Origin of the sequence: Microbulbifer sp. VAAF005 (assembly GCF_030012985.1) — a bacterium.
Taxonomy (GTDB): domain Bacteria; phylum Pseudomonadota; class Gammaproteobacteria; order Pseudomonadales; family Cellvibrionaceae; genus Microbulbifer.
Window position 1 is genome coordinate 1 of the sequence record NZ_CP120233.1, and the last position, 115,343, is coordinate 115,343.

Consider the following 115,343-nt stretch of genomic DNA (forward strand, 5'->3'; position numbering starts at 1 on the left):
GTGCCACAGTGGTTTTACGTTGGTTTCGGTTTAGGGGTTCATTGCTAAGGGCGTGCATAATTGCCCAGGCCACGTCCGCGTGTCCGGTAGTACTGGTGCGGTTTGCGGCATAGGTGATTTGGTCGTTGCCGGTAGTGACCTGGTGAATCTGCAAAAACGCTTGGGGTATGTCGGTGTGTTCCGCGTCCCATTCGACGCGACGGGACTCAATAACGTCTTGCGCTTTGAGCACCAGGTTGGTTTTTGTATTGATGCCGTAGGTAATAGGCGTTACCCGTGGGAAGAAGGCTTTGACCATCTCATAAACCCCTGTGCCCGGCCCGGTACAATCAATACCGATAAACTGAGTATTATATTTTTCCGTCAGTTCCTTAATCCGGTTTGCTTGCCACTGCCAAGCGCGGTTGCGCATAACAATTTTTTCCAAAACCCGGAATTTACCACCGGGCTTAAGCGGGGGAGCGATAACAACGACTGCGGCACCGTCGCCACTGCGGGAGGGATCATAACCAATCCATACAGGCTGATTGCCAAAGGGCCGAACTTCGCGCTTTTTAAAATCGACCCAGGTGACATTGGTATCAATCGAACAACTCAGCAAATCATCTAATTTAAATACTGATAAGCCCGCCTCCATAAAGGCGCACATAAATAAGTTATTAAATTCAGAATCGCTGTACTCGTCTTTTAGTTCCTCGATATTGAAAAGATCACAGCCTTGTTCCTCGGCATCCTTGACGGTGACGATGTTTCGCCAGATGCGATCTTTTCCTTTTTGACCGGTCTTTAGCGTCTCCCGTGTAAGATCGAATTCAACTTTATTTACTCTTTTTTCGTTGTACTTCTCACCACTCCATAGCGGGTAGGCACCGTGACTTTTTACTGACGGCGTAGAGAAATAGGTTTTACGCCATTTCTTTTGAGAAGCCATCGCACTAGCCAGCTTGTTCAGGTTCTCAAAATCGGGTATCCAAAAGACTTCATCAATATACAGATGACCGTGGTAACTCTGAGCGGTGCGCCCGTTGGTCGATACAAAGCGCAATTCAGCTCCATTGGAAAGCTGAATAAAGTCAGCGCCTTTTAGCTCAATATCAAAATACTTGCTAGCGAATAAAAGAATGTAAGCCTTAAATACCTCTGCTTGGCTGCGGCTGGCGGAAAGGAATATCTGATTGTCACCTGTGATTATGGCGTCTTCAAATGCTTCCCAGGCAAAGTAATACGTGGCGCCTATCTGGCGTGACTTGAGTATAAAGCGAGTGCGTTCGCCCTTGTGGTCGTGCCAGCGATGCTGATAGCCATAGAATAATTCTTTGCGAATCTCTTCCAGTTGTTCCGCTGTGATTTCACTAATATCATTTTTAGGCTTTTTCTTTTTGCCTTTACTTTCCCCGCGCTCCCCTCGGGAAGCCACCGCCTTTTCCTTTGCCGTACGCGCCTTTTTTAAATCTATCCCAGCCAGCTTATCTAGCAGATTTCCAAGGCGGTCTATTTCTGTAAAGTCCTCCTTTGTTTTATTGGGTTTTTCCACCAGGGATATCAGGCGGCGAGAGGTGGCTTGCTCCACCGTCTCATGCTGAAGCATATCTTCCCAGCAGCCTTTCTCCGCCCACTGGTAAACCACTCGAACACTGTTCAAGTTTAATTGGTCCGCTATTTCTCGTGCGCTCACTCTGCGCAACCACATCAATTTAGCGGCGGTTTTGATTTCGTCTGAATATGTAGCCATGCCGCGCAGTGTACGCAACGAAATTAATATTTTTGCCCGGTTTAATTCCTAAGAATTCCGATTTTCCAAAAATAGGAATTTTTAGGAATTTATTGAATTGTGAGGTGTGCCGACTACCTATAAATTTCAAATTCTCAGCGCGGCACAGACCGCAAAAAAATTATCTTTCAATAGTGTGTGGGTGAACGATGGCAAGAAATCTGAAAACCGGCTGGGTGGTATTGGCTACTAGTGGATCAGTTGTAGATGGTCTTGAAGATGGTCGAACCATTGAAAAGCAGTGGTTGTTAGATATGGCGGAAACCTACAACACAAAAATACATACCGCCAGAATCTGGCCGGACCATCAACGCTATTGGAACGGCGGCAATGTATTAGCTTTGAAAACAGAGGAAGCCAAAGAACCAGAACTAAAAGGGGAAATCCAGCTTTACGGAATCATGGCGCCTAATGATTCTTTGATCAGCGCGAACCGTCGTGGCGACTATACACACCCATCTATTGAGGTTGGCGAGGACTACCGAGGCACAGGCAAGTTTTTTCTAAAAGGTCTTGGCGTAACCGATGAGCCAGCTAGCGCGGGAGTTTCAGAGCTTCACTTTTCTTCTAATTCCGGCAAAAAAGAAAAAGCCATAGTGTTTAGTGGCCATCAAATCAATGTGGCTGAATCTCTCCAGGAAGAAAAGGGCCTTTTCTCAAAAATCTTCAATAAAGAGATACAGCAGGAAAAATACGAAACTCAACAACAGGAAAATAACAGCATGGCTTTTGATGACGCTCAGAAAAGTGAACTTAGAGAAATCATCTCAACTGAAATAAAAAATGCTTTTTCAATTCAGTCAGCAGGTAGTCAGGGCGACGCTAAACCAAAAGGCGGTGAGGGTGATGAAGGGGGAGCCCCTGAAAGTGATAGCGAAGAAACCGTGCCAATGAAGAAGTTCAAGAAACTGGAAGGTGAGCTTGAAGACCTGAAAACACAATTTTCGGCAGCGCTCAATCAAGAGAAGCCGGGCACGCAGGCCCCTGAAGGTACAGGCGGCGCAGAATCTAAGCGTGTTCTGTAGATTGTTTTATTTGAGTATTTCGAATTAGTTAAATTATTTTAAAACGGTAAATCCATGAACTTTGAAACCAAAAAACTCTTTTCAGCAATGCTGCTGGCCATGGCAACGACTTACAGTGTGCCAAGTGTTTCTGAAAAATTTAGTGTTACTCCCTCGGTCGCCCAGGAACTGCAAGACGCAATCACCGAAAGTGATGAATTCCTGAAGCGTATCAACATTATCCCCGTCGATGAAATAAAAGGGGAAAAGGTATTAGGTTCTGTTACCGGATTGCTACCAAAGCGCACGGATACCGACAAAGAAGACCGACAAACCAGTGAGGTTTGGTCTCTCGGTAGTAAAAACTATGAATTATTTAAAACAGAATATGACACCCATATTCGCTATATCACTATGGATTCCTGGGCTAAATTCTCTGATTTCCATCAAAGATATGGAAATTGGGTGCGCAGAGCAATCGGCCTAGCCCGTATCCGTGTTGGTTGGATGGGTACCCAAGCAGCAACAGAAACCGATAGTGCAAGCAACCCGAACGGTGAAGACGTTAATAAAGGATGGCTGCAACATCTAAGGGAATACGATAGCGGTAGTCACTGGTTTGATGGCTCCAGCGGCACCCAGGTAGCCAATAAAATCCGTATTGGCGCGGGCGGCGATTTTGAAAACCTGGATTCCGCCATTCTTGCCCTAAAGCAAATGATCCACCGTATACATCGTGGCTCCAAGGATTTGGTAGCGATTGTTGGTGATGACCTTATCGCAGAAGAAAAGGCCGCACTCTATAAAGCGATGGGGCAAAAACCATCAGAGAAAGAGCGCGTAGAAAAAGAGGTTGTCACCAAAATCTATGCGGGCCTGCCCATTGTTAACGATGTTCCTAATTTTCCGGCACGGGGTATTTTGATTACCAGCCTGGATAATCTCTCTATTTACTATCAAACCGATAGCTGGCGCCGCCAAGTTACAGATAACCCTAAGCGGGATCGCATTGAAGATTACAACTCAGTCAATGAAGGTTATGTGATTGAGGATGAAGAAAAAGCGGCAGGTATCGAGTTCGCGAATGTGCAGTTACCAGACGGCAGCGGTGGTTGGGCTTAGGTAGACGGTGCTTCCCCCGGCACTGCGCCGGGGGCTTTTTAAAATCCATTATAACCAGGTCAATAAAAATGCCGTTTATCACTGTTGCGCATCAAAACAAGTGCAAAGCCAAAGCTGCTAAAGAAAAAGCCGAACAGCAAGCATTAGAAAATCAGACGGTTTTATCTGCTGACAATACAGCGCCGCAGAGCGCACCTACCAATGTCGAGGATAGTGCTGCATCTCACGAAGTTATAGCGGCTTCTTTAGATCGTGATCTTGAATTACTCAAAGAGCGAACGAGCATTGCAGAAAAAATTGACCTCAAGCGCCAGCTGTTGCCGAAGTACCTACCAGTTGTAGAAGCGTACCGGGAAAACGGAGAACACTATCAGAACTTGGTTTTGGTGTACTGCACACTGTGGGCAATGGATGTTGAAGATATAGAGCTTGCGCTTGATCTTGCAAAGTTCGCCGTCGAACAACAGCAAAAGCTACCGCACTATTTCAAGTCTGATGACCTGCAAACCTTTGTTGCGGAAAGCCTGCACGATTGGGCATTGAAGCAATACAAAAACAACACGACCGCCAGCCCTTATTTTGATGAAGTGTTAGAGCTGGTGACTAGTAACAGCTGGCCAATTATCAACACAATTGTTCTTGGCAAGCTGTACAAGATGGCCGGGCTATTTGCCGAGAAAGCCGGCGATCAGGAATCCGCTTTTAAGTGGTATCACTCCGCCGAGGAAGCCAACCCCAGAAAAGCCGGGGTTAAAACCCGCTTAGAAGCACTGGCAAAAAAACTGAATAAAACATTGTAACGACTCCCACAGCCACGCGGGCCAGTGGGGCGCTTAACGCCCTGCGCGTTTATGCAAACCACTTGGCGCCGCGTTTTTAAAAAAGAATTTTTGTTATGAGCTTTACCGGAAGGCCTGCAAGTTATTTAGAGACCGTTTTACAAAACAGCGGTTTCTTCCCTGATATATCCCTAGGGGATTATCAGAAGATGTACAGCGCACCGGCAAGCCTGATGCAAGAAAAGGTTGAGCACTTATTGCGCTTGGCAATGATTGAAATCAATGAAGGTTTGGAGGATCAGCAAGCACTTTGGGAAGAAGAAGGCTATTCCACGCTTGCAGAAGTACCGGCTAAATTGATCGGGGGTAAGAGCCGGTTATTGGTGCATTACCAGCGAGCGGTTTTTTCTTTGGCAACTGCAATGGCTTTCCGAGAATTTCCAACGGTTGCACGCCGTGAGGTGGGAGAGCACCAGGCAGCTCAAAGCCTAGATACAGAGCAAATGTACCGGGCTGAATCTGATAGAGCGGTGCGCCGCTTGCGCGGTATCTCAACCAATATAACCGCTGAGATTATCTAGTTATGGCTGGGAAAAAGTTACAAGAAATTACCGCGCATTTGCTAGCCGCTAATTTAGTGCCGCAAGAAAAGTTTGAATCTTGGATGGAAGAGGGGCGCATAGAAACAGCTAGCAAGAATTTAGGGAATGGCATTCGAATTAGTCGGACAGAGTACGACGCTGTAATCGTACTTGAAGAATATAGCGGTGACGCGGCCCTGGTCCTCGCATTGGTGACAACCTGGTTAATGGAAAATGATTCCAGCCGCTTTGATAACGGGATGCCGGAGCCGCAAATAGAAGTCACACCGATTGATGACAAGTCGGTAGATGTGGAAATCACAATCCGATTTTTTGAGAACGTGGATTTAGTGCCCGACGATAACGGCCCTATTTCGTACCAAGGGCAACGCTATGCCATTGCGACGGTGCCCATTGATGAGCCAAGCCAAGTAGCGGTTGGCGATAACAAAGAATTACCCACTGACGCTCCATATAACCGTGCAGATTGATTTAACAGGACATTTAAAAGCCCGGCAGCAATTAGCCCTGCTAAAGCTACCACCCGCAAAACAGCGGCGTATAGGCGGCACGCTGGCCCGCAAAGTCCGCACCTATAGCCGCAAGCGATTGCGCGAACAACGAGGGCTGGACGATAAAAGCTGGGAGAAACGCAAAAAAGGCCCGAAGCGACAAAGGGGCAAGGGAAAAATGCTGCGCGGCTTTAGTAAAAGAATGCGGGCACGAAGTACCGGTTTAGGGGGTGAAGTATTTTTTGCCGATAAAAACACGGCCCAAATTGCCTACCAGCACCAACACGGTATTGCTGAAGAGTGGGACGGGCAAAAGGCAGAAAAGGTTTACGGCAAACCGGATTACAAAGCCCCGGCAACGCGACGACAGGCGCGAGCGTTGAAAAAAGAGGGGTACAAAGTGCGGCTACCTGGAGGCCGCAAGAAAAAGCCAACCCTGCGTTGGATCACTGAAAACCTAACCCTTGGGCAAGCGGGATTGATCTTACAGGTATTGCGCGATGAGCCGAAGGAAAACAGCTGGGTTATTGAATTACCAGAGCGCAGTTTTTTAGGTACCACAGACCGGGAAGTGAGCGAGCTTGCCGACATGATTTTTAAAGAAACCAGCGGACGTATTAACAGCATTTAGGGGGCCACATGGCACAGGGGACAGTAACGGTAAATAACCTGAACTTAGGTCAGGGCGCCTTCGATGAAATCGAACGCAAGGCACTTTTTTTGGGGGTAGGGGACACCAATAAAAATAGTGTTCTTGCATTGAATTCACAGAGTGATCTGGACGAACTACTGGGCGCAAATGATTCACAGCTAAAAACCCAAGTGATGGCCGCACAGGCCAATGGTGGGGAAAACTGGAACGCCTGGGCCGTGCCCCTGGATGTGTCCGACGATTGGAAGACCGCGCTGGATACGGCAATGCAGAGTGTCTCCCCAGAGCTGGTAGCCGTTTGTACCCCGGCATTGGTGGCCAATGACCTAGATGTAGCTTTTGCCAAGGCTGAGAGTATTAGAACCAGCCTGGGGCGCCGTGTAGGTATTCTGGTTGCTACTCCCGGTATCGATGACACTAGCGAGAGCTGGAGCGATTACCTGGCCGCACAGGCCGCCATTGTGGACCCTGTAAACGCCTATCGGGTATCAGCGGTTCCCCTGCTGCACGGAAACAACCTGGGCGAATTGGTAGGCCGCCTGTGCAATCGTGCTGCCAGCGTCGCTGATTCCCCTATGCGGGTTGCCACAGGGCCGCTGTTAGCGCTGGGTTCTGTACCCAACGACAAAGACGGCGTACCGCTAGATAACGCCATGTTGGCGAGTCTGGACGCTCTGAGGCTATCAGTACCGCAAACCTATGTTGATTATCCGGGTACCTATTGGGGCGACTGCAACATGTTGGACGCCGAAGGGGGAGACTACCAGGTTATTGAAAACCTCCGTGTCGTGGATAAAGCAGCCCGCGCTATTCGGATGTTGGCGATTGCGCGGATAGGCAATCGACAACTGAACAGTACCCCAATCTCTATTGCCTCCAATAAAACCTACTTTTCCCGCCCACTACGGGAAATGGCCCGCAGTGTGCAATTTGGGGCTGATGTATTCCCCGGCGAGATTAAACAGCCCAAGGACGGCGATATTGAAATTATTTGGCCGACTCGCGACAAGGTGGAAATTTATTTAAAGGTAACGCCTTACAACGCACCGAAATCTATTACCGCCAATATTGCGTTGGACCTAACCAACCTAGGCTGAGTTCGGTTTTTCCAATCTTAATTTTTAACTTTTAAATACCAGGGGATAGTTATGTCCAAACTTTCCGGACGCGACATTGACACCACGATCGGTAGTTACCGCGTCAATATCGAAGAGGCCAGTCTTTCTATCGAAGACGGCACCGGCACCACAAAAACCCGTGGTGTACCCGATGGATTTATTGAGGGTGATGTTTCGGCCAGTGGAGAGATCAAACTGAATACCGGGCAGTTTCAAATCATTGTTGAAGCGGCCAAAGAGGCGGGCAGCTTTCGGGGGCTGCCAACTTTTGATTTGGTGTTTAACGCGGAAACCACTGATGAATCCATCAATGTTGAAGCCTTTGACTGCAAGCTGAGTTTGTCGGATGTCCTGAGCGCAAATCAAAGCAATGAACGGCTAATGCATACCATTAAGTACGAAGTAACAGGCCGTGAATTTGTCAATATCAACGGTGTGCCCTATCTGCGCTCTGAAGAAATAGAGCGGCTGAATTAAGGGCCTGTTATGCCAGATCTATTTGACCAGGCGTCACAGCTAGAGCAGCGGGAGCGGGACAGCGTATTAGCTGCACAGCGCGACCGATCCCGACAAAAGATATCCAGTCGGGAAAGCTGTCAAGATTGTGACGAGCCTATCCCGTTAGCACGGCGGGCCTTTGGTGGCGTAACCAGGTGTATTGAGTGTCAGGAATTTTTTGAAAAAACGGGGCGCTAAAAATGCGAGTACGGTACGGACAATTACAAACGGCAATGATACGGAAAGGATACCGTTTCTTTGATGAAGGAGACTTCAATCTTAACTTGATTGGTATTCGTAGTTCCGACCGTAACGCCAATTCTTTTAACGATCGTTTTGCTGTTGCCTGGCGTTTTCAAGGGATGCCCCATTGCCTTAGCTTTTCCGCGACCACTGATCCCGGCAATTTCTGGCGAGAAAACCCGCTTAATGTAAACGGTACTGCCATTTTAGTCCCTGGACAGTATCTGGGGTTATGGCAACTGGGTTTACACCAGGGTAAATACCGCGCATTGGTGCAGCGGAAGTCTGCGCGGGTGTACCGAGACAATAACCAGGATTCAATCATCAATATTGATTCCCCCATCGACGACGGACTATTCGGGATTAATTGTCACCGAGCAAACGCCACTCAAAAAAGCCGCCGTGTGGATCGTTGGAGCGCGGGTTGTCAGGTGTTGGCTGATCCTTTTGATTTTGCACTGCTAATTTCGCTATGTGATGTGGCGGCGGAAAAGTGGGGCACTTCATTTACCTATACGTTACTCGAAGAGAAAGACCTATGAACCTTTTTAAAAAAATTGTAAGCGCTGCTACTGGTGGTATAGGAAAGTTGGCTTTTGAAGTAGTAGAAAAATATTTCCCGCCGGGCATGAGTGAAGCCGAGCGTGAGAAAGTCCGTATTGATTTACAAAAGATGGAAGATGCAAGGACTCGTGAAGCTGATGACGCGGCTTTAATGGCTGAGAAAGTCCACACAGAAAGAGTCAGTATCCTTGAGGGGTCTGCAAGTGATCTCAAATCTATGCCAATACTAGGCCCGCTAGTTCTCTTCTTGAGAGGCTGTCAGCGTCCCGCGTGGGGATTCGCCACTCTCTACTTAGATTGGCTTTGGTTCAGTAGCTGGAATCTTACGGATAGGCAGGAGACGGCATTAATCGTTATCAACTCTTTAGTTTTAGGTTTCCTTTTTGGTGAGCGTGCCGTTCGTAATGTATCGCCAATGATTGCGGAAGTATTCCGGGCACGGGTTGGCGGGGCGGGCAATGGAAAACCTATCTGAACAGGAATCAGCAGTAGCAAAACGGGCAGCAGATGAAGCACTGGAGGGAATGCTACAAAGGTTGGGTATAGATACTGAAAACGTGTTGGAGACACAAAAAGACCAGGCGTATTTGCGCCAGCAGCGCTTGGCATCAGAGCAAGTTGCCAAGTGGACTAAGCGAATCATTCTAGGAATGTTTCTGAGTAGTTTATTTGGAGTTATTTGGGCGGGCTTTAAAGCGGCCCTGAATATTAAAAGTTAATCAAAAATCCCCTTTAGTTAAGGAAATATCATGGCAAAAGATGTCAACAAAGACACAGTCGACGAAAATACACAAGGATTTGAAGTCACTATTGATGGCAGTGAAGTTCTATTCAAAGTTACTCGCAATGATTACAACAAACTGGTTAACCAGTTGGGGCCGGGTAATAAAGTCAACGCTTTTCATAACTTCCTGGTTTCTACAGTAAGCGATGAAGGCAAGCAAGCTTTGCTAAAGGTGCTAGCGGATAGACCGGGAAGTGAAGTGGCAATTGGTTCAGGTATTTATGAAGCCTATACCCCGGACCTGCAAGTTACCGTAAAAAAGCGTTAGCGCTCGCCGACGCAATGTCGGAAAACGGGTATAGCCAGTTATGCGCCTATGCCCGTAAATGGTTGCCGGGTGAACCGCTTACAGAGGACACCTTGGCAACTGCCGTGATGTTAGAGCGGGAATACTGGAAGAACTTTGAATCAGCCGTAACTAACGGTATTGGTAAAGCCTGGAAGAACTAACGCAATGAGCACCAAACTAGAGAAGTTAATGTTTCGAATTGCTCTGATTGATAGGGCTAGTGGTCCAATCGGAAAGATTGACTCACAGGTAAAACAATTAAAAGCCACTGCAATAAAAGGTGGCGCAATGCTTGGTGGTGCAGCTGCGGGCGGCTGGGCTTTACAGCGTTCTCTTTCAGGCTTACTTGATCCCGCTATTGAAATGAACCGTGCATTAGGGGAAGTCAAAAGCCTTGATGTTCACGGTAAAGCACTGGATAAGCTACAGCGAAGCGCTCTCAAGACTTCTATTCAATACGGCACCAGTGCAGCTGGTTTTATCCGGGCATCCTACGATATTCAGAGCGCTATTTCCGGTTTAAAAGGAGATGAACTAGCGCGGTTTACTAAAGCTAGTGCTGTATTAGCTCAGGGCACAAAGTCAGATGTAGCCACCATCACTAATTATATGGGCACCATGTACGGCATCTTTCAAAAGGATGCTGAAAGGTTGGGCAATGCTAAGTGGGTGGAAATCGTTGCCGGCCAAACAGCCACCGCTGTACAGATGTTCAAAACTACCGGGGGAGAGATGGCCGCCGCCTATTCCACTTTAGGGGCTGAAGCACAATCCCACGGAATTCAAATGGCCGAGCAAATGGCCATTATTGGCCAGCTTCAATCCACCATGAGCGGCAGTGAAGCGGGCACCAAATACAAGGCATTTTTACAAGGGGTCGGAAAAGCACAGGGCGTTTTAGGTCTTCAGTTAACCGATAGCCAGGGCCGCATGTTGCCCATGCTGGATATTCTCGGGAAACTTCAGGGCCGTCTAGCGGGTATGGGTTCTGTTGAGCAAGGGCAATTGTTACTAAAAGCCTTTGGCCGTGGTGAAGCGGTAGCACTGATTAAGCAATTAATGCTGGATACCAAGGGGCTGGCTAATAATATTCAAGCGCTCGGCAATGTTAAGGGCATGGAAAAAGCCCGTCGAATGGCAACAGAAATTTCAGATCCCTTCGACCGTTGGCGAGAGAGTAGCAAAGCGGTGCGTGCGGTTATTGGTAATGCCCTGTTACCAATTATTACTCCGCTGGTTGATAAGTTTACCGCCGCCAATGCAACCATGGTGGACTGGTCCTATAAGTTCCCGCATCTGACAAAAGCGATCGGTGTAACGGCGTTAGTGATTGGCGGACTCATAGCAACGGTATTAGTTTTTGCTGCTGTCGGTGGTGTTATACAGCTGACTATGGCGGGATTAATTGGTCTGCAAACCGCCTGGACAACTGCCACAGCAATTGGGGCCGGTGCTTTGGGGTTGTTAACCAAAGGGCTTAAGGCTGCACGTATCGCAACTTTACTCTTTAGTTTGTCACTTTACGCAAACCCCCTGGTATGGGTTGCTGCTGCGGTCATTGGTTTAGTGGCTGGCCTGGCTTTATTGGTTATTCACTGGGACACCGTTAAAGCGGCTGCCCTGGGCTTTATCAGTGGTTTCGTTGAACGCTGGGGGGTTATCCGTAATGCGATTGAAAGCAACCCCATTACGCGAATTCTAGCGGCCCCGTTCCTTGTCGCCATTGACTTGATTGGATTTTTGTTTAAGCAGATTAAAAAGATACCGGCGCTATTTACCCGACTTAAAAATTGGTTGGGCGATATCGGCGTGTTTGACGCATTGGGTAGCGCGGCTGACTGGGTGATTGAAAAGTTAAACCTGATACCGGGCATTAATATTGAAGCGACAGTAGAGAAAGAGCGCTCCAGTATTCCCAAGGCGTCAACGCCTCAATATCAGCCCAGTGCTGTTCCGGTCGGGGGTATCTCCCAGCATATCCAGAACAACCAGAAAGGCGGCACACATATCGAAAAAGTCGAGGTAATTAACCCGGCGAGCGGTTACGGCTTTGTAGATGAGATGGAAATGGCGGCGGGCTAATGACTGAACCTAAATACCTGGATTTATTAATTGTTAATAATGATATCGCCCTAGATTCCCTGAGCGTCCCTATGGGGATTAGTGACAGGGCGTCCGTTGCGCAAGATATCAAACACATGATTAGAGAGAGTGGTCTACTCGTTGAGCTGATAGGCGAGCGCCAGAGCGACAAATGGGCGTTAAACCTTTCTCGACTTGAGAACCTGGTGGAAAGTGATTCCCGTATTGAACCTGGTACAGCGCGCCTTTCCCGTGATGAGGGGGAGATTTTAGTCACGGCTACCACGGTAGATTTTAAAGATATCGAGTTTACCTTATGAGCGAGCAAGAGCTATTTACCAACCTTTTAAAAGACGGCGGTATCCCAACCACTGAAGAAGAGGTGCGCGCGGAATTTGAAAAAGAGGTAGACGCGGAAGGTGTCGCCTTTACCAATAATCGGGACATATCACCCTGGTGGCGAATGGTTACAGTGCTTGTAATAACGCCGGTAATTTGGTTGATAAAGGCACTTATTAAACTCGTAATGCCGCAAATCTATGTAAAGACCGCAAGCGGGGATTTCTTAGCGCTTCATGCTGATGGCGTAAACCTGGAGCCGAAAATAAAGAGTAAGGCCCAAGGCTTTGTGCAATTTTTACGGGCGGATAGTTCAGGCTCCCTGGATGTGCCCATCAACACGGCAATACAAAGTGCCAATATTAATGGCCGTGTCTATACCCTACGAACAACAGCAACGGTGACGTTTAGTGATGGGCTGGACACGGTATTAGCCCCGGTTGAAGCTGAAGAGGCGGGCAGTGCCTATAACCTGGCAGCGGGGTATTACTCAGTGTTACCAGTGTTATTGCCTGGCATTGTCGCAGTAGCCAACCTGGAAGACTGGCTAACCCATCCTGGCACCGATGATGAAGACCCAGAGGAATTAAGAAAGAGAATTAGAACTCAGTATATGGCGGTGAACCAGTGGCACACCGATGCAGTTTACCGATCATTAATCGCCAGCTTTGATGGTGTTAATGATGAAAACGTATTTTTTGACAGTGATGCACCGCGCGGCCCTGGTACCGCTGATGCCTATGTGATGTTTGAGACCGGTCAACCAGATGACAGTTTTATCCAAACTATCCAGCAAAAAATCACCGATGAAGGGAACCACGGTCACGGGGATGACTTAAAAATTTATGCCATACCTGAAACCTTCCACGATATTACGGTGACGGTATACACCATTGATGGCCTAAGTGGTGGTACCAAAGATGAAATCAAAAAAAGTGTTGAGGATTTTATCTGGGCTGCTTTCAGGGGGAATTTAGATTATCGGCCAACCCTGGTTAAGCCCTGGAGCCGGTTTTCTTTCTCGCTATTGGGTGGCGAGCTACATAGACAATTCGATTTGCTTCGCGGTGTCGATTTCAGCCTGGATTACATCGTTAGTCAAATGGATTTACCCAGAATTAATAGCCTATCGGTGACAGTGGCATGATTGACTTAAAACTGCCTTTTTGGTTATCCGGTCCCCAGCTTTCCAAGTTGCGCAAAGCCTGCCAACGCTTTTGGGAGCGTGTCGAGGAGTGGCTTTATTGGCCGGTACGACAACTGGACCCGGAGACCTGTATACCTGGTGCCCTTGATTTGCTCGCCTGGCAAAGAGGGGTGGAACGGTTTGAAGGCGAATCCATGCAGTTATATCGCTTGCGGGTTAAATACGCTTTTGTGAATGCTCAGGACGCGGGCAGCACTGCCGGTTTAAAGCGTATCTTTGAACGGCTATTGATTGGTTATATCGAGATTGAAGAACGCTTACCGGATCGCGATTGGGATGTGATCAAGTTGCATTTAACGGACTCACAGCTGGCAGAAAACCCAGAACTATTACAAATCATTTTAAGTAAATATGGCCGGATATGCCGCCGTTATGAGTTTGAAGTCTTAACACCACTGCAAGTGCAATTACACACAGCAGATTGTGGCCACGATAACGGCTATCTAGTTGCGTCACTTTAAGGGGGAGCTATGCCCGCAATTATTAATTCAGGAGCCGCCTATATTGCGGCTAAGACTGGCGCCAATGAGCCGGTGGAAATTACTCAGTTTGTATTGGCTGATATTGATGGCTTGGACCATACGCAGTCCGTTAATTTGGCCGAGGTTATGCCAGCCGCTAATGAAATTGTGCACCAGGCCGCTGTATCACAAAAAGGCTATCTGACGCCTGACAAAGTGGTTTATTCACTGTCGATGGATACCGGGGACGGTGATTTTAATTTTAATTGGCTGGGCCTGGCTGCCAGCGATGGCACCTTAGTAGCGGTTGCCTATGTACCGCGCACATTAAAGACAGCAACCGCTAACGGTGTACAAGGAAATAACATTACCCGCAATTTCCTTTTGCAGTTTGCCGACGCGCAGCTGGCAACCGGAATCACTGTACCCGCCGAAACCTGGCAAATAGATCTAAGCGCCTGGCTAAATGCTATGGACGTTAGAGAGCGTGAAAGTAACCGGGATATATACGGACGCGCTAGTTTCTTTGGTGATGCCTGGAAAGTGGTTCTTGATGGCGGCGATTACAAAGTACAACCAGGTATTGGTTATATAGAAGGGATACGCATTGTAAACCCCTCTGAAATCGTTATTGCAGCACCAAGCGCTTTACCTAAAGAGTTGTGTCTTGATGTTTCACTACAAAAAGACGTTAACCAGGTATCCGCAGTTGTTACTTTTTTATGGGACACCCGGTGATTATGTAGACGGTGCTGGCGTTCAACATTATGTTGAAAAAATATCATACCTTTTAGCTACGGGTGATCCTGGAGATAGACGCACGGTATACGATGTAGACGATACGGGCTTGATCAACTTTATTCAGACCCGTACTAATCTTTATGTTTCCCAGCAGCAATACGCTTCTGAAACTGAGCACGGTATTGTCAAACGCGCAACTCAAACGCAGGTTTTAGAGCGTGCAGATAATGAAACGTATGTATCCCCAAAACAACTATGGGCGGCACTGGATCATTTAATACCGCTCAATGTCGGCGTTACTTGGCATGGGATAATAGATGATATTCCCGATGGCTGGGCACTATGTGACGGACAGGACGGGCGCCCCAACTTAATTAACCGTGTGATTATTTGTGCGGGTGATGAATATGAGCCCGGTGATACAGGCGGTGCTGATAAACCGAATACGGGCAGTGGTGGCAGTCACTCTCACAGCGCTTCAACCGGTAGTGCGGGCAATCACTCCCATGATGGTTCCGCGAATTCTGGGGGCAGTCATTCACACAGCGCGTCTACTGCTGATGCGGGCAGTCACTCGCACAGTGCTTCAACCGGTAGTGCGGGCAGTCATTCCCATTCAATTTCAGTTGCAAACCATACGCTATCAACTTCGCGGATACCCTCGCATGGACACAATATTAATAGCGTGCAGCTTCTGAGATATCCCGGTAATGAATCTTCCAGTTTTGGTCCTGACTATGATCCCAGCGACCGCGACGGCCTAACGGTTACAGGATCAAATAACGGTAGCGGTGGAGCGCACAATCACTCCGCTAGCAGTAATTCCACAGGTTCGCATACCCATAGCGTTAGCGTTAGTAGTTCAGGTACCCATAAACATACGGTTAGCGTCAATAGTGGTGGGAGTCACACCCATTCCCTTTCCATTGATGACGCTGGAAGTCATAGCCATTCTGTCAGCATAAATAGTAATGGCAGCCATACCCATTCCGTCGATGTACGCCAACGTTATTACGCGGCAGCCCATATTATCCGCATTGCTTAAGGAGCAGACATGCAGCTTTCAATAATTAATGGCGATGCCGGGGACGATACGACCATTATTAATGGCGTTGGTTTTCATTTTGACCTGGTGGGCCTCATCGATGATGCAATCTGGGCGGTACAGTGGAGTGATGAAGGTGAAAAGCCCGGTGGTGAGATTGAATACCGCGATGGTACCCATAAAAAAATTCGCTCTATTGCGCCGTTTAAAAAAATTATTGATCGGTGGCACGAAGAAAAAGCCAAGGTAGATGAAGAAGAATCAAACCGGCAGGAGTTTATGCAAAGCCGGCAATTTGCCCTGGACTTAATCGACAACACTGCCGGTAAAACGCGCTTGCGTTCTGTCCCTATCGGCTATGGCATGACGGATGAATATGCACGAGTAAGAGCAGAGGCGAAAAGATTTTTAGAGCCTGAATTTTCGGGTGATATTCCGGCGGTTATTCAAACACATTCAGACGTTGAGGGGGTATCCCCGCAAGAGTCCGCTGAGGCGATTTTATCGGCTGCCAACAAATGGGATAGCGCCTTAGACAAAATTCGCGATATTCGCATAAGAGCGAAGGCGAAGATCAAGCAAGCTGAAGAAGGGGAGAACTATATCGACATAGCGCGCCCGTTCTTAGAACAACTAAAGACATTGGAGTTTTAATCATGGGTAACAAAATCTGGGGCTTTGTCCGCTGGCACTTTGAGCCGCGCCACTTCACGACGCCGCTAGCGACTACCAACCATCTTCTCACGGTAGAGGTATTGGAGGGTGGACGCGGTGCAATTGTACGGGGACAAACCCATATCTTTATTTTTGGTGTTCGCGTGGCTTGCATTCAACGAACTGTGCCCTGGGAAAAATAATGACCTGGCAAAGCGCGGCAATCCAGTTCCCACCCAGTGCTCAAAGCCTTAGCGATGCGGTAGACGCTACGCTGGCACAGGGTAGTGGTGAAATTACCTCGGCCCTAGCGCGACTGGGGGATATTTCCCCCAGTTTTGCGGCAAACCCAACCGCCAGCACCGCAACCGGTAGCGCAGCCAATCAAAATGCCCTGGTTGACCTTTTCGGGGCTGATATGCGCGCGCTAGTGGTTCACCCCTACCAAGAGGGCGTTGGACAGGGGGAGAGCTACAGCAGGCACCTCAGCGCACCCAATGCACAACAGGCGCTTGCGGCAAAGCTGGGGGACGCCTGGGACAACTACAAGCCAAGCGGCAACCTGGAGGCCGTGTGCGTGCTTTTTGCAGAGCAAACCCTTGCCGCCTTCGCAACCCGACTAAAGGCGGTGTGTGGGTTATTCCCGATTTCTGAGCTTTGCGAGGCAGAGCACCGAGCGGAACAGCTGCTAAGGCTGGAGTCTGAAAAGTCCGTACTCCCTGGAGCGCCTTTAGGGGGCTACTGGAGGCCGCGCAAGCTTACCCAGTTGCAGACAGCCCGTTGGGCTTCAGAAGCCATAGGCGCGGAGATTGCGAGCGCTTACGGCTATGAAGTGGAGAACACCGACCCGCTTCAAGAGTTGCAAACCTTAGCCGCAAAAAAACAACAGTACCTGGATCAAGTGCGGGCTGACACTGCAAGCCTAGCCGCGCAGTTTGTCGGAACAGGTAATACCTATTGCCTATTTGCAACAGGGACAACCCGAGAGATTGCCAACCAGGTATTGGCGTCGAAGCCTTTTGACCATGACCACGTTTTTAGCGCAGCCATGTTATTTGCTGCGGCCCCTGGTGAGTTAACTATTCTGCGCGAGCTATTCGGATTATGAGATTAAATGATTTTACTCTGCGCGGTTCACAGTTGGCCGTTAATGGGGTTTTGCGTATCGAGACTGAATCACTGGGCGGGAATACCAGCAGCACTGAGCGTGCGCAGAACGGTATTAAACCAAAGGCATTGACGGTCTCTTTAGTCATCACTTTTGATAACGCGGATGACCTGTCCAGTTTATTACAGCAGGCAGAATCCGTAGATGAAAATGGAAAGCTGACGGTATTTGATATTGTGGACGATACCGCACGGGCAATGAATATTCGCCAAGTGCAATTTAATGAAGCTTTCAACGTGCGCGAGATGGTAGGTCAAAAAGCTTGGAGAATTAACTTTACTCTCTCCGAGTATTTATCCGTTCCCGAGAAAAAAGAGCAGCGCTTACAAACTGAGACCGCCCAACAACAGAGCGCCAGCGGTGAGGCTGTGGCCGAAACAGGGATAGACCGCCAAGAAGAAGCCGAAACTTTCACCGGCTTTGAAAAGGTTTTAAAGCTTGCTGATGACGCTTTAGCACCGGACGAAGAGGAAAGCCCCAGTGCAGTTGCATAAACGTCTAACCGTAAATGGTGAGCCAGTATCCATCATCAATGATGATGTGCGGCTAGATTTGTTTACACCTGGTAGAGCGGCTTTCACTGTGCGGAGTTCTGCCAACTTAAATGGCTTGGTGCAATTAGACTTAGGCTATAACCCCAATCAGCTACAGCGGTTTTTTATTGGCTATGTCGTGAATTGCACCACTGTTAATGGCGATCAAAAACTGATGTGCCGAGAGTTAACCGCCGCGCTGGCTAAGGTTGTGCCACTGGCAGAGCGCTATATCACCTTGGCGGGGGTTCTTGGGGTTATTTCCTCGCTGACAGGCTTACAGTTTGTTATAGGTACAGGTAGTTATACCGACAATAAAGCCCCGGCGTTTTACAGCATGGGGACTGGTTATTGGGTGATGGACCACCTGGGGCAAGCCTTTGACATTCCGCAATACACCTGGCAGCAACAGGGAGACGGCAAAGTCTTTGTCGGTAGTTGGGCGGATAGTTACTGGGCAGGCCGCCCCCTGGCCTTACCCAGCGGATATACAACGAACTTTGGAATATCTAACCGGGCAAAAATCGCCTGTATTCCAAGGCTGCGCCCCGGCGTTTTACTCAATGGACACTATGCAACCAAAGTAGAACTCTCTGGGAATTATATGAATTTAACTTGGAGCGCGGACCCTTGGACCAGCAAATAAAAAGAATTATTGCGCGGCTCTACCCTGAAATTAATAGCGGGTTACATTTGCCAATACTGGCAAAAGTGGTAGCGATTAGCGACCCCATGCAAAAGCAGGAACTAGCGGAAGAGTACCGCCCACGCTACGGAGTAGACGTACAGGTTTTAGCGCCTAATGGTCAGGCAGATGAACAGTTACCTATTTTTCGTAGTGTGCCGTTACCGTTGCAACATGCAGGCAATGAGCGCGGCACGTTTGGTTTCCCACAACCTGGGACGGTGGTTGAATTGGCTTTTGCCTATGGCCAGCCAGATCAGCCATTTATTAGAACAGTATTATCGCGGGGGGTTGGAGTTCCAGCGCTCGACCGTGAGGATTTAGCATGGCAGCAAAGCGACTCAGTGCGGCAGAGAGTGGACGCCCACGCAGAGTGGAGCCGGGAAACCCATGGGGATATTCGGGAAAGTTCACTACGCAGGATTATTAAGGCTGCGGAATTACAAAGCAGCTGTGACAACGAGTACCGGCAAGTTAAAGAGCACTCGATAGAGGAAATTGCCGGGGTTAAAATTATTGAAGTACTGGGCGCTTTGCGTTTGCTGTCGGGTGGTAGTTTAAATATTGGTGCGCTTGATAATTTGAACCTATCAACAATTAGCGATATTAACAGCTCAGTAGGTCGCGACCTAAAAGAGCAGATCGGGAATGTTCGAGAGTCTATCGCCAAAACACAGCAGAGCATAAAAGTTAGGGATGGTGGCAAGGCCTGGCTAGGTAGTGAATCTGTAAATGTACTTAAAGTACTGGAAGAGTTAATTGATGTAGTGTCGGCGCTCGCTGGTACGTTAGCAACTCACTCACACCCAGGCAGCGGACAAAAGCCAACCCAAGAGATTGCAATAACTGCACATCAAACTAGCGCAGACAATTTGAAAACGAAGCTAACGCCAATAGTGGCTTGAGCTGATTATTAAAAAGTAGGGGAACAAAATGAAAAGGAAGAACAACAGATACGCAATTTTTGCTGGCCGTGCCCACTTAATGAATGGTGGTGCAAACAGTTTTAAGGTGGCAGCACCTACCAAGAAAGAGGCAGTGGAGCTGGCGGAGGAAATTGCCCAGTCAGAAAAAGCTATTTTTTATAGTTGGTTGAATATCTTAGATGTCCAGACGGGGGAGATTACACGCTATTCAATATTACGAGGCGGGGTATTGAAAGAAAAGCAGTGTTTATAGCGGCCGACGGCGAGTTGATTTAATTTGGCTCGCCGTCAAGTATCTTTTAAAAGCTATCCTGTTTGATTTTCCCCCATAGGTTTCACTAGATCTCTTATGGGTATATATTCCAAAGAAATCAAACCTGGCTCGTATGTTAGATCATATCTCATTAATACATCAGCAGAGTTGAATCTAAAAATTGCTGTCTTTTTATTTTCGCTTTCTTTTATATTGGTCGTACGGTCAATTTTCCTTAGTGCCGTGTGATAAAATGATCCAATGGCAAAAGGGCGTACCGAGGTGACGCTTTCGGTGTAAGATATTCTATTTATCTCTTCGATAACTTTATCTATCGCCCTAATGGCTTCATCGAAGTTTATGTTTCTATAGCTGTTGAATGTGTATAGCTTATGGTCTTTTACATGGAGCATATTGTAAATATTTGCTAGCTTCTGGTAGTGATTGATAATTACTGCTTCGGAAATAAATCCTTGCCCTATATATTCTGTGTATTCTTCAATGATAGTTTCAATGCCAGCTTTGGCTTTTCGCACTATAGACTTTGCAGATATTTCTATTTTGAAATTTTTTATTTCATTTTCCGGGAAGCTATCACTGTAGAATGTATTTATATCTTTGAATTCTATTTTTAGATCTTCTTCGATACTTTTGATGGTTTTCTCGAATAAATTGCGGTGTTCAATGTAGCTTGAAAATGAAGATTTATTTTTCTCGTACTCTAAGACATCTTTTGCATGATCAAGCTGTCGGGCAGTTTGTTCGCTGCGAAATATCAAAGAGATGATTCCGATTATTGCTATGCATCCAGCTGCAACTTTGAACGCCGGGGAAAGGTATTTAATAAACTCCTGAACCCACTCTATCCCGCTTTGGTTGGAATCTGTTATGGGTCTTTCTATAAATAGTCCAGTCATCACCACAAGCATAAGCGCGGTAAGACCAATTCCGAGATAGAAGAAAAATAAATATCTGTGGTCTTCGGTTATTGTTCTTGCATTTGGTTGGTCTTTATTTTCTTTTGATCTATCTTTCATTCTTGCTACTTTATTTCCCTATTGGTGCGTTTACTAAGGTGAATGCTAGGTATTCTTTATTTTCAGAGTTAAAAGCCTGGATGTCTAAAGTTACCGTTTCATCTATGCGTAAAGCCACATTTGTAAACGGACTTCTGGTATGGCTGTAAGCTTTGTTTCCCCAAAAGCAAACTGCTTTAATTTTGTCTTCATGCTCAATTGAATTAACTGAAATTTCATTCTTGATAGAGGCTCCTAATATTTGGATTTCACATTTTCGTGTGTGTGATTCACCAATCCTAATAAATACGCCGCTTTCGTTATCCTTAGCTTCTAGTACTTTTAGACGTTTACTTTCAATTTCTATTAGGTTCTCTGTGGTAGGGTAGATTTTATTGGCTTTATTACAGCCGGTTAGTGTGGTTATGATTTGAGTAAGCACAATCATTCCTGCGAAGACGCGCATTATTAGTTCCCTCTGATTGATGGATAGCTAAAATCGTAACACTCAAAAATAATGTATTAAAATCTGTAGCACAGTAATAACTGTTCACCATCCGATTTCAAAATCCTTCAAAGCTTCCTGAAGTGATCAAAACGATCAATCCCCCTTGAACTCCACGATTTTCAAGGCCTACAGCTTATTCTGATCAGAAAACGTACCGTAAAAAGTGCCGCCGGTCACTCCTCCCCACGCCTGCCGATTTTTGGCGCTCTTTTAGTTGGTGAAATGGCGCAAGAGGCTAGAGCCTGAGCTGGTGCGGGGTCTACAGCCAATGGGGATTTCACAAAATGAAAGGTTTTGAAGCGCTTTGAACAGGTTTTTCACTGATCAGAACCTCAGAATACAGGTCCGGGCTACAAGGGAAGAGGGCGACAGGAGCATCTTTGTAGCTAGGGCTGTCGCGCTCTGGCTTGATTTGTAATGGCAGCGTTGGTCAGGCAGTTATCTTGTGCTTTTACCTTTCTTGACCTCAGCTAATGCCTTTGAGATTGCTTTCTTTGCCTTTATGTACGAACTCTTGGGGTCGGCTTCATTGGGCAGAACAGTGAACTGTTTTTCTTTGTCGGTTAGCGGCTTGTTACTCATCGTCATGGTCCTTATCGAGATCAATGATCATTTTTCCGTCTTTGTCACTTTTGCCGGATGCCAAGCCTTCAGGCTCTTTGATCTTGCCTTTCTCTGCTCTCATTTGTTGAGCCAGCTTCTTTAGCCCAGCTTTTGCTCGCTCTTCTTTGGAGAGCCCTTTGAGCTTCTCATCATGAACAGCATTGAAGTCTTTGATTTTGTCATTCATCAAATAATTCTCCGGATACAGCTGTCGCTTTTGGGGTCGTACTGGAACCCTTTGTGTTCATAGTAATCTCGGACATCACTATTTATGGGGTGCATGATTTTTACATGCGTAGCACCGAGAAGCGTGGCATAGGCGTATAGGGCCAAATAAGTTAGGTCTAAATGTGGTTCCCCAGCTTCTGGTGACTTCTCGATGTAGTCCAGCCTCAGCCCTGTAGCGTGATAGGTTGGGCGACCCATGGCAAAGCCTACCAAGCGGTTGCCAGACCAAGTGGCAGATTCAAATCGTTTAGGGAATTTGAGTTTCCAGCTTATCCAGGAGGAGGGCCAGTCCCAATTAACTTTCCTGCTAGGGTGATTCTCCCAGTACTGGAAAGCGGCATAGGAAGCGCTATCGACAAGTGCAAGGCGGGTATCTGGCAAGTCCAGCGCTTCATTAGCCATTTGGATTGATTGCCGTCTGAGTTCGGTATATCTGCGCTCTAGCTCCTCGCGCATGTTTAGCTTATAGCCCGCCATAAAAACTCCTTTTCAAATGGCTTTTCTGCTTCTTTCTTTCAGCTTGAAGGAGGGTATGGACGCCATGAAGGCATGTACTCCCCGCCTCCTTGGCAGCAAGAAATAATTTTACGTTGAGACTTTGTTGAGACCTGAACGAAAAAGGGCGGTACCAAGGAAATTGGTACCGCCCTTCGATGCTTGTAACTCTATGATTTACAAGACTTTGTATGGCGGTGGGGCAGGGATTCGAACCCTGGGACCTGTTACAGTCAACGGTTTTCAAGACCGCCGCTTTCGACCACTCAGCCACCCCACCAAATTGTGCTGCGCATTATACATGGCTTCCGGGGATGTACAAGCGCCATTTTGATTTTTTTTATATAGTTCAATAAGTTAGGTGATTTATTGACCAGCTCAAGGCTTGCTGTCAGGTTGATAAGGCCGCCCCGGCCATTGGCTGGGGCGGCTTGGCAGCTATCGCTTAGCTCGCTTCTGCAGAGTCGCGATCGATATCTGCGTTGGCATCAACTTCCACGGCCTTGCGGCTGATACGCGGGTCGTTGGCCGGGCGGGCGAGGGCACGCGGATTGTGCTCAATTGCTGCCGGTTGCGCGGTATCCAGCGGCTGCTGGGAGCCCACTTTGCGGTGCTCAGTAACAATTGAGAATTCACCCAGTGGTTTGGGGTTGATACGCGGATCATTTACTGCGCGTCCCTGGCTGGGTGCGGTCGGTTTCTCTTCGGAAGCTGCCTGCTCGGCGGCAACAATTTCTTCCTGAGCTTCCGGCTCACTGGTGCCTGCCTGTTCCTGTAAAGCTTCAGCTGCAGCTTGTGCTTCCTCAAGCACGATTTCCTCTGCTGCTTCTACTTCTGGCTTGGCAGGAGTGGTTTCAGCTTTGGGGGCAGCCGGAACTTCTGCCGTGGTGGCTTTTTGTTCTGGCGCTTGCTTTACGGGCTTGGCCGGCTCGGCAGCTGGCACAGCTGCTTTTTCTACCGGGGTAGCTTTGGGCTTGGGCTGTGTAGGCCGCTGTTGCTGCTCGGAGGCGGAAGCTTTGGCTGCCTGCTGAGCGCTCTGCGGTTGAGCTACAGGCTTCTGGGTCTCTCGTGCTTCAGATTTTTCCTCGTGAGCAGTTCGCACCGGCATTGTGATGGCGGGCTGAGCTGGTTGCTTGGGAGCTCTCTGAGGCTTCTGAGAGTCTTTTGCCTTGGGTTTGGGCGCCTCGGCACGAGCCTCTTTTGCGACTTCCTTGGTCTTGCGGACTTCGCTTTCAGCTTCGTCGATGGCTTCGTGAACTTCGCGATTCAGCTCTTCCTGGCTGTGAGCTACCGCAGTTGCTGCGGTGTTCTCACTGCGGCGTCCGCCGCGACGGCGCGCCTGAGGGCGGCCGCGCACATTGCTCGGGCGACGTGCTGGACGCTGCTGATCGGAAGTGTCTCCAGCCTGTTCGTTGGTATCAACGGTATTTTGGGTTTCAGCAGCTTGGGTGCGGTTGTCGCTGCGGCGGTTGTCGTTGCGGCGACGGCGACGTCTGCGCTGACCTTCACCTTGGCGATCGGAGGCGCTGTCATGCTCGTCCAGCTTGGCGCTGCGCTTATCTTCGCGTTGGTCGTCGCGTTTATTGTCTTCGCGGCGATCATCCTTGCGGCGCGCGGGGCGGCCACTGCGGTTGTTGCGATTTCCGCGCTGGTTGCGATTGCGGTTGCGCTGCTGGTAGTCCTTGCCACGGCCTTTGGACTTTTGATGCTTCTTCGGCTCTTCCTCTTCTGCGGTGAAGAAGGAGGCGATAGCACTAATCAATCGGCTGAAGAGTCCCGGCTCTTCCTTTTTCTCCGGGGTGGGAGCTGGAGCGGTGTGGGCAATTTGCTGCACGGCCGCTTGCGCTGAAGCTGGACGCTGTGGCTTTTCCTCTTTCTTGGTCACTGTCTCTTCGGCAGTGCCAGAAATCTTGTAGGAAGTTTCCAGGGTCGCGGTGTCATCGTCACGCAGGCGCTGAACTTCAAAGTGCGGCGTTTCCATTTCCGCGCTGGGCACAACTACTACGCGAGTGGAATTGCGGGACTCGATCTGGGAGATCGTTTTACGCTTTTCGTTCAGCAGGTAGGTCGCGACATTCACCGGGGTAATTGCACGGATCTCAGCGCTGCGCTCTTTCTTCGCTTCCTCTTCTACCAGGCGGAGAATGGAGAGAGCCAGAGACTTGGTGCCGCGAATGGTGCCTTGACCGCTACAGCGGGGGCAGACGCGGAAGGTGGTTTCACCCAGGGATGGGCGCAGGCGCTGGCGGGACATTTCCAAAAGTCCGAAGCGGGAGATGCGGCCAACCTGAACGCGGGCGCGGTCCATGCTGAGGGCCTTCTCCATGCGCTTTTCAACTTCGCGCTGGTTGGACTTGCTCTGCATGTCGATAAAGTCGATGACAACCAGTCCGCCCATATCGCGCAGGCGCAGTTGGCGAGCGATTTCATCGGCGGCTTCCAGGTTGATATTGCGCGCGGTCTCTTCGATATCGCCGCCCTTGGTTGCGCGGGAGGAGTTGATATCGATAGACACCAGAGCCTCGGTCACATCGATAACGATGGAGCCTCCGGAGGGGAGCTTCACTTCGCGCTCGAACGCTGTCTCAATCTGGCTTTCAATTTGATAGCGATTGAACAGCGGGATGGCGTCTTCGTAGTACTTTACCTTATTGGCGTAGTGGGGCATTACCTGGCGGGCAAACTCTGCGGCCAGCTCAAAGGCACCTTTGTCGTCGACAATAACTTCGCCGATATCATCGCGCATGTAGTCGCGGATGGCGCGGATGATGACGTTGCTTTCCTGGAACAGGAAGTGTGGCGCCTTGGAGGTATCAGCTTCTTCCTTGATGGCGTTCCAAAGTTGCAGCAGGTAGTTGAGGTCCCATTGCAGCTCGTCACCGCTGCGGCCAACGCCGGCGGTGCGTACGATGATGCCCATGCCCGAAGGGACGTCTACACTGGCCAGTGCGTCGCGGAGCTCGGAGCGCTCATCACCTTCAATGCGGCGGGAGATACCGCCGGCACGAGGGTTGTTGGGCATTAACACCAAGTAGCGGCCGGCGAGGCTGACAAAGGTGGTGAGGGCAGCGCCTTTGTTGCCGCGCTCTTCTTTGTCCACCTGGACGATAACTTCCATGCCTTCTTTGACAACATCTTTGATTTTGATGCGGCCTTCGATGTCTTTGGGCTGCTTGAGGAAGTACTCGCGAGAGATTTCTTTCAGGGGGAGAAACCCGTGGCGCTCTTCGCCGTAGTCGACGAATGCAGCTTCGAGGGAGGGTTCTACGCGGGTAATCTTACCTTTGTAGATGTTCGCTTTTTTCTGCTGGCGGGTTCGGTTCTCAATATCTAAATCATAGAGCCACTGGCCGTCGACCAGGGCAACACGCAACTCTTCAGGTTGGGTTGCGTTGATTAGCATTCTTTTCATGCGTGTCGTTTTCCTTGCGTTGCGCAAAGGTGTGACACCGCTACTCACAGGCTTGCTTGTTGGCTGCCAGGTGGAGAGGACCACCAGGCAGGGCAGGGGAAATAAGGTATGCCAGCTCTACCGCGCCATGGATCTATGCGGCTTGTTGAGACTGGCGTTTGCCTATTATTCGCTCTGCAAAAACTCCGGATACGCGCTGTTATTGTGCTATCCGTTGGTACCTTTAATACCTTTTGTTAGTACTGCCCTGTACCTGTGCTGCAGGCTTCTACAGCAGGGTTGGGCGCCGCCCCTTGGTTTGTTTCATATGCTGGGCGGCAAGGTTTGCGTCAATCATCAGAGGTTCTGCAGTTCAGCTTTTGGCTGATACCCATTCTTCTTAATTTTTTTACCAGGCTTGCGGAAGCTGTGCTGCCCTGGTTGCCAGTTCGGTTGCTGGCTCGTCGTATTCTGCAAAACCGGACGCAAGTTTGAGTCGTCCTTTCAAGCGCTGCGGGTCACGGCCCGTCTTACCTTCGCGATAATTACCCGCATAACCGCGGGCTGTTGTTGCCGGTGAGCTCCCCTCTGGTTCTGGTAATTGGGGGACATCTCAACGGCTAAGTTTTATCAATGACGCGGCATCCCCGCGCACCGACCGAATGGGGTATTTTCGTTGGGGTCACGGCTATCTCTTCATGTGGGAAGTCGCCTTTGACCGAAAATACGCCGAATTCAGGCCGGCCGAATATAGCATGGGCAGGGAGGTGCTTCAATTGTATCCCTGGCAACGCTATGATGCGCGTCATGCGAAGTATACCCCACCCTAAGAAGGCTCCGGCCGAGACCTCATCAAAGACCTCGAATCCATCTGGCGGCGTGCAGCTTTTAACTGTACCTGAAGAGCTGGCGGGACAGAGGATCGACAATTTCCTCCAGGCGCGCCTCAAGGGTGTGCCGCGTTCACGTATATACCGAATCCTGCGTAAGGGTGAGGTAAGAGTAAATAAAGGACGAATAAAGGCTGAATACAAGTTAAAGGCGGGCGATGTGGTGCGAGTGCCGCCAATTCGTGTTGCCGAGCAGGCTGAGACCCCTCTCGCTGGTGAATCTCTGCGCCAGCTGATCCAAGAGTCCATACTTTACGACAAGCACGGGCTTATGGTGATCAATAAACCGTCGGGCCTTGCGGTCCATGGCGGCAGTGGTGTCAGATTAGGTCTGATTGAAGTTTTGCGCCAGATGTTTCCGCAAAGCCCGTTTATTGAGTTGGTGCACCGCCTTGACCGGGATACCAGTGGCGCCATCATGGTGGCCCGCAAGCGCGCGGTATTGCAGCATGTTCAGTCGGAGTTGCGGGCGGGAAAGATCGGTAAATCGTATCAGGCATTGGCGGTGGGCAAGTGGCCCCGAGGTCGCCGCGTTGTTGAGGCACCTTTGCGCAAGAACACATTGAAAAGCGGCGAGAGAATGGTGTCAGTGCACCCTGAGGGCAAGCCTTCAGAGACTCGCTTTAAGTTGATTGAGAGATTTAAGGCGGCGACTCTGCTTTCCGCAGAGCCGGTCACCGGGCGAACACACCAAATTCGAGTTCATGCTCAGTTTGTTGGTTGCCCTCTGGCGGGCGACAACAAGTACACCTCGGACGAAGTCAATCGTGAATTTCGTGGTCGCGGTCTGAAGCGTCTCTTTTTGCACTCGGCTTCAGTGCGCTGCTCTTTGCCAGATGGCTCCAAGGTTGAGGTGGAGGCTCCACTCCCTGCGGAGCTGGGTGCAGTGCTGAATAGATTAAGGGAAGAGTAAGGCGTTCTTTTGTTATGTTGGTAATCCTCGATTGGGACGGGACGGTTTGTAATTCTGAGGCGCGTATCGTCGATTGTATGTTGCGGGCAGCAGATAGAGCTGGTTTGCCGGTGCTTGCCCCGGAAGCGGTTAGCAACATTATCGGGCTTGGTCTGCCGGAAGCGATATCCTCTCTGTTTCCGGAGGCTGCCAGTGAGGAAAAGCTCACGTTGCGCCAACTTTACTTTGATGAGTGGATGGCGGCCCGGGTTGAACCCCTGCCGTTATTTGAGGGAGTCCTGGATACCCTGGACCAGTTGCTGTGCGGTGGTCACCAGTTGGCGGTAGCGACCGGGAAGAGTCGGCAGGGGCTCAATCGGGAATTTGAAGAGCACGGCCTCGGCCACTTGTTTGCCGCCAGTCGTTGTGCGGATGAGACCGCTTCCAAGCCTGACCCGCTGATGCTGAATGAGTTGCTGCATGAGACCGGAACCGGTCCGGAGCAGGCGGTAATGGTGGGCGATACCGTATACGACCTGGAAATGGCGGCGGCGATCGGTATGCCCTCTATCGGGGTGAGCTATGGCGCTCATTGCCCAACCCGGCTGCAGGGGTGCGGCCCCAAGGTTGTTATCGATCGTTTCTCTGAGCTGCTCCGCTGGCCGCCACTCCTTTAGGTGGCCTGCGGGCCCAATGGATCTATGCCAAAGTGGTTCAGCATATCGGTAAGGCGGATTAGTGGCAGCCCAACCAGGGTGTTGAGATCTGCCCCTTCAAGCCTTTCAAATAGGGCGATACCTAGCCCTTCCACTTTAAAAGAGCCGGCGCAATCGTAAGGTTGTTCCAGCTCTACATATCGTTCAATTTGCTCTGTGCTCAACTGTCGAAAGTAGACGGTGAAGGTTTCCGTATCGCCCAACTGCTCTCCGCTTGCGCTATTCAGCAGGCTCAAGCCGGTGTGGAATATCACTTTTTTGCCGTTGCAGGCTTGTAGCTGGGCGATGGCGCGCTCCCTACTGCCTGGCTTGCCAAGTATTTGACCGTCGCAAGAGGCAACTTGATCTGAACCGATAATCAGTGATTTCGGGTGGCGGCCTGCCAGGGCGCGCGCTTTCTCTTTGGCGAGGCGCAGGGCGAGTGCAGCTGGCGCTTCCCCCGCCTGTGGTGCTTCATCTATATGGGGCGAATCCTGCTGAAAGGGGATGCCAAGCTGTTGTAGTAGGGTTCTGCGGTAAGGAGAGCTGGAGGCTAGTATCAGAGGGTGGGGCATTCTGGTGGATTTTCCGCTGGGTCGAATAGTGGTTTGTGACCGGGCGATACTGCAATGCCTGATTTGTTTTGACAAGGCTAAGGTGAGTCCATAGAATTGCGCGCTTATGTCGATAGCCCCCTCTAAATCAGTATTGCCAAAGAGCATTGATGCTCGGAAATTGGTACAGCGAGAGCAGTTGCTCGATGGTGTTTTGCCGTTGGAGTCCCTGCCTCGGGTTGGTAGCGCAGTTGAGTCTGTCCACGGAGAGATTTCTGCTGAATTGCAGTTTGAGCGAGACTTGCAAGGTCACCAAACGGTGAGCGGCAAGGTTCAACTTGCAGTTGACCTCTTGTGTCAGCGCTGTTTGTCACCGGTCCATGAGCAGATCGAGGCACAGTTTAGCTGGGGTATCGTATGGACTGAGGAGCAGGGCAAGGCTCTGCCCAAAGATCTGGACCCGGTGATCCAGGACGGCGATGAGCTGGACTTGCACCAGATCCTTGAAGATGAAATTTTGCTCAATTTGCCAATGGTGGCTTATCACCAGGAAGAATGTGTCTCCAAGGAGAGCTTTCATTTTGGTGGCGAGGTTGCCGAGGCGGATGAGCAACAGGCAAACCCCTTTAAAGTGCTGGAGCAGTTGAAGGGTTCGTCGGGTAAATCCTAGGTTTCCCGATGAGTTTGGGCTCGCCGGTAGGCGCCCCGGTTCCAGCGAAATTTGTTTATTTTAGGAGCTAGCAATGGCTGTTCAACAAAACAAGAAGACTCGTTCCCGTCGCGGTATGCGCCGTTCCCACGATGCGCTGGGCGCAGGTGCTACCCTTTCCGTCGATCCGACTACCGGTGAAAAGCACCGTCGTCACCACGTGACCAAAGACGGTTTCTACCGTGGTCGCAAAGTGATCGAAGTTAGCGGCGGCTCTGAAGAAGAGTAAGCTTTGTCCAGCCAATTGCGATTGGCCGTGGATGCAATGGGCGGGGACTTAGGTCCCCGCTCTGTCGTTCCGGCATGTATTAGATTTCTTCAAAACTTCCCTGAAGCGCAGCTAAAGCTATTTGGTCCGCGCGCAGAGCTTCAAGCTCTAGTTCATCAAGAGCTGCAGCGCCATCGCCGCCGCGTTACCCGCCGTCTCGAAATTATCCATTGCGAGCAAGTCATCACTCAAGAGTGCAATCCGTTGCAGGCTGTTCGCCATAAGCGCGATTCAACCATGGCGATGGCCCTGAAGAGTGTTGCATCGGGAGATGTGCAAGCTGCAGTTACCTCCGGCAATACCGGCGCCTTGTTGGCGTTGAGTCGCAGTATTCTCGGTAATATCCAAGGTGTTAGGAAGCCGGCGCTCGGTAAGTCTGTACCTTCAGGTATGGGTTCCTGCTATCTTTTGGACCTTGGTGCCAATGTGGATTGCAGTGCTGAGGATTTGCTTCAGTTCGCCCGTATGGGGATTGAGGCTCAGCGGATTCATACTGCCCGCAAGAGTGTGAAGGATATAAAGGTGGCGCTGCTCAATATTGGGGCGGAAGCACATAAGGGTAGCGCCGAAATACGCCGTGCAGCGGAGCTGCTCGATGCGGACCCCGGGGTCAATTATGTTGGCTTTGTTGAGGGGCATGATATTTTTACCGGCTCGGTAGATGTTGTTGTTTGCGACGGCCTGATGGGTAATGTCGCGATGAAATCTGCCGAGGGTGTGATTCGACTAATGGGTCAAAAAGCGTTCACAATCGAGAAAAGAGGGTGTTTCAAGCGTTTTTTTGGCCAATTGGCCATAAAGCTGTTGCGAAAATGGCGTACACAGGTGGAACCTGCTCGCTATAATGGCGCCAGCTTTGTAGGGGTAAAGGGCAATGTGATCAAGAGTCACGGCGGTGCCAGCAGCGAAGCTTTTTATCGGGCGATGGTTACGGCGAAGGAGTGTGCCGATGCTGACCTGGCAGCCAGGGTCGATGCCGCTATGGCACAATCCGGCGAAAGACGCTCCATGGATGAAGGGTAAAAAGCAGTTTTCCCTTACTGAAATCAGCCACATTTAGGTTAAGGATATCTTATGACCAATGCCGCACTCGCATTTGTCTTTCCGGGGCAGGGTTCCCAGAAAATAGGTATGCTCTCTGAGATTGCCCAAGAGGCGCCTGAAATTCAGGCCACTTTTGCCGAAGCATCCAATGTGCTCGGCTATGACCTCTGGGACCTGTGCCAGAATGGCGAGCAGGAGGCCATTAATCTCACCCAGCGTACCCAGCCTCTCTTACTGACTTCCAGTGTTGCCCTTTATCGCATGTGGCGCTCTCGCGGCGGTGCCCAGCCTGCATTTATGGCCGGTCACAGCTTGGGCGAGTGGTCAGCACTGGTGTGCTCTGGCGTTCTGGCATTTAAAGATGCGGTTCATTTGGTTCGCGAGCGCGGTCGCTTGATGCAAGAGGCGGTTCCCGTAGGGGAGGGCGCTATGGCTGCGATCATCGGTCTTGATGATGCAGCTGTTGAAGAAGCTTGTTCTGCTTCTGCTGAGGGTGAAATAGTCGCTGCGGTGAATTACAACTCTCCCGGCCAGATTGTTATTGCGGGAAGTAGCGCGGCGGTGCAGCGCGCCATCGAAGCCTGTAAAGCTGCCGGTGCAAAGAAGGCTATGCCTCTTCCGGTCAGTGCCCCATTCCACACTGAGCTGATGCGTCCCGCGGCGGAAAAGCTGACCCCTCAAATAGAGGCGACAGAATTTAACGCGCCAGAAATACCTATCGTGCACAATGTCCACGCTGAGCTTGAAGCGGAACCGGAAAAAATTAAGTCCCTGATGATCGAGCAGATTTATCGCCCGGTTCGCTGGACTGCCTGCGCACAAAAAATTATTGGCTCCGGAGTGGAGCAAATGGTTGAGTGTGGTCCGGGTAAGGTTTTGTCTGGCCTGATCAAACGTGTCGATCGAAGTGTTTCCTGTCACGCAATCGATAGCCCCAGTAACTTTAATGAAGCTCTGCGAGCTACAGCGGTATAAATCGCTCAAAAAGTAGTCCAGTAGTCGAATAAGGATAAGTGAGAATGACCTTACAGATGTCCCTTGAGGGTAAAGTTGCCTTGGTGACAGGTGCAAGTCGCGGTATTGGTGCGGCAATTGCAGATATGCTCGGTGGAATGGGTGCCACAGTTATTGGTACTGCCACCAGCGAATCCGGTGCTGAAAAAATTAGCGCCCGCTTCGCAGAAGCTGGTATCGCAGGTGCCGGGAAAGTTCTGGATGTGGGCAATGCGGAAAGTATTTCCGAGCTTCATGCAGCGATAAAAAATGAGTTTGGTGCTCCTGCGATATTGGTTAATAATGCTGGCATCACCAAGGACAACTTGTTGATGCGCATGAAGGATGACGAGTGGGATTCAGTCGTCAATACGAATTTGACCGCGGTCTATCGCATGAGTAAGGCTTGCCTGCGCGATATGACCAAGGCGCGATGGGGGCGGATTATTAATATCAGCTCCGTCGTAGGTAGTATGGGTAATGCCGGTCAGAGCAATTATGCGGCGACCAAAGCTGGTGTGGGAGGGTTTGCCCGCTCCCTGGCTTCGGAGGTGGGCTCCCGAGGAATCACGGTTAATACCGTAGCTCCCGGCTTTATTGATACTGACATGACAAAAGTCTTGCCTGAAGCGCAACGCGAGTTGCTTCTGGGTAAGATTCCTCTCGCGAGGCTCGGAAAGCCGGAAGAAATTGCTTCGGTGGTTTCCTTCCTGGCTAGCGATGCGGGAGGCTACGTCACCGGTGAGACAATTCATGTCAATGGCGGTATGTACATGGCGTAGTTTGTGTTTCAGAATATGTCTTTAACTTATTGATTTTAGAGATATTTTTGTTTTAGCTGATGGTGTTGAGGGGCCGCACATTACATCCCGAAAAACTTGGGGTACAATGGCCTCTGAATTATCCAAAAGCTGTGTGAGCCGGTCGTTATCACCAACAACATTGGATACGGTGAAAAACAATAGCGACTAAAACAGATTTTTACCCACTAGGAGTTAAATTGAATCATGAGCAGCATTGAAGAGCGCGTTAAAAAGATCGTTGCTGAACAACTGGGCGTTAAGGAAGAAGACGTTAAGCCTGAAGCCTCTTTTGTTGAAGATCTGGGCGCTGACTCACTCGACACAGTTGAGCTGGTTATGGCTTTGGAAGAGGAATTCGAAACTGAAATTCCCGATGAAGAAGCTGAAAAAATCACTACTGTTCAGCTGGCAATGGATTACATCAAGGACAACCTTGGTTAATTCCTGCTGGGTAGTTTAGGCACGGGCAGCTCAATATGCTGTACCTAGCCGAGCGATTCTGAAAGCCGTCCTATGTTTCATAGCGCGGCTTTCTTTTTATTTGGTACTACGGAATTGTGACTGCTGACCGGATGTTGTTCTTTTAACTACATTGGTGAAGGGCGGTAGCAGAAAATTTCAGGGGGAGCGCAGTGTCGCAAAGAAGAGTTGTTGTAACCGGAATGGGAGTCGTTAGCCCGTTAGGTAACACCCTAGAGGATACTTGGTCTGGGGTGCTACAGGGAGCTAATGGCGCTGCTCCGATTGATACATTTGATGTTTCGGCTTTTTCAACCCGCTTCGCAGCTACTGTAAAAAACTTTGATCCCACGCCATACATGCCCGCAAAAGAAGCGCGCAAGATGGATACTTTTTTGCAGTATGGATTGGTTGCTGGTATTCAGGCAATGCAAGATAGTGGCCTGGATGTAACTGAAGAACTCGGCCCGCGGGTGGGCACTTGTATCGGCTCAGGCATGGGCGGCATCATGGCGATCGAAGACAATTCATTGCTGATTGCTGAAAAAGGTCCCCGCCGTGTATCACCTTTCTTTGTGCCTGGCGCCATTATTAATATGGTTGCGGGTAACCTTTCAATTAAGTATGGCCTCAAAGGCCCCAATCTCGCAGTGACAACCGCTTGTACCACTGGGACTCACGCGATTGGTCTCGGTGTCCGTGCGATTCAGCACGGTGATGCCGATGTGATGGTATGTGGTGGTGCAGAAATGGTTACCACCCCGGTAGGGCTCGGCGGTTTCTGTGCTGCCAGGGCATTGTCTACCCGCAATGATGATCCGCAATCTGCCAGTCGCCCCTGGGATAAAGACCGCGATGGTTTTGTACTGGGTGAGGGTTCAGCTGTACTCGTATTGGAGGAGTACGAAAGCGCGAAAGCTCGCGGAGCCAAGATTTATGCGGAAGTTGCCGGCTTTGGTATGAGTGGCGATGCTTACCATATGACGTCTCCACCGGAAGATGGTGCTGGTGCTGCACTCTCAATGGAAAATGCTTTGAGAGATTCGGGCATGAACCCCAGTGACATCCAGTATATCAACGCCCATGGTACTTCTACGGTACTGGGAGATAAGGCTGAGATTTTAGCTGTTAAAAAAGTATTCGGTGGGGCGACGGACTCACTTGCCGTGAGCTCAACCAAGTCAATGACCGGCCATCTGTTGGGAGCTGCTGGTGCTATTGAGGCAGTTTTCTCGATCATGTCGCTGCGTGACCAGGTTGCGCCTCCCACTATTAATCTCTTCTCCCCGGATGAGGCCTGTGAAGGTATTAACTTGGTGCCTCAAGAGGCCCAGTCAATGGCGATTAATGCAGTCCTATCCAACTCCTTTGGTTTCGGTGGCACCAACGGGTCACTGATATTCAAGCGAGTCTGATCCCCGTGCCCACCGCGAGGTGGGCACGCCTGCCTTGGGAGCTCCATGTACCAGTTACCTCAAATGTACTTTCGGGGGCTGGCCGTTGATCAGTTGCCAGATGATGCTGATTACTCGGGTGGAATCCTCGAAACAATGCGCTGTCACAACAAAGGTCTACCGCTTTGGTCTTTCCACCGCGCTCGCCTGGAGCGTTCGGGAGTGTTGGATGAGGCCTGTCTGGGAGAAATTGAGCAGTCGACGTTAAAATTGACAGCCGGCTGTCGCTCGCCTGAGGCGATTGCGCGCCTGCGTGTTGGCAGTGTGCGCGGGCAGCAATGTTGGGATTTGGTGCTGCGGCCGCTGATTGAAACTGCTGAGGGGCAGGTGGGCACTAGCCTTTTCCCTTGTTCGACGAGCTTGCCGGTCGGTAGTAATTCGAACCAGGGCTGCAAAACTTTACTCCGTAACCGATATAATGCGGCAAAAGCAGAGCTGCCGGTGGGTCAATTTCTCGATGGATTGATGCTGGATTCGGCGGGAAGGGTCATCGAAACCCTGCGCTGTAATATCCTGGCCCGATTTGGTGGGAAGTGGATGACTCCATCCCTGCACCGATGTGGTGTTCATGGTGTGATGCGGCAGTGGCTCTCGAGCCATATCCACTGGCAAGAGGAAGACATGGGGCTTTCCGAGCTCTGTGAGGCCGATGAACTGGCTCTCTGCAACAGTGTTCGAGGTGTATTACCGGTGGTAGAGGTAATCGGTTACAGAAATTGGCCTGTGGGTGCCGAGACCCGCAAGCTACAGAAGCTGATATTGGATAAATTGTGGTGAAGAAAAAGCAAGCGAGTTTCGCTTGGAGAGTGTTGAAACTGTTATTTGGTGGGCTGGTATTAGCCTGCTTGGTTGCAGTTGCCTCTCTATACGTGGCAAAGGAAGCCTTGGAATCCCCCTGCCGATTGCACAAGATGGGCTTACGCTTCAGGTGGAAAAGGGCGGAAGTTTGTCCCGGACGCTGCGAAGCTTGCAGGGCGAAGGGGTAATCCAGTGGCCGCAAATACTCCTCGCCTATGCCTATTGGGAGGGCACAACAGAAATCCATTCCGGCGAGTATTTAGTTCCCTTTGGCAGTAACGCGCGGGACTTGATTGCGCGCCTGAATCGCGGTGAAGTTACCCGCTATCGCATTACGCTATTAGAGGGTTGGACTTTTCGCCAGGCGCTGCGACAAATCCGCTCCGGTGACAGAATCGTTCAGTCCGAAGAGGGAAGCAATGTCAGTGCCGCTGCCCGGGCCTTGGGTTTAAAGGAAGATGAGGTCGAGGGCTGGATTTTTCCGGATACTTACGTCTATCGGTCCGGTACCACAGATATTGAACTGCTGCGCCAGGCCTATGATCGGATGCAGAAAGTACTGGATGAGGAGTGGCAATCAAAAGGGGATGATCTGCCCTATAAGTCGCCCTATGAAGCCTTAATCATGGCTTCAATTATCGAGAAAGAGACAGGGCAGCCATCGGAGCGCAGTGAAATAGCCGGTGTTTTTGTACGCCGGCTCAATAAAGGCATGCGCTTGCAGACCGACCCCACCGTAATTTATGGCTTGGGTGAGGACTTTGATGGAAATCTGACCCGTACTCACTTGCGCCAAGCAACACCTTATAATACTTACGTTATTAATGGCCTTCCCCCACGCCGATTGCCCTGCCTGGGCGAGCGGCAATTCGGGCCGCTTTAAATCCGAAGCCCGGCAAGAGCTTATATTTTGTTGGTAAAGGGGATGGATCTCATCATTTCTCAGCGACTCTGACAGAGCACAACCGTGCGGTGCGGGAGTATCAGCTGAAAAGGCGCGCGGATTACCGCTCGAGCCCGGCAAAAGGAAAAAATTAGTGTCGCACGGCAAGTTCATCACCCTCGAGGGGGTAGAGGGGGTGGGGAAATCTACCAACTTACTCTTCATCACCGAGTGGCTCAAAAAGCACAATATTAACTTTATCCAAACGCGGGAGCCGGGAGGCACCCCATTGGCAGAACAGCTGCGAGAGCTGTTATTGGCCAAACGGGATGAATCCGTTGATCCCACGGCGGAATTATTGATGGTGTTTGCCGCCCGCGCGCAACACCTGTCTCAGGTTATACTGCCCGCCTTAAAACGTGGGGATTGGGTGATCTGTGATCGCTTCACCGATGCTACCTATGCTTACCAAGGTGGCGGTCGCAGACTGGATCGACAATTGATCGAGCAGTTGGAGCAGACAGTTCAAGGAGATTTGCGCCCAGATAAAGTGCTTTTATTGGATCTCGACCCGGAAGTGGGGCTACAGCGAGCCGCGCGCACTGGGGAAGCGGATCGGTTTGAGAGTGAGCACCTGGAGTTTTTTCAGCGGGTGCGTGCGGCTTATCGCGATCGAGCTGAAGCTGCGCCTGCCCGTTACGCGGTTGTGGATGCCGGCCAATCTCTGGAACAGGTGCAGATGGATCTAGCCAAGCAATTGGAGCTGTTGCTTTAAGCTATCTTGCCCCAGAATCTATTTTTAAATGATAAGAATTGTGGCTGATGTCTGTGCCTGAAACTTTTGAGTATAAATCGATACCGGTACCTCTTCCCTGGCACTCCGAGCAATGGCAGCGGTTGGGGTTGCAGTTGCAGGCGGGCCGCTGTCCGCACGCTTTGCTGCTGACTGGCCCAGAGGGGTTGGGGAAGCGACAATTCGCGGCTGCTTTTACGGCATTGGCCCTATGTGAACAACCGAGAGCAGGTCAGGCCTGTGGAGAATGTAAGGATTGTCGGTTGTGGGTGGCTGGCTCGCATCCTGATTTCCTACAAGTTGAACCTGAAAAGCCCGGTGGTCCGCTGAAAGTGGAACAGATCCGTCAGCTGGGCAACTTTGTTTCCCACACCAGTGGGCGGGGCGGGGCGCGTCTGGTTTGTTTGTCGCCGGCGGAGGCGATGAATGTCAACGCAGCCAATGCCCTGTTGAAAAACCTGGAAGAGCCGGCACCCTCCGTTATCTTTGTGCTGATCACCGATGCCCCCACTGGCCTTTTGCCAACCATTCGAAGTCGCTGCCAAGCCATTACTTTTCCGTCTCCAACTGAAGAGATCGCGCTACAGTGGTTATACGCAAAGGGACTGGAGGAACCGCTGGCGCAACGTGTCTTAACCCTGGCCGGTGGAGCGCCGTTATTGGCTGTTAAACTGGCTGAACCTGAATCGAGAGAAGTTCGCGAGCAGTTCTTTAAAGATCTGGTAGCTGTGGCACAGGGCGGGGCAAGTTCTGTCTCTACGGCGGGCCGTTGGGAGGCGCCCCCCAGCGGTGTTGAGCTGGTTCAATTGCTACTTTTCTGGCAGCACTGGCTTGCCCAAATTGTTCAGATTCGCAGTTGTGATCTCACTGGGGATGCCCAGTTAATGGCACTATTACAGAGGCTGCCGGGGGAGGGCGAGCAAAGTTTACAGCCAGTATTTGCCTTCTATGATCATCTACTTCAGGCGCGCAAAGGGTTGCTGGGCACAGCTAACCCCAATCGTCGTTTGCTACTGGAAGAATTATTTATTCGTTGGGCAAAGCTTTTTACTTAGGCGCCTTACGCAAATCGGGTAGGGTGATTGACGTTGCCTGGACACAGGCAGCGGGCTTAGATAAGTTAGCGCATCATTTAGAAATATAAACATTGAGGTTGTTCATGAAAGCCATGGGAGGCGGTGCCCGCAACGGCATCCTGTCACTGAAAATCCAGGATAAATCTGTTCTTTACGCGGCCTATATGCCTTTTGTAAAAAATGGAGGCCTGTTTGTGAGCACCGATAAATCGTACAGCCTTGGCGATGAGGTTTTTCTACTCTTGAGCTTAATGGATGAGCCGGAAAAGATTCCGGTTGCCGGTAAAGTGATCTGGATTACCCCCAATGGTGCTCAAGGCAACCGCACTCCCGGAATCGGAGTTCAGTTTGGCGATAAGGACAATATCGCGCAAAACAAGATTGAAACTCACTTGGCGGGAACCTTAGAATCCAGCCGCCCAACCCATACGTTGTAACTCTCTAATGCTTGTTGATTCTCACTGTCACCTGGACAGACTTAAGCTCGATAAATTTGATGGCGATCTGGATGCTGTATTGGACCTGGCCCGCAGTCGCGGTGTTGGCAAGTTCCTCTGTGTCGGTATCAGTTTGGAAAACGCCGATGCGATTGTTGAAATCGCATCCCGCTACGAGGACGTAGTCTGTTCCGTTGGTGTGCACCCGCTGGATGTCGACTCTGGCATGGCGGATGTTGAGCGACTGATAGAAATGGCTAACCAGCCCAATGTTGTTGCATTGGGGGAGACAGGCCTGGATTACTACTACAGCACTGACACCCAGGAAATCCAGCAGCAGAGCTTTATTGCACACCTGAGAGCGGCCGGGCAGGCAGAGCTTCCGGTTATTGTGCATACGAGAGATGCGCGGGAAGATACTATCGCTCTCATTAAAGAGCACGGTAATACCAATACCGCAGGTGTTCTGCACTGTTTTACCGAGAGCTGGGATATGGCCAAGGCTGCCCTGGATCTCAATTATTATATTTCTTTGTCCGGCATCGTGACCTTTAAAAATGCTGAGGAGCTGCGGGATGTCGCCCGCAGGCTGCCTTTGGATCGGTTGCTCGTTGAGACTGACTCCCCTTATTTGGCTCCAGTGCCCTATCGGGGTAAGCCCAATATTCCGGCCTATGTGCGTGAAGTGGCAGAATTTATCGCTGATTTACGCGGTATTCCCTACGAAGATCTGGCCGAAATCACCTCAGAAAACTTTTTCAGATTATTCCCCCGGGCAGTTTGATCCGGGTCTATTGGATGTTCCCCTATGATGAAGCAGCAGTTGCAAGTCATGCTGACTCTGCAAGACCAGATTAATACAGTAGTAAATGAAAACTGGCGTGAGCAAAACTTTGCCTGGTACCGCGCTATTTGGGTAGAAAGTGCAGAGTTGTTAGACCATTACGGTTGGAAGTGGTGGAAGAAGCAACTTCCAGAAATGGATCAGGTGAAGCTTGAATTGGTGGATATCTGGCATTTCGGTTTGAGCCTTGAATTGCAAAAAGGCTCTCCGCAGGAAGTGGCTGAGATCATGCTTAAGGAGTTTGCCGGTTCCGAGCATACGGCGGGTGATTTCCGTGAAAACCTCGAGTCTTTCACCTTGAACACCCTGGCCACCAAACAGTTTGATGTTGCTGGCTTTGCTCAACTATTGGCCGATGCAGAAATGTCTTTTGCTGAGTTGTACCAGCGATATGTTGGTAAAAATGTACTCAACCGATTCCGTCAGGATAACGGCTACAAAGATGGCAGCTATGTAAAAAACTGGGCGGGCCGTGAAGACAATGAACACCTAGCGGAAATTGCCGGACTTTTGGACTCATCTGCTGCTGATTACAGTGACCAGGTTTACAAGGCACTGCAGACGCGTTACCGGGAATTGGCGCTGACATAATCACTCGCAAAGAGTGTCCAATACAGTCTGAGAGGTTTTGTCATACAAATTGAGCCGCTATTTCGCTTGTGTAAGATGAAATTTACTCGCGAGGCCCTATAATGCGGCCGCTTACAAACGAGGGAGAACTATCGTGAAAGCACCTGTACGTGTTGCTGTTACCGGCGCTGCCGGTCAGATTAGCTATTCGTTGCTGTTCCGCATCGCCTCTGGCGAAATGCTGGGCAAAGATCAGCCGGTTATTCTGCAATTGCTGGAAATCACTCCGGCATTGGAAGCGCTGAAAGGCGTTGCTATGGAGCTTGAAGACTGCGCTTTCCCGCTGCTCGCGGGTATCGTTCAGTCCGATGATGCTACTGTTGCGTTCAAAGATGCAGATTACGCTTTGCTGGTAGGCGCGCGTCCCCGTGGACCGGGTATGGAGCGTAAGGACCTGCTGGAAGCTAACGCTGCTATCTTCTCTGCACAGGGTAAAGCCCTGAACGACGTTGCTTCTCGTAACGTAAAAGTACTGGTTGTTGGCAACCCGGCTAACACCAATGCCCTGATCGCTCAGCGTAATGCGCCAGACCTGGACCCGCGTAACTTCACCGCGATGACCCGTCTGGATCACAACCGCGCTCTGTCTCAGCTGGCAAACAAAACTGATTCCAGCGTTAACGACATCACCCATATGACCATTTGGGGCAACCACTCTTCCACTCAGTACCCAGACCTGCACCAAGTGAAGGTTTCCGGTGCTGCAGCCATGGATAAAGTGGAGCAGGAATGGTACGAAAACGACTTCATCCCGACTGTTCAACAGCGCGGTGCAGCTATCATCAAGGCGCGCGGTGCTTCCTCTGCGGCTTCCGCTGCCAACGCTGCCATCGACCATATGCGCGATTGGGCTCTGGGCACCGCTGAAGGTGACTGGACCAGCATGGCTGTATTCAGCGATGGTTCTTACGGTATTCAGGAAGGCCTGATTTACTCTTTCCCTTGCACTTGCAAAGACGGCGACTGGGAAATTGTTCAAGGCGTTGACATCAACGACTTCTCCCGCGAGAAAATGTCTGCTACCGAGCAGGAGCTGGCGGAAGAGCGTGATGCAGTAGCACACCTGCTGCCGTAATAGGGAGTGATAGGTCCCAGGCCTTGGCCGCAGACCTCTCCCAAAAACCCACACTATGGTGTGGGTTTTTTTATGCTTGAATTTTGTAAACCCCGGCCCGGACCAGGAAACTTTCACGGTCAGTATCTTCGTGTGAGCTGCCGCCATCGGCACTACACTGATTTTATATATCTGCCGGATGTCCCTGCTATGGTCACTGAAGTTGGCCGCAACACCGCCCGTTGCGCCTGTATCCTGCTGCAGCCTAACCAGTCCCTGTCCCTCTCCGGTAATCTGTGGGTGTTTTTCTCCTTGGTTGGGGTATCCCTTGGAATCAGCCTCGCTTTTGCGATGGCGGGAGCCTGGATGATTCTTCCCTTTGCCGGGCTTGAAATGATCCTGCTAGGCATCCTGTTTACCTACGTGTACCTCGAAGGGACCCGCAGAGAAGTAATACGCATCAATGAGGAGTTGGTAATTCTGGATTGCTGTAAGGGTTTCAGGCAGCAAACGGTGTATCACCGGGAGTTCGCCCGCGATAAGTTGGCAGTACTCGTAAGGATGGGGAGTAGTGCTACCGAAATGGCTTCGGTAAACTTTAGTGGTCCTGAGGGGTGCCTTGAAGTCGGGGAGTTCCTCACCGAGGCTGAAAAGGCGGAGCTGGTGCAGAAGTTAGGTCGTTTTGGCATTTGTGCCAGGAAAGAGAAAGAGTTTCGTCTGCAGCAGTTCTGATTTCTCTATAGAACTGGCGTCTCGTTTGTTTCTTTTCGCTATAATCCCCGCTTTACTCTTAACTGTTCCACAGGGGATATCAGATGGCTTTTCCGAAGATCGGTAATTTGGCTCCGGCTTTTACGCTGACCAACCAAAGTGGCGAGAAAGTGTCACTTAAGGATTTTCGTGACAAAAGTAATGTCGTCCTCTACTTTTACCCGAAAGCACTTACCCCCGGTTGTACCACTCAGGCATGTGGGATTCGCGATAGTGCGGCTGAATTTAAAAAAGCCAATACTGTTGTGTTGGGGGTGAGCCCGGATCCAGAAGCAAAGTTGCAGCGCTTTATCGACAAGCACGAACTGAATTTTGATTTGCTATCTGATGAAGAACACAAGATTGCTGATAAATATGGCTGCTGGGGCTTGAAGAAATTTATGGGCAAGGAGTACATGGGGCTTCTGCGAACAACTTTTATTATCGATAAGAGTGGGCGCCTTCGCCATATTATCGACAAAGTTAAAACCAAGACCCATGACACTGATGTTTTGAATTGGATTGGCGAGAACCTGGATTAATTGCCAGACTCTGAGGGGCGGGGCTGGACTGGTGCTTGGTCTGCTGTAGCTCCTACCTTTCGGACTCAAAGGCGACACGTGGGTACCGAAAGTAAGTATTTTTGGCCCTTGGTACACAATAAGATGAAAAAAAGCACTGTCGCCCCTTGCTTTCTTAATTCTTGGTCTATACTGGCAGTTGTAAAGGAAAGGTGCGCCGGCTAGAGAGAGTCTCTCTGCGGGAATTGCCGGAGCGGTTAGTTTAAAAATTGTACATCTCTGTGAAGGATTCGATGTCTGTTTTTTGGTGCATCCCGCATCATGTAGTCGTCCGCCGAAGTTGATGTTGTGTTGGTGTGGGCAGGGGCAACCGGGATTCGCTGGATGCGGACATAGAAAAATAACTGCGGCTCACGGAACTCAATAGGAGCAGCTCGATGAACCATACTCAGCCCGACCAGACTTCGCTCTCTGAAGACAAATCACTTCAGCAGGCCAGAATATCCGGAGACCCGAATATTCTCGACCAGCTGCTGGCCCCCCGAAGCAACCAGTTTTGGTATTGCCGCACGGGTAATAGATGTGCTGGAGCAGCGTATCGGTAAGGCCTCTCTCGCTATTCGCCCGGTAGCGTCCGACCTAAGTATGTCCACCCGGACTCTGCAACGCCGGTTGCAGGAACACAACCTCAGTTTTGCATCTTTACGTGACCACGTTCGTTTTCGTCACGCGGTGCATTTCCTCAAAGATACTGCGCTGAGCGTTGATGGAATCTCACGAATTCTCGACTTCTCTGATCGAACCAGTTTTACCAGCGCGTTCAAACGCTGGACCGGGATGTCTCCCACTGGCTACCGCCGGCAGGTCCGCCAGAGGTTCTGAGTGTGGATTGGTTTGGCCGGTCTCTACGGGATCGGCCCAATCCGTTGCCTCCGCGGGGCAAACCCGTTAGAGTTGGCGGCAATTTAATAGGCTGACTCTTTGAGGTTTTGCATGAGCTTTTTTATCCCCTCCGCCATGGCACAGGAAGCGGCGCCGGCAGCACAGGGTAATCCGATGATAACCCTGCTGATGTTTGCGGGTTTGTTTGCATTCATGTGGTTTTTTATTATTCGCCCACAGCGCAAGCGCCAGAAAGAGCACCAAGAGCTGGTTGGCGCTCTGAAAAAGGGTGACGAAGTTGTAATGAGCAGCGGGATGCTGGGCCGCGTCGACAAGGTCGATGAGGACTACATCGTGTTGGAAGTTGCAGACAGCATGTCTTTGAAGTTCCAAAAAGTAGCTGTGCACGCAGTATTACCCAAAGGTACGATTAAAAAGATCTAATCCTATTCAGGGTTTATCTTTGAATGTCGTCACTAAAAAAGCCTGGCAATTGCCGGGCTTTTTTATGGTTACTATTTTTTGCGCGGGTAGCTTTTGTTGGACCTTGAAAGCCCACAGAAAAATTGCGGAATTAATCAAAGGCTGGACCAATTTGTCTGATTAATTTTCCAATAAAAAAACAGGTTAGACAAAAAGCAATAAATAGCACTGAAAGGCATACTTTTATTCATTTTTAAAAGCTAGTCCTCCATTAGCATACTTAGCAAGCTTGGTTCTGTTACTGCGGAAACTTTTTGCTAAGAGGTGTTCTCTTACTGAGTCACATCGATAAAACTAATAATTAGACATAACAGGTTTAATTCACCGTGCTTAAGAGCCTGCCAACAGAGTTGCCTAAGCGGTTGCGCCTGGCGAACCTGCCCACACCTCTGCAGTCGTTAGACCGAATCAGTGATCTTTACTCCCTTCCTTATGGAGGGCCCAGGATTTGGATAAAGAGAGATGACCTTACCGAGTCCGGCATGTCGGGAAATAAACTGCGAAAGCTAGAGTTTGTTGCCGCTGAGGCCCGGGCCCAAGGGGCTCAGGTTTTGATCACTTGTGGCGGAGTGCAATCCAATCATTGCCGTACCACTGCTTTGGTGGGGGCTCGATTGGGGTTTAAGGTTCAGTTGATTTTACGTGGCGAGCGTACTGCAAACCCCGATGGCAACCTTTTACTGGATGAGTTGGCAGGTGCTGAAATTGCGGTTTACTCACCGGAGGAATACTCCCGGAATTTACAGGGCCTCTTTGACAACTGGGCTGCTGAGTATCTGTCCAGAGGACAGAAGTCTTTCTGTATCCCCACTGGCGCCAGCGACGGTTTAGGCATCTGGGGCTATATCTCGGCCTCTCAGGAATTATTCGCAGACTGTGCAGATAGAGGGTTCAAGCCTGATCATATTTTATGCGCTACTGGCAGCGGTGGGACCCAAGCGGGTTTGACCTTGGGGTGCCATTTGCTGGAAGCCGGTACGAAAGTTACGGGTTTCGCCGTTTGCGACAGTGCTAATTATTTCCAAGTGAAAGTGCGTGAGGATATTTCGCAGTGGATGGCACAGTCTGGCGTATCGCTTGATTTGGAGTCCCTCAAGATTTTGGTTAATGCCGACTATAAAGGTCCGGCTTACGGGGTGGCGGAGCCAGAGGTTTACCAAACTATTAAAGAGTTGGCTTGTTTGGAGGGTATTCTTCTCGATCCTGTCTACACCGGCAAAGCATTTCATGGTCTGCTACAGGAGTTAAAAAAAGGAAATTACCAGGGCTCAGGCAACCTGGTTTTTATTCATACCGGAGGGCAATTTGGCCTCTTCCCCCACCGAGCCCACTTCTTCCCTGTGGCCGAATAATACGACATTACTGTTCTCGTGCCGCGTAAGCTGCTAACCTGCGCAACAAATTACAGTTGTATCTGTATATAAAACAAACAGAAATAAGTCAGAGTAGTGGGGGGTTAGTTTGGATTCCTTTAACAATCTGCTGTTGTTAATAGACGGCATGCTCGGCTCAGCACCTTGGTTCCCTTGGGTGTTACTTGGAGTCGGTTTCTTTTTCACCATTTATCTTGGTTTTCCGCAGCTTCGTTATTTTGGGCATGCGATCAAGATTGTACGCGGTAAGTACGACAAGCCCGGAGACCCGGGTGATACCTCCCACTTCCAGGCATTGGCTACGGCACTGTCGGGTACCGTAGGTACCGGTAATATCGGTGGCGTTGGCTTGGCTATTTTCCTCGGTGGTCCCGCTGCGCTGTTTTGGATGTGGATGACCGCATTCCTGGGTATGACCACAAAGTTTGTGGAAGTGACCCTGTCACACAAATACCGTATTAAAGCAGCGGATGGTTACTACGCGGGTGGCCCCATGTTTTACATGGAGCGTCGTTTGAATATGAAATGGCTTGCGGTGCTCTTTGCAATCGCGACCGTTATCTGTTCATTCGGTACCGGCAGCTTGCCCCAGGTCAACAACATTGCCCAGGCAATGCACGATTCTTTCGGTGTTGAGAAGGCTCTGACTGGTGGCATCCTGGCGATTTTGCTGGGCATGGTGATTATTGGCGGTATTACCCGAATCGCTAAAGTGACCTCCACCATTGTTCCCACCATGGCAGTTATCTACGTAATAGGCGCCTTGGGCGTTATCATCTACAACTACGAAAATATTCTGCCGTCCTTTGGGGCTGTTTTCCGCGATGCCTTCACTGGCAGTGCGGCCGTAGGTGGATTCCTGGGTGCGAGCTTTGCCTATGCCTTTAACCGTGGTGTGAACCGCGGCCTCTTCTCGAACGAAGCGGGTCAGGGCTCTGCACCTATTGCTCACGCCGCCGCTCGCGCAGACGAGCCGGTTTCTGAAGGTATGGTTTCCCTGCTGGAACCCTTTATCGACACCATTATCATCTGTACCTTAACCGGACTTGTGATTCTTTCTTCTGGTGTCTGGACTGAGAAACACGAGAACCTGTTTGAAGGTGCAGATACTTACGTTGTAGCGGGTAGCTACGATGAGAAGAATACCCAGAATGTTGAGCAGCTGTTCAAGTATTTGAGCGGTCAGGAGAGTGATGTTAAGGCCTATAACGGCTCCATTGTTGTGACTGATGGTCACCCGCTGAACAGCCAGGACTTTACCCTCATCCACGCCCGTTCTATTGCTGAAGACCTGGATTTCCGTGTGGGGGATGACAGCTTTAGCGGTGTTCTGGATGTGAAAGATGGTAAGTTTGCCAATGAAGATGTGGATATTTGGGGTAAGTCCCTTGTGCACTCTGTGGCTCTGACCAATCTTGCCTTCCAGCGCGGTTACTTTGGTGAATACGGTGGTCTGATTGTTACTCTGGGAATTCTGCTGTTTGCTTTTTCTACAGCAATTGCCTGGTCATACTACGGCGACCGCTCAATGATTTACCTTTTCGGGCCCAAGGCAGTAATGCCTTACCGAATAGTTTACGTTATTGCATTCTTCTGGGCTGCGATTGAGGACACCACAGTTATTTGGAACCTCTCTGCGGTGGCCATTGTGATAATGACCTTGCCCAACCTGTTTGGAATTACTGTGTTGGCCAAGGAGATGAAAGATACTGTGAAGGATTACTGGAAAGACCCAAGCCATAAATAATTTGTCTGGGTTTGATTAAAAAAGGCGGCCAATATGGCCGCCTTTTTTGTTTGTGCACCGCCGATACTTTGATCTGCGAGAGCTTGCCCACCCAGCAGATACCTGCTGGGTGGAAATCAGCTCAATTACTCAGTGCTTGCACTCAGGGTAACGCCAGAGTAGGCAGAGTAAGCGCGGATACTGATATACCAGGTTCCAGCATCCGGATTACTGATGGTGCAGCTTTCGTCATTGCCCCACTGGTAGGGACGGCAGTCGTACGCTGTACGGGTAGGCTCTTGGTTGTGGCGGACATAGAGATCTGCATCCCCGCTGCCACCTTCCATTACGGCGCTCAGGGTAGAAGCTCCAGCATCAACCTCAATGGTGAAGTGCTGCCAGCTGTTGCGGGAACCAGAAAGGTTGGTTTCTTCCCAGCTGTCGCTACCACCACCGCCACCACCACCACCGGTGTAACTGCCTACCAGGGTGACATCGGAGAAGGAGGAGTAGCCGCGCACCATGACGTAATAGGTTCCGCCCTGCAGGTCAGCGTCAGCGATATCACAAGTTTCATTGTTGCCTGAAGTGTACGGACGGCAATCATAAGTGCTGGTGGTTGGAGCATTGCCGAAGCGAACATAGAGGTCGGCATCACCGCTTCCGCCTGACATTGCAAAAGACAGGCCTGTGGCATCTGCGGGAACATCCAGGGTGAAGTGAACTTCATCACCACTGCTGCCCTCGATGTCGGTCTCGGTAACCCCGTTTTCGAGTTCTCCGCCTTCATTACCACCGCCACCACCACCGCCGCCGCCACCGCAGCTGCTGGTGGAAACACCTACCGTGGAGAATGCGGCAACAACGTCATCAGTGTCGTAACCTAAATCTGATGCTGCAGAGAAAACACCACAGGCACCATCTTCAAAATCAGTATTGGCACTCCAATACATCTGGTTGGCAAGAACAAAGGAGTCGAATGCTGTGCGGGTATTCCAGCCGTTGGTATTCGCCAGTAGGTAGAAAGCCCGATTGAAGACACCGGAACTGTAGTGCACGTCCATGCCGTTGTAGTAATCATCGGCATGACCGATGGAGCTGCCATCGTCAGTTGGATCTTCAAAGTAGCGGAGTGCTCCGCTGGACTTAAAGATTTCGGCCCCTACCAACCAGTCATTGCTGCCGCGCATATAGTACTCGGCAGCTTCACCAGCAATATCAGAGAAGGCTTCATTGATGCCGCCGGACTGATTGTAGTAATTCAAGTCAGAGTTTTGCTCGGTAAAACCGTGGCTGACTTCGTGAGCGGAAACATCGAGGCTAACCAGTGGATAGAAGTAGCTCTGGCCATCACCAAATGTCATCTGGCTGCCATCCCAGAAGGCATTCTCGTAGTTGTTGCTGTAGTGCACCCGCATTCTCAGTTTTTGTGTGAGAGGGGATGTGTTGTACCAGTCGCTATAGAGATCAAACACCACACCGCCAAAGAAGTGTGCGTCATTGAGTGGTGAGTAAGCGCCGTTGATTGACTTATAGTCATTGTCCGGGCAGGTGAACGAGTGGATGCTACCGCCATTCGTGCTGTGGTTCATATCAACGGTTTCTACATTGTCCGTATCCATGGCACAGCTGTCGTCAACAATCATGTGGGGGTAATCAGTACCATACTCGTAGCGCCCGGTCTTTGAATTGCCCCCTGGGCCTGTCGCATTTTGTGCAAAGTTCAAGCCGTCCCAATGCTTGAGAACTTCGCCAGTCATCGCATCGATAAAGTAGAAGGGGCGTGTGGGTTCATCGCCGTACTCAACCCAGTTGACCAGGTAAGCCAAGCGGGCATTGTCTTGCTCATCGATATAGACGTAGAGTTTCTTTTTGGGGTTATGTGCTTCCAGCTTCAAAGCCTGAACTGACAAAGCTCCCTGGATAACGCCCTGCTGCGTGCGCCAGTTGATCTGGTGGTCCATTGCCCGCTCAATAGCATTATCTTCATTGATAAATGCTTTGATATTGGGTACTTCCAGTTCCAGCCCAGTGATGACATTGCCGCGAACCTCAGTAATCAGACCCTGCCCGGAGCTGGTTACTGTTTGGCCGTAGACAGGAATGCCTTTGTGAGTCTGTTGGTAGCGGGCTACGGTTTTGCCGTTGACGAGAGTGCGCTCACGAACTTTTTCGAGCGCCATATCCGATCCGCCGGTGGCAGCTAAAGTTTGTGGTGAGAGCATGTCCGCCGTGGCGGGGACGCGCTCAACAGCATGTGCACTAATAGCCAAGGCTAAAGTGCAGCTTAGTCCTACAAAATGCTTCATTGCTAGCTTTCCCTTTTATAGCTTTTTTATATATGAATCCGCCGGTATACAGCCGTATTTCCCTTGTGGGGACCGTATTAAATCTGGTTGGCCAATACAGGCTGGATTTTTATGTGGTAAGACAGCAGAAGATAACCGTCGCCAAGAAGGGACCGCGGTAGCGGCAGTGGCGTTCGCTTTCTCAAACCGGTTGCCCTAATTAATTGGGCAACTTGAGATTACCCTGCATACGCATCTAGGCAACAAAAAGGTGATGGCAAACTAATATATTTGAATTGTTTTCGATATTTTTGCTCGGATCGTCACAAATTAGGAAGTGATGTTCTGCCTGTGGGGAGGGAAAGATGAGTTGTTTTTTCCGAAAAAATAAATTTGGCGATAACAGTTTATTATTTCTGTTAGCTTTTAGTGGAACGGTTATTTATACATTTAATAATAGAAATTCCCTCTCCCACGAACTGATCACACGATTAAACTCCTCATATTCATTTCTCTTGATCGCACTCCAGGCTTTTACGAATTTACTGCCAAACATTTCTGTTGCTTCATCACAATCTGATAGGAGTGTCAGGGCATGTTCCTGGGTGCGGGGAAGTGTAATTGACTCTTTGGAGCAGTCGCCCTGATAAGGTGCGCTCGGTGCGACTTTATTGGTCATTCCTAAATACCCGCAGGCAAGAGAAGCTGCTATGGCAAGGTAGGGATTACAGTCCGCCCCGGGAAAACGATTCTCAAGACGTTTACTTTGTGGCGAGCTGTCGGGAACCCGAAGGCCTGTTGTTCGGTTGTCGTAACCCCAGTGGAGACTGGTGGGTGCGGCCATTTCAGGTGTGAAGCGGCGATAGGAGTTTACATTTGGAGCAAAAAAACTAATAAAACCGGGAGTGTATTTCTGCATACCGCCAATAAAATGCAAGAAATTATTGCTCTCTTTTCCTGTATTATCGACAAAAATATTTTCACCGGTTTTTCTATCCGCCACACTCTGGTGTAAGTGCAGTGCGCTTCCAGGTTCGTCTTCCATCGGTTTTGCCATGAAGGTTGCATAAATGCCGTGGCGAAGAGCCGTTTCGCGCACTGTGCGTTTAAAGGTAAAGACCTGGTCAGCTAAATGAAGTGGATCTCCATGTAGAAAGTTAATTTCCATCTGGGCAGTGCCTGATTCGTGGATCAGTGTGTCGACATCAAGCCCCTGAGCTTCACAAAAATCATACATGTCTTCAATGATGGGCTCGTATTCATTGGCTGCATCAATGCTGTAGGATTGTCGGGTTTTTTCTGTGCGTCCCGATCTTCCCACAGGCGCGGATAGCTTTTCATCCGGGTCCAGGTTTCTTTTTACAAGATAAAACTCTACCTCAGGGGCGACAATAGGCTTCCATCCTCTGTCTGCATATTTTTCGAGGACAAATTTTAAAATATTACGGGTGCTGATAGGGTGAGGGTCCCCATCTCGAGAATGGCAGTCATGAATGATTTGTGCTGTCGGATCATTGGCCCAAGGGTTTAGGCGCACTGAGTTGGGGTCAGGGATTAGGAGCATGTCGGTGTCTGCTGGATCAACAAGCTCATTGTGTTCGTCGACATAATCCCCAGTTACAGTTTGCACCAAAATGCTTTCCGGTAAACGGCTGTCTTGAGTTAAGAACTTATCGGTGGGGGTGAACTTTCCTCTGGCGTTACCTGACATGTCGGGAACAAGGCATTCAACTTCTGCAATATTGTGATTTGCCAGCCAGTTTGTAATTTTATCCATTGGATAGCCATTGCTTACTTTTTCTTCCTGAGTGAAATTCTATGATCAGTGCCGGAAAGCATTGCGCTGAAAATAATTCCTCCTGTGTAAAGGAACTATATACTGCCGATTGGAACAGGGCCGTTTATTTAAATGGCATTGAGGGTATCTGGTAGAAATATGAAGGTGATGAATAGGTTGGATGAGCACACGGAATCCTATTATGCCGCTACAGCTAACGACCTTCAGGAGTATCCATGCCTGGAAGGTAACGTGGAGGCAGATGTCTGCATCATTGGTGGTGGTTATACGGGACTCTCTAGTGCTTTGCACTTGGCAGAGCGCGGCTACTGTGTGGTGCTTCTGGAGGCTAATAGGATTGGTTGGGGCTCATCAGGAAGGAATGGAGGACATGTCGGTGTTGGACAAAGGCGAAGTCAGGGTGATCTGGAAGCCATGTTCGGATTCGACATGGCTAAGCAGCTATGGGATTTAAGTATCGATGCTGTTCAATTGGTGGAGAGTTTAATAGTCAGGCACCGGATTCCATGTGATTTAAAACGTGGGATTATGCATCTGGCGGCAAAGGCCAGCCACGATAAGTATCTGAAGGGTGAAACTGACAAGCTCAGGGAAAGATATGGATACAGGCAGGTTGAATATATAGAGAAAAAAGAAGTTCGGGAGCTTGTTGGTAGTGAGCGATATCTTGGTGCTCAGATAGATTTTGGTTCACTACATCTCCACCCACTCAATTTTGCTTTAGGGCTTGCTCGTGCAGGAGCCTCTGCAGGAGTCCATTTTTTTGAGCGCAGTGAGGTGCAGGGATACTCGGCGTCTTCCCCTTTTACGATTTCAACTGCGCGAGGACAAGTAAGGGCTGAAAAGCTGATTTTGGCTTGTAACGGGTATTTGGGAAATCTTGAGTCCCGTTTGGCCGGATGGATAATGCCGATAAATAATTTTGTGTTGGCGACAGAGCCTTTACCTAAAAACCTTGCCCGGGAAATCATTGCTAATGATTTTGCAGTGCAAGACACCCTACATGTTATTAATTATTGGAAACTATCAGGTGATAACAGGTTAATTTTTGGTGGCGGGGAGAATTACACCAGGCGCTTTCCTGAGGATATTCGTAGTTTCGTCAGAAAGTATATGTTGAGAGTTTATCCACAGCTGGAAAATACTGGTGTTGAATTTGGCTGGGGAGGAACACTGGCCGTTACCATGAATCGAATGCCTTGTATGGGACAGTTGCAACCGGGTTTGTATTATAGTCAGGGATATTCTGGGCATGGAGTGCCCACTGCAACTTTAGCCGGTAAGCTTTTAGCTGATGCGATTTATGGGGAGAGTGGAGGTTATAATATATTCGCTTCTCTCCCCAAAATTGATTTTCCAGGTGGGACTTTGTTGAGATGGCCGGGTTTGGTTTTGGGGATGCTCTATCACAGCTTATTGGACAAAATTGGAAGATAGGTCCAGGAAGGATTAGGCAGGGAGTGCCGACACGCAAGTGTCGACACTGGCCATATATGTTACTGGCTCTGAGCGGAAAGAGTCACTCGTCTGTACGAAGTATAGCCTTGAATACTGATATACCAGGTGCCAGCGGTAGGGTTACTAAAGCTGCAGCTCTCGTTATTCCCGTTTACATATGGGCGGCAGTCCCAGTCACTCGAGGTTGGTGTAGCGCCGTAGCGGACATATAGATCGCCATCACCATTGCCTCCAGACATATCAATATTCAAAGATGAAGCGCCTGAAGGAACATCCAGGGTGAAGTGCTGCCAGCTATTACGGCGACCGGATAGGTTGGTCACTTCCCAGCCATCAATCTCTCCGGGGTCATCCGTACAGTTACTGATAGATACGCCTACAGTATCAAAGGCGGATGCGACAGTTGTAATATCATAGCCGAGATCTTCAGCCGCAGACAAGGCACCGCAAGCACCTTCAGCAAAGTCTGTACTTGCATTCCAGTAGGTTTGATTTGCCAATACAAAAATATCAAAGGCACTTTGTGTATTCCAGCCATTTGATGTGGCGATCAAATAAAAGGCACGGTTAAACACGCCTGAGCTGTAGTGCACATCCATGCCATTGTAGTAGTCATCTGCATGGCCAATTGAACGGCCATCCTGAGTGGGGTCGTCCATGTAGCGGAGAGCGCCACTAGCTTTGTAAATGTCGGCTCCCACCATCCAGTCGTTACTACCTTTCATATAGTATTCTGCTGCCTCTCCGGCCATATCAGAGAAGGCTTCATTGATGCCGCCTGATTGGCCGGAATAGGTCAGGTTTGAGTTTTGTTCAGTGAAGCCATGGCTAACTTCATGAGAGGAAACGTCCAGGCTGACAAGTGGGTGGAAGGTTGTATAGCCATCACCGAATGTCATCTGGCTGCCATCCCAGAATGCATTTTCGTAGTTGTTACTGTAATGAACCCGCATTCTTAATTTTTGTGTGAGTGGTGATGATCCATACCAGTCACTGTACATATTGAAAACTACATTACCAAAGAAGTGGGCATCATTCAGTGGAGAGTAGGCACCATTGATTTCTTTGTGATCGTTATCAGGACAGGTAAAGGAGAAAACACTACCACCACTGGTGCCGTGGTTCAGATCCACAGTTTCAACATTGTCAGTGCTCATGGAGCAGCTGCTGTCGACCTCAAGGGCAGGGTAGTCGGTACCGTATTCGTAGCGTCCTGTTTTCTCATTGCCTCCAGGGCCTGTAGCATCCCGGAATGCCAAACCATCCCACTGTTTGATCACTTCGCCAGTGAGTGCGTCAATAAAATAGAAGGGCCTGGTAGGTTCTTCACCGTACTCAACCCAATTTACCAGGTACGCCAAACGTGCCTGGTCATTTTCATCTACGTATACATAAAGTTCTTTCTTTTGGTTTTGAGCATTTAGCTTTATTGCAGGCATAGACAATGCGCGTTTGGTTGAGCCATTTTGCTCACGCAAATTTAATTGGTGAGTCATGGCTCGTTCGATCGCATTGTTGGCATCAATAGAAGCGCGTGCGTTGGGAACCTCAAGTTCAAGGCCTGAAAGTACGTGGCCCCTTACTTTCTGGGATGAACCATTTTGACTGCGGGCAACTGTTTTTCCCCAAACAGGAATACCTTTGTGGGTTTGTTGGTATCGCGAAATAGTTTTTCCATTGGAAAGTGTGCGTTCGAGTACCATTTCCAATTTCATATCTGATCCGGCAATGGAAGCCAGTGACTGATTGGAAAGCAGGTCCGGTGTGACCTGAATACGTTCTGCTGCCTGGGCGCTAATGGCTAGGGCAAGCGTGCTTGCTACTCCTAATAATAGTTTCATTTTAGCTTTCTCTTTATGATTATTATTGATGTGGCCAATATAGTGTGGAAATTTATAGTGAAATTCACTTTTTCGTTTTCTGGCCTGTTAGTTTTCACCATTGAAAATGTCTTGCATTACTATCTTTAACTTGTGCGAATACAATAGTAAGAGATTTTCTGGGGTGTTGAATTGTTTGCCGTTACAAGGCGGAATAACAATATCCGCTACTATTATTTCTGACAATATGCTTTTGTCGCGGAAATTATCATTTGAATGTTTATGTTTTTATTTTGATGTGTGCGTCACAAATCTGTTGTGTTTATGTCTGGTTAATAAAGGTAGGTATAAAGGGGAGTTTTGTCAGTAGTTTTTAGATATGGTGGGGTCTATTGTATGTTTTATATTGTGTGTTTGTATTTGGTGCGAACTTTTTAGGATTAATTTAAATTGCACTCATGGAGGGCTCAAAATTGATTTCATTGTATTTGCCATTATAAAAACAAACTAAAGGATTAAATTTGAAAGTTGTTTTTAATTCTTGTTGCTTAGATTTTCTGAATGTTAGAGGTGGTTTTTGCTGTTCCACCTAAAGCGTGTATTTATCCGTCTTAAGACTCTTTTTAGTCCCGGTCTAGAATGGCTTTAATTTTCAATTATCTCTTGGGTTAAATCTTAATGGTTTTAATCCGATTATTGTTTTGGTTGATGAGTGCTCTGTTAAAAGTTGACTTGATCTGTCTTGTTTGTCGATATCCTCCTATTTGTAGAATTTAGGCATGTGGTTTACCTTAAGCGTCCACCTCCCTGCCGGTCGAGTGATGATAAGAGGCTGCTCTGATTGCGGAGGCTGCCCGCTTTAGGCCGGAAGAGAGACTCCTTGGTTCTGATAGATTTGAAAATGTGGAGATAGATCAATGGCGGTGCGCCCTGACAAGTTAGTAATTGCTATATCTTCCCGCGCTTTATTTGACCTCGGCGATAGTCATAAGGTCTTTGAAGAGCAGGGCTTGCACGCTTTCTCTCAATATCAGGTCGAGCGGGAAAATGACATCCTGAACAAAGGCGATGCCTTCCTCTTAGTGGAAAAGTTCTTGAAGATTAATGATCTTCTTGATGGGGACCCCCGGGTCGAGGTAATCCTACTCTCAAGAAATAGTGCTGACACTGGATTGCGAGTATTTAACTCCATAGAACACTACGGACTAGATATTACGCGGGCTGCTTTTTGTAATGGTGAGAGCCCGTATCGCTATATAGGCCCCTTTGGGTGCAATCTATTTCTTTCCGCAGATGGTGCCGATGTTCGTCAGGCTTTGGAGCAGGGAGTTGCTGCCGCAACTTTAGTGGCGGGTGCAAGCCGTGAAAATCGGAACGATGTTTTGCGATTCGCATTTGATGGTGATTCAGTCATATTCTCGGATGAGGCTGAGAAAATCTATAAAAGAGAGGGGTTGGCGGCTTTTACCAAAGCCGAGCGAATATCAGCGCAAAAACCTCTGGGAGGAGGGCCCTTCAAGGGGTTTCTTGAGGCGCTTCAGCGGTTGCAAGCAGAATTTGACATGGATGCCTGCCCAATTCGGACAGCGCTGGTAACTGCTCGCTCTGCTCCGGCCCATGAGCGGGTTATCAGGACCCTGCGGACCTGGGATGTTCGGGTAGACGAATCAGTTTTTCTAGGGGGGTTACCGAAGGGTGAGTTTTTGCGCGCCTTTGGTGCCGATGTCTTTTTTGATGATCAGCCCAGTCACTGCGCCTCTGCTGCTGAACACGTGGCAACAGGCCATGTTCCCCATGGCATAGCTAATGTTGAAGCCTAGATAGTTGTGGGCAATTTAGTGGGCGTTATACGGTAAAGGGTGCATTGCACCACTATGGAGCAATGTAGCTACCGACTAGAAAATAAAGCCGACAGAAAGCCCAGGATCCCCCAAAGTTGATTGACACTTTCGTCTCTACCACGGATATTCAACCGTCCATTGGCCCTGGCTTTGATTCACTGCTATTCTTTTCTCGTATAACTCAAGATAGTTTTTATAACTATCGATCAAAAAATGGTATTAATCGCTCTCGGCCAGGAGCGAACTTAATGAAAGGGAGGATCTATGAAGCTGCAGCAGTTGAGATATATCTGGGAAGTGGCACATCACGACCTCAATGTTTCTGCTACAGCGCAGAGCCTCTATACCTCCCAGCCGGGAATCAGTAAACAAATTCGCCTTCTGGAGGATGAGCTTGGCGTAGAAATCTTTGCGCGCAGTGGCAAGCATCTCACGAGGGTGACCCCGGCAGGGGAGGCAATCTTAAAGACTGCCGGCGAAATTATGCGCAAAGTGGAGAATATCAAACAGGTTGCGCAAGAGTTCAGCAATGATAAAAAAGGTAGTCTCGCTGTAGCTACCACTCACACTCAGGCGCGCTATGCCTTGCCCCCGATTATTAAGTTGTTTATAGGTCGTTATCCGGAGGTTTCCCTGCATATGCACCAGGGAACCCCTATGCAAATTTCTGAGATGGCGGCAGATGGCACTGCAGACTTTGCTATCGCTACCGAAGCTCTGGAGCTTTTCAGCGATTTGGTGATGATGCCTGTCTACCGCTGGAACCGCTGCATTCTGGTACCGAAAGATCACCCGCTTTGCCAAGTGAGCAAGCTATCCCTTGAGGATGTGGCGAAGTACCCGATAGTTACTTATGTATTTGGGTTTACCGGCCGCTCCAAGTTAGATGAAGCTTTCTTGGAGAAAGGGTTGTCACCTAAGGTGGTCTTTACCGCCGCCGATGCTGATGTAATCAAAACTTACGTGCGTCTGGGATTGGGAATTGGCATTGTGGCTGATATGGCCGTTGATGGCGAAGATGAGGACCTTGTGGCTCTCGATGCCAGTGATCTATTTGAATCGAGTGTTACGAAAATTGGCTTCCGTAAGGGGATTTTCTTGCGGGGCTTTATGTATGAGTTTATCCAGCAATTTGCCCCCCATCTCAGCCGTGAGCTGATTGACCAAGCGGCACAGGCGACATCCCGTTCTGAGGTCGATGCGCTGTTCGCCGATATGGAGTTGCCGGTTTACTAGAGGTGCTGTTGAAGGGGGAGTGCCGAAATAAAGGTAAGGGATGGAGGCTATGAAGCCTCCATCTCGATCAGGGGGCGCAGCACTTCTTTGGCGAACTTGAAGTAAACAGTGAAAATCTCTGCTTCCTTACCTTCGCGCTCTACGACAAAGAAGGGCGCTCGCTCTACCTTGTGCTGCTGAGCCAGCTGTAAGCCCGGGCTTTGCGGGTCACGCACGTCGGCGATAAGTGTCTGGTCGATAAATTGCATTTGGCCATTTTCTTCCAGCTTTTCTTCAACGTCGCGACACTTGGTGCAGGGCGAGCCGTCGGCGAGAATTTTCTTGACCAGAGTGATCTTCACGATAATTTCCTTGATCCAGTGCAATGCCATTAAAGGCAAGATGGACTGAATCTATCAGAACCCCTAATAACTTTGAAATATCAATCGCCGATACCTTTATAACTAAAATTTGTAGTGATGCTACAAAAGGCGCCAAAACAGGCTAATTTTTGGTCGCTTTTCGGCGGTTTGATGCCTACTGCAAAAATTGTTCAGTTGTTTCCAGTAGTAGGCGCACCTTGGCCAAGCACTCCTGATGCTCTGAAGTGGGATCGGAATCTGCAACGATCCCACCACCTGCCGCGCAGGTTAGATGTCCATCGTTGGCACTGAAGGTCCGGATGGCGATATTGGTGTCAGCGCGGCCACAGCTGCTGATGTAGCCAATACTGCCGCAATAAATCCCCCGGGGGCTGGATTCCAGCTCCCGGATCACTTCCATTGAGCGTCGCTTTGGAGCACCTGTGATAGACCCGCCGGGGAAACAAGCTTCGAGTAATTCGCTATAAACTGACTCTTCGGGTAGCTCACCAGTTACTACGCTGACCAAGTGGTGGACATTGGCAAAACTCGCCAATTGGAATAGCTCGGGAACACGTACGGTGCCACTGCGACACAGCTTGCTCAAATCATTGCGCAGTAAATCGACGATCATCAGATTTTCCGCCCGGTCCTTGGGGCTTCTCTGCAGCGAGAAGGCGGCGCGCTGATCTGCCATCTTGTCAGCGTGTCTTGCTGCAGTGCCTTTAATCGGTTCCGTGCGTAAACTGGCGCCATCAGCTCGGATAAATCGCTCCGGCGACATACTGAGCAGGCTGCCATGGGGCAGGGCCATATAAGCAGAAAAGGGACCGGCAGCTTGAGAGCGCAATGCCAGGTAAGCTGTTAGCAGATCGCCGCTATAAGGGGCCCTGAAACGCTGGGTAAAGTTTGCCTGATAGATATCGCCAGCGGCGATATATTCCAGTATCTGCTCAATTTGTGCCCGATAATCATCTGCACTCAGTTCGTGCTCAAATGGTGAATGCAGCCGGAAGTCCCCGGGTGTAAGCGTGGTCTCCCAGTTGATAGCTTTAAATCGCTGTATCAATTCGCGAACTTGCTGGGGGGGCAGGCGGGGTGGAAAACCAGGTGATTGCTACCCAGTTGGTGGTCGGCAATAAAGGCCCATGTGTAGAGCCCAAAAAAGCCTGCGGGCAAGTCCGTAGGGCGCATATCTGCCGGTAGATAATTACCCTCTACACCGAGTTCATAACCGGCGTAACCAATAACCCCGCCGCAAAAAGGCAGTTGTGAGTCCCTGTCCTGAGGGCAGAGTTCGCACACCAGGTCATCCAGCCGGGCAAATGGCTCGGGTGTGTCGGCACTTAACTCGAGGGTATTTATCGGGTCGGCACTAATGATGTCATAGCGCCCACCCTCCGCGAGAGGTCGACCGCTGTCGAGCCAAACGGGGATAGGCAAATCCGCTATCGCCGCAAATGCGGCGGGCGTGTTTAATGAGTAGGGCAGAGAGACAATTTGCATATCAAGCTACAGCAGTCCGGAAGACGGCGCACACTACACATTTTGCGGCGGCAATTAAAGGGTGTGTGGCTCTTTAGTCAATCCTGCGCTCAATACCGGCCTGAGACATCAGGCGGGTGGCGAGCTCCTCCACCGAAAGTTGGGTTGCATTGAGGAAAGGCACCTGGGCCCGCCTCAGCATTTGCTCAACTTGGCGCACCTCGAATTCACATTGTTCCTTAGAAGCGTAGCGGCTGTTGGCGCGCCTTTCCTGTCTAATTTGCATCAGGCGTTCGGGCTCGATTGTCAGGCCAAACAGCTTGTTGCGAAACGGGCGCAGGATCTTGGGCAGGGTGGTGGAGTCCATATCCTCTTCGGTGATGGGGTAGTTTGCCGCGCGCAGGCCAAACTGGAGTGCCAGGTATAAGCAGGTAGGCGTTTTGCCGGAGCGGGAAACGCCCAGCAGGATCACATCGGCTTGCTGGAATTCGCTGACTCTGCGGCCATCGTCATTGTCCATGGCGAAGTGCACTGCATCAATCCGGTCGGTGTAGCGGCGGTTGTCGTCAATGCCGTGAGAGACGTTGACCATCTGCGCTGGATCTCGGTTAAACAGATTGGCCAGTGGTGTGAGGTAGTTCTCGAAGATATCGAGCATCAGCGCAGAGCTTTGGTGCAGCTGTTCCCGGATCTTGTCAGAAACAATGCTGGTAATAATGATCGGCTGTAAACCGGATTCATCGGCTGCTTTTTCTATGCGTTGCAGGGCCTGTTTAACTTTTTCGGTGGAGTCGATATAGGGAAGCGTGACCTGCTCAACTTGTTGATCGCGGAACTGTGCGAGTAGGCTGTGGCCAATCGCTTCGACGGTGAGACCGGTTCCGTCGGAGATAAAAAAAGCCGTGCGCTTGTCTTTTGCCATGTTTGTTCTCAGTTTGTCGGCGTGAGGGGGCTATTGTAGGGGAGGAATGGGGCAAAGGTCTTTTATTCTGGCGTTTTGCAATTTTTGTAGAAAATTTACAACATTTTGGCCAATTTTTACGGGCTATTTTTTACAAAACTCATCCTTATAATCTGCCGCCACTCAACCTGAATTTTAGAGGGCCTTCACTTGACGAACTTCACGATCGACTTCGCAAAACTGGGCATGGCCGATGTCGACAAAGTCGGCGGCAAGAACGCATCACTGGGCGAGATGATCTCCTCTCTCGCCGGTGCCGGCGTGAGCGTACCCGGTGGATTCGCTACCACCGCAGAAGCCTTTAGGGCTTTCCTGGCTCACGAACAGCTGGAGCAGCGTATAGCCGAGCGTTTGCAAGGATTGGATGTTGGTAATGTCACCGAGCTGGCCCAGGCGGGAGATGAAATCCGCAACTGGATTTTACAGACTCCGTTCCCCGAGCAGCTGGAAAAAGAGATTCGCGAGGGCTATGAGGCCCTGGGTGGTGCGGAAACTGCTGTTGCAGTTCGCTCCTCTGCAACCGCCGAAGACTTGCCGGATGCGTCCTTCGCCGGTCAGCAGGAGACCTTCCTGAATATCCGCGGTATCGACGCTGTATTGAAGGCAGTAAAAGAAGTTTTTGCTTCCCTCTACAACGACCGTGCTATCGCCTACCGCGTGCACACCGGTTATGCGGATGTGGGCGTTGCCCTGTCTGCCGGTATCCAGCACATGGTGCGCAGTGAGACCGGCGCAGCGGGTGTGATGTTTACCCTGGACACAGAGAGTGGCTTCCGCGATGTGATCTTTATCACCGCCGCCTTTGGTTTGGGTGAAACCGTTGTTCAAGGTGCAGTTAACCCGGACGAATTTTACCTCTACAAGCCAGCCCTGGATGCGGGCCGTCCTGCGATTCTGCGCCGCAATCGCGGCAGTAAAGCGATCAAGATGGTTTACGACGAGAGCGGTGAATGTGGTCGTTCCGTAAAAACTATCCCGGTGGCAGACGAAGACCGCCAGCGCTTTGCCCTCAACGATGCGGAGCTGACAGACCTGGCAATCCAGGCCCGCAAGATTGAAGAGCACTACGGTCGCCCGATGGATATCGAGTGGGCTAAAGACGGCGACAGCGGTAAGTTGTTTATCGTACAGGCGCGTCCGGAAACTGTACGCTCCCGCGATCAGGGCACCAGCATCGAGCGCTACAGTTTGCAGGAGCGCAGTGACGTATTGTGTGAAGGTCGCGCAATCGGCCAGCGCATTGGCGCGGGCCCCGTTCGCAAGCTTGAATCCGTAGAAGACATGGCGCTGATGCAGGATGGTGAAGTCCTGGTTACCGATATGACCGACCCGGATTGGGAGCCGGTCCTGAAGAAAGCGAGTGCTATTGTTACCAATCGCGGCGGCCGTACTTGTCACGCGGCAATTATCGCTCGTGAGCTGGGTATCCCCGCAGTTGTAGGTTGTGGTAATGCAACCGAGCTGCTGGAAACCGGCACCCCGGTGACAGTTTCCTGTGCGGAAGGCGATACCGGTTTTGTAATGGCTGGTGAACTGGAATTCCAGCGCGAGGAAACTGAAGTTGCGGAAATGCCGGAGCTGCCGTTCAAAATTATGTTGAACGTGGGCAACCCGGATCGAGCATTCGCTTTCAGCCATCTGCCGAACCAGGGCGTTGGCCTTGCGCGCCTTGAGTTTATCCTCAACCGCATGATCGGTATTCACCCGAAAGCACTGCTCGAACTGGATAACCTGCCGGAAGATCTGCAGCAGAATATTCGCGAGCGTATCGGTGGATACGATTCTCCAGAAGACTTTATTGTCGAAAAGTTGGTGGAAGGCATCGCTACCTTGGCTGCAGCCTTCGCACCGAATCGCGTCATCGTACGCTTGTCCGACTTTAAATCTAATGAGTATGCGCACCTCGTTGGTGGCCAGTTGTACGAGCCAAGCGAAGAAAACCCAATGCTTGGCTTCCGTGGTGCAGCTCGCTACCGCTCTGAAGATTTCCGCCAGTGCTTTGCCCTGGAGTGCCGTGCACTGAAGAAAGTCCGCGATGAAATGGGACTGACCAATGTGGAAATCATGGTGCCCTTCGTTCGCACCCCGGAAGAAGCTGAGGAAGTAGTCGGTCTGCTGGCTGAAAACGGCCTGCGCCGTGGAGAAGGTGGCCTCAAGGTCATTATGATGTGCGAACTGCCGTCCAACGCTTTGCTGGCGGAAGACTTCCTGCAGCACTTTGATGGTTTCTCCATCGGTTCCAATGACCTGACCCAGCTAACGCTTGGTCTGGACCGCGACTCCGGACTGGTTGCCGATTTATTTGATGAGCGCAACCCAGCGGTCAAGGCACTGCTTTCCAGGGCAATCCAAGCCTGTAAGAAAGCGGGTAAATATGTAGGTATTTGTGGTCAGGGTCCTTCTGACCATAAAGACTTCGCCCGCTGGTTGATGGATGAAGGGATCGACAGTGTGTCCCTGAACCCGGATACCGCAGTAGATACCTGGCTATTCCTGGCCAACGAGGAAGGTTAATTTTCCTCCTAAAGCGGCCCAATTGTGGGCCGCTTTCCCAATTTTTCCCCCGCTATATTTAACTGTAATTTTTCTGCTGAAGCGGTGTTTGCCTTGGTGGAAAATGAGTCCGTTGTTGCAGTTAAATCCGGAAACACCTGATTTTGTTCTGCTAATTGTGTTTGAAAAATTTAAACGACACATTATCCAAAAAATACAAACCTCTATCAGCTGATCCACACAGAAGAATTCATTCTAAATCTTTCCGCTCGCCTCAATAGAATCGGAAGAGTCCTAAGGTTGCGTGTAAATCGAAAAACAGATTGCGCAATGTGCTCCGTAAAAATGTTCGCCGTGGGCCCTGGCCCCACTGGCGCGCACCTGAAAATTACCGACAGATTGTTTATCTGTTGGATTCAGGGCAGGGTACCCAGACTCGGTGAGGTGAGCTATGCAAACGAGTAGACAGTTTCAAATCCCCATACTTCATGTCTTTTTGATGATGTGCCTTATGGCTTTAATGGCAGCGCCACCTGCAGATGCAAAGCCACGCGCATCTAATTGGTTTGATGATCGCGCCGCAGCCAGGGGTGGTAGTCCATCAATTAGAATTGATTTAAGTGAGCAGCGCGCATATCTGTATAAAGGTGGGAAATTAGTTGGTGTCTCCCGTATTTCTTCGGGGAAGCGCGGTTACAGCACACGCCCCGGACATTTTCGTGTGTTGTCCAAACACCCTTATCACCGCTCGTCTATTTATGGCAGTTTTGTTGATAGACGCACTGGCAGAGTCGTGAGATCGAATGTAAATACTCGAAAGCATCGTCGCCCTGCGGGTACTGTGTATCGCGGTGCAAAAATGAATAACTACATTCGTTTTAATGGCGGTATCGGGCTGCATGCCTCTGGCCACGTGCCCGGCTATCCCGCTTCTCATGGTTGTGTACGTATGCCCCCACATATGGCGAGAAAGTTCTATCAGCATGTGCGTGTAGGCACGCCGGTTCGTGTAACACACTAGTTTCAATTTCGTGGCAGCGAAGGCTTGGCCGGGTATTATCCATCGTGGTGATACCCGGTATTTATTTGCCTCTTAGCTCTTCTACTTTTTTCCCGCTATTATCCTTCTCTTCCATAGATTGCTGCGAGAATATTGATGCTCAAGTCAACCCCCGATTTATGTGATGCCTACCCTGATGAGGTGCGAGTAGTTGATCCTATGTTTATCAATTACGGTGGCCGAGATCGTTTTGGTGGGCAGATTGTCACTATCAAATGTTTTGAAGATAACTCCCTGGTGCGAGAGCTGGTGGCTGAACCGGGGCAGGGCAAGGTTTTGGTAGTAGATGCCGGTGGATCCATGCGGCGGGCTTGTCTTGGCGATATGCTGGCAGAAAAGGCGGCTGCCAACGGTTGGGAAGGTATCCTGATGTATGGCTGCATTCGCGATGTAGATGAAATCGCGGAACTGGATCTGGGGGTGCAGGCACTTGGTAGCCATCCAATGAAAACAGAAAAAAAGGGAATTGGTGAAAGAGACCTGACTGTGAGCTTTGCGGGTGTGGATTTCCGCCCGGGGGAATACCTCTACGCGGATAACAATGGTGTAATCGTGGCGGGTAAGGCTCTGACTTAAAAAAGCGCCAGTAAGTCTATTGGGCGGCCTGGAAACTGGCAGCCCAAAAGCGCTGCCAGTTGTTGAGAATCAACTCAGCGGGGATCAATTAGATCATCAGCGGGGTTCTCCGGCATTCTCAGGGACATCAAAAATGCCAAGATCTTATTCTGATCATTTTCACTTAAATACTTGAAATTCTGTGCTGCGTTACTGGCCTCGCTTCCGGGGCTGTCGTGGAGAAAAATGGCTTCTGCCAACGTAGTGGCTCTGCCATCGTGTAAATAGGGCGCAGTATCGGCCACTCCCCAAAGGCGTGCGGTAATAAACTCACGGTTTTGCTGGTCCGTTTGGAAGAAGGCGTTCTCAGCCAGCCCCTCGCCCATATCGTGGCGCTTGAGATCAGAGAACATAGCGACCTCTATTCCGCCATTGCGGTTTTGGCGAAAATTTGTCGGATGCTTGGTCAGGTCCACTTCGTAGAAAATGTCTTCAAAGGGAGTTTCTGGAGAGCCGGTAAGTTTATAGGGGAGGGTCCTTCTTTCGGTTACCATCGTTGGGCGGTGGCAGTCGGCGCAGCCGATATCGGAGAAAAGCCTCCTGCCGTCACGGTGTTCTCTGTCATCGATATCAAATGGTGGTTCCAGTGTAGTAATAAAGATGCTTAGTGCGGATAAGTCCCCAACGGTGATTTCATTGACTACTCCGTCATTGTCAGCATCTGCGGCATCACCGCCAAATGCTTCCGAAGCCTGCATCCCCATATGGAATGCCAGGGCAGAGACATCGAATTCCCTGACTGAGGCGTTGTCACCTTTTCGACCAAATGGCCTGACAACCAAATCGTGCTCGACGCCTTCGACATTGGTTGTATCCAAATTGCCGTACTCGTCGGCAATGATGCTCCCAAAACTGACTGATTTTGTTTCCAGTTCAACGATGGTGCCGGGGTTATTGAGGGCGTGTTGTTTAAGATTTTGTAATTCATGGGTCATCTCACGGCCAACTAATTCAATCCCCCCAGCGCCAAATAAAAATACCGGATTAATCAGCCGCCCATCAAACTCTGCGATACCGTCAAAGTTTTCATCGATAACATCGATATTGGCGGGGCGGAATAATACGCTGGTTCCGAACCCTCCACCTCCGCCAATGCCCAATCTGGGAGGCGTTGTTCGATTGCTGATGACGGTATGGCACTCCAGGCAGTTTTGCGCATCGAGGCCATTGACCCGCAAAAATGTGCCATTCCCTTGCAGGGTGGGCCTGTTACCTCCGGTGGGGGAGTGGTTGTCCGGTTCAGAAAAATCGTGGGGGCCATCACCAAAACCGTCGTAACGATTGAAAGGCGTGCTGAAAATAATCAGCCCCGCTTCACGTATTTCGTCGAGGTGGAGTTGTCCCTGGGAAATTTTATCCTGGCTAATCCTATCTTCTGGATTTAAGCGTGGCTCCTCGCCGATTAGATCGGCATAAATTAACGATGGAAGCATCAGGCTGATGCTGGTGAGAGATATTGCCGTAAGTCGATTCATGTCAAAATCCTTGTTTATTTTTATTTTCCTTTCAAAAAGTTATAAAGCTAAGTCCCTGATAAAGAATGGTTATTTAATTGAAAGGAATATGGGGGTCTCACAATATGGATTTGTGTAGACGGATTGAGAAAAAGCTAATATCAATAATTTTTCAATGGTCCCTGAAAAAAACAACGCCGGTTTTGTTGAAAAATAAAATGTCTATCCGGGTAGGGGCATGGATTTCTTCTGTGAATTCTTACCTGCAATCAAACGTCTCCTATTATTGTGCATTGATGACTCTCTCGACCCTGCGGGAATTGGCAGTGTTTGTTGCAACGGCTGCCGCTATGGAAGGTGAAAATGAGCGAATTGCGCAAAAAATTCTTTACCGCGCCTCTTTTAAAAATTATTAAACGGGTACTTCCGCCAATTTCTGAAACAGAAAGGGAGGCGATGGAAGCGGGTGAGGTTTGGTGGGACGCTGAGTTATTGTCAGGTAAACCACATTGGGATCAATTGTTGGGGATGGGTCCACCTGCGCTCAATGAAGAGGAGCAGGCTTTCCTGGAGGGGCCAGTCGAAGAGCTGTGCCGAATGATCAACGATTGGCAAATTAGCTATGTGGATCGCAATATTCCGGAGCATGTTTGGGATTTCCTTCGGAAAAATCGCTTTTTTGGCATTATTATTCCCAAGAAATATGGCGGCCTTGGCTTTTCCCCGACAGCTCATGCGGAGATAGTGACCAAAATTACCACCCGCAGTACCTGTGTGGGTGTCACAGTAATGGTGCCTAACTCATTGGGCCCGGGAGAGCTGCTACTGGCTCACGGTACGCAAGAGCAAAAGGACTACTATTTGCCACGTCTGGCAGATGGCACTGATATTCCCTGCTTTGCGCTGACCAGTCCGGAGGCCGGATCTGATGCGGCATCCATGATTGACCGTGGCGTAGTCTGTTACGGCGAATATCAAGGCGAAAAGGTCCTTGGTATGCGTGTTAATTGGCACAAGCGCTATATCACCTTGGGCCCGATAGCCACGGTGTTAGGTTTGGCCTTCAAGCTCTATGATCCCGACCATATTCTCGGCGATGAAGAAGAGCTGGGTATTACGGTTGCCCTGGTGCCCACAGATACACCGGGAGTTTCCATTGGTCAGAGGCATCTCCCAGCGCTGCAAGCATTTCAGAATGGGCCCAACTGGGGAAAAGATGTTTTTATGCCCATGGATTGGATTATTGGCGGCGAGGAGAATGTCGGCAAAGGTTGGGAGATGCTGATGAGTGCCCTTGCCGCAGGCCGAGGAATTTCTCTGCCATCCCTGTCTACCGGTGGGGCAAAAATGGCCGCGCGCATGACCGGCGCTTACGCCCGGGTTCGAGAGCAATTTAATGTGCCTGTTGGCCGCTTTGAAGGCGTGCAACGCCGCTTGGCTGAAATTGCTTCTATCGCATTTGTATTGGACAGCGCCCATAAAACGACTACCCGTGCTCTGGATGAGGGGCGAAAACCAGCGGTGATCACCGCAATTATGAAAGCCAATGCTACTTGTGGTCTACGCCAGGCCATTATTGATGCAATGGATATTCATGCGGGCAAGGCAATTATGGATGGTCCATTAAATTACCTGGGTAATGTTTATCGAGCGATACCGGTAGCAATTACGGTAGAGGGGGCCAATCTTCTCACTCGCAGTTTGATGATCTTTGGTCAGGGCGCAATTCGCTGTCACCCCTATATCTTGCAGGAAATGTTGGCGGCAGAAAATCCGGATCATGAAGCGGGTTTGGATGAATTGGATAAGTTGCTGCCCAAACATATGTGGTTTCAATTCAAAACCCTCTGTCGGGGTATTTTTCACGGCTGGACGGTGGGCTTGTTTGCCAGCAGCCCTCGCAACGTAGGGCACGCTGCCAAGTACTATCGGCAATTGAATCGGTATTCGGCGGTGCTATCTCTGGTCACTGAATTTTCCTTGATGACTCTGGGAGGAGAACTCAAGCGAAAAGAACTGATTTCTTCCCGATTGGGTGATGTCTTGAGTCAGCTGTATCTGCTCAGTTGCACTCTGAAACGCTTTCATGATGATGGCAACCCTAAGGATGACCTCCCTCTGCTGGAATTTTCCATGCGAGATGGATTGCATAAGATCGAAGTCAACTTGTTGGAGGTGTTTCAAAATTTCCCCCGGCCATTTATTGGCCAAGTAATGCACTTCCTCACCATGCCTTGGGGCCACAGTGTCCACACCGCATCGGATCGGCAAGCCAAAGCCTGCGCGGAATTACTGTTGACGCCGTCGGCGACTCGCGACCGGCTGACCAGTGGAGTTTTTCTCGGAACTCCCGGGGATGGAGTGGATATTGTTGAGCAGGCGTTTGATCGGGTATGCGCTTCCGAGCGGGCTCGAGAAAAATTAAAAAAAGGCGGTATTCGCAACCTGAGCAGGGATAACGTGGAAGAAGGGTTAAAGAAAAATCTAATCAGCGATGAAGAGGCTGAGATACTCTACGATGCAGCGGATGCTGTGGAGAAGGCAATTCAGGTGGATCACTTTGAGCACTTGGGTGGGTGTGCGGGCACAGTCCAATAAGGTTTGAGGAAAGCTACCTCCGATGGAATCTGCGCACAAGAATTCTCCAGAGAGCTTTACCAGTGCCGAGGAATGTGTCGATAAGCTTTTAGAAGTCGTCGGCAAGAAAATAGTTCTGGCATTACCGCTGGGGCTTGGTAAGGCAAACCATTTCGCCAATACACTATACGCTCGAGCGGCAGAAGATCATACGATTTCTCTGACGATATTTACGGCCCTGACGCTGGAGCGCCCCCGTGGGGATAGTGATATTTCCCGGCGCTTTATCCAGCCACTTCTGGATACCCATTACAGTCAATACCAAGACCTTGCTTATGTTCCCGCGAGGAGGAAAGGGCACCTGCCAGGTAATATCCAGGTTATTGAATTCTTTATGGAGCCCGGTTCGCTGCTCGGCAACAACTATGCGCAGCAACACTACGTGAGTGCAAATTATACCCAGGTACCCGGTGAGTTGATCAGTCGGGGGGTTAACGTTATTGCGCAAATGGTGGCGCCTTCAGAGTGTGGAGACAAGTACAGCTTAAGTTGCAATCCAGACCTGACACTGCCTGTTCTAAAACTGGCAGCTCAGCGCAAGGACTACCCCCTGTATTTATTGGGTGAAGTAAATACTCAGCTGCCCTATATCCAAGGAAGCAGTGAACTGCCGGCCAGTGCTTTTGACTTTTTGTTGAAAGGCGAGACTTTTGATATGCCGCTGTTTGCTGCTCCGGCCCTGCCGGTAACCTTTACCGAATACAGCATCGCCTACCATATCGCCAGTCTGGTTGAAGATGGAGGAACCCTTCAAGTAGGTATTGGTGCTCTGGGAGATGCGGTTTGCCATGTACTGCGTTTGAGACATAAGGAAAACGCCCTCTTTTGCCGGATTCTGGATGACTTGGTGGAAGAGGATACAAAACGCTACCGAGAGGAATTACCGCTGTGCACTGGTACATTTAAGCGGGGACTTTATGGGGCCAGTGAAATGGTGCCTCACGGTTTTCTCCATCTGCGCAGAGCCGGGGTTCTGACCCGCAAAGTCTACGCTGACGCGACAATTCAACATCTGCTCGATAGTGATCAGATTACTGATACTGTGCATGAGGAAACCCTGCTAGCTCTGAAAAATGTAGGTCGTATCAGTTGCCCTTTAACCGTGGCGGATACAAATTTTTTACAGCAGCTTGGCATTGTGGACCCCAGCTATAGTTGGCGGGGCCATAAGCTGCTGACTCCTGATGGTGAAGAGGAGGAGTGCGATCTTCACAGCGAACATGGGCGCCGCCGTCTAATTGGTAGTTGCCTGAATAAAAAGATCGCTGGGGGGATCTGGTTACATGGCGGCTTCTATCTGGGGCCGGAACTTATGTATCGAGAGTTGCGGGATCTGGACCCTAAGGAGGGTGCAGGTCTCGATATGATTGACATCAGTTTTACCAATGACCTCCAATCCCAAAGAGACCTAAAGCTGGCGCAGCGACAGCATGCGCGCTTTGTAAATTCGGCCATGATGGTGACTCTTGGGGGAGCGGTTGTCTCGGATGCCTTGGTGGATAACCACGTGGTGAGTGGGGTGGGAGGGCAATATAACTTTGTCGCCCAGGCTTGGGACTTGCCTGGGGCCCGATCCATTATTGCGCTCCCCAGTGTGCGAATGCGCGATGGTATCTGCGAGAGTAATATTGTGTGGGAATATCCTCACACGACCATTCCCCGGCATTTGCGCGATGTGGTTGTGACGGAATATGGCGCAGTCGATTTGCGTGGTAAAACAGACCGGGATGTAATGGTGGCCATGCTCAGTATCTGTGATACCCGCTTTCAAGCTGTATTGCTAGAGCAGGCCAAGCACGCGGGGAAGATAGAAAAAAGCTTTTCGATTCCCGAGAGTTTTAATAAAAACACACCTGAACACCTCGCCAGTGTATTCAATGACGAAAAATGCCTGGCGGAACTGCCTCACTATCCACTGGGTACTGATTTCTCTGATGAGGAAGCCCTGCTAGCGGTGGCCCTACAGAACTTGCGCTCCGCTGATAAAAGTTGGTGGAAAGTGTTGGCCAATATTTTTAAAGGCCGCCGGGTCTGGCACGATAAATCCTCAAGTGCTGACTATATCCAGCGCTGCTTACAGCGAATGGGGTACGATCATACAGAGACCTATGAGCACAGGCTGGAAGCCTATATCGTTGCGGCCGCGTTACAAGAGTATATCGACCAGCGCAGGCCCCTGCGCCGTGAGTAAATAAAATTAGTGAAGTTTGCCCTGGGCCTGGATGGCGGTGAGGGCAATGGTATACACAATATCATCCACGAGTGCGCCCCGTGATAGGTCGTTAACCGGCTTGCGCAATCCCTGCAACATTGGCCCAATACTCACTAAGTCAGCGCTGCGTTGAACGGCTTTGTAGGTAGTGTTGCCGGTATTCAGGTCGGGAAAGATAAAAACTGTGGCCCTGCCGGCCACGGGGCTGTGGGGGGCTTTTTGGGCAGCGACATTGCGGATTAAGGCGGCGTCGTATTGAAGGGGGCCATCAATAATCAGCTGCGGTCTCTTCTGTTTGGCCAGCTGGGTGGCCTCGCGGACTTTATCGACATCGCTGCCGCTGCCGGATGTGCCGGTGGAGTAACTGATCATTGCGACTCGGGGTTCTATACCAAATGCCGCTGCGGAATCTGCTGATTGAATGGCTATAGCGGCGAGTTGCTGTGCATCGGGATCGGGATTGATCGCGCAATCTCCGTAGACCAGTACCTGTTCAGGGAGCAGCATAAAAAATATCGAGGAAACCAGCTCTTCATCCGGGGCGGTTTTGATCAGTTGCAGGGCGGGCCGAATGGTATTGGCTGTTGTGTGAATAGCGCCGGACACCAGTCCATCCACTTCACCCAATGCCAACATCATGGTTCCGAGAACCACATTATCCTGTAGTTGCTCAAGTGCCACTACTTGAGTAAGTCCCTTGTTTTTACGCAGGGCAACCATGGGTTCCACATAGTGTGCCCTCACCGCCTTGGGATCGACAATTTCCAACTTTTTATTGAGCTTTAACCCCTGCTGCTCGGCAATTTTGAAAATATCTTTTTCTTCGCCCAATAAAACCGGGTGTGCAATCTCTCTCTCCAGGCAGAGCTGGGCGGCGCGAATGGTTCGCGGTTCGGTTCCTTCGGGTAGGACAATCCGCATAGTGCGGCGCCGGGCCAGTTCCGTGAGGTGGTAGCGGAATGCCGGGGGTGAAAGGCGTTTGGGGATTTCACTTTGCTGGCTCAGTGATTCCACCCACTCTTCATCTAAGCGACTGGCGAAAAATTCCTGCACCCGGTCCACGCGATTTCTGTCATCTGATGGGGTGCGCAAATTAAAAGTCTGCAGTGACATCACAGTGTGCCAGGTATTGGAAGGCACCAGTAAAATGGGTAGGCCTGTTTCCATGGCCGGGGTGCACAGTTTCAAAATGGCTTTGTCCAAATGGTAGCCGCCGGTTAATAGCAGGCATCCAATTTTGACTCCATTCATCACGGCCAAACATGCGCCCACAACCACATCGGGCCTATCGGCAGAAGTTACCAGCATGGCCCCAGGCTTAAATCTTCTCAACATATTGGGCAGTGAGCGGGAGCAGAATGTGACGGTATGTAACCTGCGTGTTTCCAGCTCCCCTTTATTGAGTACCTTTGCATTAAAGTGCCGCGCCAGGTCGAGTGCACGGGGAGAGAGCAGTTCTGCATTCCAGGGAATAAAACCGACAATACGCAGTGGAATCTGCTTTGAAAGTATCTCAGGGGTCAGGCTAGGGGGCTTTCTTTACTAGATTCCAGTTGTGAATGCAGTCCAATTAAATGAGCTCCGGGAGTATCCATAATTTCCGCAGGCAGACCCACTTTATTGATGATGCAGCCCACTACGCGCTTTGCATCCTCGCCGCCATAAAGACGAACGGCAAATTCCAGTCTCTCGCGAAGTTGCTTGACTGAGTCGCTGGCACCGGGAGATGGACAGGCGACGAGTACCACTTCCGCATCTAGAGTTTTGGCAATTTGATAATTCAGCTGGTTAGTCACGGGATTGTCGCGGCTGGGTAGCACGCCTTCGATTACATTAACTTCAGCCTTCGCCGAGATTCGTCTGAAGCGGGCGAGAATCTCTTCCAGTAAATCCGCCATTTTTCCGGTGGATACCATCGAGTCCGCATATTCGGCACTCAGCGAGCTGGGGATGGCCAGGTTGGATGTTTGCCGCAAGATTTCGGTGGTGCGCTCTATAGTGCCGTCTGGTGGTGGGGGTTCGGCGACGGGTTTAAAAAATTGAAGCTCAATACTTTTTCGGTCTAGCGCCCGAATTAAACCCAGGCTTACAGAGGTGATACCGGCTCCCGCTTCCAGGGGAACCAGCATCAGCGTTCTGGCATTGCTGTGTCGCAGCATGTTTAAGACTGCACCAAGCGCGATGTATCCCGGGCAATAATCCAGTCTTCCTTAGTGGGGATTACCAGGATGTTGGGAGTTTCCTGCGCAGAGATTAACCCCTCTACTTGCGACTTGGTTTTCTGATTGGCTTCGGGGTTGAGCTGGTAGCCTAAGGGCTTGAGCCATTCGATGGTCCGGCTTCGCACCCCGGAGGAGTTCTCCCCGATACCGCCTGTGAATACCAAAGCATCGACGCTAGCCAAGGGGATGGTGTAGGAAGCGATATATTTGGCCAGGCGGTAACAGAATATTTCCAGGGCGAGTTTGGCTCCCTGATGATCTTTTTCTGCAGCTTGCTCTAGCGCGCGGCAATCACTGCTCAGGGTGGATATGCCCAGCATACCGCTTTCTCTATTTAGCAGCTGCTCTAGTGAGGCTTGGGTATATCCAAGCGCTTGCTGTAAGTAGAGGAGTATTCCCGGGTCCAGATCGCCGCAGCGACTCCCCATTACCAGTCCTTCAAGAGGTGTAAGCCCCATGCTTGTATCTACACTGCGCCCCTGTTTGATGGCGCAAATAGAGGCGCCGCCACCAAGGTGAGCAGCAATAATATTGAGTTCAGCCGTCTGCTTTCCCAGTAGTTCAGCGCACCGCTCGCCAATGTACTGATAGCTACTGCCATGCATGCCATAGCGGCGGATCTTATGCTCTTCGTACAGTGGGTAGGGGAGTCCGTATAGATACGCATACTTCGGCATTTGCTGATGAAAGGCGGTATCAAAGACGGCGACTTGGGGGAGTTGGGGGAATGCATCGAGGGCGGCGTAGATCCCCTTGAGAGCAGCGGGGTTATGCAAAGGGGCCAAATCACAGCACTCTTCGATACAGGCCATCACCTTCTGATTGATCAGAACGGAGCTGGAAAAATGTTCGCCGCCATGGACAACTCGGTGGCCTATGGCCTTAAGCCCGTCCTGTAAATCTGACCAAGCCTTGTCAAACTGTGTCACCAGCTCATTAATGACCGCTGCGTGGTTGCTATCTAGCGCGAGCCGGTGGGAATCAGCCGTCCCTTGGTATTGCCACTTAAGCTTGGCCTTGGGGGTGCCCAAAGCCTCGGCGATACCGGCAAGATGTTCTGCACCCGAATCCGGGTCCAGCACGGAAAACTTCACTGACGAGCTGCCGCAATTGAATATCAGAATTAAATTTTGATCGCTCATGATGCGCGAATTTCAACGAGGGTGCTTTAAGGCTAGCCGAGGAGTTGTCTTTGCGAGGGAAAGAACCGGGGTAGTTCAGTTTCGGAATAAAAAAGGGCCGCAGTAGCGGCCCAAGTAATAAAAATTGCAGAGATCAAAGCATAGGCAAACTTGCGGTGCTTTGAGATGAACCCAATAGGTTCAAAAAAGAGGCGGCAAGTGCCGCCTCAAATTTACTGAAACCGTACCGGTCGATTAACCGAACTGGTTCATGGTGTTGTCTTTACCGCCAGCCTTCAGGGCAGCGTCACCAGCAAAGTATTCTTTGTGGTCGTCGCCAATGTCGGAACCAGCCATGTTCTGGTGCTTAACGCAGGCGATGCTCTGGCGGATTTCTTTGCGCTGTACGCCTTTCACATAGCCCAGCATACCTTGCTCACCGAAGTACTCTTTGGCCAGGTTGTCGGTAGACAGGGCCGCAGTGTGGTAAGTCGGCAGAGTGATCAGGTGGTGGAAGATACCAGCTTCGCGAGCCGCGTCGGCCTGGAAGGTACGGATCTTCTCGTCGGCCGCTGCAGACAGCTCAGAGTCGTCGTACTCGGCGCTCATCAAGTTGGCGCGGTCGTATGCGGATACGTCTTTACCTTCTTCGGACCAAGCATCGAATACCTGCTGACGGAAGTTCAGGGTCCAGTTGAAGGACGGGCTGTTGTTGTAAACCAGCTTCGCATCGGGAACGACTTTGCGGATTTCGTCCATCATGCCGCCGATCTGGCGAACGTGAGGCTTCTCGGTTTCGATCCAGATCAGGTCTGCACCGTTCTGCAAAGAGGTGATGCTGTCCAGGATGCAGCGCGCTTCGCCAGTGCCCTTGCGGAACTGGAACAGGTTGGAAGCCAGACGCTTAGGACGCAGCAGCTTGCCTTCGCGGTTGATGATTACGTCGCCGTTGGCCAGCTCGGAAGCATCGATTTCTTCGCAATCCAGGAAGGAGTTGTACTGGTCACCCAGGTCACCCGGCTTATTGGTTACAGCGATTTGCTTGGTCAGGCCAGCGCCCAGGGAGTCGGTACGGGCAACGATAACACCGTTGTCTACGCCTAGTTCCAGGAACGCGTAGCGAACTGCGCGGATCTTGGCCAGGAAGTCTTCGTGAGGAACGGTTACTTTACCGTCCTGGTGACCACACTGCTTCTCGTCAGAAACCTGGTTTTCGATTTGGATACAGCAAGCACCCGCTTCGATCATTTTCTTGGCCAGCAGGTAAGTTGCTTCGGCGTTACCGAAACCTGCATCGATGTCGGCGATGATCGGTACAATGTGAGTCTTGTGGTTGTCGATCTTGTCCTGTGCAGCTTTCTCAGCTTCTTTATCGCCAGCTTCGCGAGCGGCGTCCACTTCGCGGAACAGGTCGTTCAGTTCGCGGGCATCAGCCTGACGCAGGAAGGTGTAGAGCTCTTCGATCAGAGCAGCTACGGAAGTTTTTTCGTGCATGGACTGGTCGGGCAGAGGACCGAATTCGCTGCGCAGAGCGGCGACCATCCAGCCGGACAGGTACAGGTAGCGGCGGTCGGTATTGCCTTCGAAGTGCTTCTTAATAGAAATCATCTTCTGCTGACCGATGAAGCCGTGCCAGCAACCCAGTGACTGGGTGTACTTGGACGTGTCCTTGTCGTAGTTTTCCATGTCGGCGCGCATGATATCAGCGGTGTACTTGGCAATATCCAGGCCGTGCTTGAATTTGTTCTGGGCACGCATACGGGCAACAGATTCGGGATCGATGGCGTCCCAGGAGCTGCCATGGCTTTCACGGAGCTTTGCTACCGCGTCGATGTCTTGAGTGTAAGTGGACATGACTGTAAATCCTTAAACGGTGACTGCGATTAGGTGTTGAGTATCTTAGGAGGAGTGGCATAATTTGCCTAATTTATTGATTTTATTTTCACTATCGATTTGGCGAATAGATGTATGCAACTGGAAAGAGCTGACCTGAACCTGCTGGTTTACCTCGATGTGCTACTGCGCGAACGCAATGTGACCCGTGCAGCCAATTACCTGGGGCTGTCCCAGCCGGCCATGAGCAATGGCCTGAAGCGCCTGCGGGAACTGTTTGACGATCCGTTGCTGGTGCGCACCCGCGAGGGCATGATGCCCACGGAAAGGGCTCTGGAATTGCAGCCGATGGTGCGCGAAGCACTCTCATCCATTGATCGGGTTATCCAGCCAAATCGGGATTTTGACCCCGCTAATACCCGCCGCACCTTCCGCATCATGGCCAGTGACTACGCCGAGTCCACCCTGATACCGCCGCTGCTAAAGCAACTGCGGGATGACGCCCCGGGTATCAGCTTGGATATCATGACGCCCAGTGATGTGAGCTTTGTGGATGTAGAGCAGGGCAAGGTGGATATGGTGATCAACCGCTTTGACAGCATGCCGCAGAGCTTTCACCAGGCCACCGTATGGCGCGATAGTTTCTCCTGTGTGATGCGCGCCGATAACCCGATACTCCGGGATTACAATCTGCAGAGCTACCTGGAAGCCCAGCATATCTGGGTGAGCAAGACCGGTATGGGGGTGGGTGTCGGGGTTAACCCGGAAGATGTACAGCGCTTGGGCTGGGTGGATGAGGCCATAGGTCGTTTGGGAGAGAAGCGGGATATCTCCGTTTTCACCCGTCACTACCAGGTAGCTATGCTGCTGGCTGAACAGAGCGATCTAATCGTAACGGTGCCCACTCGCTTGGCCCAATTGGCCAGTGATAATCCCCGCGTGGTGAGGCGTGATCCGCCCCTGGATATTCCCAACTTGGAGTTAAAAATGGCTTGGAGCCCACTGTTGCAACAGAGCGCCCCGCACCGCTGGCTGCGCCGTTTAATTCTCGATATTGGCCGCGCTTTGTAACGATGTTGCAGGTGGGCGCTGTGTCTGCGCGGTTCTGTCCGGGCAAACACACATCAACTGCTTTGTCATAAAAATTCGATCTATGAATAGTGGGAATTGTGTCTATAAATTAGCGGTATGTGGAAATGGCTGTTTAGAATGCCGCTATTCCAACAATCTGATGAGAGGCCCTGGGTATGACGGAACGAGTCCAAATCGGCGATCTGCAAATCGCACCAGAACTTTACAACCTGGTTTGCGAGGAGGTGATTCCAGGAACTGGAGTTAGCGCCGAAGCTTTCTGGGCCAAATTGGAATCTATTGTCCACGATCTGGCCCCGGTAAATCGCGCCTTGCTGGAAAAACGCGATGAACTGCAGGAGACCCTGGATCGCTGGCACACGGACAACCCCGAGGGTTTCCGCGATCTGGAAGGCTACCAAACCTTCCTGCGAGAGATCGGCTACCTCGCCGACGAGCCTGCTGAATTCAGTGCAACTACCGAAAATGTCGATGAAGAGATCGCCATCCTGGCGGGACCTCAGCTGGTTGTGCCGGTAATGAATGCACGCTATGCGCTCAATGCGGCAAACGCGCGCTGGGGCAGCCTTTACGACGCACTCTACGGTACAGATGTGATCAGTGAAGAGGGTGGCGCGGAAAAAGGTACGGAATACAACCCGGTTCGCGGCGCTAAAGTGATCGAATATGCACGCAACTTCCTCGATCAGTCGGCCCCGCTTACCTGCGGTAGTCACGCTGAGGCGGTGCAGTACCGCATCAATGGCTCACTGTTGGAAGTGGTACAGGCTAATGGCGACATCGCGACCTTAAAAGATGCCAAGCAGTTTGTTGGTTATTTGGGTGACAGCGAAGAGCCTTCCAGCATCCTGCTGAAACAGCACGGTTTGCACTTTGAGATCCAGGTGGATCGCGAGAGCCCCATCGGCAAAACCGATGATGCCGGTGTGAAAGATGTGCTAATGGAATCTGCGCTGACCACCATTATGGATTGCGAAGATTCGGTAGCGGCTGTCGATGCTGAAGATAAGGTAGTGGTTTACCGCAACTGGCTCGGTCTGATGAAGGGCGACCTGAAGGAAACCATTAGCAAAGGCGGCAAGTCCTTTGAGCGAAAGCTCAATGCAGATCGTGAGTACACCTCCCCGAACGGCAACCAGGTTACCTTACCGGGGCGCAGCCTGATGTTCGTGCGCAACGTCGGCCACCTGATGACCAACGATGCAGTGCTGTTCGGCGATGGCCAGGAAATCCCCGAAGGGATTCTCGACGGCATGATCACCAGTTTGATCGCTTTGCATGACCTTCGTGGTGAGAGCCCGATCAAGAATTCCCGTGAAGGCAGCATCTATATCGTAAAACCAAAGATGCACGGCCCGGAGGAAGTGGCTTTCGCCAATACTCTGTTTAACCGAATCGAAGATGCGCTCGATCTGCCCCGTTACACAGTAAAAATGGGCATTATGGACGAAGAGCGTCGCACCACTGTGAACCTCAAAGCTTGTATTGCCGAAGCGAAAGAGCGTGTAGTCTTTATTAATACTGGTTTCCTCGATCGCACCGGTGACGAGATCCATACTTCCATGCTTGCGGGCCCCATGATTCGCAAGGGTGATATGAAGCAATCCACATGGATTAACGCTTACGAAGAATGGAATGTGGATGTTGGCCTGAACAGTGGCCTGAAGGGCAGAGCGCAAATTGGTAAAGGCATGTGGCCAATTCCAGACCAGATGTCAGCCATGATGCACGCTAAGTTGGCCCACCCAATGGCCGGTGCCAACACGGCGTGGGTACCGTCGCCCACGGCTGCTACCTTGCACGCCTTGCACTACCACAAAGTGGATGTGAATCGCCGCCAGGAAGAGATTCAACATCGCCATCACGCTAAGCTGGAAGATATTTTAACGGTTCCGGTAGCGGCTGAAACCAACTGGAGTGCTAAAGATATCCAGCTTGAGTTGGACAACAATGCCCAAGGTATTCTCGGCTATGTAGTGCGCTGGGTAGAGCAGGGCGTGGGTTGCTCCAAGGTGCCGGATATCAATGATGTCGGCCTGATGGAAGACCGTGCAACCCTGAGGATTTCCTCTCAGCATATCGCCAACTGGCTCAAGCACGGTATCGTTAGCGAAAAGCAAGTGCGTGAAACCATGGAGCGTATGGCTGCTGTGGTAGACCGCCAGAATGCCGGCGACTCCAATTATAACGATATGGCACCGAACTTTGATAAGAGCGTTGCCTTCCAGGCTGCTTGTGAGCTGGTATTCGAAGGTTGTGCCCAGCCGAATGGCTATACCGAGCCAGTTCTACACCGCCGTAGACGCGAGTTTAAAGCTCTAAATGCATAATTGCTGAGCTAGTTGAGTTCGAGAAGGCCCCATTTGGGGCCTTTTTTTATTTTGGGGTATTTGCATCAGCTATTAATCGGTTTTAGCTCTATTACCCTGCGCTAATCCAGATTGTCGCAGGTAATATTGTTAGTTCTCTCCTGACTCTTAAGTTGTATTATGGGGTTTCGGTTTGCGCAACTTTCCATCTTTAATATTCATTATTGAGCTGGGTGGCTGAGGCAAAATTAGGTAGTGCATCTTAGGGAATTGCGATGAGCAAAAGGAAAATTCTTGTTCGGTGTGTCTGGGGGGTGGTTTGTGTCGGCTTACTATTTTCTTTATACCCCTTTGTTGAAAGCTTGAAACCATCTGCTGCAACGGATGGGCCTTTGACTGTTAGTGTTTATTCAATCCCTAAAGGCAAGATGCAAATCTATGAATATGAGGGTAGGCCTTTAGCAATTTATCGGCCTACAGAAGAATATTTGAAGGAGCTTGTTGCTAATAATAAATTGACAAATGGCCCCTACTATAGTGAAGGGACTATTCCAGACTTTTTTGTTTATTATCCGCTGAGTACCCATAAAGGGTGTTTTCTACACGATTCTTCAGGGTTTGCGGGAGATATACCGCTGCAAGGCTTATTTGACCCTTGTCATATGGGGTTTTGGGATTATTCGGGCAGATTTATTAAAGGAATCAATATGCCTGATGGGGTTCAGCTAAAGAACCTGGAGGTGGAAGGCAGTTATCGATGGGAAAGCGACGGTGTTATACGGTTTCCTAAAAAGCAAATCGTGATTAACTAAGTTTTTAATCTGGGTATGCTCTTTGGTTGTATGTTAATTAATAGGCTGGGTTAGTTTTTAGGTTTGTATATAAGGGCGATTGTCGATGCATTGTCAGTGATTTTATGATTTTAGTCATAAGATATATCCCTATCGTTTAAGTTAGAATGAGAATATATTCTTATGGCAGGCTACTTTTTGGAGTCCGACACTGAAGTTTAATTTTAACTTCACGTCGAGGCTCCAGCTATGTCTAATTCTCCGAATAAGCGATATCTGGCGGGGCTGATAATGTTGATTTCGGCTTTTTCCTCCTATGCAATAGCAGATGTTCAATGTGGAGATACGATTACTGACTCGCAGACGCTTACTGACCCGCTATCTTGCAGTGAAGATCCAGCAATTACCATTGAGGGCCCTGACGGCAGTCTCGCAATGTCTGGTGACGGCGCAATTGAGTGCACAACTGATGGGGTTGGGGTACTTATGTTGGGGACCTCGGGGGTCGTGACGGGTGGAGTTATCAGTAATTGTGAAACCGGATTGGAATTGGCGGGGAGCGGCCTACATAAAGTAATCAGCGTAACTGTCGAGGAATCCAGTGGTGCAGGTATTTTGGCGGAAACTGATAGTAATCTTATCCGACAGAATACCCTGTTAAATACCACTAATGTCCAGGCTTCGGGTGTTGTACTGGAGGGAGTGGCGAATGTTGCTATTGGAAATAGTATCTCTGGTTTTTTCGAAAATGGAATAGGTGTCTTTGGTTTCTTTTCCTATATTGGAAACAACTATTTAGAAGGCAATGGAGTAGCCATAAGCTTAGGGGCAAGAATAATTGATGGGCAGACTGTAGGTGCTTCTTTTTGTGTTATAGCCAGTAATGTTGTTGAGAATAACGAAGTTTTAGGGATTGCTATTGGTGGTCCCTACGTAATCCCAAATATGGATAATGTGGTTAGTGGGAATACTGTGACTGGCAGTGGTTTTGACGACCTTTTGGATGACAATGAAGCTTCGGATTGTAGCTCTGGCACCAATGTTTGGTCTGGCAATACGGCAAACACTTCATTTCCCTCATGCCTTAAGGATTTATAATTATTGTATTTAAAGATGGGGGAAGGCTTGGTCTTCAGGATTGCGATAAGAGAGCTTGGAAGATATACCTAATCATTTTGGTATTTTAGGCGTTTATTTTTATTAGCTGCAGCATTTGTATTTCGTGCCAATGGGAGGATTGTTAGGCACCGGAACGTTTTAACTAGGCCCCCAGGTCTTAGATTTCTCTACCTCTTTATATGCCATACTCCCTTTTGGTTATCCAATTTGTATATAGGGTAGATAAATGTTGCTGTGCCAAAGATCAAAATGGTGAAGCAATAGCATGTAGAAATGGTCGGAGAAAGCTTTGCAGTTGTCTCGCAATATTAAAGAGTCGATTAAGCTAGCAACAGCTTTAGTCATCGTTTATGCCATCGCTTTAGGCCTGAATTGGGAAAAACCTTTTTGGGGTGGATTTGCTGTTATTGTTTGCAGCCAGGCAAATCTTGGGCAGTCGCTAAATCGAGCTATTTTATGGATTTTAGGGACGCTATTTGCCTTGCTAGCTGGCTGGATAATCGTCGCATTATTTCCACAGGATCGCTGGTTGTTTATGATCGCCCTATCTATCTGGGTATCTATCTGCGTTTATTTTTTGCAGAGATCAAACTATCAGTATTTTTGGCTTACAAGTGGATATGTCATCTTTTTGTTGTGGGATGTGACTGGTGGCGACTTCTCTATCTCCTACAAGGCTGGGGTTTTACGTATTCAGGAGTCCTTGCTCGGAATAATTGTCTACGGACTGGTAGCCGTTTTGATCTGGCCTAACTGTAGTCGTGGTGAGTTAAGAAGAGCATCTCTGGATTTATTGAGAGAACATCGTCGGTTTGCGGATAATTGTTTTTCTCGGGTTAGAAGTGGCGAGAAAATAAAGATTAGGCGTAAAAAGCGTGTTGCTCTTTTAGAGCTTGATACGCGCTTACAAACAGCCATTGGCGATGCGAGTTCAGATAGTTATGAGGTGTGGGAATGTCGAAAGCAGTGGGGTCACTTTGGTCAATCTGCGACAGCCGTCACGCAATCCCTCTTGAAGTTGGAAGAAAGCTTAGCCCTCTCTGGTGATCTGGGTATATCGAAATTCCTTATTGGTGTCGACGAATACATGCCCGACATTGAGGGGCGTCTCGCGCAAGTGGAAACCGCCCTTTCAGGGGGAATGCCAGTAGATAGTGCCAATGGGAGAGTTGTTCGAGGAAATATTGAAGAAGTAAAGAGGTTGTCAACCTTTGAAACTGCTGCTTTAGCCGTTACTAGAAAATCCTTAAATGACCTGGAGGTGGAAACCCGATCCCTGATTGATTCAGTAAATGATATACAAACCCGGGGTGACTCCTATTCGAGACAGGTAAGTAGTGATGGCATAGGCTGGCTTGGAGCTCTGATGCCCGACCCGGACAGGTTGACTAATATTGTCCGTGTTCAGATGGGAATGTGGATCGCTTATCTGGCATACCTTTTTATCCCTGACATGATTGGTGGATTGCTAGTTATATTACTGATAACAGTAATAGGTATTCTCGCCTCAATGACCCCCAAAATTCAATTGTTTGAAACCTGTGTTTTCACGATTTTAGTGTGCATATTGTCGGCACCTATATATTTCTTTTTAATGCCGAAATTGCACGGATTTTATTCGTTGGCTGTCGTGATTTTTGTATGGACGTTTGTAGTAAGCTTTTCCTCAAATAAGGTCTTTGGACCCCAGTCGATGATTCGAACCCTGGTTCTTATCTTTCCCCAGATTATTTTTAATTTCAACAACTCTCAAGAGTATAGTTTTGTTGTTTACACAAATTATCTATTTGTGTTAGCAATAATTTTTTGTATCTTGGCCGTTTCAAGAAATATCCCCTTCACTGCCCATCCAGAAATAAACCTGAAGAGAAGCATTGACAGGATTCTCAACAGCGCTGCATGGCTGGTGGTGGAGGGTGATATTCCAAAAAAGAAGAGGAAATCATTGTTTTTCCGGTTATATATATTGTACCACCTGAATATTATTATGATCTCAAGGAAGAGAGTGTTCTATTGGGTGGAGGGTATTTCTGATAAAAAAATGCGGGGTATGACCAGAAGCCAGATGCAAAGCCTTATAGGTTTGGCTATGTTGATATCCAACCAGGTTAAGCTGTTATATAAGATAGATAAGAAGAAAATCAATTTTGTGGCTCCTAAAAGATTACTTCGCGAGGCATTCATATGGAGGCGGCTTGCAAGCAAAATACTTATCTATTTTTCTGGTGGCAACCAAAAGGTTGATATTGAATCCCTGCGAAGAGGTTATAGGAGGATATTTGAAAGGGCAAATATTGATGTCGGTGAGTTGATGGAGCTAAGGGAATGTAGTGAAAAATCCAGAGAGGGTGTAACAAATTTTCTCTATTTCTTGGGTGTTACCCACTGCATCAATAACTATCTGGCAGAGTTTCGTCGCGTTTCAGAATCTGTGGATTGGAAGGCTTTCTGTGAGGAAAGGTGTCTTTAATGTCTGTAGGGTTTTAAATGGAAAGAGTACCGCACGATATATCAATAGGCAGTTTCTATCTATCACCAATATTGGTGATAGCTTTGTTTGGTGTTGTTGCGGCCTTGTTAACCGCTAGGCTTTTGGATCGGTATCGTTTATCCCGATATTTTGCCAATCCACCGGTTGTTATTATCTCCCTCAGTGTAATTTATTCAATTTTTATAGGAAGGATATTCTTGGGAATATAGTAGTGGCTAGGTATAGAAAATATATTTTTACTGGAACAATAGTGCTTGTAGCACTGCTGTTACTTATTATCCAGTTCTGGAGATATCTCAATAATCCCTGGACCAGGGATGGAAAAGTGCAGGCGGACATTATTCAAGTGACTCCCAGGGTAACTGGACAGGTAGTTGAGTTGCCTATTAAGAATAATCAGTTTATTAAAGCAGGGGAACTACTGTTTCAGATTGATCCGAGAATATATGAAGCAGCCTTGGAAGAGGCCAAGGCAGAGTACGAGGAAGCTCTCGATACATACCGAGCGCAAAACAAGAATATTCTCGCTTATGAGGCCAGGATTAGGGAGTCAATAGCAAATATTGATCTAGCAAAAAGTAATATCGGCGCGCTTGATGCGGAAATTGCAAGAACCAAAGCTGAATATGATCGGCAGAGAGAGCTGCTACCCCAGAGAGCGACATCAGTAAGGGCATTGCAAGCGGCTCAGGCTGAGTATGAATCCACAATTGAGTATCGAGCGGGTGCAGAAGCCAGCTTGGTGGAATCTATGGCTGCTTTGGAGCAATCCCAAGCGGAGCTGGAGCAGGTTAGAGCACAATTGGGAGCGCTTGGAGCCGATAACCCGGGCGTTCGTGCGGCTTTTGCGCTGCTGGAGCAGGCGCGGCTTAATCTCGAATACACAACAGTTGTTGCTCCGGTTACTGGTTATGTTACCAATATAGATTTTCGTTACGGTGATCAGGCTGTCGCCAACCAACCTGCACTTTCTGTAGTTGATATAAGCACTTTTCGCATTGATGGTTTTTTTCGCGAAACTTTTGTTCGTCGGATCGCTCCGGGGGATAAAGCGTTTATGAAGTTGATGGCTTATCCTCATCTAGAATTGGAAGGATATGTTGAAAGTATTGGCTGGGGTATTGCCCGCAAAGATGGAACTGCAGGTAATGACTTATTGCCAATGGTAGATCCCACATTTGACTGGATTCGCCTTGCACAGCGTATTCCTGTCAGGATTCATCTGACAGAAGTCCCCGAATCTGTGAAGCTTCGTGTTGGATTTACCAGCTCAGTGCTAGTAATGAGCAATTCTGCGGGCACCGAGCAAGATGAACCGGTGCAATCTCAATAGTTTCAGGAAAGGGTTAATACGGAGCCTACAGGGGTGTCTGTTGGCATTGCTGCTCATCTTCGGCAGTAGTTGTATGCTGGGGCCAGATTACCATCCCCCGCCGGTAGAGGTCGAAAGTGAGTGGATCTATCAAACCAGCTCAAAACTGGATACCTTGGAAGCCGTTAACCCATTGTGGTGGCAGTGGGCATTTTCAGATGTGACGCTGGACGAATTAGTCTCACTTGCGATTGAGAATAACCTGGAGCTGCGTTCTGCGGCTCTCAGGGCTCTCCAGGCCCAGCAACAGCTAGCTATTGCAATAGGTAACCAGTATCCCCAAACACAGCAGCTTGAGGGACTTATTGATCGTTCAAAGTATGTTCGATCGGGGATCACTGGCAATCTGCAGACTGAATATTACCCGAACTTTAATTTAACCTGGGAGTTAGATACCTGGGGGCAGTTAAGAAGGCTGGTTAATTCGGCCGCAGCAGATTTTGAAGCCAGCATAGCTGACTATGATGGTGTGCTGGTTTCTATTATTGCCCAGGTGGCGCAAACCTATATCAATATTCGCACAACGAAACGCAGGCTAGAAGTTGCCAGGGAAAACATTCGCGTACAACGCGAGGGTTTAAGGATCGCGAGAGTCAAATTTCGTGCAGGAGAGGTCAGTGCACTGGATGCGGAGCAAGCGCAGGCTTTGCTCAGTAACACAGAAGCCAGCGTGCCGGGACTGGAGATAAGCTTACAGCAGTTTGAAAATGCCCTGGCAGTCCTTCTGGGAATACCTCCTAATAGTTTGAGGTACATAGTCTCTTTTCCCTCATCCATACCTATGATTCCTAAAGTCGTTACTGTTGGTATGCCTCAGGATCTATTAAGGCAGCGACCCGATATCCGTGCAGCAGAGCGACGGCTGGCAGCTCAAGGTGAGTTAATAGGTGTTGCGAGGGCGGAACTCTATCCAAATTTTAGTATTGGTGGGGAGATAGGGGCTATCGATATCAATGGCGGTCAACTTAATGGCAGCAGTAGTGCCTGGGACCTTTTTATTGAATTTGACTGGAATCTCTTTAACTACGGAAGACTTCGGAGCAACGTCAGGCTACAGGATGCGATTTTTCAGCAGTTGGTGTCTGACTATCAGCAAATAGTTCTGTTAGCGCAAGCTGATGTGGAGAACGCTATTGTCGCTTATATAAAATCTCAAAGGCAGTTAGTTCACTATGAGGTGGCTGCCCAGGCCTCCCAGCGATCTGTCGATATTTCCCTGTCTCAATATACTAATGGTCAAGTGGAATTTGATACTGTGATAACTACGCTGATATCAGATGTTCAGCAGCAGGATATTTTGGCGATAGCACGCGGTGCCGTAGCAGCTAATCTTGTACAAGTGTATTTGTCGCTGGGAGGTGGGTGGCAGATTCAACAGGGAATTGCACCATTTCAGCTTCTTCCTGAGAGAATTTGGCGAGAGATGCTTCAACGAACACCATATTGGGACAAGTTACAATAACTTCAGCCATATCACTTTTTGTGTGGAAGGGGGCTAGTATCGCTAAAAGATGTCAGAAATATTGTGTTGATATATTTAAATTTGAGTTTGACGATGCCCGTTTCTTCAAATTTCCCACTCGAGACATGGTTATGATAACTGGCGCTTCTCACGGAAAAGATACAATCTCAATGACGAAAGCCTTATTGGAGAACATTCCCGAAAGGGGGGTTACTTGAAGTCATTGAATGGGGAAAGTCTTGTATCAAGCAGTGAACTTTCTAGGAGTGCAATTTTACAGTTGCTTAGATTGTCGTGTCGCTGTGAGTTAAATCGAGGCCAATTTTCAAATCACTTAGGGGGAAGATATTGATTAGTGCATTCTTTGAATCGAGTACCCGGACAAGATTGTCCTTTGAGAGTGCTTGGCTAAGCCTGGGTGGGAATATAGTCTCAATCACAGATAAAGGAACGACACGTATTGGTGTTGGAGAGAGCTTGCCGGATGTTGCTGAGATGGTGAGTAACTATGGTGACTGTGTTGTTTTACGGGATTCCTGTGAAAATTCAGTTAAAGTTATGGCAGATCATCTTAGCGTTCCTATAATCAATGCCGGTAATGGAATAGATGAGCATCCTACCCAATCCCTTATCGACTTATATACGATTTTGAAATGGAATCCCGCAATCCTGACAAGGGAGCAGAAGAAGTACACAATAGGTTTAATTGGTGCTCCTGACCGAATGAGAGCCTCGAGAAGCTTGCTGACAATATTGAGTCATTTTCCTGAGATTTTTTCTGAGGTGTTCATTTTGTGTGGTAAGGAAGAGCAAGAGCCATTTCGGCAGGATCAATTTCTGGCATTGCAGGAAAAAGGTCTAAAAGTAAATTTAACCGAAGATGTAGCTAAAGTTCTTCCAAGGCTTGATATTGTTTACATGAATGCTCTATCGCTAAAGACAGCAGGCCATAAAAGGTTTGAGGATAGCTATTTTTTGAATGCCAAATCGCCATTGAAAAAACAAGCAATTGTTTTACATCCTTTACCTCGTATGGAAGAACTTGATAAGAATCTCGACAATACCTCGCATAATTGGTACTTCCTTCAAGCTAAAGGTGGTGTATATGTGAGAATGGCGTTAGCAATCGCTATATGTGGTTATCCAAATGAGGTTTGTGACATTATCTAGAATCTTATATCTCAATGAATCCCGACAAAAGGTATCGTCTATGTGTGGGATTGCAGGAATTTTTCATAGTTCAAGAATAATGCCAGTAGATGGCCAACTTCTTCTAAATATGGCCGCTATTCAGTTTCATCGCGGCCCGGATGGTATAGGTTTCGCAAACCCCGAAGGTTTGGGGATGGGAATGAGCCATGTTCGTTTGGCTATTAATGATCTCAGTAAAGACCGCGCATCCCAGCCATATATATCACAAGATGGCCGCTACTATTTGGTCCATAATGGTGAAATATATGACTATCAACGTATTAGGGCCAGATTGTGTATTTCTGGATCTTCTTTTTTTAGTAAAAGCGACTCCGAAGTTATTTTGCACCTCATAGCACAATTAGGTTTAAGCGAAGCTATCCAACATCTTCGAGGTGAGTTTGCTTTTGCTCTCTTTGATGCGGAAGAGGACTGTCTCTATTTGGTTAGAGATCGGTTTGGAGTGAAACCACTATATTGGACAAGAACCAAAATGGGTTTGGTATTTGGTTCTGAGATTAAATGCCTGTTCGCACACCCCGATGTGCATCGACGTTTAACTCCGCATGGGATATATCATCAACTTATACAAGTTTCTGTTCCAGGAGAAACAGCTTTTGATGGTGTTTTTCAGGTTGAGCCTGGATGTATCAAAAAAATTAGCCGGTATGATTCCAGATTAGTGATTTCGCGGCATAAGTATTGGGATATTGGTTTTCCCGCATCGGGGGAAAATGTCTCTAATAGAACAGATGAATATTATATTGAGGGGGTGCGTGAGAAGGTTATAGATGCAGTATCTTTAAGGCTTCAAGCAGATGTGCCGGTGGTCTATTATCTTTCCGGCGGTATTGACTCTGGTAGTTTGTTGGGAGTAGGGGAGTCGCTTTCTCAGAAAATTCAGACCGCATTTACAATAGGTTTTGAAAGCCCAGAATACGATGAATCATCTATTGCAAGGGAGGTTGCGAGAGAAATTGGCACTAACCAATTAGTGATAAAAATTTCCGGCGAGGATATATACAAACACTACACGGATACTGTCTGGCATACAGAAAGGACATTCTACAATACCTTGTCAGTTGCAAAGTTTTTACTGAGTAAGGCTGTTAGGTCTAATGGATATAAAGTTGTAATAACAGGGGAGGGAGCGGATGAATTATTTTCAGGATATCCAGCATTTAAAAAGGACTTTTATATGTATGGTTCTCCTGGAGTTGAACGAGCCCAAAGAAGAGCTTGGCAGAAGTATCTAGAAGAGAGCAATAGCTTGTTTAAGGGAGCTATGTTGCCCATTACCCCTTATCGATCAGCGGAGATGGATAGGGTTCTGGGGTTCACCCCGGCTTGTTTACAAGCTTGGCTTAGTTGCCATTTTCATGCTGTAGAATTACTAAATGAAGATTGGCAGAATGAGATCTGCGGATACGATGCTGGGGGGGCTATTGTAAGTAAATTGGACTTATTACAAGTCGAAGGAAGGCACCCCCTGGATATATCCCAGTATGTCTGGCTAAAAACAATGTTTGAAACTCAGATATTGGGCTGGGTGAGTGACCGAGTGGATATGGCACACTCCATTGAAACCCGCCCAGCATTCCTTGATCATCATTTGGCTGAATTCGCTGCACAAATCCCTCCCTCTATTCGGATTCGTGGGTCTACGGAAAAGTATGTTCTTCGCAAAGCTATGGATAAAATTCTACCTGATATTATTTGTAGAAAACAAAAGTTTGCATTTATGGCTCCCCCAGTAGATACAGTTTCTGGAGCCTGGAACTGGGTACATGAAATTATTGAAGAATATGTCACCCCAGTGAAGGTTGAATCAGCTGGGTTGTTGCAATACTCAGCCATAGATAGGTTGATTAAAGAATACAAGGCGCCGTCTATAGCGAGATCAAAAAAAGTTCAGTTGGATGCAATGCTAAATCATATCCTGGGTGTACAAATATTGAACAGGCAGTTTATAGAAGCTGATTTGCCATCCCTAGCGCAGAAAAAAGCCTCTCTTCTTGGTTGGCATTTGGATCATATGGTTAAGAATTGTAAGGGGTAGGAGGGGGTGTGAAATAGTTCGCAAGAGTGTCGTATTTATTTGCTATTTATCCGACTTAACTCTATTGCCCTCCCTTTGGTCGATTAAATAATGATAACAATTCGGTGTGTCATATAATTCAGTAGTTAGCGTTGAATGGGTTAATTTGCAGAACTGTAAGGGACATTGAGGCAGTTGTCCCAAGAGCTTTTACTTTGTTTTTTACCAATCGAAATCCATTTAACTATAGCCAAAAAAATAATTAAAGTTCAGAAGATTTCGCCTTCGCGGTGGAGCTTTTAAGGGCGTTCATTTTTTACAAGGATAGTAAGGCTCTCGTCATATGGGGGGATCTTTCTGTATCTAAAAAAAATAGGTGCCCCGACGATGAGAAATACAATTTTTGTAAGTTGTATCCTAACCCTATCATCTCTTTTTTGTTCCAGTGTAACGGCTGAACTTCTGTCTGAAGGTCGAAGTGTTACTGCAAGTACGGAGTTGCAGTCGGCATCTTTTGCCGTTGACAATGATATGAGTACACGCTGGGAAAGCTCACATCAGGTAGATCCCAGTACTATAACCATAGACCTGGGTACTACTTCTGAGCTAGAGCAAGTGGTTCTCTACTGGGAGGCTGCAAATGCGGATACTTATAAACTTGAAGCTTCGAATGATGGACAGGAATGGGAGCTGTTAGCGGAGTCTTCCGATGGAGAATTTGGAGATAGAACAGATACTTTTCAAATATCCGGTAAGTTTCGGTATATACGGTTGAATGGATTGACTCGTAGTGATGGAAATTTTTGGGGATACTCAATCTATGAATTTCAGGTCTATGGCGAACCTATTTATAACTCGGTGGAGGAGACCCCGAGTAACGTAGGAACTAATATTGCTCTGGAAGCTACAATTTCTTCTTCCGTAGGTGAAGCTGCTTTTGCTATTGATGATTTGAGAGGCACTGCCTGGGAGGGAGAAGGTGATGCAGTCTATCTATCATTGGACATTGGTGAAGCAATAGAATTGACGAAGGTAATCATAGACTGGGGTGATGATAATGCCGCTAGTTATGAAATACTGGCTTCCAATGATGGTAATGAATGGGTGACTCTTGTTGATGCATATGATGGGGAGTATGGGGCTAGAATTGATAGTCACCAGCTGTCAGGCAGCTACCGCTACCTACGAATTCAGGGGAATGAGTTAAGTGAAGGAAGCTCTCAATACACTATTTGGGAGCTTATGTTGTTTGATGAGGCATTAAATTTTGTTTCCACTAATAGAACTCTAAGTTACACACCACTTTTCGATAGTAGTTATTCTGCTGATGAATCTCAAAATTGGTATGTAGAAGAAGATGGAACTATTGTGACATTTGCTAGTGGCAGGGCCAGGTCGCGTCATGAGTCCGAGGGATCATTTTATACTTTTCCTACCTTTTATTTTGAACATAGAAGCTTTGGCCTTGAAATTCATGATCACACTCCAAAAGGTGAAAGCCTAATTGAAATCTATTATTCTCCTGAATATGCCCACTATCGCTCTCCAGAGTGCCGATCAGCATACTCAAATGTGTACCGAGCGGATTTCAACAATAATGCTAAGTTTGAGGATACTCCTTTAATAGAGGCTGATGAGGATGGAAGTGGGCAAGTATGGGTGTGTTTAATTACTTTTGATGCACACAATGGGGATGATGGTATTCTTGAAGCCGGTGAATGGATGGAATTTGAATTCCAGCAATTTCTGGGGCAATACGATGGGGATGAGAATGTAGAAGGCCAGACTATCTACTATACCAATACTTACCGTATACAATTGGGCGAGCCTGGTATCTATCTTGTCAATGATAATGACATTGATGAAAGTATTCGTTCTGGAGGTAGTGCGACAGCGACTCCAATAATTGCGGGAGATTCTGTACCTGCCACTGAAATTATCTCAGAAAATTTGTCGGAGCAGACTTTAACTTATTATGTCGGTGGCGATGGCTCATGGGTTAGCGGTGATTCAGATGACGCCACTCAAGTTACGTATCCAATTTTGGATGGGGTCGACATATACGATACTTATATAGTTGATAGTGGCATTGCCGATTGGACTGCGTATATGCAGGAAGTATCGAATATTCAGTGGGATACCCATAATACATTTTTGCGTGGTAGAAGGTTGTTTCACACTGATTTTGATTCTGGGGATCACGAAGAGGAGGGGAATCCAAGCTTTTCAGAACTGGCAGACTTGGCCACTGATCTTAAAATAGAGAATTCATGCTTTGCGTGTCATATCAATAATGGGCGTGGACCGTCTCCAGAGGATGGCTATTTCCCAGAAACGATGGTTATGAAACTGGGATCGGGCGGGCTCAATACCGAAAGTCAAGCATTGCCCCATCACTACTTTGGTCATTTATTGCAAACTGTTACTTCTGATGATGAGATAGAAGCTGAAGGGCAGGTGGCAGTTACCTATGAAGAGGTGCTGGATTACTACTCTGACGGAACTGCGTATACCTTGAGAAAACCAGTCTACAGTATCGAAAAGCTCGATGGTACTGGAAGCGATATAGTGTACTTTTCCCCCGTATGCCGCAACAAATACTGGGGCTAGGGTTACTCGAGGCGGTGCCTGAGTCTGAGATCTTGGAGTGGCATGATCCAGATGATTCCGATGAGGATGGGATTTCAGGTCGGGCCGCTCTGGTAAAGGAATTTGACAGTGGCCTTCCATATATCGCGCGCTTTGGCTGGAAGTCCAGTCATGCCAGTCTAACCAGCTTTACGCAAGATGCTCTCAATAATGACATTGGAGTCACCAGCGGTAACGGTGATGCTGATTGTGGGTATGAGCAGTTAACTTGTAGGCAATATAGTGAACATTCAGCTGAGTTAGCAGATGAGTATCTGCAAGATTTGGTGGGTTACCTTCAGGCTCTGGGAGCGCCTCCCCGTGATCAAGATAGTATTTCTAACGACTCCGTGCTTGCCGGAGAGGGGCTGTTCTCTGAGGCTGGGTGCGACGCCTGCCATCGCACTGAAATGAATACTGATCATCGCCACCCCCTGGCTGAGCTAAGGGGGAATACCATACACCCCTATACTGACCTGTTGCTCCACGATATGGGAGAAGAGCTGGCGGACTCTCTGACTGAATCTACTGATTACAACCAGGAATGGAGAACGCCGCCATTATGGGGGTTGGGTATGGCTGCCGCTGTAAATGGGCATAGTAGCTTTCTACATGATGGTCGGGCGAGATCTATTGAGGAGGCTATTTTATGGCATGGTGGAGAGGCTTGGGAAAGCAGGGAAAATTATCGTTCCATGAGTGATTCAGAGAGGGCAGATCTGCTAGAGTTTTTACGATCCCTTTAACTATATGGTTTTTTCCAGAGTTGATCATTAGTCAGCAATCAACTCTGGCGACTAATCGGTGTGCAATTTCATAATTTTATATTGCTGCTAGGTAGTCATTTAGAAAGGTGTTAGCGTTTCTTCAAAAATCGCTCTTTTCAGTTAGTGTTAGATCCACCTTTTCGCAAAGATCTTTTAGGGTGCCAGCCCCAACTTGCTGCATCACCTGAGTTAATTGAGCCTTTAGCAAGTAGATTGCATGGTCGCCCCCCTTTTCAGCTAGGGCGCAGACACTGTACATAAAAAACCGTCCAAGGAAACAAAACTTAGCTCCAAGCCCACAAGCACCGGCAATATCTGCGCCGGATCTAATGCCACTATCAATTGCCAGTGGAATTTTGTTTTGGTAGCCAGAGAAGTGGTTCAACATCGGAAGTGTTGCTTCTCCAAGGTCGAGCTGTCGTGCACCATGATTGGACAAAATTACTCCATCTGCCCCAAGTTGGATTGCCCTCTGTAGGTCCGGTTCACTCATGACTCCTTTGATTATAAGCTTGTGAGGCCATAGGTCCCTTATATGCTTCAAACTGTCAAAATCTAACGGGCCCATAGTCGTAGTATTCATGAATTCGGTCAGTTCAAGTTTCTTATTATCGTTGTTGATGTAACATTCAAGGTTCTTAAATTTGGGTAGGCCATATCGTAATGTGGATAGGCTCCAATGGGGTTTAAGTATCGCTTGCCAGATATTCTTAATATTTAATTTCGGTGGCATTGCCAATCCATTATGAAAGTCCCTGGGACGTAAGCCAAAAGTGGGAACATCAATGGTAATGACCAAATGTTGGTACTGTGCTGTGGTTAGCCTGGATATCAAATCAGAAAGGATGGCTGGCTCAGTTGGATTATAGAGCTGGTACCAGGCTGTTCCCTGAGTGACTTGAGCTATTTTTTCCAGTGATTCTGAAGAAACGGTACTGAGAATGAAGGGGATATTGTGCTTGTAGGCGGCTCTAGCAAGTATCACTGGCGCATTTGGCCACATAAGCCCTTGTAGCCCGATGGGTGCTATGCCAAAAGGGGCACTGTATAGCTTACCGAACAGTTGGCAACTCAAATCTGGTGTCAAGTTTGGGCGAATGTATTCAGGTGTCATTTTGACAAAGTTAAAGGCTCGGCGATTGCGGTGTAGGCCAATATCGTCCATGCAGCCCTCTATCAGATATTCGTAAGAGAATTTCGGAATTTTCTGTTTTGCTCTTTTTCTCAGTGTTTTTGAGCTTGCGAAGTGACGGTTGAATAGGTTGTTATACTTGGTCACAGGTAGACCTTCCCAGATTGTACTAGTTCTTAGATTAGTCTATCTGGTTGGTGGGTGCCTTTTCGGAGTAGGATGTAAAGCTGTCGAGGAGGTACTTATGTACCTCTAGGTGTCTATATGGAAATAATCAAATGCGAATTTTTCGATAAGCTGTGAAAATATTAAAGTTATTCCAGTCCAGAAAAAATTATTTCCCAAGTTTAATTTTATCTAATTGCCACCCATACCAGAAAGAATACTGAGGCTTAGCATAGATGGTGGCTAGGTAGAATTATGAGATTTTTTTCTTGTCGGGTAACGGCTGAGTAGGAGTTGAAGTCAGGACAGAGAGTATAAGTTGAGGCAGTTCACGCAGGTTGCGAATTTTTCGGTATTTACTTGAAATCAACAGTTCTATATATTTATATCCCGGTTCTTTTTAAACGGATTTGGTTTTTAATAAAGGTATATCTATGCGGGTTTTATTTGTGGTGATCTTGGGTTTTTATTCTGCATTAAGTAATGCTGAGCTTGTTTATTCTGGCAAAATCGCTCAGATTCATACTGGCCCCCAATATCAAGGGCGAGTCTTTGTTGAAACCGAAGATTTACCAGTTGGGGATGTCGCCTGTTCAACAAATGGTAGTTTTTCATATGTTTTTGATGGAACTACTGAAGAGGGAAGTTTGTATTTGAGCATTCTTTTATCTGCGTTGGCGGCGGGGAGAGATGTAATTATAAAGAGTAGTGATGATTGCACTCTTTATACAAATGTCGCAGATTTAAGAAATTTATCTATTAAGTAATTTAAAAGCTTATGTGGTCCTGATGTCTCTGACAGGCCCTAAGTATCTTTTAAAAGTATAGAGTCTATTCTGACATCTTATTATAGATATAGCTGTTTGGGGAAATTCAGAAACTAGAAAAACCTGAGTCTCCCCGGCAGCTTAGGATGTGAGCAGTTATTCTGAAACCCCAGAGCTAGAAAAATCCCTACCGAGCTGATCCAATGTGATCTCACCAAATTGCGCGAGTAAAATACTCTCGGCCTCATCCATTGCATCCTTTAGAGCGGCATTTACTGCGTGCTCAATGATACAGTTAGTGTGTTCGTCTGTCAGACCAATGGTAAAAACTGAGCTGTCTCCCAGCGCTTTATGGATATCCAGAAGTGTAATTTCATTAAGGGGCTTCGCGAGTGACCAGCCCCCATTGTGCCCTTTACTGGAGCGCACGTACCCCTGATCCCGCAATAGCGCCATAGTTCTGCGAGCCACCACAGGATTGGTGAGGAGCATAGCTGCCATCTTGTCTGAGGTAACCGGCTTGTCGGTCATGTTCAAATGGATAAGGACATGAAGTGCCCGGGATAATCGGCTGTCTTTGCGCATAATTCACCTAAATTTCTGATCCTGCAGTTTATCACGAAACTTTTGCTGTTACGTGTGTTGTACGGTTTTGAATTTTTGTGTAACAATAAAAGTTACATGATATCGGAGGGATGGCTATGGATACGGATGTATTGATTATCGGTGGAAGTTTTGCCGGTCTGTCTGCGGCGATGCAGCTGGTTCGCGGCAGGCGCAAGGTCGTTGTACTGGATGCTAAAAGACCTAGAAACCGCTTTGCAAAAGCGTCCCATGGAGTGTTTTGCCTGGATGGTAAGAGGCCTGAGGAAATTCGTAGCACGGCGCTTTCCCAGCTACAGGCTTACTCGAGCTTCCAGGTGGTTGAAGGCACTGCGGATAGTGTGGATGTCCAGGAAGAGGGGTTTGCTGTTGCTGCACAGGGAGGTACCACTTTTAAAGCGAAGAGGCTAATTCTTGCAACCGGCATTACGGATCAGCTACCGGATATCCCTGGCGTGAAAGAGCGCTGGGGTAGGAGTGTGATTCACTGCCCCTATTGCCACGGCTATGAGCTGAGTGATCGCCCTTTAGGTGTGCTGGCTACCAGCGAGCTGTCTTTCCACCAGGCGGCGATGATTCCCGATTGGGGCGCAACTACCTTGTTTACCCAGGGCCAATTCAATCCGCAGGGGGAAGTGCTCGATCATCTGCTGGCTCGGGGAGTAATGCTGGAAGAAGCCCCGATTACGCAGTTGGAGGGAGAGGGGGATAGTTTAAGTGAAGTTGTTTTAGCAGATGGCCGCAAGTTGCCACTGGAGGGGCTCTACGTGAGCCCCAAAGCGGAATTGACCTCTCCGTTTATCGATAAATTGGGGTTGGAGCTGGAGGAGTCTTTCACCGGGCGGATTGTGAAGGTGGATGGCTTTAAGGAAACTTCTGTAAAGGGGGTCTTTGCTGCTGGGGATTTATCCAACCCGATGCAAAGCGGAACCTTCGCGATTGCATCCGGCACCATGGCGGGTGTTGGGGCTCATCGCTCGCTGATATTTAACCAGTGACTTTTAAATACCGGTGGGAGTTCGTTGGAGATATGCCACAAAAAGAATTTGGTATCTTTAGGGCTAAGGAGTCTCTGAATAACTCCATGATACCTCTGGCATGCAGAGCGGTTCACAATCAAGGCGCGGTTTCGAAGGAATGTCTAGACCTTTCAAGAAGTCGCAACGCGGAGTGTGAATCGCTCTGCAAGCCCCGAAGGGCAGGTCTTTAAGGCCACAGCTGCTGCGTTGCAGCTCTTGCAAAGGGCTACGGCCATTCGCGGCGAGCTGCGCCTAACATCTGCAGCCTTCAAGACCCGCAGAGGCATTACGGAGTTACTCAGAGGCTCCCTAAGTAAGCGGCAGGAGCAGATTTGTGCTCCTGCCGAAAAATATCAGCAGTTCACAGCGTTTACTGCGAGCCCGCCAAGAGAGGTCTCTTTGTATTTGCTCTGCATATCGATACCGGTTTGACGCATCGTCTCGATAACGCTGTCCAGCGGTACGATATGAGCGCCATCACCGCGCAGGGCCAGGCGTGCGCCGTTAATGGCTTTAACTGCACCCATGGTGTTGCGCTCGATACAGGGGACCTGCACCAACCCGCCGATTGGATCGCAGGTAAGGCCGAGGTTGTGTTCCATACCAATTTCAGCAGCGTTTTCAATCTGCTGGTTGGTGCCGCCCTCTACGGCGGCCAAGCCGGCGGAAGCCATAGAGCAGGCTACGCCGATTTCTCCCTGGCAGCCCACCTCAGCGGCAGAAATAGAGGCATTCTTTTTAAACAGCATACCGATAGCGCCGGCGGTAAGCAGGAATTTCACTACCTGGTCTTTCAATTCACCGTGAATTTTGCTGTCGTGTACAAATTCCACGTAGTAGGCGATAACGGCGGGAATCACACCGGCGGCACCGTTGGTGGGCGCGGTGACGATGCGCCCGCGCGCGGCATTTTCCTCATTGACGGCGAGGGCAAAAAGACTAACCCAGTCGAGAATGGCGAGGCCGTGGTTGCGTTCTTCCTGGCTCTGTTTGCTCAACTCCCGGTAGAGTTCGGCAGCGCGGCGGCGAACATTGAGGCCGCCGGGCAAGATGCCATTCTGGTGGCAGCCTCGCTCAATAGAGGCATCCATTACTTTCCAGATATTCCACAAACGGTCTTTGACTTCCTGCTCGCCGCGGAAGGCTTTTTCGTTTTCCATGGCCAGCTCGGCAATAGTCCAACCGTGATGATCACAGATCTTCATCAGCTGTTCTGCATTGCTGAAGTCATAGGGCAGAAGGGTGGCGATTTCCTCTTTGTGAGCGAAATCTTCTTCGGAGAGCACAAAGCCGCCGCCGATGGAGAAATAGCTGCGCTCGAACAGCAGCTCTTCGCCAGCGTAAGCCTGGCAGGTCATTCCGTTGGAGTGCTGGGGAAGAAATTCCTCCATATGGAAAACCAGATCGCGCTCGCGAATAAATTCGATATCCTGGTCACTATTTAATAACAGGCGGCGCTCGCTCTGGATTTGCGCTATTTTCTCGTCAATCGAGTCGACATCAATGGTGTCTGGAGATTGACCCAATAGCCCCATCAGAACTGCCATATCGGTGCCGTGACCAACCCCGGTCAGGGCCAGTGAGCCGTATAAATGGACTTGTACGCGGTCTGTGCGGGGCAGTTGGTCCCGGTCTTGTAAATCCTGCACGAATTGGCGGGCAGCGACCATAGGGCCCACCGTGTGGGAGCTGGAAGGGCCAACCCCAATTTTGAAAAGCTCAAAAACGCTAATACTCATAAATATTCTCTGCGCCGGGCTGCATCCTGCGGCAGCCCTCCCTAAAGGATATAGTTGCACTATTTAGGGGCGCACTTTGCCTTATGAGTCGCAACAATCAAGATGGTGCTCCCCATTCCGTACAAAATTCTATTAGCAGCAAATTTTGCGGAATTTATGAGTTCCCAGACCTTAAGCGTATAGACAAGCTACGGCGCTTCCGCGACCAAAACCGCTCTCTTGGGCGCGGGGTGACCTTCCACGGTTTTGTCTGGCGATTCCGGGTCGAGAAAATCTGCCAGGGATTCGAAGTGCATCCAGTCGGTGCGCCGCTGTTCCTCCAGGCTGGTGGTGTTCAGGTCCACGGTCCTGGGGTTGCGGAAACCGCACTTGCGCAGCCAGCTCTCCAGGGTGGCGCAGCTGGGGAAAAACCACACATTGCGCATCTTTGCATAGCGGTCTTCGGGTACCAGGCAATCGCCGAGTCCGCCGTCGATAACCAGTGTCTCCAGTACAAGCTGGCCGCCGGGGCGGAGGGTCTCGCGCAATTCGCGCAGGTGATCCATGGGTGAACGGCGGTGATAGAGCACCCCCATGGAAAAAGTGGTATCGAAAGCGCGCAAGTTTGCCGGGAGCGCTTCAATACCCAGGGGCAACAAATCCACTGGTGCTTCCTGGCCCAGGTATTTTTTCAGCGCGTAAAATTGCGCGACAAATTTGGCGGAAGGATCAATACCGATGACCCGGCGCGCGCCGGCGCCGTAGGAACGCCAGCAGTGGTACCCATTGCCACAGCCCACATCGAGCACCAGTTGATTTTTCAGTGGTGCCAAGTGCGGAAGTACCCGATCCCATTTCCAATCGGAGCGCCACTCAGTATCAATATTTAGTCCAAATAACTCCCAGGGGCCTTTGCGCCAGGGGTGTAATTTGCGCAGTTCCCGCTCCAGGGCTTCGAGTTGTTCCGGGCTGGCATCGGCGGCAGTGCCCGCGCTGACCTTGTGGTTGAGTTCGATAGCGGAGGGCGTGATTTCCGGTAGGGCTTCCACCGCTGCGCGCCAATCGGGCAGGTCGCCCCAGCGATGAGGACTGAGATTTTCAGCCACCTGTGTTGGCAGCTGGGCCAGCCAGGTGCGCAGGGCGGGAACGTGTTGCAGGCCTTGATAGAGTTGGGTGTAGTCGATCACGGGGTACTTACTTTTCCGGCGCGCCTTTGATGGCGATTAAAGAGGCAAAATTAAAACACTGGAACCAGACATCGACACTGGTAAAGCCGACATTTTTCAGTCGTGTGCGGTGGGTATCCAGGGTTTCCGGAATTAATACATTCTCCAGGGCAGAGCGCTTCTGTGCGATTTCCAGCGCGCTGTAACCGTTGGCGGCTTTAAAGGAGTGATGCAGTTCGATCATTAACTCGTTGTGGGCTTTATCGGCGAAGTCCACTTTCTCGGAAATAATCAGAATGCCGCCGGGGCGCAAACCATCGTGGATTTTCTGCAGGATTTCTTCGCGCTCTTCCACCGGAATAAATTGCAGGGTGAAGTTGAGCACTACGACCGAGGCATTTTCGATAGCTACGTTTTGCAGGTTGTCGCAGATAAGTTGAACGGAAACCTCGCCGCTATCGGCCTCGAGGACCGTGCGCGCCTGATCAACCATGGCTTGCGAATTGTCCACGGCGACGATTTCACAGTCGGCGGCGGGAATGCGATGGCGCATGGCCAGGGTTGCCGCACAAAGGGAGCTGCCCAGGTCATAGCAGCGGCTTCCAGCTTGGGCGTAGCGCTCTGCCAGGGTGCCGATCATGGCTACGATCGTGGTGTAGCCGGGCACGGAGCGCTTGATCATATCGGGAAAAACTTGCACCACCTGGCGATCGAACTCGAAGCCGGCTACCTGGCCCAGTGGGTTTGCATAAATATTGTCGTGTTTACTCATTGGAACTTCGCTAGAGGATAACGGCGATAGATCGGCGCCGGTTTTTGGCCGGCGCCGCAGAGCTTCCCGGACAAGTTGCCGGGGAATCGTCAAGCTCCAGTTAGAGCTTCTCTTCCTTCAGGTTGAGTTTGGCTGCCGCTTCGCTACCTTGGGGACCGGTAACAATGGCGGTACTGGCCTTGCTCGGGTCCAGATAGGTGGCACCGACGCGTTGCAGGTCTTCCAGGGTAACTTTCGTAACCTGCTTGCGGAATTGTTGGCGCGTCTCGTGGGTGCGACCGTAAAGGCCCGAGTGGAAGTTCTTCTTGGCTTCACCAGCGGGGGAGCCGGGTTTATCCAGACCGCCGACGACGCCGAGGATCGCTTCCTCAACCTGTTCTTCCTTGTGCTTCTCTTCGGCCAACCACTTAAGGGATGCGTCGAAGTCCTCCAGGGTTTCACCCATACGCGGATCGCGGTAGGAGTAGAAGCGGAATACGCCAATATTGCTGTCGTGGCCGGCTCCGCCGCCGTAGGCGCCGCCCTGTTCGCGGATGGTGCGATGCAGGAAGCCGTTGCGCAGGAAGCCGCTCAAAACCGACAGTGGTGCCGCATCCGGGTGGGACATAGGCACAGTGGCGTAGGCCTTGGCACAGAAGTTCACCTGGCTGTTGGCAACCCAGAGTTCCTCGATTTGTTTGCGTTCGAAAGGTGCAGCGGGGTTGGCTGCGGCGATGCTGGAAGTCGAGGTCAGTGGCATCAGTGTCTGACTGAAATCGCCAATTTTCTCTTCTTCACCCACCAGCAGGAACTGGCGCGGTGCTGCGAGGATTTTCTGGTGGATAGCCTGGAATTGGGTGGAAAGGTCTTGCAGGCCTTCTTCTTTTTCCAGTCCGGCAACCAGGGCTCGCAGGTTGCGCAATCCCAGCAGACCACCGCTGGCATGGCTCTCCCAGGCGGCGCGGTTGTAGCCGGCACTGGCGGCAGCCATGGCGAGGGCGTGGCCGTTGCCGACAACACCCTGTTCGCGGCGGGCGAGAGTTTGCAGTAGCAATTCCTTAATGCGGGCGTGCTCGTCAAAACGCACCTGCTCCATAGTGGCTTGCATCAGTTCAGTCAGGCCGCCCTGATTGCGAGCCAGCGCTTTACCGGACAGGATAAAGTGGCCGGACAAGTGATCCAGGTTGTCGATGGCAGTACGGCTGCTGGTGAAACCGTGCAGGGCGCCAACCACGCTGGTCTGCCACTGCTGGACTTCCAGGTAGTCTTTTTCACCCAGGCCAACTTCGCTCAGTACCTGGCAGTAGTAGGGCAGCAGTTGTTTTTCGGTTTCGGTGAATTCCGGTAGCGCGCAGACCATTTGTTGGTAAACCAGGCCGTTGGTGCCCGCGCTATAGCGGGTCAACTTCTGGGGGCCCAAGTCTATTGCTTCGCCTTCGACATCCGGAAGCTCTGCGGGAATATCTTCCACGCCGACCTTGGGCAGGATAGAAGCGTCGTCCTCGCGGTTTTGTCGATCGGCCAGGGCTTTGGCGGTTTCGACAATCTGTGCTTTTTCTTTTTCGCTGAGAGCGGCTTTGATTTCCGCCAGCTGGTCTTTCTCCGCCTGCTCGCGGCGCGCAGCCAGCTGCTCATCGGGACTCAGTACCATACGTACGCGGTGCTGGTTCTCCAGCAGAAGTTCACGGGCTTTATTGGCGATAAACTTCGGATCTTTGATCTGCTCGCGCAGTCGCTCCAGGGTGGCATCGATATTCAGCAGGCCAATGGCATCGCCACGGTGAGTGGCGCCGGTCAATGCGGTGAGAATCAATTGCAAGCCGAAGGGGTAGCCGTCGCCACCAATCTCCCGCTGTTGCAATTCCAGCTGGTGCAAGCTGGCTTCTACCTGTTCGTAGGGGATGCCATTTTCCGCCACGTCCCTCAGCACGTCGAGAACCTGTTGCTCAAGCTCGTCGGCACTTTCGCGTTCGCTACCCTCAATGCCACAGACAAACACCAGTTCGCGTTGGGAATCGTCCAGGCCAACCAGCGGAGAAGGGGAAGTGCCCAGGTCGGTGGTTTCCAGCAGCTTCATTAGCGGTGAAGCGCTGTTATCCAGCAGTACGCCGGCGAGCAGGTGTGCGGTCAGGGCCTCTTCAAGATCGGTGACATCACCCAGTAGCCAGCTCAATACGATATGGGTCTTGGCCTTCAGAGGCTCGCCATTTAACGGGTAGTGCTCTTCGACTTTCAGCGGCGCCTGGTAGCGGTCTTCGCGCCCAACGGAAATGGTCTTGTCGAGTTTCTCGAACTTGTGCAGCGCTTTTTCTTCAAATGCGGCCTGGTGTTCCGCTGCGGGAATATCACCGAAAGTCATAAAGGTGGCGTTGCTGGGGTGGTAGTGGCTGCGGTAGAAGGCAACCAGCTGCTCGTAACTCAGCTTTGGAATATCAGTAGGTTCGCCACCGGAGTTGTAGTGATAGGTGGTGGTGGGGAACAGATATTTGCTCAGGGTGTGCCACAGCTGCGAGGTGACGGAGCTCATGGCGCCTTTCATCTCATTGAACACGACACCTTTGTAGACGAGCTCGCTGCTCGCATTATCCGCTTCGGCAAATTCCAGGCGATGGCCTTCCTGGGCAAAGTCCAGCGGGTCCAGGCGCGCAAAAAATACCGCATCCAGGTAGACGTCGAGAAGGTTGTCAAAATCCTTTCGGTTCTGGCTGGCAAACGGGTAGGCGGTCCAATCTGAACTGGTGAAGGCGTTCATAAAGGTATTGAGTGAGCGCCGGATCATCATAAAGAAAGGATCGCGCACCGGGTACTTGTCACTGCCGCACAGGGCTGTGTGTTCAAGAATATGGGCGACACCGGTGGAGTCTTCGGGCACGGTGCGCAGGGCGACAAGGAAAACATTTTCCGAGTTGTCTGCGGCGATGTGCAGGTGCTGGGCACCGGTCGTAATGTGTCGGTATTCCTCGACGCGCACGCCGAGAGAATCAATATCTGCGCTGGTAACCAGTTCAAATGCAGGATGTGAGTTGCTCAAAAGACAGCTCCCTGGAGTTATATGAATTTTCTGGCCGGCCACTGCTGCCGGCGAAAGGGCGCTATTCTACCGCTTGCACACATCGGAAAGACAGTGTTGACAAGGATGCCAGTAGGGCGAAGACTTCGCTTGCCGAAGCTACGGCATAAATGTAGACGAACACGGAGATATTAGAGGTTGTCCTGGTTGGATATTGCCAGTGTCATTGGCTTTTTTATCACATGGGTGGGTTACACCGTTTTTGCGCGAAAAAAAGCCAAGGAAACCTGGTGCCTTACTTCATCGCTTCAGTGGTACCGCGTTGAGTGGATGATGCGTATGCTCGATAGGGATATGCGCATGGCTGATACCGCTATTCTCAGTAACCTGGAGCGGGTCATTGGTTTTTTTGCCTCCACCAGTATTCTTATCCTGGCGGGTTTAGTCACGGCATTGACGGCGAACAAGGCCGCCATCGAAGTGCTCACCAGTTTGCCTTTTGCGGAGCCCACCACCGTTGAGCAGTTTGAGCTCAAGGTGATGTTGTTGATTCTGATTTTTATCTTCGCCTTTTTCAATTTTACCTGGTCACTGCGCCAGTACTCCTTCGCCAATGTACTCATTGGTGCAGCACCGCCGCCGGAAACCGGTGATCTATCTGAGGAAGAGCGACGCCGATTTGCCATCAGTACTGCCAAGGTGATCGACCATGCGGGCCACAGTTACAACTACGGTCTGCGCTCTTATTATTTCTCAATGTCAGTGCTGGGCTGGTTTATCCACCCAATCCTGTTTGTTGCCGGCTATCTGTTTGTTGTCTGTGTTTTATACAGGCGTGAGTTTCTGTCCCGCGCACTGAATTCAATTTTGGCTGCCCGGGAGGGCGGGCTGGAGCGCCAGCAGAGGAAAAAATTTGATGAAAGACCGTGAAATCCTGGCGGCTTTTGATGAAGTCGCTGAAATGCGCGGCTGGCAGTCACTGCATACCCCAAAAAACCTGGCCATGGCGCTATCTGTGGAAGTTGCAGAGTTAGGGCGACACTTTCAATGGTGCAGTGATAAAGATATCCAGAATCTGATGGCAGGCGACAAGGCCGATCAAGTTGCCGCTGAACTGGCGGATATTCAGATGTACTTGAGCAAACTTGCCGCTGTACTGGGGGTTGATATGGAAGAGGCGCTACAGCGCAAATTCGCCGAGAACCGCCGTCGATGCAATGAGGCTTTGCAAGGTGAGGGCTCCGATGGGTGACAGCCTGCATAAAGATCGTAACTTTGACGATCTCGCTCACCGTTTTCGCAACCGTATCTATGGCGGCCTTAAAGGGGATATCCGCCTGGCAGTGCTGAACCGGGATTTGGCGCCGCTGTTGGGGAGCGAGCAGCGCATTCTAAAAATCGTTGACGCTGGGGGTGGCCAGGGCCACTTTGCCATGGATCTGGCTGAGGCTGGGCACGAGGTTTTTCTCGCAGATATTTCTGCGCAGATGCTTGAACTCGCAGATGCGGAAATTCGCCAGCGCCATCTGCAAAAGCAAATGACCTTGCTGCATAAACCCCTACAAGAACTGCCGCAAATAGAAGCGTTAAAGGACACAGACCTGGTAATTTGCCACGCTGTGCTGGAATGGTTGGAACAGCCGCAACAGGCATTGCAGCAGCTGCGCAGCCTGTTAAAGCCTGGAGGGCATCTTTCGCTCACTTTCTACAATCGGCGTGCCCTTGAGTTCCGTCTATTACAGCGGGGCAGCTTTCGCCAGTTGGACCGCAATATTGAAGGGGATAACTGGGGTGGCCACCCTGGCAGCCTCACACCACAGAATCCACTTTTGCCGGAATGGGTGGAAGACTGGTTGACCGAAGCGGGCTTTTCTGTGGTTTGCCACAGCGGTATCCGCTGTTTCCACGATTTTATGACGCCATCAATCCGGGAAAAGTTGCCCGCGTCGGCCATTGTGGAAAAGGAGCTTGAATACTCCCAGGTGGACCCCTATCGGCAGTTGGCCAGGTATATCCACCTGCTTTGTAAGGTTTAACCCAGAATGCTTAGTAGTAACTCCTTGGCGGCGTTGATACGCGATGCCAGGTAATCGTTGCCGCCGCGATCTGGGTGGAGTTTTTGGATTAATTTGCGGTGTGCACTAATGATTTCATCTCTGCCAGCATCGGCATCAACGCCAAGGATTCGGCGCGCTTCGTGTTCCGAGAGTGGCGGGCCCTCGGAGTTGTGTGGCGGCGGATGTTGAGTGGCCCCTGGATTTGGGCGCCTGTTTGAATATTTTTCAAACAGTGGCATCAACCAAGGTAAATAACGGGAGAGCTGACTGAGTAAACGGCCCAACACAGGAAGAATGAGCACGAGCGCTGCTCCTACCCAATGCAGGCGCCCGGTGATAGCCAGCACAACCACTATTGCGGCGACGCCGGCGATACAGGCCATAAAAATCTGCTTGCGCCGCTCCTGCGGTGAGCTAGATTTGATTTTTTGCCAGAGATACCAGGCACCGATGGCGATTAAAATCAGTAAGATTAAGCGCGCCAATGACGACTCCTTATAGTGTTGATCTGCCAATGTTTGTTCTGCGTATCATAGAGGCCTCTTAACTACTTGATTCGCGGATTGATATTACTTGATCTGGGAGGATAAGCGCCTTCGAGCTATCCTGACAAAAGAAAATACCTGCACTTGAGAAAACAGTATGCAATACGACAAATTTCAGATACCCGATGCGGACCAGGTGCTGCCCGGCCGGCCCCAGCCGATGGAGATCAGTGGCACCCACTTTGTAAATGGCAACACCATTAAAGAGCCATTCCCTGAGCACCTGGAAGTCGCCATTTTTGGTATGGGATGCTTCTGGGGCGCAGAGCATGTGTTCTGGGATACGGATGGTGTGTTTGCCACTGCCGTTGGCTACACCGATGGCGCTACTGAAAACCCGAACTACGATGAAGTCTGCACCGGCCGTACCGGGCACGCAGAGGTGGTGAAAGTGATCTTTGATCCCAAAAAGGTGAGCTATGCAGAACTCCTACGGATCTTTTGGGATCACCATGACCCAACCCAGGGTATGCGCCAGGGTAACGATATCGGTTCCCAGTACCGTTCCTGTGTTTTCTGCTTGAACGAAGGTCAGAAACAGGAGGCGGAAGCGAGCAGGGCAGCTGTGCAGGAAGCGCTGGATGCCAAAGATCGTGGATCAATCACTACCGAAATCAGCATGGCTCAACCGTTCTACTATGCCGAGGAATACCACCAGCAGTATATGGCTAAGAATGAAGACGCTGTTTGCCCAATTCTTCGCAACCCAATGCACGACTAAGAATTGATAGATTGCAGAAGCAGGCGGCGCGGTGACTGCTGCCTGTTTTTGTGATGCTGAACACAGTTACTTCCACTTCACTTTTCTGTCTTTTTCCTGCCTTCTCTGAACTTACTTCCCTGTATTTGGCTGTTATTAAATCCTAGGTTGCCAATATAAATGACACACGCCTACCCGCTAGAAATTCTAGTGGGCTCAAGTAATTTAGAACCTTTCTTGGGCGAGTGTTTATTCGAAATGCTGCATCGTCAATATGGCTTTTGGGTATCTTGTCAATTTTCATACCTTTCGGGAAGAAGCATCTTAGTAGACCATTCGTATTTTCGTTCAATCCACGCTCCCAAGAGTGATAATGTCCTTCTCGATAAGGGTTGGCCGACCACTACGAGCACGCTCACGCAGATCTTCAGTACCTTCCTGCTCAAAACGGCTTCTCCACCGATAAACGGTCTTCGGTGACGTTCTCTGTGCAGTAGCTACATCTGTAGGTCATGCCTTCGTTGAGCTGAAGAATTATCTTCGCTCGCATTACTTGTCCATTTGGAAGGGGTGTTGGTCGGCATCACTCGTTCAGAGTCGATACTGCACTATCAGAAACTTGAAACGATTTAGGTGTCGCATGATAGATACATTACACGGACGGCTCGCCATTAGTTACATTACTTTCCGCATGGGCCACTAGTGTGTCCCAATAGTCATAGGCCTTCCTGAGCGCGCCCTCATAAACAATAAATCCTTTCTGGTTTAGAAGGTAAAATACTGGTGAATACTCAAGATCTAGGGATTTAGAAATCGAACTTTCTGGATCATGTAGCAGTTCAAAAGGAACGCCATTATTGATGAGTTTTTCCTCATTTTCGTAGCGCCATTCTTCTCCTTCTTCTTTTTTAGGAGAATCCAAAATAACGTGCATAGGAGCAATTTTATCGGAAATATATTCAAACATACTTCCATAACAGCCTAGTGCATCATTGTAAGGTCCATTACCTCGATAGAATGGCATCACGCAAACGGGTAAAAGTTGACTGGCATCTAGTCTCGCCAATGACCCAGTAAGAGAGGTGGTACCCCCGCTACCTATATTTTCAAGAATATAGCTGCTCGGAAATTCTTTATTTATCCATTTATACCTCTTGGGAGCTGGATCAAATCCTTTCAGGTAAGTCTCTTGAGAGATTCTCTCAAACTCACCAGCATTGCTTCTATCTGAGGCTAACAGCCAATGTTCAATGCCTTCCTTATCCCCCATAAGTTCACACCACTTAGAGGCATAAAAATAGGCTATGGCATGCTCAAATGTTTCATAGCTTGATAATTGATTGTCGATAAAGTCAGAAATTAGATGGATACCTTCTTCTTCCCTGTTTGTTTCAAAAAGTGATGCACCTTTATAAAGCATCCCAGCATTTTTCCCGAAATTCTTAAATGCTTTTCTAATTATTCGGCTAATACTTGTGTCTGAATATGTGGCCTCGCTTGCTTCAAGCAGTCTCTCCCAATCTCTGCGTTTCCATAGCAAGCGAAATCCCTCCCAGCCAGGGAAGCTGCCAGTCTTTAACTCCTTTAGGATATAATTTGAACTCGGCTCAGTAATAACCCCGAGAGGGACTGGGGATGCTTTGACATTTAATATTGTGTGATCACCGCGTGAATAAAAGCGGTAATTCACAGTTCCTCTACCGTAGGTTAAGTCAATTTCATCTTGAGCTATCAATGGTTCCCCATTGAAGCTGAGGATAAAGTCACCCTTCTTTAATCCAATACTATCTGCAGGGGAATTTTTTGCTACATTGACAATAATGCTAGCGTTTGAGTTGTCAATGTCGCCTGTGACTTTTTGGGTTTCTTTTTTGTATTCCCATTTTGTGGGTGAACTAATCAAGGTCTTAAACTCCCTTTTGGTGCAATTTTTTTCAAAAGTGTATATTGTTACTGTTCTGTTAAGTTGGTATAACTGCCCAAAGGCAAAGGTTCATAGTTGCCTGTTATTGTCAAGTTTAACTGATTTCCTAAGGTGCTTTTTCCGAATGCCAAAGGGTTGCATTTCTTAGTGTCGCGTATATTTTATGTTGTTCGCAATAAGAAATGCAGACCCTGGGTTTATGGTTATATCTTCGCTTCTCTTAGGTGTTCGCGGAAACAGTTATTCAAAAATAGACTTAATGCTATTGATCAATTGTTGTTTTTGTTCTTTGCTCAATGTAGATGATGGAGGCATTGGGCGAACAGGGTTGAATAGCGCTAGTTCGATATTCATGACTCCATCTGTAGACTTAAGCCAGCCGCTAGTGTTGTTTAACAGCTTTTCCGGTGATTTAGCTATATCTTCATGGCATGAGGCGCAGTGTTCAATTAGGGTAGTTTTAAGGTTCGGGTGCTTGTCCAAAATTGTGGCCATAGCTTCAGCTTCAATGTTATCGTCGCCAGTAATAGGCTCTTCACTTATATATGACTCTCCAGCAGCAAGCCTTAAAATAGCTTTATTTTTGTCATCGACGATTAATAATGTTTCATCCATAAGCATAACTAAGCCCACCGGTGCGCCTTCGGGGCGAAGGTTATCTACCTGATTCCAGTTAGTGATAATTTCGATGTGTTGAGCTTGTTTTGACATTCCCCCCTGGGGGGCAAATGGATGGCGTGTCCACTCTGTGCTTGGCGCGATAGGATCACGGTTAAACCATGCTTTGTCGGTTAAAACGGGTAGCCCATTATGATTGATATCATAGGCAACCAACCGATTACCTACCACACGGTACCCATGCCAGCTCATTAAAAGTCTATTATTTAGCGCTGGTATTTTACTGGATTGGCTATATAGCATATCTAGTGGGGCGACATGGGGAGGCAGAAGTGTATAGGGAGGGTGGTAGTTCTTGACATGGCAACCATTTTTGATTTTGCCTTGATCAAACATTTCATTCAGGCAGTAGGGCCAGCCATAAAATCCATCTTCCCTGATTATATTGATTTCCTCATAGGGTTCATCAGCATCCTTCACATCACTGCTATTTTCTGCCTGTAGTATTACCCCGGAAGAGTGGGCCACCAGGGCCATTGAGTTCCTTAACCCATTTGCAATTTGTCTTCCTGTTGCGGAGTAGCTATCGGTAGAATTTTTATAGCTGTATTGCCAGAGTCCGTTCTCGTCTAGCTCATTACACTTACCATCCGTTATATGACGCTCACACTGGTCAGTTCTTGAGCCAAAGTTAATTAACAGTGAGTTGTCAGGTAGTTGAACGAAATTACTTAAAGGATGCAGCGAATCCTTGTGAGGTAAATTTCCAATTATTACCTCATCAGAAACAATTTGGTCGTCTACTAACTCTAGCCGACGAATCTGATTAGTCTCTGCTACTAAAATACGTCCCTTGGGGTCCATCTCAATATCGTGAGGCATATTGAGCCCATGCAACAGAGGGGTAACTGTGATATTTCCTTTTAAATGATCATCAGAGGACTCAAGGAGCCAGAGGATTCCCTTACCCTCGGACCATCCGCCCATATCGGTTATAAGGAGACTGCGCTTGCCCAATTGGATCGCTTTACGGGGCTTCTTAAAACCTGAGAACTGACTGACAATCCCAATACAGGTTCCTTTAATACTACCTACAGCAACTTTAGGGAATCCATCGCAACTGCTATTTAAAGGTAAGTAATTACCCGAAAAACAAATGGAAGGGAATAATATGCTTAAAAATGACAGATACTTCAAGAATATACTACGCGTGTTATTCATATCACATAACGCTTAATGCACTTGCTACACAACCAGAGTTAGTTAAGGTTGTGATGTCAGGTGCCTTTACTTACTAATTTTAGGGTGCATGCACTAACCACCCCCTTTCTTCTGAATGATGTAAAGCTATGCCTGTGTTTTATACACATTATTTAAGTCCATTTAGAGTTTCTGCTGCCTCTATATAATGAAGTAGCTTGGTGTATCCCTGCCAAACGGTTTTAACTCCTGGCTCGCCATCCCCTTTACGCCCCAAAAAACCTCCTAAACCTGCCAACATACGGGTTATCTCCCTCATGCTTGGGGGTTCATTTGGTGGAGTAGTTTTATCTCGCATCATCCATATCATACGCCATTCTTTTTCAGAGTAGGCACTTGTACACGGTGCGTCAGGAACTCTTCGTGCATGCGTAGTTATCGAATGTAGCCGCCATCCAATAATCATATAGATCGCAATGCAGTTCAACATGCGCTGCTCTGTTCTAAAACGGTTACTTTCTATCTGGCATCCGCCTTTCACCACCCGAAAATAGGTTTCAATTTCCCACCGGCTTCGATACCACTCAATGATGACCCTTGCCTGCTTAAAGTCTTCAACTGGAAGATCAGTTAACAGCATCCACTCAATGCCTTTTTCACCCTCTGGTGGGTTTAATTCTTTAGCCAATACAGCATAGAGAGAAAGTGGTCGTTTAGATTTTCCTTTCCCAAGTAGCCGTATCTCAGTAGTGGATACACTGACTTTGGCTTTTCTTCCAGATTCACCATTCCGTTTGGGAATATCTACCGTGTATAGACCAACAGATTTCTGCTCATTCATATGATCCCAAAGCAAAACCGTTTCTTCTCCATCGAGCTCTAAAGTGCGATTGGCCTTAGCTCGAACGATATAGCTCGCCCGCCGCTGTTCACTTTGATCTTCAGCCAGTTGAAACCACTCATGAATATCACCCTCTCTATCAGCAATACTCACAATTGTACTTTCAGGGCAGCGCTCCTGTATCTGACAAGCCGTTTCGTAATGGTCTAGCCAGCGTCGACTCTCCTTATTCTTTATCGACTTGGTATAACGGGAATTAGAGCTTGATTCCTTGTCTCTCTGCCACATACTACCCTCAACAACACCCAAGTTAACTCTTGATGGCGTTATAGCGATGGAGGTGTGCAAGAGTTGCTGATTGGTCTCTTTCCGCCTAAGTGTTCCCATCTCTTTACTTTCTAAGTCAGTGGCAAAATTTAGAAAGGTGGTATCTTGAGGGATAAGAACAACGGGCTGCGCCTTGATTCTCTCAAGAGTTGCCGATTTATGGCCGCTCATAATAGAATCAAAATTGACTTTATCATTTTCGATAAAGCGATAAGCCGCAAACGTTTCTGCCCAAGTTTTGTTTGCGCAGGGAATACTATTCTTTGGGTCGGAACTTAAATTACTGAGAATATTAGACAGGCGCTTATTCAAGCGTGTATCACCCATAACCTGATTTTTTATTTCGTCCATGACCCAGTCCTGCATAATTATCCAGCCAAATCTATAGTTCTTACTGGGTTAAACTGTAACTTATTGATTTATAAAGTAAAACTGAAAAAACTTATGTATAAAACTTAGAGCTATGCTTTCCTGTATCTCACGATTAATCTCCTTATGATTGAGACCTATAGATATTAGAATCTGGCAAGGCAAACACAGTTATTTCAATTCCCAGCCAGTTCTTCCCATAAGCTGATGCCGACAATAATTGGTACGTAAGTATCAGTTCGGGTTACTCTCCTGAGACCTGTGTAGCCATCTTTTGCCGCTGAAAGCATGATCTATAAATTTTAATGGCATGTTCAAAACGGCTGCATTCTATCATCTGTTAATAGATCTCGGAACTGAGAGGCATGCTGATTTTAGAGGCGTCTGGTAGTTCAATTTGTTACACAGGCTTGGTAAAAAGAATATTCCATTAGGCTTTTGATAATTGTTCGCAATCTCGAGTGGCGATAAAATATTACAATATCATTGGCAGTATCAAGAGATGCTTGGAGGAAGGCGCAGTGTGGGTTATCCGCTTTATTCCGCTTTATTCTGCTTGGTGAGGGCTGAGATATTTTCTAATGTATGTACCAAAAGTATTCATTGTAATGAGAAGAATAATTTCACATTTGGTGTGATGGCTATAGCTGCGGATTCTTTTGCCAAAGTATTTACGTTAGTCGGCTGAGAATTTTTTGAGTGTGGGCTGAATTTAAATTTAGCTATTATATTTGGGTTTTTCTTCTAGCTTTTTAGGGGCGTACTCCCGATCGCTAACCCTCATGCCGGGCTCTGCCTCTTATCTTTTTTGGCCTCGTTACCTTATAGCCATATAGTTTGGACAAGTACGCTGTATCTACTTAAATGACCTCTTGACAGTTGTGTGTGCTAAGGGGTTCTGATTTTTTCTTTTACTGATGTGCGCACCAATCACTCCAACTTCCGGGATAGAGTAAGGAGTCGTGGCGACCAGCTAAATATTGTGCATAGAAATTAACGCAGGCAGTAACCCCGGAGCCGCAGTAGTTGAGAAGTGGTTTACCATCTGCCAAGTTGCCAAACTGTGATTTAAGTTCGGCAATAGATTTCACTTTGCCATTGTTTTTGTCAGTAATGTTTTGCCAGGGCTGGTTGATGGCGGTGGGTATATGTCCGGCAATCGGGTCGATAGGCTCTTCAATTCCTTCAAAGCGCTGACTGTCCCGGGCGTCTACTAACTGCCAGGGTGCTTTATCCAGGTTTTGTTTGATAGTCTCGTAATGAACCAAAAGATTTTCTTTTGGTTGTGCGCTGAAGTTTCCTTGCTTGGATAGAGTGGGCTCGCTTGTCTCCAAATCCTCCCCTGCATCGAGCCAGGCTTTTAGACCGCCATTCAGAATGCTGATTTTCTTGTGGCCAAAGAAGAAAAACAGGAACCAGGCACGGGCAGCGAAACCCAGGCGGTTGTCGTCGTAGACGATTACCTGTGTGTCACTATCGACTCCCAGATTGCGAGCGTAGTCCTGGAACTGTGCAGCGCTCGGCATTGGGTGGCGGCCGCCGTAGCGTTGCACTGGGGCAGAGAGGTCACGGTGCAGGCAGGCGTAATGGGCGCCGGGAATATGGCCAGCCCGATAGTCCCGCTCACCACTATCGTGATCCGCCAGGCTATAGCGGCAGTCCAATATTACGGGTTCGCCGGTCTTTTTGAGCTCTACCAAATCCGCAACTTCAATCAGGGTAGGGTTGTTGTTGCTCTCCATCGGCCTCTCCTCAATCCTTGATACCGCTTTTGTCGTGTAACTTCAGCTGTTGTCTTTTGTTATTGGCCGCTTTCCGGGGCTGGGACTTCTGCTGCCTGGGGTTCGACGGCCTGTTGTTCGGCTTCTTGCTGGGACTCAGACTCTTCTTCGGTGGAAATCTGGTCTGCTAGCTCTGCTTTGCGGCAAGTCATGGTGGTTTCGGTTTGATCTTCGGCAGGGTTGTCGAGAAAGCGCGCTACAGCCCGCTCCGCGCAGTTGCTTGCGGAAATAATATCGTGAGCCAGGTTGGGAAATAGCAGCCATTGGTGATTCGGTAGCTCTTTGCGTGCGATATCGACATCATCTGCAGCTAGTACCGGATCCAGGCCGCCGTGTAACACTATCACTGGAACTGGGGTGGAGATGGCTTCTGACTCAGTGAGTGGAGCAGAGGGGATTGCCCAGATGCGACACTGTAGCTGCAACAAATTCAAATCTGATCGCACGGCCCCGCCGAGAATGCCGGTGTCTGCAGCGTTGGCCCTGGCCTGATCAAAATCGACAAAAGGAGCCTCTTCATAGCAGAAGTGGCTAACGCCGGCTGCATCCCCAAAGTAGGGGTCCAGTACGATCTCCATAAAGTGTGCGATGGCATCCTGGGCCGGCTGTAGCCCTTCATCGCCCTCATTTTCCAGGCCCTCGATCATCTTGGGCAGTTCACTGTAGAAGTTTTCGTTATACAGCGCCTGGAATAGAACTCTCAGCAAGCGCTGTCCAGTAAGCACAAAGGGATAGCTTTGCTTTGAGTAGCGGTGCTTGATCGGAATGGTGCGCGGCTCTTCGTCTAAGGTCTGGATCAGGTTTTCCAGCCTGCGGCGCAAATTGGGATAGCGACTGTTACATTTCTCGTCTTCGATGCAATGCTTCAGGCCGCGCTCGTAGGCTGCCAGGGAGTCCTGTGGGAGCTGCTGCGTGTAGACAATATTGGGGAAGACCGCACTGTTAAGCACCAGGGTGCGCACTGACTCTGGGAAGTCGCGGGCCACTGTCAGAGCGTAGCGGGAGGAGTAGGACACCCCATAGAGGTCGAATTTATCGAGCTTGAGGGTTTTTCTCAGCTCTTCTACATCTCTTGCGATCACAGAACTGTTGTACTGGGCCAAGTCGGCACCTTTGCTCAGGCGGCTGTAACAGCGCTCCATACTGAAGGAAAAAACACGGGCCTCTTCTTCCGGAGACAGGTTGCGCCGGAAGGCGGTATCGGCATCTTCGATAAACTCGCTGCAAGTGAGGCGCGGCTGGGCCATACCGG

107 protein-coding genes, 1 tRNA gene and 4 pseudogenes (1 of these 112 running past the window's edge) are annotated in these 115,343 nt (G+C 49.4%); 78 read left to right on the forward strand and 34 right to left on the reverse strand.

Annotated elements, in window-relative coordinates:
* Nucleotides 1-67: 67 nt before the first annotated feature.
* Nucleotides 68-1,732 (reverse strand): annotated as a pseudogene (locus tag P0078_RS00005) (terminase large subunit domain-containing protein); the annotation flags it as partial.
* Between the two features lie 188 nt (nucleotides 1,733-1,920).
* On the opposite strand from P0078_RS00005, the gene P0078_RS00010 reads away from it, so the two are divergent.
* The 27 genes from P0078_RS00010 (at nucleotide 1,921) to P0078_RS00140 (ending at nucleotide 20,011) form a co-directional block, all read left to right on the forward strand.
* Nucleotides 1,921-2,796 (forward strand): GPO family capsid scaffolding protein, encoded by an 876-nt coding sequence (locus P0078_RS00010; protein ID WP_282932439.1) that lies wholly within the window; start codon nucleotides 1,921-1,923, stop codon nucleotides 2,794-2,796.
* A 54-nt stretch (nucleotides 2,797-2,850) separates the two neighbouring features.
* Nucleotides 2,851-3,897: a phage major capsid protein, P2 family gene (locus P0078_RS00015; RefSeq protein ID WP_282932440.1), complete on the forward strand. Its 1,047-nt coding sequence runs from the start codon at nucleotides 2,851-2,853 to the stop codon at nucleotides 3,895-3,897.
* Nucleotides 3,898-3,965: 68 nt separating this feature from the next.
* Nucleotides 3,966-4,697 (forward strand): phage terminase small subunit, encoded by a 732-nt coding sequence (gpM, locus tag P0078_RS00020; RefSeq protein WP_282932441.1) that lies wholly within the window; start codon nucleotides 3,966-3,968, stop codon nucleotides 4,695-4,697.
* Between the two features lie 95 nt (nucleotides 4,698-4,792).
* A complete protein-coding gene (locus P0078_RS00025) occupies nucleotides 4,793-5,257 on the forward strand; it encodes a head completion/stabilization protein (protein ID WP_282932442.1) in 465 nt (154 codons plus the stop codon).
* Nucleotides 5,258-5,259: 2 nt separating this feature from the next.
* Nucleotides 5,260-5,748 carry a phage tail protein gene (locus tag P0078_RS00030; RefSeq protein WP_282932443.1) on the forward strand — a complete coding sequence of 163 codons (489 nt, stop codon included), beginning with the start codon at nucleotides 5,260-5,262 and terminating at the stop codon, nucleotides 5,746-5,748.
* Nucleotides 5,738-6,400, forward strand: a complete 663-nt coding sequence (locus P0078_RS00035) for a phage virion morphogenesis protein (protein WP_282932444.1) — start codon at nucleotides 5,738-5,740, stop codon at nucleotides 6,398-6,400. Before P0078_RS00030 ends, P0078_RS00035 begins: the two co-directional genes overlap by 11 nt.
* An 8-nt stretch (nucleotides 6,401-6,408) precedes the next feature.
* Nucleotides 6,409-7,518 (forward strand): DUF2586 domain-containing protein, encoded by a 1,110-nt coding sequence (locus P0078_RS00040; protein WP_282932445.1) that lies wholly within the window; start codon nucleotides 6,409-6,411, stop codon nucleotides 7,516-7,518.
* A 51-nt stretch (nucleotides 7,519-7,569) separates the two neighbouring features.
* Nucleotides 7,570-8,016 carry a phage protein gene (locus P0078_RS00045; protein WP_282932446.1) on the forward strand — a complete coding sequence of 149 codons (447 nt, stop codon included), beginning with the start codon at nucleotides 7,570-7,572 and terminating at the stop codon, nucleotides 8,014-8,016.
* Nucleotides 8,017-8,025: 9 nt separating this feature from the next.
* Nucleotides 8,026-8,235, forward strand: coding sequence for a TraR/DksA family transcriptional regulator (locus tag P0078_RS00050; protein ID WP_282932447.1), 210 nt, complete (start codon nucleotides 8,026-8,028; stop codon nucleotides 8,233-8,235).
* Nucleotides 8,236-8,237: 2 nt separating this feature from the next.
* Nucleotides 8,238-8,822, forward strand: a complete 585-nt coding sequence (locus tag P0078_RS00055; RefSeq protein WP_282932448.1) for a hypothetical protein — start codon at nucleotides 8,238-8,240, stop codon at nucleotides 8,820-8,822.
* Nucleotides 8,819-9,319, forward strand: a complete 501-nt coding sequence (locus P0078_RS00060) for a hypothetical protein (RefSeq protein ID WP_282932449.1) — start codon at nucleotides 8,819-8,821, stop codon at nucleotides 9,317-9,319. Before P0078_RS00055 ends, P0078_RS00060 begins: the two co-directional genes overlap by 4 nt.
* Nucleotides 9,303-9,563: a hypothetical protein gene (locus tag P0078_RS00065; protein ID WP_282932450.1), complete on the forward strand. Its 261-nt coding sequence runs from the start codon at nucleotides 9,303-9,305 to the stop codon at nucleotides 9,561-9,563. The genes P0078_RS00060 and P0078_RS00065 overlap by 17 nt, the downstream gene beginning before the upstream one ends.
* A 30-nt stretch (nucleotides 9,564-9,593) precedes the next feature.
* Nucleotides 9,594-9,896: a putative phage tail assembly chaperone gene (locus tag P0078_RS00070; protein WP_282932451.1), complete on the forward strand. Its 303-nt coding sequence runs from the start codon at nucleotides 9,594-9,596 to the stop codon at nucleotides 9,894-9,896.
* A 14-nt stretch (nucleotides 9,897-9,910) separates the two neighbouring features.
* The gene (locus tag P0078_RS00075) at nucleotides 9,911-10,078 is read left to right on the forward strand and encodes a DUF6890 family protein (RefSeq protein WP_252471906.1); all 168 of its coding nucleotides are present in this window, start codon (nucleotides 9,911-9,913) and stop codon (nucleotides 10,076-10,078) included.
* A gap of 4 nt (nucleotides 10,079-10,082) precedes the next feature.
* Nucleotides 10,083-11,999, forward strand: a complete 1,917-nt coding sequence (locus P0078_RS00080; RefSeq protein WP_282932452.1) for a phage tail tape measure protein — start codon at nucleotides 10,083-10,085, stop codon at nucleotides 11,997-11,999.
* Complete coding sequence (locus P0078_RS00085) at nucleotides 11,999-12,319, forward strand: DUF2590 family protein (RefSeq protein WP_282932453.1); 321 nt, start codon at nucleotides 11,999-12,001, stop codon at nucleotides 12,317-12,319. Before P0078_RS00080 ends, P0078_RS00085 begins: the two co-directional genes overlap by 1 nt.
* Nucleotides 12,316-13,485 (forward strand): baseplate J/gp47 family protein, encoded by a 1,170-nt coding sequence (locus tag P0078_RS00090; RefSeq protein WP_282932454.1) that lies wholly within the window; start codon nucleotides 12,316-12,318, stop codon nucleotides 13,483-13,485. The genes P0078_RS00085 and P0078_RS00090 overlap by 4 nt, the downstream gene beginning before the upstream one ends.
* A complete protein-coding gene (locus P0078_RS00095) occupies nucleotides 13,482-14,006 on the forward strand; it encodes a phage tail protein (protein WP_282932455.1) in 525 nt (174 codons plus the stop codon). The genes P0078_RS00090 and P0078_RS00095 overlap by 4 nt, the downstream gene beginning before the upstream one ends.
* Before the next feature lie 9 nt (nucleotides 14,007-14,015).
* The gene (locus P0078_RS00100; RefSeq protein WP_282932456.1) at nucleotides 14,016-14,744 is read left to right on the forward strand and encodes a phage tail-collar fiber domain-containing protein; all 729 of its coding nucleotides are present in this window, start codon (nucleotides 14,016-14,018) and stop codon (nucleotides 14,742-14,744) included.
* A complete protein-coding gene (locus P0078_RS00105; protein WP_282932457.1) occupies nucleotides 14,716-15,792 on the forward strand; it encodes a hypothetical protein in 1,077 nt (358 codons plus the stop codon). The genes P0078_RS00100 and P0078_RS00105 overlap by 29 nt, the downstream gene beginning before the upstream one ends.
* A 9-nt stretch (nucleotides 15,793-15,801) precedes the next feature.
* Nucleotides 15,802-16,446, forward strand: a complete 645-nt coding sequence (locus P0078_RS00110; protein WP_282932458.1) for a hypothetical protein — start codon at nucleotides 15,802-15,804, stop codon at nucleotides 16,444-16,446.
* Nucleotides 16,447-16,448: 2 nt separating this feature from the next.
* Nucleotides 16,449-16,649, forward strand: coding sequence for a hypothetical protein (locus P0078_RS00115; RefSeq protein WP_282932459.1), 201 nt, complete (start codon nucleotides 16,449-16,451; stop codon nucleotides 16,647-16,649).
* Nucleotides 16,649-17,554, forward strand: a complete 906-nt coding sequence (locus P0078_RS00120; RefSeq protein WP_282932460.1) for a hypothetical protein — start codon at nucleotides 16,649-16,651, stop codon at nucleotides 17,552-17,554. The genes P0078_RS00115 and P0078_RS00120 overlap by 1 nt, the downstream gene beginning before the upstream one ends.
* The gene (locus P0078_RS00125; RefSeq protein WP_282932461.1) at nucleotides 17,551-18,108 is read left to right on the forward strand and encodes a baseplate complex protein; all 558 of its coding nucleotides are present in this window, start codon (nucleotides 17,551-17,553) and stop codon (nucleotides 18,106-18,108) included. The genes P0078_RS00120 and P0078_RS00125 overlap by 4 nt, the downstream gene beginning before the upstream one ends.
* Nucleotides 18,095-18,793 (forward strand): hypothetical protein, encoded by a 699-nt coding sequence (locus tag P0078_RS00130; protein WP_282932462.1) that lies wholly within the window; start codon nucleotides 18,095-18,097, stop codon nucleotides 18,791-18,793. The genes P0078_RS00125 and P0078_RS00130 overlap by 14 nt, the downstream gene beginning before the upstream one ends.
* Nucleotides 18,778-19,737 carry a hypothetical protein gene (locus P0078_RS00135; protein ID WP_282932463.1) on the forward strand — a complete coding sequence of 320 codons (960 nt, stop codon included), beginning with the start codon at nucleotides 18,778-18,780 and terminating at the stop codon, nucleotides 19,735-19,737. The genes P0078_RS00130 and P0078_RS00135 overlap by 16 nt, the downstream gene beginning before the upstream one ends.
* A 28-nt stretch (nucleotides 19,738-19,765) precedes the next feature.
* Nucleotides 19,766-20,011, forward strand: a complete 246-nt coding sequence (locus P0078_RS00140; RefSeq protein ID WP_282932464.1) for a hypothetical protein — start codon at nucleotides 19,766-19,768, stop codon at nucleotides 20,009-20,011.
* 53 nt (nucleotides 20,012-20,064) lie between these two features.
* Here the strand turns inward: P0078_RS00140 and P0078_RS00145 are convergent, their stop codons facing one another.
* The 6 genes from P0078_RS00145 to rne form a co-directional block, all read right to left on the reverse strand.
* Complete coding sequence (locus P0078_RS00145; protein WP_282932465.1) at nucleotides 20,065-21,048, reverse strand: hypothetical protein; 984 nt, start codon at nucleotides 21,046-21,048, stop codon at nucleotides 20,065-20,067.
* A 10-nt stretch (nucleotides 21,049-21,058) separates the two neighbouring features.
* Nucleotides 21,059-21,493, reverse strand: coding sequence for a hypothetical protein (locus P0078_RS00150; protein ID WP_282932466.1), 435 nt, complete (start codon nucleotides 21,491-21,493; stop codon nucleotides 21,059-21,061).
* 616 nt (nucleotides 21,494-22,109) lie between these two features.
* The gene (locus tag P0078_RS00155) at nucleotides 22,110-22,325 is read right to left on the reverse strand and encodes a hypothetical protein (protein ID WP_282932467.1); all 216 of its coding nucleotides are present in this window, start codon (nucleotides 22,323-22,325) and stop codon (nucleotides 22,110-22,112) included.
* Complete coding sequence (locus tag P0078_RS00160; RefSeq protein WP_282932468.1) at nucleotides 22,325-22,843, reverse strand: hypothetical protein; 519 nt, start codon at nucleotides 22,841-22,843, stop codon at nucleotides 22,325-22,327. Before P0078_RS00160 ends, P0078_RS00155 begins: the two co-directional genes overlap by 1 nt.
* A 210-nt stretch (nucleotides 22,844-23,053) precedes the next feature.
* Nucleotides 23,054-23,141, reverse strand: a tRNA-Ser gene (locus P0078_RS00165).
* A gap of 165 nt (nucleotides 23,142-23,306) precedes the next feature.
* Nucleotides 23,307-26,273 (reverse strand): ribonuclease E, encoded by a 2,967-nt coding sequence (gene rne / locus P0078_RS00170; protein ID WP_282932469.1) that lies wholly within the window; start codon nucleotides 26,271-26,273, stop codon nucleotides 23,307-23,309.
* A gap of 786 nt (nucleotides 26,274-27,059) precedes the next feature.
* On the opposite strand from rne, the gene rluC reads away from it, so the two are divergent.
* Together rluC and P0078_RS00180 are read left to right on the forward strand one after the other, a co-directional pair.
* On the forward strand, nucleotides 27,060-28,055 hold the full coding sequence (gene rluC, locus P0078_RS00175) for a 23S rRNA pseudouridine(955/2504/2580) synthase RluC (RefSeq protein WP_282932470.1): 996 nt from the start codon (nucleotides 27,060-27,062) through the stop codon (nucleotides 28,053-28,055).
* Nucleotides 28,056-28,069: 14 nt separating this feature from the next.
* Entirely contained in the window at nucleotides 28,070-28,711 is a 642-nt protein-coding gene (locus tag P0078_RS00180; RefSeq protein WP_282932471.1) for an HAD-IA family hydrolase, read from the forward strand.
* Here P0078_RS00180 and P0078_RS00185 read toward each other — a convergent pair.
* On the reverse strand, nucleotides 28,708-29,304 hold the full coding sequence (locus tag P0078_RS00185) for a Maf family protein (protein WP_282932472.1): 597 nt from the start codon (nucleotides 29,302-29,304) through the stop codon (nucleotides 28,708-28,710). The genes P0078_RS00180 and P0078_RS00185 overlap by 4 nt on opposite strands.
* A gap of 106 nt (nucleotides 29,305-29,410) precedes the next feature.
* On the opposite strand from P0078_RS00185, the gene P0078_RS00190 reads away from it, so the two are divergent.
* The 22 genes and pseudogenes from P0078_RS00190 to P0078_RS00295 all read left to right on the forward strand — a co-directional run bounded on the left by P0078_RS00190 (nucleotide 29,411) and on the right by P0078_RS00295 (nucleotide 47,284).
* Complete coding sequence (locus P0078_RS00190) at nucleotides 29,411-29,953, forward strand: YceD family protein (RefSeq protein WP_108733565.1); 543 nt, start codon at nucleotides 29,411-29,413, stop codon at nucleotides 29,951-29,953.
* A 73-nt stretch (nucleotides 29,954-30,026) separates the two neighbouring features.
* Nucleotides 30,027-30,221 carry a 50S ribosomal protein L32 gene (rpmF, locus tag P0078_RS00195; RefSeq protein ID WP_108733564.1) on the forward strand — a complete coding sequence of 65 codons (195 nt, stop codon included), beginning with the start codon at nucleotides 30,027-30,029 and terminating at the stop codon, nucleotides 30,219-30,221.
* A 3-nt stretch (nucleotides 30,222-30,224) separates the two neighbouring features.
* Complete coding sequence (gene plsX / locus P0078_RS00200; protein ID WP_282932473.1) at nucleotides 30,225-31,283, forward strand: phosphate acyltransferase PlsX; 1,059 nt, start codon at nucleotides 30,225-30,227, stop codon at nucleotides 31,281-31,283.
* A 51-nt stretch (nucleotides 31,284-31,334) separates the two neighbouring features.
* On the forward strand, nucleotides 31,335-32,279 hold the full coding sequence (gene fabD / locus P0078_RS00205) for an ACP S-malonyltransferase (RefSeq protein ID WP_282932474.1): 945 nt from the start codon (nucleotides 31,335-31,337) through the stop codon (nucleotides 32,277-32,279).
* Nucleotides 32,280-32,335: 56 nt separating this feature from the next.
* Nucleotides 32,336-33,079 carry a 3-oxoacyl-ACP reductase FabG gene (fabG, locus tag P0078_RS00210; RefSeq protein ID WP_282934677.1) on the forward strand — a complete coding sequence of 248 codons (744 nt, stop codon included), beginning with the start codon at nucleotides 32,336-32,338 and terminating at the stop codon, nucleotides 33,077-33,079.
* Between the two features lie 225 nt (nucleotides 33,080-33,304).
* On the forward strand, nucleotides 33,305-33,541 hold the full coding sequence (gene acpP / locus P0078_RS00215; RefSeq protein WP_020415205.1) for an acyl carrier protein: 237 nt from the start codon (nucleotides 33,305-33,307) through the stop codon (nucleotides 33,539-33,541).
* Between the two features lie 191 nt (nucleotides 33,542-33,732).
* Nucleotides 33,733-34,974 (forward strand): beta-ketoacyl-ACP synthase II, encoded by a 1,242-nt coding sequence (gene fabF, locus P0078_RS00220; RefSeq protein WP_282932475.1) that lies wholly within the window; start codon nucleotides 33,733-33,735, stop codon nucleotides 34,972-34,974.
* 45 nt (nucleotides 34,975-35,019) lie between these two features.
* Entirely contained in the window at nucleotides 35,020-35,790 is a 771-nt protein-coding gene (locus P0078_RS00225) for an aminotransferase class IV (RefSeq protein ID WP_282932476.1), read from the forward strand.
* A gap of 151 nt (nucleotides 35,791-35,941) precedes the next feature.
* Nucleotides 35,942-36,849: pseudogene (mltG, locus tag P0078_RS00230) on the forward strand (endolytic transglycosylase MltG).
* A complete protein-coding gene (tmk, locus tag P0078_RS00235; protein WP_282932477.1) occupies nucleotides 36,849-37,469 on the forward strand; it encodes a dTMP kinase in 621 nt (206 codons plus the stop codon). The pseudogene mltG and the gene tmk overlap by 1 nt, the downstream one beginning before the upstream one ends.
* A gap of 47 nt (nucleotides 37,470-37,516) precedes the next feature.
* Nucleotides 37,517-38,542, forward strand: a complete 1,026-nt coding sequence (locus tag P0078_RS00240) for a DNA polymerase III subunit delta' (protein ID WP_282932478.1) — start codon at nucleotides 37,517-37,519, stop codon at nucleotides 38,540-38,542.
* 104 nt (nucleotides 38,543-38,646) lie between these two features.
* Entirely contained in the window at nucleotides 38,647-39,000 is a 354-nt protein-coding gene (locus tag P0078_RS00245; protein ID WP_282932479.1) for a PilZ domain-containing protein, read from the forward strand.
* A gap of 7 nt (nucleotides 39,001-39,007) precedes the next feature.
* The gene (locus P0078_RS00250) at nucleotides 39,008-39,784 is read left to right on the forward strand and encodes a TatD family hydrolase (protein WP_282932480.1); all 777 of its coding nucleotides are present in this window, start codon (nucleotides 39,008-39,010) and stop codon (nucleotides 39,782-39,784) included.
* 27 nt (nucleotides 39,785-39,811) lie between these two features.
* Nucleotides 39,812-40,435, forward strand: coding sequence for a dUTP diphosphatase (locus P0078_RS00255; protein WP_282934678.1), 624 nt, complete (start codon nucleotides 39,812-39,814; stop codon nucleotides 40,433-40,435).
* A 133-nt stretch (nucleotides 40,436-40,568) separates the two neighbouring features.
* Nucleotides 40,569-41,549, forward strand: a complete 981-nt coding sequence (locus tag P0078_RS00260; protein WP_282932481.1) for a malate dehydrogenase — start codon at nucleotides 40,569-40,571, stop codon at nucleotides 41,547-41,549.
* A gap of 189 nt (nucleotides 41,550-41,738) precedes the next feature.
* Nucleotides 41,739-42,260: a DUF2244 domain-containing protein gene (locus tag P0078_RS00265; RefSeq protein WP_282932482.1), complete on the forward strand. Its 522-nt coding sequence runs from the start codon at nucleotides 41,739-41,741 to the stop codon at nucleotides 42,258-42,260.
* A gap of 83 nt (nucleotides 42,261-42,343) precedes the next feature.
* A complete protein-coding gene (bcp, locus tag P0078_RS00270; RefSeq protein ID WP_282932483.1) occupies nucleotides 42,344-42,820 on the forward strand; it encodes a thioredoxin-dependent thiol peroxidase in 477 nt (158 codons plus the stop codon).
* Nucleotides 42,821-43,236: 416 nt separating this feature from the next.
* Entirely contained in the window at nucleotides 43,237-43,404 is a 168-nt protein-coding gene (locus P0078_RS00275) for a hypothetical protein (protein WP_282932484.1), read from the forward strand.
* Complete coding sequence (locus tag P0078_RS00280; protein ID WP_282932485.1) at nucleotides 43,382-43,681, forward strand: helix-turn-helix domain-containing protein; 300 nt, start codon at nucleotides 43,382-43,384, stop codon at nucleotides 43,679-43,681. The genes P0078_RS00275 and P0078_RS00280 overlap by 23 nt, the downstream gene beginning before the upstream one ends.
* A 111-nt stretch (nucleotides 43,682-43,792) precedes the next feature.
* The gene (gene yajC, locus P0078_RS00285; RefSeq protein WP_282932486.1) at nucleotides 43,793-44,125 is read left to right on the forward strand and encodes a preprotein translocase subunit YajC; all 333 of its coding nucleotides are present in this window, start codon (nucleotides 43,793-43,795) and stop codon (nucleotides 44,123-44,125) included.
* 365 nt (nucleotides 44,126-44,490) lie between these two features.
* Nucleotides 44,491-45,516, forward strand: coding sequence for a D-cysteine desulfhydrase family protein (locus P0078_RS00290; RefSeq protein WP_282932487.1), 1,026 nt, complete (start codon nucleotides 44,491-44,493; stop codon nucleotides 45,514-45,516).
* A gap of 109 nt (nucleotides 45,517-45,625) precedes the next feature.
* On the forward strand, nucleotides 45,626-47,284 hold the full coding sequence (locus P0078_RS00295) for an alanine/glycine:cation symporter family protein (RefSeq protein ID WP_282932488.1): 1,659 nt from the start codon (nucleotides 45,626-45,628) through the stop codon (nucleotides 47,282-47,284).
* Nucleotides 47,285-47,409: 125 nt separating this feature from the next.
* Here P0078_RS00295 and P0078_RS00300 read toward each other — a convergent pair whose 3' ends face one another.
* A complete protein-coding gene (locus P0078_RS00300) occupies nucleotides 47,410-49,572 on the reverse strand; it encodes a M4 family metallopeptidase (protein ID WP_282932489.1) in 2,163 nt (720 codons plus the stop codon).
* A gap of 421 nt (nucleotides 49,573-49,993) precedes the next feature.
* Nucleotides 49,994-51,328: a glutamine synthetase family protein gene (locus P0078_RS00305; protein ID WP_282932490.1), complete on the reverse strand. Its 1,335-nt coding sequence runs from the start codon at nucleotides 51,326-51,328 to the stop codon at nucleotides 49,994-49,996.
* Between the two features lie 168 nt (nucleotides 51,329-51,496).
* Between P0078_RS00305 and P0078_RS00310 the strand changes: the two genes are divergently transcribed.
* Entirely contained in the window at nucleotides 51,497-52,786 is a 1,290-nt protein-coding gene (locus tag P0078_RS00310) for an NAD(P)/FAD-dependent oxidoreductase (protein WP_282934679.1), read from the forward strand.
* Between the two features lie 59 nt (nucleotides 52,787-52,845).
* Here the strand turns inward: P0078_RS00310 and P0078_RS00315 are convergent, their stop codons facing one another.
* On the reverse strand, nucleotides 52,846-54,648 hold the full coding sequence (locus tag P0078_RS00315; RefSeq protein ID WP_282932491.1) for a M4 family metallopeptidase: 1,803 nt from the start codon (nucleotides 54,646-54,648) through the stop codon (nucleotides 52,846-52,848).
* Between the two features lie 896 nt (nucleotides 54,649-55,544).
* Here P0078_RS00315 and P0078_RS00320 point away from each other — a divergent pair.
* Complete coding sequence (locus P0078_RS00320; RefSeq protein ID WP_282932492.1) at nucleotides 55,545-56,447, forward strand: 5'-nucleotidase; 903 nt, start codon at nucleotides 55,545-55,547, stop codon at nucleotides 56,445-56,447.
* Nucleotides 56,448-56,732: 285 nt separating this feature from the next.
* Entirely contained in the window at nucleotides 56,733-57,704 is a 972-nt protein-coding gene (gene cysB / locus P0078_RS00325) for an HTH-type transcriptional regulator CysB (RefSeq protein ID WP_282932493.1), read from the forward strand.
* 47 nt (nucleotides 57,705-57,751) lie between these two features.
* Here the strand turns inward: cysB and P0078_RS00330 are convergent, their stop codons facing one another.
* The 4 genes from P0078_RS00330 to ppsR form a co-directional block, all read right to left on the reverse strand.
* Nucleotides 57,752-58,045 carry a hypothetical protein gene (locus P0078_RS00330; RefSeq protein ID WP_282932494.1) on the reverse strand — a complete coding sequence of 98 codons (294 nt, stop codon included), beginning with the start codon at nucleotides 58,043-58,045 and terminating at the stop codon, nucleotides 57,752-57,754.
* Nucleotides 58,046-58,220: 175 nt separating this feature from the next.
* A complete protein-coding gene (pabB, locus tag P0078_RS00335; protein WP_282932495.1) occupies nucleotides 58,221-59,114 on the reverse strand; it encodes an aminodeoxychorismate synthase component I in 894 nt (297 codons plus the stop codon).
* Nucleotides 59,111-59,551 carry a hypothetical protein gene (locus P0078_RS00340; RefSeq protein ID WP_282932496.1) on the reverse strand — a complete coding sequence of 147 codons (441 nt, stop codon included), beginning with the start codon at nucleotides 59,549-59,551 and terminating at the stop codon, nucleotides 59,111-59,113. The genes pabB and P0078_RS00340 overlap by 4 nt, the downstream gene beginning before the upstream one ends.
* Before the next feature lie 73 nt (nucleotides 59,552-59,624).
* A complete protein-coding gene (gene ppsR, locus P0078_RS00345) occupies nucleotides 59,625-60,452 on the reverse strand; it encodes a posphoenolpyruvate synthetase regulatory kinase/phosphorylase PpsR (protein WP_282932497.1) in 828 nt (275 codons plus the stop codon).
* A 189-nt stretch (nucleotides 60,453-60,641) separates the two neighbouring features.
* Here ppsR and ppsA point away from each other — a divergent pair, with 189 nt between their 5' ends.
* The 3 genes from ppsA (at nucleotide 60,642) to rraA (ending at nucleotide 64,620) form a co-directional block, all read left to right on the forward strand.
* Nucleotides 60,642-63,005: a phosphoenolpyruvate synthase gene (ppsA, locus tag P0078_RS00350; protein ID WP_282932498.1), complete on the forward strand. Its 2,364-nt coding sequence runs from the start codon at nucleotides 60,642-60,644 to the stop codon at nucleotides 63,003-63,005.
* A gap of 490 nt (nucleotides 63,006-63,495) precedes the next feature.
* The gene (locus P0078_RS00355; RefSeq protein ID WP_282932499.1) at nucleotides 63,496-64,005 is read left to right on the forward strand and encodes a L,D-transpeptidase family protein; all 510 of its coding nucleotides are present in this window, start codon (nucleotides 63,496-63,498) and stop codon (nucleotides 64,003-64,005) included.
* A 135-nt stretch (nucleotides 64,006-64,140) separates the two neighbouring features.
* Nucleotides 64,141-64,620, forward strand: coding sequence for a ribonuclease E activity regulator RraA (gene rraA, locus P0078_RS00360; protein WP_282932500.1), 480 nt, complete (start codon nucleotides 64,141-64,143; stop codon nucleotides 64,618-64,620).
* A gap of 74 nt (nucleotides 64,621-64,694) precedes the next feature.
* Here rraA and P0078_RS00365 read toward each other — a convergent pair whose 3' ends face one another.
* Nucleotides 64,695-66,134, reverse strand: a complete 1,440-nt coding sequence (locus tag P0078_RS00365; protein ID WP_282932501.1) for a di-heme oxidoredictase family protein — start codon at nucleotides 66,132-66,134, stop codon at nucleotides 64,695-64,697.
* Nucleotides 66,135-66,211: 77 nt separating this feature from the next.
* Here P0078_RS00365 and P0078_RS00370 point away from each other — a divergent pair, with 77 nt between their 5' ends.
* The 3 genes from P0078_RS00370 to P0078_RS00380 are packed head-to-tail and all read left to right on the forward strand — an operon-like array spanning nucleotide 66,212 to nucleotide 70,941.
* Entirely contained in the window at nucleotides 66,212-66,529 is a 318-nt protein-coding gene (locus P0078_RS00370; protein ID WP_282932502.1) for a hypothetical protein, read from the forward strand.
* Complete coding sequence (locus P0078_RS00375; protein WP_282932503.1) at nucleotides 66,477-68,711, forward strand: acyl-CoA dehydrogenase; 2,235 nt, start codon at nucleotides 66,477-66,479, stop codon at nucleotides 68,709-68,711. Before P0078_RS00370 ends, P0078_RS00375 begins: the two co-directional genes overlap by 53 nt.
* 22 nt (nucleotides 68,712-68,733) lie before the next feature.
* Nucleotides 68,734-70,941 carry an acetyl-CoA hydrolase/transferase C-terminal domain-containing protein gene (locus P0078_RS00380; protein ID WP_282932504.1) on the forward strand — a complete coding sequence of 736 codons (2,208 nt, stop codon included), beginning with the start codon at nucleotides 68,734-68,736 and terminating at the stop codon, nucleotides 70,939-70,941.
* Nucleotides 70,942-70,947: 6 nt separating this feature from the next.
* On the opposite strand, the gene pta is transcribed toward P0078_RS00380, so the two are convergent.
* The 4 genes from pta to P0078_RS00400 form a co-directional block, all read right to left on the reverse strand.
* Nucleotides 70,948-72,486, reverse strand: coding sequence for a phosphate acetyltransferase (pta, locus tag P0078_RS00385; RefSeq protein WP_353057095.1), 1,539 nt, complete (start codon nucleotides 72,484-72,486; stop codon nucleotides 70,948-70,950).
* Nucleotides 72,483-73,121, reverse strand: a complete 639-nt coding sequence (locus P0078_RS00390) for an AAA family ATPase (RefSeq protein WP_282932505.1) — start codon at nucleotides 73,119-73,121, stop codon at nucleotides 72,483-72,485. Before P0078_RS00390 ends, pta begins: the two co-directional genes overlap by 4 nt.
* Before the next feature lie 2 nt (nucleotides 73,122-73,123).
* Nucleotides 73,124-74,326, reverse strand: coding sequence for an acetate kinase (locus tag P0078_RS00395; protein ID WP_282932506.1), 1,203 nt, complete (start codon nucleotides 74,324-74,326; stop codon nucleotides 73,124-73,126).
* 234 nt (nucleotides 74,327-74,560) lie between these two features.
* Nucleotides 74,561-76,159, reverse strand: a complete 1,599-nt coding sequence (locus P0078_RS00400; RefSeq protein ID WP_282932507.1) for an isocitrate lyase — start codon at nucleotides 76,157-76,159, stop codon at nucleotides 74,561-74,563.
* A gap of 114 nt (nucleotides 76,160-76,273) precedes the next feature.
* Here P0078_RS00400 and P0078_RS00405 point away from each other — a divergent pair, with 114 nt between their 5' ends.
* The 12 genes from P0078_RS00405 (at nucleotide 76,274) to P0078_RS00455 (ending at nucleotide 93,377) form a co-directional block, all read left to right on the forward strand.
* Nucleotides 76,274-77,209 carry a LysR family transcriptional regulator gene (locus tag P0078_RS00405; protein WP_108733532.1) on the forward strand — a complete coding sequence of 312 codons (936 nt, stop codon included), beginning with the start codon at nucleotides 76,274-76,276 and terminating at the stop codon, nucleotides 77,207-77,209.
* A gap of 176 nt (nucleotides 77,210-77,385) precedes the next feature.
* Complete coding sequence (locus tag P0078_RS00410) at nucleotides 77,386-79,560, forward strand: malate synthase G (protein WP_282932508.1); 2,175 nt, start codon at nucleotides 77,386-77,388, stop codon at nucleotides 79,558-79,560.
* 254 nt (nucleotides 79,561-79,814) lie between these two features.
* Nucleotides 79,815-80,351 carry a Rieske (2Fe-2S) protein gene (locus tag P0078_RS00415; RefSeq protein WP_282932509.1) on the forward strand — a complete coding sequence of 179 codons (537 nt, stop codon included), beginning with the start codon at nucleotides 79,815-79,817 and terminating at the stop codon, nucleotides 80,349-80,351.
* A gap of 270 nt (nucleotides 80,352-80,621) precedes the next feature.
* On the forward strand, nucleotides 80,622-81,428 hold the full coding sequence (locus tag P0078_RS00420) for a right-handed parallel beta-helix repeat-containing protein (RefSeq protein ID WP_282932510.1): 807 nt from the start codon (nucleotides 80,622-80,624) through the stop codon (nucleotides 81,426-81,428).
* Between the two features lie 310 nt (nucleotides 81,429-81,738).
* Entirely contained in the window at nucleotides 81,739-83,919 is a 2,181-nt protein-coding gene (locus P0078_RS00425; RefSeq protein ID WP_282932511.1) for an FUSC family protein, read from the forward strand.
* A 17-nt stretch (nucleotides 83,920-83,936) separates the two neighbouring features.
* Nucleotides 83,937-84,149 (forward strand): DUF1656 domain-containing protein, encoded by a 213-nt coding sequence (locus P0078_RS24380; RefSeq protein ID WP_353057030.1) that lies wholly within the window; start codon nucleotides 83,937-83,939, stop codon nucleotides 84,147-84,149.
* Between the two features lie 41 nt (nucleotides 84,150-84,190).
* Nucleotides 84,191-85,273, forward strand: coding sequence for an HlyD family secretion protein (locus P0078_RS00430; RefSeq protein ID WP_282932512.1), 1,083 nt, complete (start codon nucleotides 84,191-84,193; stop codon nucleotides 85,271-85,273).
* 40 nt (nucleotides 85,274-85,313) lie between these two features.
* Nucleotides 85,314-86,774 carry an efflux transporter outer membrane subunit gene (locus P0078_RS00435; protein WP_282932513.1) on the forward strand — a complete coding sequence of 487 codons (1,461 nt, stop codon included), beginning with the start codon at nucleotides 85,314-85,316 and terminating at the stop codon, nucleotides 86,772-86,774.
* A gap of 321 nt (nucleotides 86,775-87,095) precedes the next feature.
* Nucleotides 87,096-87,944 carry an aspartate/ornithine carbamoyltransferase family protein gene (locus P0078_RS00440; protein WP_282934681.1) on the forward strand — a complete coding sequence of 283 codons (849 nt, stop codon included), beginning with the start codon at nucleotides 87,096-87,098 and terminating at the stop codon, nucleotides 87,942-87,944.
* A gap of 40 nt (nucleotides 87,945-87,984) precedes the next feature.
* On the forward strand, nucleotides 87,985-90,024 hold the full coding sequence (gene asnB / locus P0078_RS00445) for an asparagine synthase (glutamine-hydrolyzing) (RefSeq protein WP_282932514.1): 2,040 nt from the start codon (nucleotides 87,985-87,987) through the stop codon (nucleotides 90,022-90,024).
* Between the two features lie 366 nt (nucleotides 90,025-90,390).
* Nucleotides 90,391-92,613, forward strand: a complete 2,223-nt coding sequence (locus P0078_RS00450) for a discoidin domain-containing protein (RefSeq protein WP_282932515.1) — start codon at nucleotides 90,391-90,393, stop codon at nucleotides 92,611-92,613.
* Entirely contained in the window at nucleotides 92,589-93,377 is a 789-nt protein-coding gene (locus tag P0078_RS00455) for a di-heme oxidoredictase family protein (RefSeq protein ID WP_282932516.1), read from the forward strand. Before P0078_RS00450 ends, P0078_RS00455 begins: the two co-directional genes overlap by 25 nt.
* 121 nt (nucleotides 93,378-93,498) lie before the next feature.
* Here P0078_RS00455 and P0078_RS00460 read toward each other — a convergent pair whose 3' ends face one another.
* A complete protein-coding gene (locus P0078_RS00460; RefSeq protein WP_282932517.1) occupies nucleotides 93,499-94,677 on the reverse strand; it encodes an alpha-hydroxy acid oxidase in 1,179 nt (392 codons plus the stop codon).
* A gap of 452 nt (nucleotides 94,678-95,129) precedes the next feature.
* Here P0078_RS00460 and P0078_RS00465 point away from each other — a divergent pair, with 452 nt between their 5' ends.
* On the forward strand, nucleotides 95,130-95,462 hold the full coding sequence (locus P0078_RS00465) for a hypothetical protein (protein WP_282932518.1): 333 nt from the start codon (nucleotides 95,130-95,132) through the stop codon (nucleotides 95,460-95,462).
* Nucleotides 95,463-95,618: 156 nt separating this feature from the next.
* On the opposite strand, the gene P0078_RS00470 is transcribed toward P0078_RS00465, so the two are convergent.
* On the reverse strand, nucleotides 95,619-96,047 hold the full coding sequence (locus P0078_RS00470; RefSeq protein ID WP_282932519.1) for an Rrf2 family transcriptional regulator: 429 nt from the start codon (nucleotides 96,045-96,047) through the stop codon (nucleotides 95,619-95,621).
* 116 nt (nucleotides 96,048-96,163) lie between these two features.
* Here P0078_RS00470 and P0078_RS00475 point away from each other — a divergent pair, with 116 nt between their 5' ends.
* Nucleotides 96,164-97,063 (forward strand): NAD(P)/FAD-dependent oxidoreductase, encoded by a 900-nt coding sequence (locus P0078_RS00475; protein WP_282932520.1) that lies wholly within the window; start codon nucleotides 96,164-96,166, stop codon nucleotides 97,061-97,063.
* Nucleotides 97,064-97,437: 374 nt separating this feature from the next.
* Here P0078_RS00475 and P0078_RS00480 read toward each other — a convergent pair whose 3' ends face one another.
* The 4 genes from P0078_RS00480 to P0078_RS00495 form a co-directional block, all read right to left on the reverse strand.
* Nucleotides 97,438-98,823, reverse strand: coding sequence for an L-serine ammonia-lyase (locus tag P0078_RS00480; RefSeq protein WP_282932521.1), 1,386 nt, complete (start codon nucleotides 98,821-98,823; stop codon nucleotides 97,438-97,440).
* Nucleotides 98,824-99,011: 188 nt separating this feature from the next.
* Nucleotides 99,012-99,989 carry a tRNA 5-methoxyuridine(34)/uridine 5-oxyacetic acid(34) synthase CmoB gene (cmoB, locus tag P0078_RS00485; RefSeq protein ID WP_282932522.1) on the reverse strand — a complete coding sequence of 326 codons (978 nt, stop codon included), beginning with the start codon at nucleotides 99,987-99,989 and terminating at the stop codon, nucleotides 99,012-99,014.
* Nucleotides 99,990-99,996: 7 nt separating this feature from the next.
* Nucleotides 99,997-100,740 (reverse strand): carboxy-S-adenosyl-L-methionine synthase CmoA, encoded by a 744-nt coding sequence (gene cmoA / locus P0078_RS00490; RefSeq protein WP_282932523.1) that lies wholly within the window; start codon nucleotides 100,738-100,740, stop codon nucleotides 99,997-99,999.
* Between the two features lie 100 nt (nucleotides 100,741-100,840).
* Nucleotides 100,841-103,750, reverse strand: a complete 2,910-nt coding sequence (locus P0078_RS00495) for an insulinase family protein (protein ID WP_282932524.1) — start codon at nucleotides 103,748-103,750, stop codon at nucleotides 100,841-100,843.
* A 177-nt stretch (nucleotides 103,751-103,927) separates the two neighbouring features.
* On the opposite strand from P0078_RS00495, the gene P0078_RS00500 reads away from it, so the two are divergent.
* Genes P0078_RS00500 through P0078_RS00510 form a run of 3 tightly spaced genes read left to right on the forward strand, consistent with a single transcriptional unit; the run spans nucleotide 103,928 to nucleotide 105,765 of the window.
* Nucleotides 103,928-104,659, forward strand: coding sequence for a DUF599 domain-containing protein (locus P0078_RS00500; RefSeq protein WP_108733516.1), 732 nt, complete (start codon nucleotides 103,928-103,930; stop codon nucleotides 104,657-104,659).
* Entirely contained in the window at nucleotides 104,646-104,981 is a 336-nt protein-coding gene (locus tag P0078_RS00505; protein ID WP_282932525.1) for a nucleotide pyrophosphohydrolase, read from the forward strand. Before P0078_RS00500 ends, P0078_RS00505 begins: the two co-directional genes overlap by 14 nt.
* The gene (locus tag P0078_RS00510) at nucleotides 104,974-105,765 is read left to right on the forward strand and encodes a methyltransferase (RefSeq protein ID WP_282932526.1); all 792 of its coding nucleotides are present in this window, start codon (nucleotides 104,974-104,976) and stop codon (nucleotides 105,763-105,765) included. Before P0078_RS00505 ends, P0078_RS00510 begins: the two co-directional genes overlap by 8 nt.
* Here P0078_RS00510 and P0078_RS00515 read toward each other — a convergent pair.
* On the reverse strand, nucleotides 105,762-106,271 hold the full coding sequence (locus P0078_RS00515; RefSeq protein WP_282932527.1) for a DnaJ domain-containing protein: 510 nt from the start codon (nucleotides 106,269-106,271) through the stop codon (nucleotides 105,762-105,764). The genes P0078_RS00510 and P0078_RS00515 overlap by 4 nt on opposite strands.
* A gap of 157 nt (nucleotides 106,272-106,428) precedes the next feature.
* Here P0078_RS00515 and msrA point away from each other — a divergent pair, with 157 nt between their 5' ends.
* Nucleotides 106,429-107,052, forward strand: a complete 624-nt coding sequence (gene msrA, locus P0078_RS00520) for a peptide-methionine (S)-S-oxide reductase MsrA (RefSeq protein WP_282932528.1) — start codon at nucleotides 106,429-106,431, stop codon at nucleotides 107,050-107,052.
* A gap of 142 nt (nucleotides 107,053-107,194) precedes the next feature.
* Here msrA and P0078_RS00525 read toward each other — a convergent pair.
* The 7 genes and pseudogenes from P0078_RS00525 to P0078_RS00550 form a co-directional block, all read right to left on the reverse strand.
* Nucleotides 107,195-107,404: pseudogene (locus P0078_RS00525) on the reverse strand (transposase); the annotation flags it as partial.
* Nucleotides 107,380-107,496: pseudogene (locus tag P0078_RS24385) on the reverse strand (hypothetical protein); the annotation flags it as partial. The pseudogenes P0078_RS24385 and P0078_RS00525, both read right to left, overlap by 25 nt.
* Before the next feature lie 187 nt (nucleotides 107,497-107,683).
* Nucleotides 107,684-108,934: a PDZ domain-containing protein gene (locus P0078_RS00530; protein ID WP_282932529.1), complete on the reverse strand. Its 1,251-nt coding sequence runs from the start codon at nucleotides 108,932-108,934 to the stop codon at nucleotides 107,684-107,686.
* Between the two features lie 261 nt (nucleotides 108,935-109,195).
* Nucleotides 109,196-110,455, reverse strand: coding sequence for a PQQ-dependent sugar dehydrogenase (locus P0078_RS00535; protein WP_282932530.1), 1,260 nt, complete (start codon nucleotides 110,453-110,455; stop codon nucleotides 109,196-109,198).
* Nucleotides 110,456-110,942: 487 nt separating this feature from the next.
* The gene (locus tag P0078_RS00540) at nucleotides 110,943-112,307 is read right to left on the reverse strand and encodes an IS4 family transposase (RefSeq protein ID WP_502867290.1); all 1,365 of its coding nucleotides are present in this window, start codon (nucleotides 112,305-112,307) and stop codon (nucleotides 110,943-110,945) included.
* 914 nt (nucleotides 112,308-113,221) lie between these two features.
* Entirely contained in the window at nucleotides 113,222-114,052 is an 831-nt protein-coding gene (locus tag P0078_RS00545; RefSeq protein ID WP_282932532.1) for a sulfurtransferase, read from the reverse strand.
* Nucleotides 114,053-114,111: 59 nt separating this feature from the next.
* Nucleotides 114,112-115,343: the 3' portion of an alpha/beta hydrolase gene (locus tag P0078_RS00550; RefSeq protein WP_282932533.1), read on the reverse strand. 421 nt of this gene lie beyond the right edge of the window; 1,232 of the gene's 1,653 nt are visible here — the last part of the coding sequence; its start codon lies beyond the right edge, outside the window; the stop codon is at nucleotides 114,112-114,114.

Coding starts and splice junctions, on each gene's coding strand:
- fabG (WP_282934677.1), top strand. CDS start 32,336: ATGTCCCTTGAGGGTAAAGTTGCCTTGGTGACAGGTGCAAGTCGCGGT.
- P0078_RS00190 (WP_108733565.1), top strand. CDS start 29,411: ATGTCGATAGCCCCCTCTAAATCAGTATTGCCAAAGAGCATTGATGCT.
- P0078_RS00010 (WP_282932439.1), top strand. CDS start 1,921: ATGGCAAGAAATCTGAAAACCGGCTGGGTGGTATTGGCTACTAGTGGA.
- P0078_RS00085 (WP_282932453.1), top strand. CDS start 11,999: ATGACTGAACCTAAATACCTGGATTTATTAATTGTTAATAATGATATC.
- P0078_RS00310 (WP_282934679.1), top strand. CDS start 51,497: ATGAATAGGTTGGATGAGCACACGGAATCCTATTATGCCGCTACAGCT.
- P0078_RS00255 (WP_282934678.1), top strand. CDS start 39,812: ATGAAGCAGCAGTTGCAAGTCATGCTGACTCTGCAAGACCAGATTAAT.
- P0078_RS00145 (WP_282932465.1), bottom strand. CDS start 21,048: ATGAAAGATAGATCAAAAGAAAATAAAGACCAACCAAATGCAAGAACA.
- P0078_RS00160 (WP_282932468.1), bottom strand. CDS start 22,843: ATGGCGGGCTATAAGCTAAACATGCGCGAGGAGCTAGAGCGCAGATAT.
- P0078_RS00120 (WP_282932460.1), top strand. CDS start 16,649: ATGACCTGGCAAAGCGCGGCAATCCAGTTCCCACCCAGTGCTCAAAGC.
- P0078_RS00455 (WP_282932516.1), top strand. CDS start 92,589: ATGCCGCAACAAATACTGGGGCTAGGGTTACTCGAGGCGGTGCCTGAG.
- rluC (WP_282932470.1), top strand. CDS start 27,060: ATGCGAAGTATACCCCACCCTAAGAAGGCTCCGGCCGAGACCTCATCA.
- fabD (WP_282932474.1), top strand. CDS start 31,335: ATGACCAATGCCGCACTCGCATTTGTCTTTCCGGGGCAGGGTTCCCAG.
- rne (WP_282932469.1), bottom strand. CDS start 26,273: ATGAAAAGAATGCTAATCAACGCAACCCAACCTGAAGAGTTGCGTGTT.
- P0078_RS00150 (WP_282932466.1), bottom strand. CDS start 21,493: ATGCGCGTCTTCGCAGGAATGATTGTGCTTACTCAAATCATAACCACA.
- P0078_RS00450 (WP_282932515.1), top strand. CDS start 90,391: ATGAGAAATACAATTTTTGTAAGTTGTATCCTAACCCTATCATCTCTT.
- P0078_RS00055 (WP_282932448.1), top strand. CDS start 8,238: ATGCGAGTACGGTACGGACAATTACAAACGGCAATGATACGGAAAGGA.
- P0078_RS00355 (WP_282932499.1), top strand. CDS start 63,496: ATGGCTTTAATGGCAGCGCCACCTGCAGATGCAAAGCCACGCGCATCT.
- P0078_RS00045 (WP_282932446.1), top strand. CDS start 7,570: ATGTCCAAACTTTCCGGACGCGACATTGACACCACGATCGGTAGTTAC.
- P0078_RS00510 (WP_282932526.1), top strand. CDS start 104,974: ATGGGTGACAGCCTGCATAAAGATCGTAACTTTGACGATCTCGCTCAC.
- P0078_RS00465 (WP_282932518.1), top strand. CDS start 95,130: ATGCGGGTTTTATTTGTGGTGATCTTGGGTTTTTATTCTGCATTAAGT.
- cysB (WP_282932493.1), top strand. CDS start 56,733: ATGAAGCTGCAGCAGTTGAGATATATCTGGGAAGTGGCACATCACGAC.
- P0078_RS00275 (WP_282932484.1), top strand. CDS start 43,237: ATGAACCATACTCAGCCCGACCAGACTTCGCTCTCTGAAGACAAATCA.
- P0078_RS00185 (WP_282932472.1), bottom strand. CDS start 29,304: ATGCCCCACCCTCTGATACTAGCCTCCAGCTCTCCTTACCGCAGAACC.
- P0078_RS00375 (WP_282932503.1), top strand. CDS start 66,477: ATGAGCGAATTGCGCAAAAAATTCTTTACCGCGCCTCTTTTAAAAATT.
- P0078_RS00090 (WP_282932454.1), top strand. CDS start 12,316: ATGAGCGAGCAAGAGCTATTTACCAACCTTTTAAAAGACGGCGGTATC.
- P0078_RS00395 (WP_282932506.1), bottom strand. CDS start 74,326: ATGAGCGATCAAAATTTAATTCTGATATTCAATTGCGGCAGCTCGTCA.
- P0078_RS00250 (WP_282932480.1), top strand. CDS start 39,008: ATGCTTGTTGATTCTCACTGTCACCTGGACAGACTTAAGCTCGATAAA.
- P0078_RS00505 (WP_282932525.1), top strand. CDS start 104,646: ATGAAAGACCGTGAAATCCTGGCGGCTTTTGATGAAGTCGCTGAAATG.
- P0078_RS00070 (WP_282932451.1), top strand. CDS start 9,594: ATGGCAAAAGATGTCAACAAAGACACAGTCGACGAAAATACACAAGGA.
- P0078_RS00545 (WP_282932532.1), bottom strand. CDS start 114,052: ATGGAGAGCAACAACAACCCTACCCTGATTGAAGTTGCGGATTTGGTA.
- P0078_RS00410 (WP_282932508.1), top strand. CDS start 77,386: ATGACGGAACGAGTCCAAATCGGCGATCTGCAAATCGCACCAGAACTT.
- ppsR (WP_282932497.1), bottom strand. CDS start 60,452: ATGGCAAAAGACAAGCGCACGGCTTTTTTTATCTCCGACGGAACCGGT.
- P0078_RS00540 (WP_502867290.1), bottom strand. CDS start 112,307: ATGCAGGACTGGGTCATGGACGAAATAAAAAATCAGGTTATGGGTGAT.
- P0078_RS24380 (WP_353057030.1), top strand. CDS start 83,937: ATGGAAAGAGTACCGCACGATATATCAATAGGCAGTTTCTATCTATCA.
- P0078_RS00265 (WP_282932482.1), top strand. CDS start 41,739: ATGGTCACTGAAGTTGGCCGCAACACCGCCCGTTGCGCCTGTATCCTG.
- P0078_RS00025 (WP_282932442.1), top strand. CDS start 4,793: ATGAGCTTTACCGGAAGGCCTGCAAGTTATTTAGAGACCGTTTTACAA.
- P0078_RS00415 (WP_282932509.1), top strand. CDS start 79,815: ATGAGCAAAAGGAAAATTCTTGTTCGGTGTGTCTGGGGGGTGGTTTGT.
- P0078_RS00060 (WP_282932449.1), top strand. CDS start 8,819: ATGAACCTTTTTAAAAAAATTGTAAGCGCTGCTACTGGTGGTATAGGA.
- gpM (WP_282932441.1), top strand. CDS start 3,966: ATGCCGTTTATCACTGTTGCGCATCAAAACAAGTGCAAAGCCAAAGCT.
- P0078_RS00225 (WP_282932476.1), top strand. CDS start 35,020: ATGTACCAGTTACCTCAAATGTACTTTCGGGGGCTGGCCGTTGATCAG.
- P0078_RS00030 (WP_282932443.1), top strand. CDS start 5,260: ATGGCTGGGAAAAAGTTACAAGAAATTACCGCGCATTTGCTAGCCGCT.
- P0078_RS00240 (WP_282932478.1), top strand. CDS start 37,517: ATGTCTGTGCCTGAAACTTTTGAGTATAAATCGATACCGGTACCTCTT.
- P0078_RS00475 (WP_282932520.1), top strand. CDS start 96,164: ATGGATACGGATGTATTGATTATCGGTGGAAGTTTTGCCGGTCTGTCT.
- P0078_RS00305 (WP_282932490.1), bottom strand. CDS start 51,328: ATGGATAAAATTACAAACTGGCTGGCAAATCACAATATTGCAGAAGTT.
- P0078_RS00040 (WP_282932445.1), top strand. CDS start 6,409: ATGGCACAGGGGACAGTAACGGTAAATAACCTGAACTTAGGTCAGGGC.
- yajC (WP_282932486.1), top strand. CDS start 43,793: ATGAGCTTTTTTATCCCCTCCGCCATGGCACAGGAAGCGGCGCCGGCA.
- bcp (WP_282932483.1), top strand. CDS start 42,344: ATGGCTTTTCCGAAGATCGGTAATTTGGCTCCGGCTTTTACGCTGACC.
- P0078_RS00155 (WP_282932467.1), bottom strand. CDS start 22,325: ATGAATGACAAAATCAAAGACTTCAATGCTGTTCATGATGAGAAGCTC.
- P0078_RS00400 (WP_282932507.1), bottom strand. CDS start 76,159: ATGTCCACTTACACTCAAGACATCGACGCGGTAGCAAAGCTCCGTGAA.
- P0078_RS00340 (WP_282932496.1), bottom strand. CDS start 59,551: ATGCAAATTGTCTCTCTGCCCTACTCATTAAACACGCCCGCCGCATTT.
- P0078_RS00315 (WP_282932491.1), bottom strand. CDS start 54,648: ATGAAACTATTATTAGGAGTAGCAAGCACGCTTGCCCTAGCCATTAGC.
- P0078_RS00380 (WP_282932504.1), top strand. CDS start 68,734: ATGGAATCTGCGCACAAGAATTCTCCAGAGAGCTTTACCAGTGCCGAG.
- cmoA (WP_282932523.1), bottom strand. CDS start 100,740: ATGAGTAAACACGACAATATTTATGCAAACCCACTGGGCCAGGTAGCC.
- P0078_RS00365 (WP_282932501.1), bottom strand. CDS start 66,134: ATGAATCGACTTACGGCAATATCTCTCACCAGCATCAGCCTGATGCTT.
- P0078_RS00065 (WP_282932450.1), top strand. CDS start 9,303: ATGGAAAACCTATCTGAACAGGAATCAGCAGTAGCAAAACGGGCAGCA.
- P0078_RS00050 (WP_282932447.1), top strand. CDS start 8,026: ATGCCAGATCTATTTGACCAGGCGTCACAGCTAGAGCAGCGGGAGCGG.
- P0078_RS00470 (WP_282932519.1), bottom strand. CDS start 96,047: ATGCGCAAAGACAGCCGATTATCCCGGGCACTTCATGTCCTTATCCAT.
- P0078_RS00480 (WP_282932521.1), bottom strand. CDS start 98,823: ATGAGTATTAGCGTTTTTGAGCTTTTCAAAATTGGGGTTGGCCCTTCC.
- P0078_RS00100 (WP_282932456.1), top strand. CDS start 14,016: ATGCCCGCAATTATTAATTCAGGAGCCGCCTATATTGCGGCTAAGACT.
- P0078_RS00080 (WP_282932452.1), top strand. CDS start 10,083: ATGAGCACCAAACTAGAGAAGTTAATGTTTCGAATTGCTCTGATTGAT.
- P0078_RS00535 (WP_282932530.1), bottom strand. CDS start 110,455: ATGCCTCACGATATTGAGATGGACCCCAAGGGACGTATTTTAGTAGCA.
- asnB (WP_282932514.1), top strand. CDS start 87,985: ATGTGTGGGATTGCAGGAATTTTTCATAGTTCAAGAATAATGCCAGTA.
- msrA (WP_282932528.1), top strand. CDS start 106,429: ATGCAATACGACAAATTTCAGATACCCGATGCGGACCAGGTGCTGCCC.
- P0078_RS00320 (WP_282932492.1), top strand. CDS start 55,545: ATGGCGGTGCGCCCTGACAAGTTAGTAATTGCTATATCTTCCCGCGCT.
- P0078_RS00300 (WP_282932489.1), bottom strand. CDS start 49,572: ATGAAGCATTTTGTAGGACTAAGCTGCACTTTAGCCTTGGCTATTAGT.
- P0078_RS00420 (WP_282932510.1), top strand. CDS start 80,622: ATGTTGATTTCGGCTTTTTCCTCCTATGCAATAGCAGATGTTCAATGT.
- P0078_RS00095 (WP_282932455.1), top strand. CDS start 13,482: ATGATTGACTTAAAACTGCCTTTTTGGTTATCCGGTCCCCAGCTTTCC.
- P0078_RS00180 (WP_282932471.1), top strand. CDS start 28,070: ATGTTGGTAATCCTCGATTGGGACGGGACGGTTTGTAATTCTGAGGCG.
- P0078_RS00075 (WP_252471906.1), top strand. CDS start 9,911: ATGTCGGAAAACGGGTATAGCCAGTTATGCGCCTATGCCCGTAAATGG.
- acpP (WP_020415205.1), top strand. CDS start 33,305: ATGAGCAGCATTGAAGAGCGCGTTAAAAAGATCGTTGCTGAACAACTG.
- P0078_RS00110 (WP_282932458.1), top strand. CDS start 15,802: ATGCAGCTTTCAATAATTAATGGCGATGCCGGGGACGATACGACCATT.
- P0078_RS00015 (WP_282932440.1), top strand. CDS start 2,851: ATGAACTTTGAAACCAAAAAACTCTTTTCAGCAATGCTGCTGGCCATG.
- rraA (WP_282932500.1), top strand. CDS start 64,141: ATGCTCAAGTCAACCCCCGATTTATGTGATGCCTACCCTGATGAGGTG.
- P0078_RS00115 (WP_282932459.1), top strand. CDS start 16,449: ATGGGTAACAAAATCTGGGGCTTTGTCCGCTGGCACTTTGAGCCGCGC.
- P0078_RS00125 (WP_282932461.1), top strand. CDS start 17,551: ATGAGATTAAATGATTTTACTCTGCGCGGTTCACAGTTGGCCGTTAAT.
- P0078_RS00140 (WP_282932464.1), top strand. CDS start 19,766: ATGAAAAGGAAGAACAACAGATACGCAATTTTTGCTGGCCGTGCCCAC.
- P0078_RS00390 (WP_282932505.1), bottom strand. CDS start 73,121: ATGCTGCGACACAGCAATGCCAGAACGCTGATGCTGGTTCCCCTGGAA.
- P0078_RS00405 (WP_108733532.1), top strand. CDS start 76,274: ATGCAACTGGAAAGAGCTGACCTGAACCTGCTGGTTTACCTCGATGTG.
- P0078_RS00245 (WP_282932479.1), top strand. CDS start 38,647: ATGAAAGCCATGGGAGGCGGTGCCCGCAACGGCATCCTGTCACTGAAA.
- rpmF (WP_108733564.1), top strand. CDS start 30,027: ATGGCTGTTCAACAAAACAAGAAGACTCGTTCCCGTCGCGGTATGCGC.